The organism is Ochrobactrum sp. PL_is501, from assembly GCF_055816895.1.
Map to the genome: position 1 here is coordinate 111,929 of NZ_JBVPGR010000029.1, position 104,348 is coordinate 216,276.

At 59.6% G+C, this 104,348-nt stretch carries 94 protein-coding genes and 1 tRNA gene (1 of these 95 cut by a window edge); 27 read left to right on the forward strand and 68 right to left on the reverse strand.

Going from position 1 to position 104,348, the window contains the following annotated elements:
• From thiB to AC0TOF_RS04525, 5 genes are all read left to right on the forward strand, one after another.
• On the forward strand, positions 1-593 hold the 3' portion of the coding sequence (thiB, locus tag AC0TOF_RS04505) for a thiamine ABC transporter substrate binding subunit (protein ID WP_473767351.1). The gene continues 412 nt to the left of window position 1, outside the view; only the last 593 of its 1,005 coding nucleotides appear in the window; its start codon lies beyond the left edge, outside the window; its stop codon occupies positions 591-593.
• On the forward strand, positions 590-2,215 hold the full coding sequence (gene thiP, locus AC0TOF_RS04510; protein ID WP_473767407.1) for a thiamine/thiamine pyrophosphate ABC transporter permease ThiP: 1,626 nt from the start codon (positions 590-592) through the stop codon (positions 2,213-2,215). Before thiB ends, thiP begins: the two co-directional genes overlap by 4 nt.
• 8 nt (positions 2,216-2,223) lie before the next feature.
• Positions 2,224-2,955 carry a thiamine ABC transporter ATP-binding protein gene (thiQ, locus tag AC0TOF_RS04515; RefSeq protein ID WP_473767352.1) on the forward strand — a complete coding sequence of 244 codons (732 nt, stop codon included), beginning with the start codon at positions 2,224-2,226 and terminating at the stop codon, positions 2,953-2,955.
• 193 nt (positions 2,956-3,148) lie between these two features.
• Positions 3,149-4,630, forward strand: a complete 1,482-nt coding sequence (gene cdlP, locus AC0TOF_RS04520; protein ID WP_122000299.1) for a cell division protease CdlP — start codon at positions 3,149-3,151, stop codon at positions 4,628-4,630.
• A gap of 6 nt (positions 4,631-4,636) precedes the next feature.
• Positions 4,637-5,341, forward strand: a complete 705-nt coding sequence (locus AC0TOF_RS04525; protein WP_473767353.1) for an MOSC domain-containing protein — start codon at positions 4,637-4,639, stop codon at positions 5,339-5,341.
• 45 nt (positions 5,342-5,386) lie between these two features.
• On the opposite strand, the gene AC0TOF_RS04530 is transcribed toward AC0TOF_RS04525, so the two are convergent.
• The 6 genes from AC0TOF_RS04530 to AC0TOF_RS04555 form a co-directional block, all read right to left on the reverse strand.
• Positions 5,387-6,322, reverse strand: a complete 936-nt coding sequence (locus AC0TOF_RS04530; protein WP_473767354.1) for an RNA polymerase factor sigma-32 — start codon at positions 6,320-6,322, stop codon at positions 5,387-5,389.
• A 401-nt stretch (positions 6,323-6,723) separates the two neighbouring features.
• Positions 6,724-7,305 (reverse strand): CarD family transcriptional regulator, encoded by a 582-nt coding sequence (locus AC0TOF_RS04535; RefSeq protein ID WP_006471273.1) that lies wholly within the window; start codon positions 7,303-7,305, stop codon positions 6,724-6,726.
• 572 nt (positions 7,306-7,877) lie between these two features.
• Complete coding sequence (fdxA, locus tag AC0TOF_RS04540; protein ID WP_006467781.1) at positions 7,878-8,216, reverse strand: ferredoxin FdxA; 339 nt, start codon at positions 8,214-8,216, stop codon at positions 7,878-7,880.
• 379 nt (positions 8,217-8,595) lie between these two features.
• Positions 8,596-8,979 carry an RNA-binding S4 domain-containing protein gene (locus AC0TOF_RS04545; protein WP_473767355.1) on the reverse strand — a complete coding sequence of 128 codons (384 nt, stop codon included), beginning with the start codon at positions 8,977-8,979 and terminating at the stop codon, positions 8,596-8,598.
• Between the two features lies 1 nt (position 8,980).
• Positions 8,981-12,064: a helicase-related protein gene (locus tag AC0TOF_RS04550; RefSeq protein ID WP_473767356.1), complete on the reverse strand. Its 3,084-nt coding sequence runs from the start codon at positions 12,062-12,064 to the stop codon at positions 8,981-8,983.
• Positions 12,065-12,780: 716 nt separating this feature from the next.
• The gene (locus AC0TOF_RS04555) at positions 12,781-13,965 is read right to left on the reverse strand and encodes an acetyl-CoA C-acetyltransferase (RefSeq protein WP_473767357.1); all 1,185 of its coding nucleotides are present in this window, start codon (positions 13,963-13,965) and stop codon (positions 12,781-12,783) included.
• A gap of 185 nt (positions 13,966-14,150) precedes the next feature.
• On the opposite strand from AC0TOF_RS04555, the gene AC0TOF_RS04560 reads away from it, so the two are divergent.
• A complete protein-coding gene (locus AC0TOF_RS04560) occupies positions 14,151-14,582 on the forward strand; it encodes a GlcG/HbpS family heme-binding protein (protein ID WP_473767358.1) in 432 nt (143 codons plus the stop codon).
• A gap of 149 nt (positions 14,583-14,731) precedes the next feature.
• On the opposite strand, the gene rpmF is transcribed toward AC0TOF_RS04560, so the two are convergent.
• Positions 14,732-14,911 (reverse strand): 50S ribosomal protein L32, encoded by a 180-nt coding sequence (rpmF, locus tag AC0TOF_RS04565; protein WP_006467787.1) that lies wholly within the window; start codon positions 14,909-14,911, stop codon positions 14,732-14,734.
• A 149-nt stretch (positions 14,912-15,060) separates the two neighbouring features.
• Positions 15,061-15,789, reverse strand: a complete 729-nt coding sequence (mtgA, locus tag AC0TOF_RS04570) for a monofunctional biosynthetic peptidoglycan transglycosylase (protein WP_473767408.1) — start codon at positions 15,787-15,789, stop codon at positions 15,061-15,063.
• A gap of 185 nt (positions 15,790-15,974) precedes the next feature.
• Here mtgA and AC0TOF_RS04575 point away from each other — a divergent pair, with 185 nt between their 5' ends.
• Positions 15,975-16,889: a polyprenyl synthetase family protein gene (locus AC0TOF_RS04575; RefSeq protein WP_473767409.1), complete on the forward strand. Its 915-nt coding sequence runs from the start codon at positions 15,975-15,977 to the stop codon at positions 16,887-16,889.
• Between the two features lie 3 nt (positions 16,890-16,892).
• Here the strand turns inward: AC0TOF_RS04575 and AC0TOF_RS04580 are convergent, their stop codons facing one another.
• The gene (locus AC0TOF_RS04580) at positions 16,893-17,351 is read right to left on the reverse strand and encodes a winged helix-turn-helix transcriptional regulator (protein ID WP_473767359.1); all 459 of its coding nucleotides are present in this window, start codon (positions 17,349-17,351) and stop codon (positions 16,893-16,895) included.
• 93 nt (positions 17,352-17,444) lie between these two features.
• On the opposite strand from AC0TOF_RS04580, the gene AC0TOF_RS04585 reads away from it, so the two are divergent.
• Positions 17,445-18,692 (forward strand): MFS transporter, encoded by a 1,248-nt coding sequence (locus tag AC0TOF_RS04585; protein ID WP_473767360.1) that lies wholly within the window; start codon positions 17,445-17,447, stop codon positions 18,690-18,692.
• A 99-nt stretch (positions 18,693-18,791) separates the two neighbouring features.
• Here AC0TOF_RS04585 and ispG read toward each other — a convergent pair whose 3' ends face one another.
• Positions 18,792-20,063: a flavodoxin-dependent (E)-4-hydroxy-3-methylbut-2-enyl-diphosphate synthase gene (ispG, locus tag AC0TOF_RS04590; protein WP_473767361.1), complete on the reverse strand. Its 1,272-nt coding sequence runs from the start codon at positions 20,061-20,063 to the stop codon at positions 18,792-18,794.
• 183 nt (positions 20,064-20,246) lie between these two features.
• On the opposite strand from ispG, the gene AC0TOF_RS04595 reads away from it, so the two are divergent.
• Positions 20,247-21,038: a 3-hydroxybutyrate dehydrogenase gene (locus AC0TOF_RS04595; protein WP_473767362.1), complete on the forward strand. Its 792-nt coding sequence runs from the start codon at positions 20,247-20,249 to the stop codon at positions 21,036-21,038.
• A 53-nt stretch (positions 21,039-21,091) separates the two neighbouring features.
• Here the strand turns inward: AC0TOF_RS04595 and AC0TOF_RS04600 are convergent, their stop codons facing one another.
• The 12 genes from AC0TOF_RS04600 to AC0TOF_RS04655 all read right to left on the reverse strand — a co-directional run bounded on the left by AC0TOF_RS04600 (position 21,092) and on the right by AC0TOF_RS04655 (position 36,748).
• Positions 21,092-22,285 carry an MFS transporter gene (locus tag AC0TOF_RS04600; RefSeq protein WP_122000286.1) on the reverse strand — a complete coding sequence of 398 codons (1,194 nt, stop codon included), beginning with the start codon at positions 22,283-22,285 and terminating at the stop codon, positions 21,092-21,094.
• A 115-nt stretch (positions 22,286-22,400) separates the two neighbouring features.
• A complete protein-coding gene (locus AC0TOF_RS04605; RefSeq protein ID WP_473767363.1) occupies positions 22,401-23,024 on the reverse strand; it encodes a LysE family translocator in 624 nt (207 codons plus the stop codon).
• A 19-nt stretch (positions 23,025-23,043) separates the two neighbouring features.
• On the reverse strand, positions 23,044-26,520 hold the full coding sequence (pyc, locus tag AC0TOF_RS04610) for a pyruvate carboxylase (RefSeq protein ID WP_473767364.1): 3,477 nt from the start codon (positions 26,518-26,520) through the stop codon (positions 23,044-23,046).
• 267 nt (positions 26,521-26,787) lie between these two features.
• On the reverse strand, positions 26,788-27,903 hold the full coding sequence (locus AC0TOF_RS04615) for a branched-chain amino acid ABC transporter substrate-binding protein (protein ID WP_473767365.1): 1,116 nt from the start codon (positions 27,901-27,903) through the stop codon (positions 26,788-26,790).
• A gap of 429 nt (positions 27,904-28,332) precedes the next feature.
• On the reverse strand, positions 28,333-29,448 hold the full coding sequence (locus AC0TOF_RS04620; RefSeq protein ID WP_473767366.1) for a branched-chain amino acid ABC transporter substrate-binding protein: 1,116 nt from the start codon (positions 29,446-29,448) through the stop codon (positions 28,333-28,335).
• A gap of 151 nt (positions 29,449-29,599) precedes the next feature.
• On the reverse strand, positions 29,600-29,944 hold the full coding sequence (locus AC0TOF_RS04625; RefSeq protein WP_122000281.1) for a DUF6867 family protein: 345 nt from the start codon (positions 29,942-29,944) through the stop codon (positions 29,600-29,602).
• 9 nt (positions 29,945-29,953) lie between these two features.
• Positions 29,954-30,700, reverse strand: coding sequence for an ABC transporter ATP-binding protein (locus AC0TOF_RS04630; RefSeq protein ID WP_031347285.1), 747 nt, complete (start codon positions 30,698-30,700; stop codon positions 29,954-29,956).
• A complete protein-coding gene (locus AC0TOF_RS04635) occupies positions 30,700-31,767 on the reverse strand; it encodes an ABC transporter ATP-binding protein (RefSeq protein WP_473767410.1) in 1,068 nt (355 codons plus the stop codon). Before AC0TOF_RS04635 ends, AC0TOF_RS04630 begins: the two co-directional genes overlap by 1 nt.
• A gap of 29 nt (positions 31,768-31,796) precedes the next feature.
• Positions 31,797-33,176, reverse strand: a complete 1,380-nt coding sequence (gene livM, locus AC0TOF_RS04640) for a high-affinity branched-chain amino acid ABC transporter permease LivM (RefSeq protein WP_473767367.1) — start codon at positions 33,174-33,176, stop codon at positions 31,797-31,799.
• 2 nt (positions 33,177-33,178) lie between these two features.
• Positions 33,179-34,087, reverse strand: coding sequence for an ABC transporter permease subunit (locus tag AC0TOF_RS04645; protein WP_122000395.1), 909 nt, complete (start codon positions 34,085-34,087; stop codon positions 33,179-33,181).
• Positions 34,088-34,478: 391 nt separating this feature from the next.
• Entirely contained in the window at positions 34,479-35,480 is a 1,002-nt protein-coding gene (locus AC0TOF_RS04650) for a 4-hydroxyproline epimerase (protein ID WP_122000279.1), read from the reverse strand.
• A gap of 5 nt (positions 35,481-35,485) precedes the next feature.
• On the reverse strand, positions 35,486-36,748 hold the full coding sequence (locus tag AC0TOF_RS04655) for an NAD(P)/FAD-dependent oxidoreductase (RefSeq protein ID WP_473767368.1): 1,263 nt from the start codon (positions 36,746-36,748) through the stop codon (positions 35,486-35,488).
• A gap of 296 nt (positions 36,749-37,044) precedes the next feature.
• Here AC0TOF_RS04655 and AC0TOF_RS04660 point away from each other — a divergent pair, with 296 nt between their 5' ends.
• Positions 37,045-37,740 carry a GntR family transcriptional regulator gene (locus AC0TOF_RS04660; protein WP_122000393.1) on the forward strand — a complete coding sequence of 232 codons (696 nt, stop codon included), beginning with the start codon at positions 37,045-37,047 and terminating at the stop codon, positions 37,738-37,740.
• A gap of 94 nt (positions 37,741-37,834) precedes the next feature.
• On the opposite strand, the gene AC0TOF_RS04665 is transcribed toward AC0TOF_RS04660, so the two are convergent.
• The 8 genes from AC0TOF_RS04665 to AC0TOF_RS04700 form a co-directional block, all read right to left on the reverse strand.
• Complete coding sequence (locus AC0TOF_RS04665; RefSeq protein WP_473767369.1) at positions 37,835-38,272, reverse strand: MarR family winged helix-turn-helix transcriptional regulator; 438 nt, start codon at positions 38,270-38,272, stop codon at positions 37,835-37,837.
• A gap of 216 nt (positions 38,273-38,488) precedes the next feature.
• Positions 38,489-38,896 (reverse strand): F0F1 ATP synthase subunit epsilon, encoded by a 408-nt coding sequence (locus tag AC0TOF_RS04670; RefSeq protein WP_122000277.1) that lies wholly within the window; start codon positions 38,894-38,896, stop codon positions 38,489-38,491.
• A 118-nt stretch (positions 38,897-39,014) separates the two neighbouring features.
• Positions 39,015-40,565 (reverse strand): F0F1 ATP synthase subunit beta, encoded by a 1,551-nt coding sequence (atpD, locus tag AC0TOF_RS04675; protein ID WP_122000276.1) that lies wholly within the window; start codon positions 40,563-40,565, stop codon positions 39,015-39,017.
• A 127-nt stretch (positions 40,566-40,692) separates the two neighbouring features.
• Positions 40,693-41,571 carry a F0F1 ATP synthase subunit gamma gene (locus AC0TOF_RS04680; protein WP_122000275.1) on the reverse strand — a complete coding sequence of 293 codons (879 nt, stop codon included), beginning with the start codon at positions 41,569-41,571 and terminating at the stop codon, positions 40,693-40,695.
• Between the two features lie 21 nt (positions 41,572-41,592).
• Positions 41,593-43,122 (reverse strand): F0F1 ATP synthase subunit alpha, encoded by a 1,530-nt coding sequence (gene atpA / locus AC0TOF_RS04685; protein ID WP_122000274.1) that lies wholly within the window; start codon positions 43,120-43,122, stop codon positions 41,593-41,595.
• Entirely contained in the window at positions 43,122-43,682 is a 561-nt protein-coding gene (locus tag AC0TOF_RS04690; RefSeq protein ID WP_122000392.1) for a F0F1 ATP synthase subunit delta, read from the reverse strand. The genes atpA and AC0TOF_RS04690 overlap by 1 nt, the downstream gene beginning before the upstream one ends.
• A 291-nt stretch (positions 43,683-43,973) precedes the next feature.
• Entirely contained in the window at positions 43,974-44,387 is a 414-nt protein-coding gene (locus tag AC0TOF_RS04695; RefSeq protein ID WP_122000273.1) for an AGROH133_08824 family phage infection protein, read from the reverse strand.
• Between the two features lie 200 nt (positions 44,388-44,587).
• Complete coding sequence (locus AC0TOF_RS04700) at positions 44,588-46,810, reverse strand: primosomal protein N' (protein ID WP_473767370.1); 2,223 nt, start codon at positions 46,808-46,810, stop codon at positions 44,588-44,590.
• Positions 46,811-46,919: 109 nt separating this feature from the next.
• On the opposite strand from AC0TOF_RS04700, the gene fsa reads away from it, so the two are divergent.
• The gene (fsa, locus tag AC0TOF_RS04705; RefSeq protein WP_121983394.1) at positions 46,920-47,573 is read left to right on the forward strand and encodes a fructose-6-phosphate aldolase; all 654 of its coding nucleotides are present in this window, start codon (positions 46,920-46,922) and stop codon (positions 47,571-47,573) included.
• 151 nt (positions 47,574-47,724) lie between these two features.
• Here the strand turns inward: fsa and AC0TOF_RS04710 are convergent, their stop codons facing one another.
• The 3 genes from AC0TOF_RS04710 to leuS all read right to left on the reverse strand — a co-directional run bounded on the left by AC0TOF_RS04710 (position 47,725) and on the right by leuS (position 52,188).
• Positions 47,725-48,819 carry an AAA family ATPase gene (locus AC0TOF_RS04710; RefSeq protein WP_473767411.1) on the reverse strand — a complete coding sequence of 365 codons (1,095 nt, stop codon included), beginning with the start codon at positions 48,817-48,819 and terminating at the stop codon, positions 47,725-47,727.
• Positions 48,820-48,983: 164 nt separating this feature from the next.
• Complete coding sequence (gene lptE / locus AC0TOF_RS04715) at positions 48,984-49,568, reverse strand: LPS assembly lipoprotein LptE (RefSeq protein ID WP_122000270.1); 585 nt, start codon at positions 49,566-49,568, stop codon at positions 48,984-48,986.
• Positions 49,555-52,188 carry a leucine--tRNA ligase gene (leuS, locus tag AC0TOF_RS04720; protein ID WP_473767371.1) on the reverse strand — a complete coding sequence of 878 codons (2,634 nt, stop codon included), beginning with the start codon at positions 52,186-52,188 and terminating at the stop codon, positions 49,555-49,557. Before leuS ends, lptE begins: the two co-directional genes overlap by 14 nt.
• 122 nt (positions 52,189-52,310) lie before the next feature.
• On the opposite strand from leuS, the gene AC0TOF_RS04725 reads away from it, so the two are divergent.
• A complete protein-coding gene (locus tag AC0TOF_RS04725; protein WP_473767372.1) occupies positions 52,311-52,991 on the forward strand; it encodes a YggS family pyridoxal phosphate-dependent enzyme in 681 nt (226 codons plus the stop codon).
• 75 nt (positions 52,992-53,066) lie between these two features.
• Here the strand turns inward: AC0TOF_RS04725 and AC0TOF_RS04730 are convergent, their stop codons facing one another.
• Complete coding sequence (locus tag AC0TOF_RS04730; RefSeq protein WP_006471250.1) at positions 53,067-53,354, reverse strand: usg protein; 288 nt, start codon at positions 53,352-53,354, stop codon at positions 53,067-53,069.
• 331 nt (positions 53,355-53,685) lie between these two features.
• Here AC0TOF_RS04730 and acs point away from each other — a divergent pair, with 331 nt between their 5' ends.
• Together acs and AC0TOF_RS04740 are read left to right on the forward strand one after the other, a co-directional pair.
• The gene (gene acs / locus AC0TOF_RS04735; protein WP_473767373.1) at positions 53,686-55,641 is read left to right on the forward strand and encodes an acetate--CoA ligase; all 1,956 of its coding nucleotides are present in this window, start codon (positions 53,686-53,688) and stop codon (positions 55,639-55,641) included.
• A 112-nt stretch (positions 55,642-55,753) separates the two neighbouring features.
• Positions 55,754-56,431, forward strand: coding sequence for a DUF2268 domain-containing putative Zn-dependent protease (locus AC0TOF_RS04740; RefSeq protein ID WP_473767374.1), 678 nt, complete (start codon positions 55,754-55,756; stop codon positions 56,429-56,431).
• Here AC0TOF_RS04740 and AC0TOF_RS04745 read toward each other — a convergent pair.
• On the reverse strand, positions 56,428-56,646 hold the full coding sequence (locus AC0TOF_RS04745) for a DUF1674 domain-containing protein (protein WP_121986175.1): 219 nt from the start codon (positions 56,644-56,646) through the stop codon (positions 56,428-56,430). The genes AC0TOF_RS04740 and AC0TOF_RS04745 overlap by 4 nt on opposite strands.
• Positions 56,647-56,781: 135 nt before the next feature.
• Here AC0TOF_RS04745 and htpX point away from each other — a divergent pair, with 135 nt between their 5' ends.
• The 5 genes from htpX (at position 56,782) to glpK (ending at position 64,466) form a co-directional block, all read left to right on the forward strand.
• Positions 56,782-57,747: a zinc metalloprotease HtpX gene (gene htpX, locus AC0TOF_RS04750; protein ID WP_122000265.1), complete on the forward strand. Its 966-nt coding sequence runs from the start codon at positions 56,782-56,784 to the stop codon at positions 57,745-57,747.
• Between the two features lie 15 nt (positions 57,748-57,762).
• Complete coding sequence (locus AC0TOF_RS04755) at positions 57,763-59,154, forward strand: RsmB/NOP family class I SAM-dependent RNA methyltransferase (protein ID WP_473767375.1); 1,392 nt, start codon at positions 57,763-57,765, stop codon at positions 59,152-59,154.
• Positions 59,155-59,276: 122 nt separating this feature from the next.
• Positions 59,277-61,019, forward strand: a complete 1,743-nt coding sequence (locus AC0TOF_RS04760) for a heparinase II/III family protein (protein WP_473767376.1) — start codon at positions 59,277-59,279, stop codon at positions 61,017-61,019.
• A 106-nt stretch (positions 61,020-61,125) separates the two neighbouring features.
• Positions 61,126-62,742, forward strand: coding sequence for a bifunctional phosphoribosylaminoimidazolecarboxamide formyltransferase/IMP cyclohydrolase (gene purH, locus AC0TOF_RS04765; protein ID WP_121986177.1), 1,617 nt, complete (start codon positions 61,126-61,128; stop codon positions 62,740-62,742).
• A 224-nt stretch (positions 62,743-62,966) separates the two neighbouring features.
• On the forward strand, positions 62,967-64,466 hold the full coding sequence (glpK, locus tag AC0TOF_RS04770) for a glycerol kinase GlpK (RefSeq protein ID WP_473767377.1): 1,500 nt from the start codon (positions 62,967-62,969) through the stop codon (positions 64,464-64,466).
• A gap of 17 nt (positions 64,467-64,483) precedes the next feature.
• On the opposite strand, the gene AC0TOF_RS04775 is transcribed toward glpK, so the two are convergent.
• The 9 genes from AC0TOF_RS04775 to AC0TOF_RS04815 all read right to left on the reverse strand — a co-directional run bounded on the left by AC0TOF_RS04775 (position 64,484) and on the right by AC0TOF_RS04815 (position 78,128).
• The gene (locus tag AC0TOF_RS04775) at positions 64,484-65,881 is read right to left on the reverse strand and encodes an MFS transporter (protein WP_473767378.1); all 1,398 of its coding nucleotides are present in this window, start codon (positions 65,879-65,881) and stop codon (positions 64,484-64,486) included.
• Positions 65,882-66,202: 321 nt separating this feature from the next.
• On the reverse strand, positions 66,203-70,993 hold the full coding sequence (locus AC0TOF_RS04780) for an NAD-glutamate dehydrogenase (RefSeq protein ID WP_473767412.1): 4,791 nt from the start codon (positions 70,991-70,993) through the stop codon (positions 66,203-66,205).
• A 289-nt stretch (positions 70,994-71,282) separates the two neighbouring features.
• Complete coding sequence (locus AC0TOF_RS04785; RefSeq protein ID WP_473767379.1) at positions 71,283-71,924, reverse strand: TPM domain-containing protein; 642 nt, start codon at positions 71,922-71,924, stop codon at positions 71,283-71,285.
• 12 nt (positions 71,925-71,936) lie between these two features.
• The gene (locus AC0TOF_RS04790) at positions 71,937-72,842 is read right to left on the reverse strand and encodes a TPM domain-containing protein (protein ID WP_473767380.1); all 906 of its coding nucleotides are present in this window, start codon (positions 72,840-72,842) and stop codon (positions 71,937-71,939) included.
• 11 nt (positions 72,843-72,853) lie between these two features.
• Entirely contained in the window at positions 72,854-73,477 is a 624-nt protein-coding gene (locus AC0TOF_RS04795) for a LemA family protein (RefSeq protein ID WP_122003408.1), read from the reverse strand.
• A gap of 206 nt (positions 73,478-73,683) precedes the next feature.
• The gene (gene rpsP / locus AC0TOF_RS04800) at positions 73,684-74,100 is read right to left on the reverse strand and encodes a 30S ribosomal protein S16 (protein ID WP_021588087.1); all 417 of its coding nucleotides are present in this window, start codon (positions 74,098-74,100) and stop codon (positions 73,684-73,686) included.
• 72 nt (positions 74,101-74,172) lie between these two features.
• Positions 74,173-74,487: a chorismate mutase gene (locus tag AC0TOF_RS04805; RefSeq protein WP_122003410.1), complete on the reverse strand. Its 315-nt coding sequence runs from the start codon at positions 74,485-74,487 to the stop codon at positions 74,173-74,175.
• Positions 74,488-74,492: 5 nt separating this feature from the next.
• Positions 74,493-76,064 (reverse strand): signal recognition particle protein, encoded by a 1,572-nt coding sequence (gene ffh / locus AC0TOF_RS04810; RefSeq protein ID WP_473767381.1) that lies wholly within the window; start codon positions 76,062-76,064, stop codon positions 74,493-74,495.
• 360 nt (positions 76,065-76,424) lie between these two features.
• Positions 76,425-78,128, reverse strand: a complete 1,704-nt coding sequence (locus AC0TOF_RS04815) for an L-lactate permease (protein ID WP_122003405.1) — start codon at positions 78,126-78,128, stop codon at positions 76,425-76,427.
• A 290-nt stretch (positions 78,129-78,418) separates the two neighbouring features.
• Here AC0TOF_RS04815 and AC0TOF_RS04820 point away from each other — a divergent pair, with 290 nt between their 5' ends.
• Positions 78,419-79,243 (forward strand): lytic murein transglycosylase, encoded by an 825-nt coding sequence (locus AC0TOF_RS04820; protein ID WP_122003404.1) that lies wholly within the window; start codon positions 78,419-78,421, stop codon positions 79,241-79,243.
• 308 nt (positions 79,244-79,551) lie between these two features.
• Here AC0TOF_RS04820 and AC0TOF_RS04825 read toward each other — a convergent pair whose 3' ends face one another.
• The 5 genes from AC0TOF_RS04825 to AC0TOF_RS04845 form a co-directional block, all read right to left on the reverse strand.
• Positions 79,552-80,196 carry a carbonic anhydrase gene (locus AC0TOF_RS04825; protein ID WP_122003403.1) on the reverse strand — a complete coding sequence of 215 codons (645 nt, stop codon included), beginning with the start codon at positions 80,194-80,196 and terminating at the stop codon, positions 79,552-79,554.
• A 101-nt stretch (positions 80,197-80,297) separates the two neighbouring features.
• A complete protein-coding gene (locus AC0TOF_RS04830) occupies positions 80,298-81,017 on the reverse strand; it encodes a DUF429 domain-containing protein (RefSeq protein WP_473767382.1) in 720 nt (239 codons plus the stop codon).
• Positions 81,017-81,913: a pyridoxal kinase PdxY gene (gene pdxY / locus AC0TOF_RS04835; RefSeq protein ID WP_122003401.1), complete on the reverse strand. Its 897-nt coding sequence runs from the start codon at positions 81,911-81,913 to the stop codon at positions 81,017-81,019. The genes AC0TOF_RS04830 and pdxY overlap by 1 nt, the downstream gene beginning before the upstream one ends.
• Before the next feature lie 7 nt (positions 81,914-81,920).
• On the reverse strand, positions 81,921-82,202 hold the full coding sequence (locus AC0TOF_RS04840) for a hypothetical protein (protein WP_121987122.1): 282 nt from the start codon (positions 82,200-82,202) through the stop codon (positions 81,921-81,923).
• Positions 82,203-82,381: 179 nt separating this feature from the next.
• On the reverse strand, positions 82,382-83,401 hold the full coding sequence (locus AC0TOF_RS04845; RefSeq protein WP_473767383.1) for an NADP-dependent oxidoreductase: 1,020 nt from the start codon (positions 83,399-83,401) through the stop codon (positions 82,382-82,384).
• A gap of 184 nt (positions 83,402-83,585) precedes the next feature.
• On the opposite strand from AC0TOF_RS04845, the gene AC0TOF_RS04850 reads away from it, so the two are divergent.
• Complete coding sequence (locus AC0TOF_RS04850; RefSeq protein ID WP_122003409.1) at positions 83,586-83,933, forward strand: DUF3088 domain-containing protein; 348 nt, start codon at positions 83,586-83,588, stop codon at positions 83,931-83,933.
• Positions 83,934-84,324: 391 nt separating this feature from the next.
• On the opposite strand, the gene AC0TOF_RS04855 is transcribed toward AC0TOF_RS04850, so the two are convergent.
• Positions 84,325-85,821, reverse strand: coding sequence for a CoA-acylating methylmalonate-semialdehyde dehydrogenase (locus tag AC0TOF_RS04855; protein ID WP_104757415.1), 1,497 nt, complete (start codon positions 85,819-85,821; stop codon positions 84,325-84,327).
• A gap of 134 nt (positions 85,822-85,955) precedes the next feature.
• On the opposite strand from AC0TOF_RS04855, the gene AC0TOF_RS04860 reads away from it, so the two are divergent.
• A complete protein-coding gene (locus AC0TOF_RS04860) occupies positions 85,956-86,837 on the forward strand; it encodes a LysR family transcriptional regulator (RefSeq protein ID WP_075042056.1) in 882 nt (293 codons plus the stop codon).
• A gap of 49 nt (positions 86,838-86,886) precedes the next feature.
• Here the strand turns inward: AC0TOF_RS04860 and AC0TOF_RS04865 are convergent, their stop codons facing one another.
• The 7 genes from AC0TOF_RS04865 to AC0TOF_RS04895 form a co-directional block, all read right to left on the reverse strand.
• On the reverse strand, positions 86,887-87,531 hold the full coding sequence (locus AC0TOF_RS04865) for a YoaK family protein (protein WP_473767384.1): 645 nt from the start codon (positions 87,529-87,531) through the stop codon (positions 86,887-86,889).
• 70 nt (positions 87,532-87,601) lie between these two features.
• On the reverse strand, positions 87,602-87,856 hold the full coding sequence (locus tag AC0TOF_RS04870) for a GlsB/YeaQ/YmgE family stress response membrane protein (protein ID WP_075042058.1): 255 nt from the start codon (positions 87,854-87,856) through the stop codon (positions 87,602-87,604).
• Positions 87,857-87,958: 102 nt separating this feature from the next.
• The gene (locus AC0TOF_RS04875; RefSeq protein ID WP_473767385.1) at positions 87,959-88,483 is read right to left on the reverse strand and encodes an RNA pyrophosphohydrolase; all 525 of its coding nucleotides are present in this window, start codon (positions 88,481-88,483) and stop codon (positions 87,959-87,961) included.
• Positions 88,484-88,506: 23 nt separating this feature from the next.
• Complete coding sequence (locus AC0TOF_RS04880) at positions 88,507-89,724, reverse strand: divergent polysaccharide deacetylase family protein (RefSeq protein WP_473767386.1); 1,218 nt, start codon at positions 89,722-89,724, stop codon at positions 88,507-88,509.
• A gap of 7 nt (positions 89,725-89,731) precedes the next feature.
• A complete protein-coding gene (locus AC0TOF_RS04885; RefSeq protein ID WP_075042061.1) occupies positions 89,732-91,060 on the reverse strand; it encodes a S41 family peptidase in 1,329 nt (442 codons plus the stop codon).
• Between the two features lie 2 nt (positions 91,061-91,062).
• A complete protein-coding gene (locus AC0TOF_RS04890; protein ID WP_473767387.1) occupies positions 91,063-92,382 on the reverse strand; it encodes a murein hydrolase activator EnvC family protein in 1,320 nt (439 codons plus the stop codon).
• 69 nt (positions 92,383-92,451) lie between these two features.
• Positions 92,452-92,838: a VOC family protein gene (locus AC0TOF_RS04895; RefSeq protein WP_473767388.1), complete on the reverse strand. Its 387-nt coding sequence runs from the start codon at positions 92,836-92,838 to the stop codon at positions 92,452-92,454.
• A 237-nt stretch (positions 92,839-93,075) separates the two neighbouring features.
• On the opposite strand from AC0TOF_RS04895, the gene AC0TOF_RS04900 reads away from it, so the two are divergent.
• Complete coding sequence (locus tag AC0TOF_RS04900) at positions 93,076-93,708, forward strand: LysE family translocator (RefSeq protein WP_122001580.1); 633 nt, start codon at positions 93,076-93,078, stop codon at positions 93,706-93,708.
• Positions 93,709-93,771: 63 nt separating this feature from the next.
• Here the strand turns inward: AC0TOF_RS04900 and AC0TOF_RS04905 are convergent, their stop codons facing one another.
• Positions 93,772-94,356 carry a TetR family transcriptional regulator gene (locus AC0TOF_RS04905; RefSeq protein WP_473767389.1) on the reverse strand — a complete coding sequence of 195 codons (585 nt, stop codon included), beginning with the start codon at positions 94,354-94,356 and terminating at the stop codon, positions 93,772-93,774.
• A gap of 50 nt (positions 94,357-94,406) precedes the next feature.
• On the opposite strand from AC0TOF_RS04905, the gene AC0TOF_RS04910 reads away from it, so the two are divergent.
• Complete coding sequence (locus AC0TOF_RS04910) at positions 94,407-94,940, forward strand: dihydrofolate reductase family protein (RefSeq protein ID WP_473767390.1); 534 nt, start codon at positions 94,407-94,409, stop codon at positions 94,938-94,940.
• Here the strand turns inward: AC0TOF_RS04910 and rlmH are convergent.
• The 10 genes from rlmH to rplU all read right to left on the reverse strand — a co-directional run bounded on the left by rlmH (position 94,928) and on the right by rplU (position 102,591).
• Positions 94,928-95,410, reverse strand: coding sequence for a 23S rRNA (pseudouridine(1915)-N(3))-methyltransferase RlmH (gene rlmH / locus AC0TOF_RS04915; protein WP_122001576.1), 483 nt, complete (start codon positions 95,408-95,410; stop codon positions 94,928-94,930). The two genes, AC0TOF_RS04910 and rlmH, sit on opposite strands and share 13 nt — an antisense overlap.
• Positions 95,411-95,461: 51 nt before the next feature.
• Positions 95,462-95,833, reverse strand: coding sequence for a ribosome silencing factor (gene rsfS / locus AC0TOF_RS04920; protein WP_473767391.1), 372 nt, complete (start codon positions 95,831-95,833; stop codon positions 95,462-95,464).
• A 222-nt stretch (positions 95,834-96,055) separates the two neighbouring features.
• Complete coding sequence (locus AC0TOF_RS04925; protein WP_473767392.1) at positions 96,056-96,715, reverse strand: nicotinate-nucleotide adenylyltransferase; 660 nt, start codon at positions 96,713-96,715, stop codon at positions 96,056-96,058.
• Between the two features lie 6 nt (positions 96,716-96,721).
• Positions 96,722-98,005: a glutamate-5-semialdehyde dehydrogenase gene (locus AC0TOF_RS04930; RefSeq protein ID WP_473767393.1), complete on the reverse strand. Its 1,284-nt coding sequence runs from the start codon at positions 98,003-98,005 to the stop codon at positions 96,722-96,724.
• An 11-nt stretch (positions 98,006-98,016) separates the two neighbouring features.
• Positions 98,017-99,153 (reverse strand): glutamate 5-kinase, encoded by a 1,137-nt coding sequence (gene proB, locus AC0TOF_RS04935; protein WP_121983867.1) that lies wholly within the window; start codon positions 99,151-99,153, stop codon positions 98,017-98,019.
• A gap of 41 nt (positions 99,154-99,194) precedes the next feature.
• The gene (obgE, locus tag AC0TOF_RS04940; RefSeq protein ID WP_473767394.1) at positions 99,195-100,220 is read right to left on the reverse strand and encodes a GTPase ObgE; all 1,026 of its coding nucleotides are present in this window, start codon (positions 100,218-100,220) and stop codon (positions 99,195-99,197) included.
• Between the two features lie 150 nt (positions 100,221-100,370).
• The gene (locus AC0TOF_RS04945) at positions 100,371-100,922 is read right to left on the reverse strand and encodes a GNAT family N-acetyltransferase (protein WP_473767395.1); all 552 of its coding nucleotides are present in this window, start codon (positions 100,920-100,922) and stop codon (positions 100,371-100,373) included.
• 66 nt (positions 100,923-100,988) lie between these two features.
• Positions 100,989-101,684, reverse strand: coding sequence for a GNAT family N-acetyltransferase (locus AC0TOF_RS04950; RefSeq protein WP_473767396.1), 696 nt, complete (start codon positions 101,682-101,684; stop codon positions 100,989-100,991).
• A gap of 183 nt (positions 101,685-101,867) precedes the next feature.
• Positions 101,868-102,137: a 50S ribosomal protein L27 gene (gene rpmA, locus AC0TOF_RS04955; RefSeq protein WP_002964927.1), complete on the reverse strand. Its 270-nt coding sequence runs from the start codon at positions 102,135-102,137 to the stop codon at positions 101,868-101,870.
• A 25-nt stretch (positions 102,138-102,162) separates the two neighbouring features.
• Positions 102,163-102,591 (reverse strand): 50S ribosomal protein L21, encoded by a 429-nt coding sequence (rplU, locus tag AC0TOF_RS04960; protein ID WP_122001569.1) that lies wholly within the window; start codon positions 102,589-102,591, stop codon positions 102,163-102,165.
• Positions 102,592-102,942: 351 nt separating this feature from the next.
• On the opposite strand from rplU, the gene AC0TOF_RS04965 reads away from it, so the two are divergent.
• From AC0TOF_RS04965 to AC0TOF_RS04975, 3 genes are all read left to right on the forward strand, one after another.
• Positions 102,943-103,032 (forward strand) — tRNA-Ser (locus tag AC0TOF_RS04965).
• A gap of 107 nt (positions 103,033-103,139) precedes the next feature.
• Positions 103,140-103,808 carry a pseudouridine synthase gene (locus AC0TOF_RS04970; protein WP_473767397.1) on the forward strand — a complete coding sequence of 223 codons (669 nt, stop codon included), beginning with the start codon at positions 103,140-103,142 and terminating at the stop codon, positions 103,806-103,808.
• An 8-nt stretch (positions 103,809-103,816) separates the two neighbouring features.
• Positions 103,817-104,348: class I SAM-dependent methyltransferase (locus AC0TOF_RS04975; protein ID WP_473767398.1), on the forward strand; the 532-nt coding region annotated here is incomplete at its 3' end.

A 104,348-nucleotide genomic window follows, 5' to 3' on the forward strand; every position in this document is an offset into this window, starting at 1 on the left:
AATTGCCCAATCCGCCCAAAAGCCTGAAGGAACTGGTCGAGGGCGACCCTTCCCAGAAGATCGTCCTGCAGGACCCGCGCACGTCGACGCCGGGGCTGGGCATGCTGCTCTGGATGAAATCAGTCTATGGCGATGAGGCGGAAGCCGCATGGCAGAAACTGCAAAAGCGCATCCTCACCGTCACGCCCGGCTGGTCGGAAGCCTATGGCCTTTTCACCAAGGGCGAGGCTCCGATGGTTCTTTCCTACACGACCTCCCCCGCCTATCACATGATCGCCGAAAAGACGGAGCGCTATAAGGCTCAGGCCTATCCGGAAGGCAATTATCTCCAGATCGAGCTGGCCGCCCAGACCGTCACCGGAGCAAAAAATCCTTTGGCGCAAAAGTTTCTGGCTTTCATGACCGGTCCCGGTTTCCAGGATGCCATCCCTGAAACCAACTGGATGTACCCGGCGGGCAAGACTTCCGCCCCGCTTCCAGCCGCTTTCGACGCGATGCCCAAACCCGAAAAGACGCTTCTCTTCCCCTCCGACGAGGTGGCCAGGAACCGCAAGTCATGGGTCGATGAATGGCTGGCCGCGACCAGCAAATGACGGCTTTTCCGGCACAGCACCGCTTAAAAGGCATATCCACCGCCAGACCCGTCGCGGGCATGATGGCGCTTGTCTTTCTGGCGGTGCTCGCCGGTGGTGCGCTTGCCGCGCTTGCATTTGAAGCAGGTAGCGGCGGTTTCGATGCCGCCGCCAATTTCGACGCCTATCTGTGGCGCGTGGCGCGCTTCACGATCCTGCAGGCAATCGCTTCGAGCCTGCTCTCCGTGCTGTTTGCAGTTCCGGTCGCCCGCGCACTTTACGCCGAAGCCGATTTTCCGGGGCGCGGGCTGATCCTGCGTCTGTTTGCCCTGCCGCTTGCTCTGCCAGCCCTTGTTGCGGTGCTGGGGGTTACAAGCATTTACGGCCGCAACGGCCTTATTGCTTATCTGTCAGGAGCCGCAGGCCATTCATTCCAGCCGGATATCTATGGCATTACGGGCATCCTGATCGCCCACGTCTTTTTCAATATGCCGCTTGCGGTCCGTCTCATTCTGGCGGGATACGAGTCGATACCGACCGATTACTGGAAGCTTTCCGCGCAGCTCGGCATGGGCAACGGGGCGCGATTCCGCCTCATCGAATGGCCGGTGATCCGCCGCAATCTGCCGGGGATGATCAGCCTCATCTTTATGCTCTGCATGACCAGTTTCACGACCGTGCTGACGCTTGGCGGCGGGCCGCGTGCCACCACACTGGAAGTCGCAATCTATCAAAGCCTGCATTTCGATTTCGATCCGGGCCGCGCCGTCGCCCTCACCTTTACGCAGCTTGCCTTGACATTACTCGTCCTTCTGGCCCTTCGTCTCACCGGAAGCCCATCCGAAGAAGGCGTTACCCATTCCGCCACGCTGCGCCGCTATCGCAAAATAGCTCCGGCTGAACGCGCCATGAACATCCTCCTCATCGGGATAGGCTTTCTCTATGTCGCACTGCCGATTGCAGGTGTCGTCATCTCCGGTCTCGCCGCCGATCTCGCGCGGCTACTGACTGAAAGAACGGTCTGGCGCGCCATCGGCACCAGCCTCGCGCTCGGTTTCTCCGCCGCCTTGCTCGCGGTCGTTCTGTCGCTTGCGCTCATATCTGCGCGTGAAGCAGTGAAAAGGCACAAACTGGCCAACATCTTTGATACGGGTGCCAGCCTGATCCTCGTCATGCCGCCCATCGTGATCGGCGCTGGCTGGTTCATCCTGCTTCGCCATTTCACCGATCCGTTTGCCATGGCGCCTTTCATGGTCGTCACTGTCAATGCGGCCATGGCCATGCCCTTTGCCGTGCGCCTTCTGCGGCCCGCATGGGACACGGCGGCCAGTCGCCACAACCGGCTGTGCGCACAGTTGGGCATTCGCGGCCTTAACCGCCTCCGGCTCATTGACTGGCCGTCGATCCGCAAGCCTTCTGGCATGGCCTTCGCCTTTGCCATGGCGCTTTCCCTCGGCGACCTTGGCACAATTGCCCTGTTCGGCAGCGACGCGCTTTTGACCTTGCCCTATCTCCTCTTGCAGCGCATGGGCAGCTATCGCACATTCGATGCGGCTGGTCTGGCCCTCATTCTCGGGCTGCTTTGCCTTGCCCTGATGATGATCGCGGATCGCGCATCCCGAAAGGAAACGCCTTCTCTATGAATGCCCCGATGAGCACTCTTGCCGAAATTCGCCTTGATGACGTCCGTTTCAGCTATGGTGAAACCGCCATGCATTTCGATGCAACGATAAATGGCGGTGTCATTGCCGCGATTGTCGGGCCAAGCGGTTCCGGCAAGTCGACGCTTCTCAATCTGATTGCCGGTTTCGAATTTCCGCAATCCGGCCGCGTCCTGATCGGCGGCAACGACGTTAGCGCGTTTTCACCGGCGGACCGGCCTGTTTCGATGGTGTTTCAGGAAAACAACCTCTTTGCCCATCTGACCGTCGAGCAAAATGTCGGTCTCGGGCGCTCGCCGAACCTGAAGCTCTCCGCGCAGGATCGCGCCGACATCGCGGAAGCCTTGTCGCGCGTCGGACTTGCAGGCAAGGAACAGCGCAAGCCCGAAGCCCTGTCAGGAGGCGAACGCCAGCGCGTGGCGATTGCTCGCGCGCTCATACGCCAGCGCCCTGTTCTGCTCCTTGACGAAGCCTTTGCCTCGCTCGGCCCTGCCCTGCGGCATCAGATGCTGGATCTGGTGAAGAAGCTTCAGCTGGAAACCGGCATGACTGTGCTGATGGTGACACACACGCCGGAAGATGCGATCTACCTCGATGCAGTGTTGCTTTTTCTCGACAGTGGCCGGATTTCCGCCATGGGACCTGCTGCTGAACTGCTTTCACCGACTGGACCGGAGGCACTGCGGCACTATATCGGCGAAAAGCAGGATATGCGGCGCTGAGCCTCAAATAGAGTTACGGTTGCGGACATATTTTGTTCGCAATCTGCCGGAAGAACCGGCTACAGATTCTTGTAGGCTTTCTGTTCTGTGGCTAGATTTGGTCGCGGATCATGCAATCTGATTCAGAAGCGAGGATAAAATACTGTTCCGTCAATCGACCCGTTCCCGGGCCTTCCTGTGTCTACCCATCTCCCTGCCAGAATGGACGCAGCAAAATTGGCGGAAACCGGCCATCGGTCTTGGCTTGCTTGCGGTCGCCCTGATTTCAGGTTGCCAGTCGATCAATTCCAACAAGGATCTGGGATTGCAGCCTTCCGACAATCCCGTGACGGTCGACAACGTGACGCGCAATGACCGGCTGGCGCAGCTTGGCGCCCAACAGCACCCGCGCATCCTCGCCACTTATGGCGGCGAGTACAAGGACCAGAAGCTTGAGCGCATGGTGGCGAAGATCGTCGGCAAGCTGACGACCGTTACCGACAAGCCCGATCAGACATACCGCATCACCATTCTCGATAGTCCCAATATCAACGCCTTCGCATTGCCGGGCGGTTATCTCTACGTCACGCGCGGCCTGCTTGCGCTCGCCAACGACTCTTCGGAAGTCGCGGCCGTGATCGCCCATGAAATGGGCCATGTCATTGCCAATCACGGCATCTTGCGCCAAGAAAAGGAAGCAGAGACCGCGATTGCCGGGCGCGTCGCCAGCGAAGTTCTGCATAATGAATCCGCCAGCCGCGAGGAAGCGCTGCGCGGCAAGCTGCGGCTTGCCCAGTTCTCGCGTAATCAGGAATTGCAGGCGGATGCCATCGGCATCAAGATGATCGGCGAAGCCGGTTACGACCCCTTCGCTTCGGCACGTTTCCTGCAATCGATGGAAGCCTATCAGGGCTTTCGTTCGGTTTCGGGCGCGACCGATGCCAGCCTCGACTTTCTTGCAAGCCACCCGGCAACGCCGCAGCGCATTCAGCTTGCGCTTGGCCATGCACGCCGCATCGGCGCACCCGGTGTGGGCACAACGGATCGCGATTCCTTCCTTAACGGCATTGACGGCCTTCTTTATGGCGACTCGCCCAATGAAGGTTATGTCCGCGAACAGACCTTCCTCCATCCCAAGCTCGGCGTTACCTTCCGCGCACCGGATGGCTTCGTCATTGACAATTCGGCCAACGCGGTCATGGCGAGCGGCCCCGGCGAAGTGGCCATTCGTTTCGATGGCGCATCGCTTCCGGACGGCTCGAACCTTGCCGATTATATCCGCTCCGGCTGGGTGACTGGCCTCGACGACAGTTCGATCCAGACCACCACCATCAACGGCCTGCCTGCCGCAACCGCGCGCGCCAGTGCCGACCGCTGGCAGTTCGACATTGTGGTCATCGGCGCCAACAACAAGGTCTATCGCTTCCTGACAGCAGCTCCGAAAGGCAGCAACGCTCTTCTGCCTGCTTCACAAACTGTCACGCAGTCGTTCCGCCTGCTGTCGCCTGCCGAACAAAACGCCATCAAACCGCTTCGCATCCGCGTTGTGACGGTGAAGCCGGGCGACACGCTGGCCAGCCTGTCGGCACGCATGCAGGGCACCACCCGCAAGCTGGAGCTGTTCCGCCTTCTCAATGCTATGTCTGCCGGGGCAACTGTTTCGGTCGGCGATCGCGTGAAGCTGATCAGCGAGTAAGACAGGATGACGGAAACACAGATTCACTCAGTTCTGGCCGGAAAAGTCGCTCCTCTTGGAGACCGCGGCGTCCCAAGCGGCATCGACAAGCAGCCGGTTTCGGGCAAGGTTCGTGTGACCTTCGAAGGACTGGACTGCGATGCGCAGGGCGACCGGAAGGTGCATGGCGGACCGGAAAAGGCACTCCATCATTACCCGCATGACCATTATGCGCTCTGGCGCGAAGAAATAGGCGACAACCCGCGTCTGAGCGCGCGTGGTGCGTTCGGCGAAAACATTTCGACCTCTGGTCTGGACGAACGCAATGTGGCCGTTGGTGACAGGTTCCGCCTTGGCAGCGCACTTGTGGAGGTTTCACAGGGACGCCAGCCTTGCTGGAAGCTGAACGAGCGCTTTGCAACAGCCGACATGGCGGTCCGCGTCCAGAAGACAGGACGAACGGGATGGTACTATCGCGTTCTGGAAGAAGGCCATGTGGAAGCCGGAGACGCGATGACGCTCATTGACCGGCTTTCACCGGAATGGACGCTGCATCGTATCTGGCATTTGCTGTATGTCGATACGCTGAATTACGACGAACTGGCATCAATGGCGGGACTTTCGCACCTCGCCGACAGCTGGAAGCGCTATGCCGTGCGACGCCTCGAAAATCGCAAGGTCGAGGACTGGTCCTCCCGGCTTGAAGGCAAGACGGTGGAACCACAAAAGTAAGGAGCCACCTGGCCCCTCTACTTGTGTTGCCCTGATTGTTGCGGCTTATGCCTGATAAGCTGCCAGTTCGTGCTGGCTCAACAAGGCTATCTTCAGCTTCTCCATCGCGCGGCTTTCGATCTGCCGCACCCGTTCCTTGGAGATGCCGAGCTTTTCGCCCAGCGCTTCCAACGTTACGCCATCATCATCGAGACGCCGCTCGCGGATAATATGCAATTCGCGCTCGTTCAGCGTGTCGAGCGCCACGTTGAGCCATTGGTTACGGCGCTCCATATCGATGGAGCTTTCCGCGATTTCGTCCTGCAAGGGATGATCGTCGACCAGAAAATCCATGCGGCGCGACGCACCCGACTCCTCGTTGTTTACGGGCGCCGACAGGGAGCTATCCGGTCCCGAAAGACGGCTGTCCATGATCTCGACATCGGTTGTCGACACGCCAAGCTGATCGGAAATTTCTCGATAAATCTCTGCCTTGGTCATATTGTCATCGGACTGGGCCAGTTTGGAACGCAGTCGCCGCAGATTGAAGAACAACGCCTTTTGCGCCGAACTCGTGCCGCCTCGCACAATGGACCAGTTGCGCAGGATATAATCCTGCATCGATGCGCGAATCCACCAGGATGCATAGGTCGAGAAACGCACTTCGCGTTCGGGATCGAAACGTGCGGCAGCTTCCAGAAGGCCGACATAGCCCTCCTGAATAAGATCGCTCATCGGCAGCTTGAACTTGCGGAAGCGTCCGGCCATCGAAATGACCAGCCGCATATGTGCGGAAGTGATGCGATGAAGGGCTTCCTGATCTTTCAGTTCCCTCCAGCGAATGGCGAGATCGCGTTCTTCTTCGCGCTCCAGATAAGGAGCCGACATCGCGCTGCGGATCATGGATTGGGAAGATGCTGCTGTCGCCGGGAGGCTGCGCGCAACCATAGGCATGCGATTGGCTGGAACTGCGGAAGAACTGCTCATGGATGACTGCTTCATCTGGTTCTCCTGTTCTGAACTCACGCCCCGTCAGGCGTTCAGTGGAAGGATATGCCAGTCCCACAAAGACTCCTTGGACGACTAGCGAAACCGCCCAAAACTCCCCGCCAGGCCCATTCTTTGGCCAACATGATTACGCCGCAAAACAAACCCGTTTACGAACTGGTGTCCGGGACAACGCATCAGCCGCGTTCAGGTTCCCTCCCAATCAGGATAAATCTTTGAGAATGCAGGATGATGACTGAAAGGGTTAATGACTGATTGCAAAACTCAATAAAACTTTAACCAAACAATACTGCGGTTTCCTGCGCGAAAGATGGCGCGGGTCCGGCTTTTTCTGATGAAAGGCAAATAAAAAGCCCGGCTCGAGCCGGGCTTTTTAGAAAAGAAGAGAGAGAAGCTTATGCGGCTTCAACTTCATCGTCGTCAAGATCGGCCTCGGCATCGGCCTTGCCGCGCTTCGGTCCCTTGGCGAGATTGGCCTCGATCAAACGGACAGCTTCGGTTTCCGAAAGCTTGTTCACGGCAGCGATTTCGCGCGCCATGCGATCAAGGGCAGCTTCATAAAGCTGGCGTTCCGAATAGGACTGTTCCGGCTGGTTTTCAGCGCGGAAAAGATCGCGAACGACTTCCGAGATCGAGATGAGATCGCCGGAATTGATCTTCGCATCATATTCCTGCGCGCGGCGCGACCACATGGTGCGCTTTACACGTGCGCGGCCCTGAACGACCTTCAATGCGCGTTCAACATAGTCGGTCTCCGACAGCTTGCGCATACCGATCGAAGCGGCTTTGGCAACCGGCACCTTCAGGCGCATCTTGTCTTTTTCGAAATCGATCACGAAGAGTTCGAGTTTGTGACCTGCCACTTCCTGCTCTTCGATCGTCACGATCTGGCCGACGCCATGAGCCGGATATACGATGGCCTCACCGGCCTTGAAACCGCCACGCGCTACTGGAGACTTTTTCTGCTGGGATGACATACGCTTCATTACTCCCTGTTGTGCCCGGCGCGACCCGCCGGTTGACACATGATGTTCGACCGCGCTCCGGAGAAATGAAGCACGGAAGCTGTTTGTCGGCTTGGAACTGAAAGCGTATCTGACGACAAATCAAACCGACCGGGTGTACGGTGAGGGGAATGACGCCAATCGCAATCATCTTCCCCGGTGCCATTCAGCCCGGTACTAAAGATCAGCCCTTTCAGAGATTAACGCATCGCGCCACGAATTGACGTCCAGTCACCGAAATTATTGAGACAACCTAACACAATTTTGCGCAAGAATCAACAAATTGCCGGATATGCTGTATCCAGCAACGCAACACACCTAAAAGATGGGCGTTTTCCCGTGATTTCATTCGTCTTTTGCCGGTGCATCGCAGAAAATGCAAGTGATAAATCGTGCTTTTCCGTAATGCCGTTCATCCTGTCAGTCTTGACAGGACAACCGGTAGTGTTCCAGCAGTGCGAAGTCTTCTGGAACAAGGCGATACTTATATAATACCGTCCTGCTTTCAGGAATCTGAAAGCACCAAATGCAATACCGTACCGGTATTAGTCGCCGCTACCCGGCTCGGCAGAGAAATACTTCTCCAGCTTGCCAGCCACGCCATCCATTTCCTTGGCTTCTGGAAGGGCGTCCTTCTTGGCGGTAATATTGGGCCATTTTGCCGCATATTCCGTATTCAGTTCCAGCCACTTGTCGAGGCCCGGCTCGGTGTCGGGGCTGATCGCCTCGGCAGGGCATTCCGGTTCACATACGCCACAGTCGATACACTCGTCGGGATTGATGACGAGCATGTTTTCGCCTTCGTAGAAGCAATCGACCGGACAGACCTCGACGCAGTCCGTATATTTGCAGCGAATGCAATTATCGGTCACGACATACGTCATCGTCGAACTCCTGTTGCTGCCCGAATTCCTGAACAGGCAGCTTATCTATCCTACAGCTTTGCGCCGATACTCCGACAAGCCGACAATCAGCCCGGGGCTTTGGAATATCTCGCCACGAAGTCACCGTGCACGGAAATGGTTGCGGGTATCAGCCCATGCCCTTTTATGACAATGCGTGAGGTAACGATTTTATCCCGCCGTGACAAGGGTACAAACGCCGCAATATCACGAAGTCACGCATGCCTGAAACAGCATTTCGTTTGGCGGCTTCTGCTTGGAAAACGCTTTCGCCGGAAGGGCGCGGCGAGCAATTTCCATCACTACCGCAAGACGCCTGCGGCAACGCGTCCATGGAAAGGGTCCATGGAACGCGTCCATGTCAGTTTCCGCGCAACCGATCCGTTTCGCGGCGCTCCTTCTTGGTCGGCCTTCCCGCGCCGCTCTCGCGCTGCGGCGTTGCGGGCTCGACCGACACCGCAGAAGCTGGCGGCGGTGAAATATCTTCATAGAGAAGCTGGGCTTCCGGCGCCGGACCGCGGCGCTCTCCCGGAGCGAGTATCTTATAGACGAGGATGCGCCGATCCAGCGTGATAGTCAGCACGTCACCGACCTTCACTTGATGGGCAGCCTGCTCGATCTTGTCGCGATTGACCCGGACCTTGCCGCCGACGGCGAGTTTCGCCGCCAGCGATCTTGATTTGACCACGCGCGCAAAGAACAGCCACTTGTCGATTCGCTGTTTAGCGCCCGTTTCTACGGTCATCTTACTTCTTCATCTGTTCTTTCAGAGCCAGAAGCTTGGCGAAAGGTGAGTCGGGATCGATGCGCGCCGGGCGTTCCTGCTCAACGCGCTTGCCACCCTGATGACCGTGATCGCGCTTCGGCTGGCGCTGATTGCCGCCACGGAAATCGCCCTTCCCGCCTTCACGCTTGCCTTCACCGTCATGACGCTTCTGCTTGTCGAAGCGCTTGCCGCCGCGATCATTGCGAGCCTGCTGCTCGGCACCGTCGGATTTGCGCGCCTCGCCACCCTGATCGCGGTTCTGATGACCGCGATTCTGGTTGCCGCGATTTTGACGCTGACGGTTCTGGTCCTGATTACGGTTGCGGCCTTCGAAGCGACCCTGACGCCAGAGAAGAACAGGCTTTGGCTCTTCAGCCGCAGCTTCTGCTGTTTCACCGGCCGGCGCCGCTTCCGCTGCCGCAGGAGCAACTTCGTCCACCTTGGCTTCGGTCTCCGCCTCTTCAACGACAACCGGTGCAGGCACGGGTTCAGCCACTGGAACGGCAGGCTTTTCGGCTTCTGCAACCGGAGAAACGCCAGCTTCCTTGGCGGCAGCTTCAGCTGCGAAAGCGTCGAGCTCAGCAAGCTTCGCCGTCACGGCAGCGGCTTCCATCGCCTCATGGCGATAACCGAGACTGCGCAGGATTTCTTCCATATCGTCTGTGGTTGCCCCCAGAATCGACATCATGGCAGGCGTGACGATGAAGCGTCCGCCGTCATAAGCACCATCCGGACGCGCACCGGAACCCGGACGCCAGGCAAGCGCCGGACGAATAAGATCGGCAAGACGCTCCAGAATATCGATGCGCACGGCGCGACGGCCCAGCACGCGATAGCCTGCCAGACGATAGAACATCGGATCGAAAGCCGGATCGACCACGACCGAAGTGCGGCCAGCGGCCAGCACATTCACGACATCGCCATAACCCGCACGTTCGCGGCCATCGTTCTTGAGCGCCCACAGCAGCGTGATGAGGCCAGCCGGGGCGGGCTTCAGCAGCATGGGCATGAAGACATGATAGGCACCGAAACGCACGCCGAGGCGGCGAAGCGCCGCGCGCGAATCCTGATCGAGACCGCGCACTTCCTCCGCCACATCGCGGCGCGGAAGAATGCCCAGATTCTCGACGATCTGGAATGCGAGACCGCGCGTCATGCCGGTCAGGGCATCGGCGGCAGCCAGATCGGTAAGCGGCTTCAAAACGGTTTCGATATGATGCGCGACGAAACGGTCGATGCGTGCGGCAACCTTGTCGCGCGCTGCTCCCGTAAGCTGTTCGTCGGCCAGGATCACCGCGCGCGGCTTCAGCAGGTCATCACCTGCAACCAGCGTTGCGACCGTTGCTCCGACCCAGCGCATGACGCCATCCGAGCCCAGCGCGAAGTCGCCGTTCGGCGCAGCAGCAAAGCGCTCCGCGCGGCGTTCGAACTCGGCGGCCAGCGCCTTTTGTGCAGCCGACTTCACCGCCTTGGCGTCCGGCCCTTCGGCCTGAACGTCAGCGGTAAAACGGAATCCTTCCAGTTGCCCGACATTATGGCCTTCGACAATCACGTCTCCGGCCGGGCTGATTTCTGCTTCAAGCATGGCATTCTCTCTCAGGCGCCTCATAAGCACGCTTGTCCTGCGGTCTACAAAGCGTTTCGTCAACCTTTCATGCAGCGCGTCGGACAATCTGTCCTCAATTTCGCGCGTCTTTTCCTGCCAGTGTGTCGGATCGGCAAGCCATCCCGGCCTGTGCGACACGAAAGTCCAGGTGCGGATTTGCGCCACGCGATGCGACAGGGTGTCGATTTCCCCCTCTGTGCTGTCGGCGCGGCGCACCTGTTCGCTCATATAATCTTCATCGACGCTCCCTCGGCGGACAAGATCCTGGTAGATGGTTGCAATGATATCGGCATGCTGCGCCGGCGCGATCTTGCGATAGTCGGGCAGCGCGCAGGCGTCCCACAAAAGCTCGATCCGTGCCGGCGTCTTTGCGAGCCGCACAATCTCTTCGTCTTTCGACAAATTTTCAAGCGCTTGTTGATCGACAGCCGGCAAAGCCTTTGCCAGGCCTTCAACCGGTGCGGGCGTTTCCAGAGAATACCGCAGGGAATCGAGCGACGAAAAGTCGAAACGCGCCGTGCGCCATTGCAGAACTTTCACCGGATCGAAATTATGCGCTTCCACCCGCTCGACCAGTTCTTCATCGAACGGATGCACCTGTCCCGTCACGCCGAATGTGCCGTCACGCAGATGACGTCCGGCGCGCCCCGCAATCTGCCCCACTTCGGCTGGCGTCAGATCGCGGAACTGATAGCCGTCGAATTTGCGGTTCTGCGCAAAAGCGACATGGTCGACATCCAGATTGAGTCCCATGCCGATGGCGTCGGTCGCTACCAGAAAATCGACATCGCCCGACTGGTAAAGCTCCACCTGCGCATTGCGAGTACGCGGAGATAGCGCGCCCATCACCACCGCTGCACCGCCCCGCTGGCGACGGATCAGCTCGGCAATGGCGTAAACCTCATCGGCGGAAAAAGCGACGATTGCCGAACGGTTCGGCAGGCGGGTAATCTTCTTGGAACCGGCATAGGCCAGATGTGAGAGGCGCGGCCGCGTCACCACATTGATGCCGCGCAGCAGCTTTTCCAGAATGCCACGCATGGTTCCCGCACCAAGCAGCAGCGTTTCCTGCCGCCCGCGCAAATGCAGGATGCGGTCGGTGAAAATATGGCCGCGCTCAAGATCGCCAGCCAGTTGCACCTCATCGATGGCCACGAAAGCCACATCGGTGCGGCGCGGCATGGCCTCGACCGTGCAGACGGAATAACGCGCGCCGGGCGGCACGATCTTTTCCTCGCCCGTTACCAGCGCAACATTGGCCGCACCGACCCGTTCCACGACGCGGTTATAGACCTCGCGCGCCAAAAGGCGCAGCGGCAGGCCGATCATGCCGCTTCCATGCGACAGCATGCGTTCGATGGCCAGATGCGTTTTGCCGGTATTGGTCGGCCCAAGCACGGCTGTCACATCGCGGCCACTCAGGGTCAGCGGCAAATCATGGGCAGGGAGTTGGTTCATGCCAATAATCGGATTCCCGGTACAAGCGCCCTTTACGGGCTGGATGCTGGTTCTGCGATAGCACTATACGACCTGCACCGAAAGCGCTCCTGTTAAGTTTAAATATGGGCCAATTGCCGATATGTCGACGACCGATGTGAAGCCGGCCAATAACGTGTCGGTTAACAATTGGAACGACTCTGGAACGAATCGGCGACGAATCGCTGACTCCGACAGCTTCGCCATTTGTTCACGGCAACATATAGTAAGCCTAACACAAACGCCCACAACATGATGAATCAAATGTTCTGCTTGTCCGTGTTCTCCTGACGCGAAACACCATGGTTGTTAACCTTTGGCAAAACCTGTCAACAGACGTTGCGAAAGGCTAAGCGATGTTTCAGAAAATCTTAATGATTACTGATACTTCCTTAATGCCAAAAGGGGCGGAAACAGGATTTCCGTTAACCTTCAGGCCAAAGCCGGAACGAATCGGCGACGAATCGCTGATCCGCAAAGTTTCTCCATTTGTTCTCACCACATCTTGTGGGCAGCAATCAAGGCACACCATAGAAAATCGATGTTGAATGGACTTCGACGCCTGTTTCAACGGTTTCGCGTTAACTTTTCCGGCAACGCCATCCCATCCAGCGCACCCGATTTCAATCCCCTCATTGCGGAAACAAAAAGGCGGGCGGAGCTATTTCTCCGCCCGCCCCCTTTCAATGAAGAAAAAGTCAGTCGCGTTCGACGCACAAGGCGACGCCCATGCCGCCGCCGATGCAAAGTGTTGCCAAACCGCGCTTCGCATCACGGCGCTTCATTTCGTAAAGCAGCGTCGTCAGCACGCGCGCTCCGGAAGCGCCGATCGGATGGCCTATAGCGATTGCTCCGCCATTGACGTTGACGATATCCGGATTGAGGCCGAGATCGCGCACTACGGCACAGGACTGCGCTGCGAAGGCTTCATTGGCTTCGACCAGATCGAGATCGCCAACGCTCCAGCCTGCCTTTTCCAGCGCCTTCTTCGTTGCCGGGATAGGGCCCGTTCCCATGATCGACGGATCAACGCCAGCAGTTGCCCAGGAAACGATGCGGCCAAGCGGCTTCACGCCGCGCTTTGCGGCTTCATCCGCATCCATCAGCACAACCGCCGCAGCGCCGTCGTTGATGCCAGACGCATTGCCCGCAGTAACCGTTCCATCCTTGTCGAAAGCGGGCTTCAGCTTGGTCAAAGCCTCCATCGTTGTGCCGGGGCGGATATATTCATCTGCCGAGACAACCACATCGCCCTTGCGGCCCTTCACAGTGAACGGAACGATTTCGTCCTCAAACCTGCCCGCATTCTGTGCGGCTTCCGCCTTCTGCTGCGATGCCAGTGCAAACTCATCCTGTTCAACGCGGCTTAACTGCCATTGGCGGGCGATATTTTCCGCCGTGATGCCCATGAGATAACCGTTGAAAGCATCGATCAACCCATCCTTCAGCATGGTGTCGACCATCTTGAAATCGCCCATCTTCACGCCTGAGCGCAGATGCGCGCAATGCGGCGCCATGGACATGGATTCCTGACCGCCCGCCACGATTATTCTCGCATCGCCGGAAAGAATCTGCTGCATGCCCACCGCAACCGCCCGTAGACCCGAGCCGCACAGCTGGTTGATGGAAAACGCCGTCGTCTCCTTGGGGCAACCGGCACCCATAGCGGCCTGCCGCGCAGGGTTCTGGCCCTCGCCTGCCGTCAGCACCTGTCCCAGAATGACCTCATCCACCTCCGTCGCCGCCACACCGGCGCGTTCCAGCGCACCTTTGATGGCTGCGGCACCCAATTCATGGGCCGGGACATTGCCAAATACGCCGTTGAATGCGCCCACAGCGGTACGGGCCGCACTGGCAATGACGATGGCTTTCGGTTCGGACATTCTTTCCTCCTTGAAATGTTCCGCAACACAAAGACCAAATTTCGGGCCTTGGCAAGCTTTGCCGTGCTGCGCGAGCCGTCTTCATGAAATTCGATAAAGTGTTTTTCCTGTGACGAGCAGCATTGGAGTGTGCATCGCGGGTCGCTACAGCCTAAATTACGTTGAGCTACATATAGGAGATATCCATGCCTTCGCTGACCCTCGAACGAGCCAATACGATCATCACCGGTGCCTTTGCCAAGGCAAACGAACTGAAATTGAAGCCGCTTGCTGTTTGCGTGCTTGATGCCGGCGGCCATGTGAAGGCTTTCCAGCGTCAGGACGGGGCGTCCATGCTCCGCTTTGAAATCGGCTCGGGCAAGGCCTATGGCGCGCTTGCCGTCGGCACCGGCTCGCGCTGGCTGAACAATCAGGCGAAGGATCGTCCGCATTTTCTGGAAGGTCTTTCCGGTGTCTCGGGCGGCAAGATCGTGCCGGTGCCGGGCGGCGTTCTGATCAAGGACGCAGGCGGCGAAATCCTCGGCGCGGTCGGCATCTCCGGCGACACATCGGACAATGACGAAATCGCCGCCATCGCTGGCATCGAAGCTGCGGGCTTTGCGTTCGACGCGGGTTGATCCTCCAAAAGAGATTGCGATCAAGGCCGCTTCATGCGGCCTTTTTCATGCGCCTTGCCGAAAGAACCGGCACAAAATAAAACGCCGCTCCCGAACAAACGGGAACAGCGTTTTGAAAACCATCTTTCGGCTGCTATGCAGCGTCAGACTTATTCCTTGGCTTCGAGGACCTGACGGCCGCGATACATACCGCTCTTCAGATCGATATGATGCGGACGGCGAAGTTCGCCCGAGTTCTTGTCCTCGACATAGGTCGGGGCCTTGAGAGCGTCAGCCGAACGGCGCATGCCGCGCTTCGACGGAGACGTTTTTCGTTTTGGTACTGCCATGGATCCAGCTCCACTGATCGGTCAATAAACGTCCGGCACGGCCCCGAAGAGCCTGTCACATCGGACAAAATTCCGGAAAGTCACGTGCCTATACACGCTCTCACCGCGTTTGACCAGCGGGAGTCTTATCTTTTTTTCGTATCATCGATTTATTGCACGCAAACCACATAGGGCCCCGACCGCGCTGCGCGTCCGGCCACGATCCGGGCAATGCGCTGCATATTGCGTGTCGGCTTGGCTGGATTGCGCAATGCCGGGTTCGGCAGCGTGACCGCGAGCAATGCCGATTGCTGGGCGTTGAGTTTTGCCGCTGGGCGCTTGAAATAGTGCTGGGCGGCGGCCTCGATCCCGTAAATGCCCGGCCCCCATTCAGCGATATTGAGATAAATCTCCATTATGCGCCTTTTGGACAGAAGCCCGTCGGCTGCCAGCGCCAGCGGAAATTCAAGCCCCTTGCGGACATAGGAGCGCCCGTTCCAGAGGAAGAGGTTCTTCATGGTCTGCATGGTTATGGTGGAGGCCCCGCGGCTCGGGCCGCCTTCGCCTGCATCATCCAGCACCAGCCCCAGCTGATGCCAGTCCACCCCGCCATGGCTGCAAAACTGGCCGTCCTCGGCCATCATCACCGTATTGACGAGAACCGGCGCGATATCGTCGAGCCCCACCCACCTGCGGTCCACGTCCTGGAACAGAACATAATCCTTGATCATCAGGGTCGAGATCGGGCGGACAAAGGGTACGGAGTAGATGAAAAGCAGGAAAACCGGCAGCACGGCCAGAATCACCAGAATCTTGAGCGCAAGAGCAATCCGGGCACCCCAAACAGGATCTGCCAGATAATTGCGACCATCTTTGCTCTTGATGATGATTTTTGCCACTGCCACTGCCTGCTGCCCTTCCCCCAAGCGACATAAACCATTCCTTAATAAGTTTGAACCGGATTCCATAATCCTGTCAGGGAAACAAGTCGAAACCCGGCGTTTCGTGACGTTCAAATGAAAAAGCCTGTGCTGATCGCTGTGGCCAGTTGACCAACCCGGCGCTTTCGTCCATCCCCTTTGCCATGGAAAAGCTGCCGACCGATTTCACCGCCGTTCTCAACCTTCGCGCCATGGAAGTGGAAATGGCACTGACGGACCTTCTGGACCAGCGCCTCAGGACGGGAGAAATCGCCCGCCCGGAAAGGCTGCTCGCCGCCATGCGCCACGGTGTCCTGAACGGCGGCAAGCGCCTCCGGCCTTTTCTGGTTGTCGAAAGTGCCGCCCTCTTTGGCAAGAGCGGCGATGCCGTTCTTCGTGTCGCCGCCGCACTTGAATGCATTCACTGCTATTCACTCGTCCATGACGACCTTCCTGCGATGGATGACGACGATCTGCGGCGCGGCCAGCCGACCGTACACAAGGCATTCGACGAAGCAGCAGCCATTCTGGCCGGCGACAGCCTTCTGACCTATGCTTTCGACATTATCGCATCCAATGAAACCGACCTTGATGCAACGACCCGCGTGCAGCTGGTATCTGCGCTGGCGCGCGCGTCGGGTCTTGGCGGCATGGCAGGCGGGCAGGCGCTCGATCTGATGGCCGAAACCAGCAAGCCGGACGAGGCAGGCATCATCACGCTTCAGGCAATGAAGACCGGCGCGCTGATCCGCTTTGCCTGCGAGGCGGGAGCCATCATCGCCAGCGCATCAACCGAAGATCGCGAGCGCATGGCCGAATTCGGCTCGGCCATCGGCCTTGCCTTCCAGCTGGCGGACGACCTTCTGGACGTGACCGCCGACGCTGAGGCGATGGGCAAGGCCACCGGCAAGGATGCCGCCGCCGGAAAAGCCACGCTGGTTTCACTTCACGGCATCGACTGGACCCGCAAGCAGCTTGCCGGATTGGTTGCCCAGGCGGAAAGCCTGCTGGCACCATTCGGCAAGGACGCCGATATTCTCAAGCAGGCCGCGCGCTTCATCGCCGAACGGCAGAACTGAAATTCACAGATCGTCCTCACGCACCTTGATCAGAACGACATCATCAGCGGAAAGCACGCGCCCGTCTTGAGCGCGCACATCAAGCGCGGCCACATCCTCGCCTGAAATGCTGTCGACGAGGCGTGAATGGGTCTCGCCGGGCGCAAAGAGGTGCTTTTCACCCCATTGGCGAAGCGACACGATAACAGGCAGCAGATCGCGCCCTTTTGCCGTCAACCGATATTCCTGATGCGCTCCGCCCTTGGGATCCGGTACAGCTTCCATGATGCCCTCTCCCGTCAGCTTGCGCAGGCGATCAGAAAGAATATTGCGGGCGATTCCCAGATTTTTCTGAAAGGCGCTGAAACGCGTCACACCATCAAAGGCTTCACGAACAATCAGCAGCGACCACCAGTCGCCGATCACGTCAAGCGCGCGCGCACTGGGGCAATAATCGCCTTTCATGCTTTTTTTCCGAACCATATTCGCTCCATCGATTGCAACATGGTTGCAATATAAAACCTTTTGCACTACAAGCAAAATGGTTTCATATTGAAACTATTTTAGGAGCCCATCATGCAAACCTCAACCGACGCGGCAGCAAGGCTGTCCGCGAACCCTGATGCGCGCCCTGCGCTTTCCTCGGCCACTCTTTTTCTGTTTGCGGCAGCAAGCGGACTGGCGGTAGCCAATGTCTATTTCGCCCACCCATTACTCGATGTGATGGCCGACGACCTCGGCCTCAAGCGATCGACTGCGGGCTTTATCGTCGCCGCCAGCCAGCTCGGTTATGCACTCGGCCTGATTTTCCTCGTTCCGCTCGGCGACCTGTTCAACCGCAAGCTCATCATCACGCATTTCCTTCTGTCGGTCCTGTCACTGATCGCAATCGGCCTTGCGGCCAATGCCACCGTACTTCTGGTCGCCATGGCCGTTATGGGGCTGCTCGCCGTCGTCACGCAGGCGCTCGTCGCCTATGCGGCCAGCCTCGCGGAACCTGCGCGGCGCGGCCATGTGGTCGGCATCGTCACCAGCGGCATTGTGCTCGGCATATTGCTGGCGCGCGCCATAGCTGGCGCCCTTACCGACATTGGCGGCTGGCGTATCGTCTATTTCGTTTCCGCCATTCTGACGCTTTCAATCGCGCTCCTGCTCTGGCGCACCCTCCCCGACCAGAAGCGCCAACCCACGAGCGTCCGCTATCCGGCACTTATTCTGTCACTCGTATCACTGTTTCGTTCCGAACCGGTGCTGCGCATTCGCGCCATCATCGCCATGCTGATCTTCGCCAATATCACCACCTTGCTCGCACCACTGGTCATGCCGCTCAGCGCACCGCCCTTCGAACTGAGCCACGCCCAGATCGGCCTGTTCGGGCTGGCAGGTGCAGCAGGAGCACTGGCCGCATCGCGTGCAGGCAGCGTTGCCGACCGTGGCCATGCGCAGCGCATGACAGGCTTTGCCCTGCTCCTGATGTTTATCTCGTGGGGATTGATAGCCCTGCTTGGGCACTCGCTGCTTTGGTTGATCGCGGGCGTGCTGGTACTCGACTTCGGCCTTCAGGCCGTCCACGTCACCAACCAGGCGATGATCTACCGCGTGCGGCCGGACGCGCAGAACAGGCTTACCGCCGCCTATATGGTTTTCTATTCCATCGGCAGCGCCAGCGGTTCGGCGGCTTCAACCTGGATCTATGCTCATGCAGGCTGGAACGGCGTCTGCCTGCTCGGTGCAGGCATCAGCCTTGTCACGCTCGTCTTCTGGGCAGCGACACTGAAAACAACGCCAGAAGCCGCCACGCGTGCAGTAAGCTGTTCTGCCTAGGGCATTCCGGTTAAAACGGCGTCGCCTGAACCGGTCTAACATTTTGTTTTTATCGCATTATCCAACGCAGAACCGCTTCGCACTTTTGCTGGAAATGCTCTAGTTCTGACCGGAGGCAACCTTCTGCTCAAGCCCGAAGCGGTTCTCGATGTATTCGGCAACCATCTTCTGGAAGTCCTCGGCAATAGCGGGACCACGCAGCGTCGTGACCTTCTTGCCATCGACAAAGACCGGTGCGGACGGCGTTTCGCCCGTGCCGGGAAGCGAAATGCCGATATCGGCATGTTTCGATTCGCCCGGACCGTTGACGATGCAGCCCATCACGGCAACCGAAAGCGCTTCCACGCCGGGATATTTCTCACGCCAGACAGGCATGTTGCGGCGGATATCGTCCTGAATGGTTTGCGCCAGTTCCTGAAACACCGTCGACGTCGTGCGGCCGCAGCCGGGGCAGGCCGCAACGATCGGAATGAACTGCCGGAAGCCCATGGTCTGCAGCAATTCCTGCGCCACCTGCACTTCGCGAGTGCGGTCGCCACCCGGCTCCGGCGTCAGCGAAATGCGGATCGTGTCGCCAATACCCTGCTGCAGCAGAATGCCCATCGCCGCCGACGAGGCAACAATGCCCTTGGTGCCCATGCCTGCTTCGGTAAGGCCCAGATGCAGGGCGTGGTCGGAACGCTGCGCCAGCATCGTATAGACGGCAATCAGGTCCTGCACCTGACTGACCTTGGCCGACAGGATGATCTTGTCACGGCCAAGCCCGATCTCTTCGGCAAGATTGGCCGAAATAAGCGCTGACTGCACAATGGCTTCGCGCATGACTTCCTGCGCGGAAAGCGGTGCACCCTCAGCCTGATTGCGATCCATCAGCGTGGTCAGGAGTTCCTGATCGAGCGAACCCCAGTTCACCCCGATACGTACCGGCTTGTCATAGCGGATCGCCATTTCGACAATATCGGCGAACTGCTTGTCCTTCTTGTCCTTGAAGCCGACATTGCCCGGATTGATGCGATATTTCGCAAGCGCTTCCGCACAGGCCGGATGATCGGCCAGCAGCTTGTGGCCGATATAATGAAAATCGCCCACCAGCGGCACATTGTGTCCGAGACGTTCGAGCCGCTCGCGAATCTTTGGCACGGCGGCAGCCGATTCATCGCGATCCACCGTGATGCGCACGATCTCCGACCCGGCACGATGAAGGGCCGCCACCTGCGCGACGGTGGAATCCACATCTGCGGTGTCCGTATTGGTCATCGACTGCACGACGACGGGCGCACTCCCGCCGACGATAACGCCACCGACACTGACACCAACCGACTGGCGGCGAGGAAATGGATGCGAAAAATAGCTGACGGTCTCGGAAGACATTTTGCTCTGTTCTTAACTGTACCTGTTTTCAGGTGGCGCAGCGCGACGCGAATGTCAACGGCTGCAATACTCCGGGTCTGCATTTCTCCGGGCCTGCGTATATCCGGCTTTCGCTTTATATAATCGCTTGCCGAGGCAATGTCGCCCTCTCATTATGTCGTGACCACATGGAGGAGCCCGCCAATGAACGACACATCTGCCCGCAAGACCGCAATCATCACCGGATCGAATTCCGGGATCGGCCTCGGTATAGCCCATGCACTGGCGGCGGCGGGACACAACGTCGTGATAAATTCCTTCACCGACCGCGACGAGGATCATGCACTTGCCGCCAAGCTGGCTGAAGAGCATGGCGCAAGCGTGGTCTATATCGCCGCCGATATGTCAAAGGCGGATCAATGCCGCGCGCTGATCACAGAAACTGCAAGGCGGTTCGGCAGCGTGGGCATTCTCGTCAACAATGCCGGTATCCAGCATGTATCGCCAGTGGAAGAGTTTGCGCCTGAGCAATGGGACCGCATCATCGCGATCAACCTGACATCGGCCTTCCACACCTCCGCCGCCGCCATCCCGCATATGCGCAAGGCGGGCTGGGGCCGCATTATCAATATCGCCTCGGCGCACGGCCTCGTGGCTTCGCCGTTCAAGTCGGCCTATGTGGCCGCCAAGCACGGCATTGTCGGCTTTACCAAGACGCTGGCGCTGGAACTTGCGACCGCCAAGATCACCGCCAATTCCATCTGCCCCGGCTATGTTCTGACCCCGCTTGTCGAAGCGCAGATACCGGACCAGATGAAGGCTTACCACATGGACCGCGAAACCGTGATCCGCGACGTTATGCTGGACAAACAGCCGACGAAGGAATTCGTCACCACCGCGCAGATCGGGGCAGTTGCCGCCTTCCTCGCCAGCGATGCGGCAGCGCAGATCAACGGCGCTGCCATTCCCGTCGACGGCGGCTGGACGGCGGAGTAGCGCATCCCGAAAAGTGGAAGCCGGTTTTCGGATAAGATGCGCGTCAAGAAAGTTTAATGCTTTTGATCCGCGTATCGGGCCAGGCTTGAGAAGGCGAGCACCACCAGCAGCAAGACCGGAAGCGCCAGAAACACCACGCCGAAGCCGCTGTGCTTGGCAACAAAGCCGATCAGCGACGGCGCCACCAGCATGCCGGAATAGCCAAGCGTAGTCGCGATGGACAAGCCGACGCTCGGATTGACGCCCGGCATGTTGCCAGCCATCGAAAAGGCTATCGGCACCATGTTGGAAATGCCGATCCCACAGATCGCGAAACCGATAATCGCCATTGTCGAGCTGTTTCCGAGACCGACGATCAACATGCCGATGATGGCGATGGTCGTGCAAGCGCGCAGGGTTTTAACCGCGCCGAACCGGTCGCGGACCAGATCGCCCGCAAAACGCATGACGGCCATGGCACCTGAAAACGCCGCAAAACCAAAACCCGCCACTGTTACCGAAGCGCCCAGATCCTGGCGCATATGGTAAGCGCCCCAGTCGAGAATAGCGCCTTCCGGCACCATGGAAAACAGCGCCATGACGCCGACAAGCCATGGCAGAGGATTGCGCGGCAGGGTCAGCTTCTGCTTTTCGCCGCTTGGATGATGGTGCTCCGTGTCGGCAATGATCGAAGGCCAGGCAATCGCGATCAGGATGGCGGCGATAATTGTCGTCACCAGCGCATGAACGGCCGATCCGAATTGCGCAATGAGAAACCCGCCGCTTGCAGCACCGATCAACCCGCCAAGGCTCCAGAAAGCGTGGCAGGACGACATGATCGCCCGGCGCATCTTTTTCTCGACCGCCACCGCATTGGCATTCATCGACACATCCATCGCGGCCATGGTCCCGCCGAAATAGAACATCACGATCACAGCCGTGACCACATTCGGAACCAGCGCGATAACGAGCAATGCCGGAATGAAGGCAAGCGCAAAAATGCGCACCACGATGCCCGAGCCGCGATGCGCCGAAAGAGCGCCCGCGACCGGCATCATGGCCAGGGAGCCGAGACCGAAGATCAGGATCATCAGCCCCATACCGGCGCTGTCGAGACCCAGACGCGCAGCGAATTCCGGGATTTTCGGGGCCCAGCCACCGAAAATATAACCGTTCATCAGGAAGAGGAGCGCAACGGCGATCCGCTCTCTGGTTATGATCGGCGCACGCGTGGGCGCTGCATCTTCGCGCCCGGAAACCTGTTCCATTTTGCTCTCACCCGCACAAAATCAGCCTTCCACCCAACCACTCAATCGTGACGGCATGGCTGATGAAATCACTGTTTATCCTCAGATCCACGGAAAATCGAGAGCTCACAACCAATCAGTTGCGACTGAGCGCCGTGGCCGTGCCTGCAACGATCAGGGCCGCACCGCCAGCCCGTTTCGCCCACAGACGCGCGCGGGACGCGGCCAGAACGCCTCTCGCCCTTGAAGCCGCAAGCGCATAGAGCGCATCGGTCATGCCCACCACCAGCGTGAATGTGGCGATCAGAATTGCCGCCTGCGGCCAGTAAGGAAAGTTCAGATCAATGAATTGCGGCACGAAAGCCACAAAAAACACGATTGTCTTCGGGTGAAAAATCCCGATTGCAATATTGCTCAGGAAAGCGAGCTTGGGCGAAATGGGGCGCGTTTCCGTCACGCCCACCACCGGCTCGCCTCTGCTTTTCCAGATTGCCATGACGCCAAGCCCGATCAGGTAAAGCGCACCCGCCCATTTGAGAATGGTAAAGGCTAGCGCCGATGCCGCCAGCAAGGCTCCCACGCCGGCCAGCGACAGGGTGATGGCGCAGAAATTGCCGACCGCCATTCCGGCAACGGAGGCCAGAGCCGTCCGCGTGCCGGATGAGATGGCATAGCCAACAATGCTGAGCACACCAGGACCGGGGATAAGCCCCATGACGAGCGAGGCCAGCACAAAGCCGATCCAAAGATGCATGTTCATGACTGCTCCCTCACATTCCCTACTCGCCGTAGACGATCAGCAGATCCTTCGCGTCGATCTGTTCGCCGGGGCGTACCAGCACTTCGGCGATGACACCATCGCGTTCGGCATGGATGGCGGTTTCCATCTTCATCGCTTCGATGGATAGAAGCACATCGCCCTGCGAAACCTTCTGACCGGTCGCCACGGCAACGGTCGAAACGACACCCGGCATCGGCGCGCCGACCTGCTTGTCGTTGCCCGCCTCCACCTTGCGGCGCACACCGCCCGAAGCGCCCTTGGCGCGATTGGGCACCTTGATGCGGCGCGGCTGGCCGTTCAGCTCGAAGAACACCGTCACCATGCCCTTCTCGTCGGTCTCGCTCATCGCCTGATTGACGATCACCAGCGTCTTGCCGCGCTCCAGATCGACAAAGACTTCTTCTTCCGGCTTGAGGCCATAGAAATAAACCGGCGTCGGCAGCACGCTTGTCGGGCCATAGGTTTCCTGCGCGGCAGCATAATCCGTGAAGACTTTCGGATACATCAGCGCCGAGGCAAATTCCTGATCGGAAAGCTTGCGGCCCGCTGTTTCCTCAAAGCCCTTGCGCTCCGCATCGAGATCGGCGGCAGGCAGAAGCGAGCCGGGACGCACGGTGAAAGGCTTTTCGCCCTTCAGAATCTTTTTCTGCAAAGCTTCCGGCCAGCCCGAAGGCGGCTGACCGAGATCGCCACGCATCATCGACACCACCGAATCCGGGAAAGCAATGTCCTTGGCCGGGTTCTCAACGTCGGCAACGGTGAGGTCTTGGCTGACCATCATCAATGCCATGTCACCGACCACCTTCGAGGATGGCGTGACCTTGACGATATCGCCGAACATGCGGTTCACATCGGCATAGGCCTGCGCCACTTCATGCCAGCGCGTTTCAAGCCCCAGCGAACGCGCCTGTTCCTTCAGGTTTGTGAACTGGCCGCCCGGCATTTCATGGAGATAGACTTCCGAGGCCGGACCCTTGAGGTCACTTTCAAAGGCCGCATATTGGTTGCGCACCGCTTCCCAGTAAAAGGAAATGCGGCGGATCGACTGCGAGTCCAGTTCCGGATCGCGCTCCGAACCGTGCAGCGCCTCCACGATTGATCCCAGGCAAGGCTGCGATGTGTTGCCCGACAGCGCATCCATCGCCGCATCGACAATGTCGACGCCCGCATCGATCGCGGCAAGCACGGTCGCGGCCGAAATGCCTGACGTATCATGCGTATGGAAATGGATCGGCAGATCGGTTTCCTCACGCAGCGCCTTGAACAGCACGCGCGCGGCGGCAGGCTTCAAAAGCCCCGCCATATCCTTCACCGCGATGATATGCGCGCCTGCCTTTTCGACTTCCTTCGCCAGATCGACATAATATTTGAGGTCGTACTTGGCGCGTTCCGGATTGAGGATATCGCCGGTGTAGCAGATCGCCGCTTCACAAAGCTTGTTTTCCTCCAGCACCGCATCCATCGACACGCGCATGTTCTCGACCCAGTTGAGGCTGTCGAAGACGCGGAACAGATCGATGCCGCCGCGCGCGGCTTCGCGCACGAAATATTTCACGACATTGTCGGGATAGGATTTGTAGCCAACACCGTTCGCACCGCGCAGAAGCATCTGCAGAAGAAGGTTCGGCGCGCCTTCACGCACCATCGCCAGACGCTCCCACGGGTCTTCTGTGAGGAAGCGCATCGAGACATCGAAGGTCGCGCCGCCCCAGCATTCCAGAGAGAACAGGTTCGGCAGCGCCTGCGCGTAGGAATTGGCGATACGGGCAATGTCATAGGTGCGCACGCGTGTGGCAAGCAGTGACTGATGCCCATCGCGCATGGTGGTGTCGGTAATCAGCGCGCGCTTTTCATTGCGCACCCATTCGGCGAATTTCTTCGGCCCCAGCTGGTCCAGACGCTGCTTGGTGCCATCGAGCACCGGCTTGTCGCCGAACCACGGCACGCGCGGCTTGGCAGCATCGCTGGCAGGTTTCGCACGGCCCTTGGTTTCGGGATGACCGTTGACGGTCACATCGGCAATATAGGTCAGAAGCTTGGTGGCGCGGTCCTGCCGCTTCACCTGCTCGAACAGTTCCGGCGTCGTGTCGATGAAGCGGGTCGTGTAATCGTTCGACTGGAATTTCGGATGGTTGATGATCGCTTCGAGGAAGGTGAGGTTCGTCGCCACGCCGCGAATGCGGAATTCGCGCAAGGCGCGATCCATGCGATGAATGGCTTCAAGCGGTGTCGAGCCGGAGGCCGTCACCTTCACCAGAAGCGGGTCGTAATAGCGCGTGATGAACGCGCCTGAATAGGCCGTACCGCCATCCAGACGGATGCCAAAGCCCGCCGCCGAGCGATAGGCCTGAATACGCCCGTAATCGGGAATAAAGTTCTGTTCCGGGTCTTCCGTCGTAATACGGCATTGCAGCGCGTGACCGTTAAGCCGGATATCTTCCTGGCAGGGCACGCCCGATTCCGGCGTGCCGATGGCAAAGCCTTCGAGAATATGAATCTGCGCCTTGACGATGTCGATGCCCGTCACTTCTTCCGTGACCGTATGCTCCACCTGAATGCGTGGATTGACCTCGATGAAATAGAATTTGCCGCTATCGGCATCCATGAGGAACTCGACGGTCCCCGCGCCGATATAATCGGTGGCATGCGCAATCTTCAGGCCATAATTTGCCAGTTCCTGTCGCTGCGCATCGCCGAGATAGGGCGCGGGCGCGCGCTCCACGACCTTCTGGTTACGGCGCTGAATCGAGCAGTCACGCTCGAAAAGATGAACCGCATTGCCATGCGTATCGCCGAGAATCTGCACCTCGACATGGCGGGCGCGCTCAACGAGCTTTTCGAGGTAAACCTCATCCTTGCCGAAGGCGGCCTTGGCCTCGCGCTTGGCTTCCGTCACCTCGCGGGCGAGATCGGCCTCGGCGCGGATGGCGCGCATGCCGCGCCCGCCGCCGCCCCAGCTTGCCTTCAACATCAGCGGATAGCCGATTTCGGCGGCAAGCTTTTTCACCTCCTCCATGTCGTCCGGCAGCGGATCGGTGGCGGGCACCACCGGCACACCGATCTCGATGGCGAGATTGCGCGCCGCAACCTTGTTGCCGAGGCGGCGCATGGTTTCCGGCTTCGGACCGATGAAGATGATGCCGTTTTCGGCACAGGCTTCGGCAAATTCCGGGCTTTCCGACAACAGGCCATAACCCGGATGGATCGCATCGGCGCCCGAAAGCCTGGCAACGCGAATAATCTCGTCGATCGAAAGATAGCTTTCAATCGGGCCAAGGTCGCGGTCCAGATGCGGGCCGCGACCTACCTGATAGCTTTCATCCGCCTTGAAGCGATGCAGGGAAAGTTTGTCTTCCTCGGCCCATATGGCCACCGTTTTGAGCCCCAGCTCGTTGGCGGCGCGGAATACGCGGATTGCAATTTCAGATCGGTTGGCGACCAGAATTTTCCGGATTGGCTTTTGGGCGAAAGACAAGGCAGATCTCCCTAACTGCAATGACAAAGGCAGCTTTGATTACATGGCAACAGGCCCAAGCGCAAACGAACTGTGCAACCGCAAGTTAAAAACAATATGCCCGGCTAAATGCCGGGCATATTGCTGAATTTTGTAGCAAATTTTGCTAATATATGAGGCACGAGTGCGGTTCCTATTTTGAGGCAGTCACTGGAACCGCTCTCGTGCATTTGCTTTTGCGCATTATCCAACGCAAAGCCGCTTCGCACTTCTGCTGGAAATGCTCCATTACTTCTGGAAGTAATTGTACTTGCCGTCTTCACCCTTGCGCCACTCGAACATGACGTAAGGCGACAGGCTTGGATCTCCCTTTGCATCAAAGGTGATGTCGCCGAGCACGGTCTTGAACGGGCCCTTTTCCTTCATCGCGGTGGCGACTTCCTGCGGGTCGTTGCTTCCGGCGGCATTGGCGGCACTGATCAGCGACTGCACACCCGCATAGGCGTAGAACGTATAGGCTTCCGGCTCGAAGCCCTTGTCGCGGAAAGCCTTGATCAGATCGGCATTCGACTTGTCGTCGCGCGGATCGGGACCGAAGGTGTTCATGACGCCTGCCACGGCATCACCGGCAATCGAGGCCAGTTCGTTGGACACGATGCCATCGCCCGAAATGAACTGCGCCTTGAGGCCCTGATCGGCCATCTGACGAATGAGCAGACCGGCTTCCGGGTGCATGCCGCCCCAGTAAACCGCGGTGATTCCCGCCGCCTTCATCTTGGAGATGAGCGCGGAGAAATCCTTGTCGCCCTGGTTCACGCCTTCGTAGAGCGTCTCCTTCATGCCGCTTTCGTTGAGCGACTTCTTGGTCTCGTCGGCAAGGCCCTGACCATAGGGGGTCTTGTCGTGCAGGATGGCAACCTTGCCGTCCTTGTAATTGTCGGCCATGTATTTACCGGCAACGATGCCCTGCTTGTCGTCACGACGGCAGGTGCGGAAGGTGTTCCACAAGTCGCGCTCGGTAAAGGTCGGATTGGTGGTGCCGGGCGCAATCATCAGCACGCCGTTTTCGGCATAGATGTCAGAAGTCGGAATGCTGACGCCGGAATTGAAGTGGCCGATGACGAACTGGACGCCATCGCCAACGAATTTGTTTGCAACCGAAATGCCCTGCTTCGGATCAGCTGCGTCGTCACCATAGACGATGGTGATCTGCTCGCCGTTCATGCCGCCCTTGGCATTGGCTTCCGCGACAGCCGCTTCCACACCGCGCTTGATCTGCTCGCCAAAAGCCGCCTGGCTGCCGGTCAACGGTGCGCCGACGCCCAGCTGGATGTCGGCGAAGGATACGCCGCCCATTGCCACCATTGCCGAGAGGCATACGCCGCAGAATAAGGATTTCTTCATTTCAGTTGCTCCCACTAAATCGCACTCCGAAGTTTGAAACGGTATCCGGAATACGCATCAAAACAGTCATTCACGGCGACCGTCCGACCGAGCCGGATGGCCACCATTCTTGCGGGTTTGAACAGCACCGGCTGGACCTGAACCCGGAAATTCGGATGGGAGGCTGCATCAGCCGTTGAAACGCAATTTGGGCTTGAACTGCCCGCGTTGAAACCGGTCCTCCCACCAGACCGCCAGTCAGACACCGGGAATCGCCCTACATCTGACAGCCATCGTAGATAGATTCCCTTTCATTAGGAAAGTAAAGTAATGATTTCGTCTATATTCTGCGTTTCACGCATGACTTTATGCGAGGTCGAAACATGAAAACGAAAATGCCCGACATAAAGCCGGGCATCTCCACTAATCGGGAAAGAATATAAGCGAAACTTACTGCTGTACGTAAGTATATTTTCCGTCAGCGCCCTTTTCCCACTTATACATGACATAGCCGGGAAGCTTCGGATCGCCCTTTTCATCATAGGAGAGGTCGCCCAGCACCGTCTTGAACGGTCCCTTTTCCTTCATGGCCTTGGCGACTTCCTGCGGATCGTTGCTGCCGGCAGCCTTGGCGGCCTGGGCGAGCGACTGAACCGCCGCATAGGAATAAAGCGTGTAGGCTTCCGGCTCGAAACCGGCGTCACGGAACTTCTTCACCAGATCGGCATTGTTTGGGTTGTTGCGCGGATCGGGGCCGAAGGTGTTGAGCGTGCCTTCAACAGCCGGACCGGCGATCGAGGCCAGCTCGTTCGACACGATGCCGTCGCCCGAGATGAACTGGGCCTTCACGCCCTGATCGGCCATCTGGCGGATAATGAGACCGGCCTCAGCATGCAGCCCACCCCAGTAAACAACGGTCACGCCAGCCTGCTTGAGCTTGGCGATCAGCGCGGAGAAGTCCTTTTCACCGACGTTGACGCCTTCATAGAGGGTTTCCTTGGCGCCAAGTTCGTTGAGCTTCTTCTTGGTTTCGTCAGCAAGGCCCTGACCATAAGGGGTCTTGTCGTGAATAACGGCGACCTTCGCGTCCTTGAAATGATCGAAGATGTACTGACCGGCAACAATACCCTGCTGGTCGTCACGGCCACAGGTGCGGAAGGTGTTCCAGAGGCCCTGTTCGGTATATTGCGGATTGGTCGCGCCGGGCGATATTTCGAGGATGCCATTCTCGGCATAGACCTGCGATGCAGGGATCGTGACGCCGGAATTGAAGTGGCCGATGACGAACTTGACGCCATCAGCGGCGAACTTGTTGGCTACCGAAATCCCCTGCTTGGGGTCGGATACGTCATCACCGACGGTAATGGCAATCTTCTCGCCATTGATGCCGCCCGCATCGTTGACTTCCTTAATCGCGGCTTCCGCGCCCTTTTGAATCTGCGCACCGTAAACAGCATTTGGCCCCGTTACAGGAACACCGATACCGACAAGCACGTCGGCCCAGGCCGAGCCCCCGAAAGCCAATACTGCTGCAAGTGCAACGCCTGAAAAAAGCGATTTCTTCATTGTTGAGACTCCCATCATTGTATTTACCCCGAACGATGTTTTGCATCGCCTTATTTTCTTGCTGATTACTCAGCAATATCTACGCTGAATCTTATTACTGTCAACGTGATCTTGTAAAAAAGCTTCGCCGCATAACGGCGAAGCTTTGAAATTATTTCGCTTTCCAGCTGAGAGGCGACGCCTTTTCATAAAGCCAGCCATACTGCCGCACCATTTGCTTGGTGCGCGTGTAGCGGAAGCCGATCGTGCCTATGATCATCAGGACAATCGTGTCCACCAGATAATAATGGGGCGAAAGAAGCGTTCCCTCGAACAGCGCGAAGTGGATGAAGCGCACCGCAGCGCCCAGTGGAATCAGATAGATCAGCAGCTGCGGATAGGTGCGCCAGGTCGAAGCGCAGGCACGCCCCGTCATCCAGGCAGCCCAGCCGCCAAGCAGACAGGTGATGAGGAAAAACAACCAGAATGACGGTTCTTCGTAGAGAATACCTTGCATGATTTCCTCCTAGTGCCTTCCGCCTTCGAGATAGGCGGCGCGGACTTCCGGATCGGCCAGCAATTCACGGCCTGCGCCGCTCATGGTGATCGAGCCGTTGACCATCACATAGCCGCGGTCTGCGAGCTTCAGCGCACCGAATGCATTCTGCTCGACGAGGAAAACCGTCAGCCCCTGCGTGCGGTTCAGTTCCTTGATCGCCTCGAAGATCTGCTTCACGATCAGCGGCGCCAGACCGAGCGACGGTTCATCCAGAAGCAGAAGCTTCGGACGCGCCATCAGCGCGCGGGCGATGGCCAGCATCTGCTGCTCGCCGCCCGAAAGCGTGCCGCCACGCTGGTTGATACGCTCCTTCAGGCGCGGGAACAGGTCGAACATCAGCTTTACGTCTTCATCGAAATATTGCTGATTATCGAGGCTCGCGCCCATCTGGAGATTTTCCAGAACCGTCATGCGCGGGAAGATGCGGCGGCCTTCCGGCGACTGCGCGATGCGCAACTTGGCAATCTCGTGCGGCGGCATGGATGTGATATCCTTGCCGTTGAAGAGAATGCGGCCGGTGCGCGCCTTCGGCGAACCGAAGATCGTCATCATGAGCGTCGATTTGCCGGCACCGTTGGCACCGATCAGCGCCACGATCTCGCCCTCGTCGACAGTCAGGTCGATGCCCTTCAGGGCGCAAATATTGCCGTAATAGGTTTCGACCTTCTCGACGGCCAGAAGCGGTTGCTTTTTCTGCATGGTTTCAGCCTGCATCATTCGCCTCCCTTCTTGGGCTTCGAGGAAGCCTTTGTAGGGGTTTTTGTCGGGGCTTTCGTGCGTTTCGCATCGCCCTTGGGAGCAGTCTTGTCGCCAGCCGGAACATCGGTTGCATCAACAGCGGAAGGCTTTTCGCCCGTCTCCTCGGCAATTTCCTCCTCGATGGCTTCCTCGGCAAGCTGGGCGGCGACCAGATGCGCCGGATCGACAACACCGGGCTTGTCCGCTTCTTCGATGAGTTCGGCGATTTCCTCGTCATCGACGCCGAGATAGGCGGCGATAACGCGCGGATCGTTCTTGACCTCTTCCGGCGCGCCATCGGAAATCTTGGTGCCGTATTCCAGAACGATCACATGATCGGAGATTTCCATGACGACCGACATGTCATGTTCGATCAGCAGGATCGATGTGCCGGTTTCCTTGCGGATATCGAGCAGAAGCTTGTTGAGCTCCGCCGATTCGCGCGGATTGAGACCGGCGGCAGGTTCGTCGAGGCAGAGGATTTCCGGCTCGGTGCACATCGCACGGGCGATCTCCAGACGGCGCTGATCGCCATAGGGCAGATCGCCTGCCGGATCGTCCGCACGGTCGATCAGGTTGATTTTCTCCAGCCAGTAACGCGCCTTTTCAACCGCTTCCTTCGCCGCCGACTTGTAGCCGGGCAGCCCCAGAAGACCCAGGATCGTATAACCGGAAGAGCGCATCAGCGTGTTGTGCTGCGCAACGAGCAGGTTTTCCAGAACGGTGAGGCCCGAGAACAGGCGTATGTTCTGGAAGGTGCGCGCCACCTTGGCGTGTCTGGTGATCTGGAAATCGGGAAGACGCTCCAGCAAGTACTTGTCGCCCGTCTTCCGGTTCATCGTCAGCATGCCGCCTGTCGGCTTGTAGAAGCCGGTGATGCAGTTGAAGACCGTGGTCTTGCCTGCACCGTTGGGGCCGATGATTGCCGTAATATCCCCGCGCTTCACATTGAAGCTCAGATCGTTGATGGCGACGAGGCCGCCAAAGCGCATCGAGAGATGCTCGACCTGAAGGATGGTGTCTTTTTGAGTGTTGCCGGACACAGTGCCAGACATTGTGCTTATCTCCGCCATCAGCCGTGCCCTTCCTTGGTAAAGGCACCCGACACCATCTTCTTCTCATGCAGGAACGCGCTCGGTTCTCGACTTCCGACGAAGCCGCGCGGTTTCCAGACCATGACCACGACCATGGCAAGGCCGAAGATGAGCATACGGTAGAGTTCGGGGGTGAAATCAGGTCCGAAAATCGCTTTCAGGAAGCTCATTTCACGCAGGATTTCGGTGCCGCCGATCATGACGATTGCCGCGATGGCGATGCCGACCAGAGAGCCCATGCCACCGAGGACCACGATTGCGAGAATGACCGCGGATTCGAGGAACACGAAGGATTCCGGGCTGACGAAGCCCTGGCGTGCCGCAAAGAAGGAACCGGCGAAGCCACCAAACATCGCGCCCGTCGCAAAGGCCGTGAGCTTGGTCGTGGTGGTGTTGATGCCGAGCGAGCGGCAGGCGATTTCGTCTTCGCGCAACGCTTCCCATGCACGGCCAACCGGCATGCGGCGCAGGCGGATGGTGACCCACGCCGTTAGCAGCGCCAGCAGAAGGATGACGTAATAAAGGAAGAACTTGTAATGCGCCGCCGAGAAGGTCAGTCCCATATGGGCCGCAAAACCATCTGGCCCGGCTTTGAAAGGCAGGCCGAAGAAAGTTGCCTTGGCAATGCCGGAAATGCCGAACGTGCCCTTCGTCAGATCGGTCCAGTTGATGAGGACCAGACGGATGATTTCACCGAAGGCCAGCGTCACGATGGCGAGATAGTCACCGCGCAGGCGCAGGACCGGAAAGCCCAGAATAACGCCCCACGTCGCAGCGAGAATACCGGCAATCGGCAGCAGCATCCAGAAGGACAGGCCGAAATAGGTGGAAAGCAGTGCGTAGGAATAAGCGCCGACTGCATAGAAGGCGACGTAACCCAGATCGAGAAGACCGGCGAGGCCTACCACGATGTTGAGACCCCAGGCCAGCATCACATAGATGAGGATCTGAACGCCGAAATTGTCGACCCATTTGAGCGATCCCTGCCAGCCAAGCAGCGCGACGATCAGGATCGGGTAGACAAAGAGGAAGGCGACGCCAAGACGCGAGAAGTTGCGGCGCACGAAAGACGGGCTTCCGACCGCAACGGCAGGCTGCTTGCTTTTGGCAAGCTTGCGCGCCTCCAGCCAGGGCTGGGCAAAGGCAACGAACAGGAAGCGGCCAATGGCGGCCAGCACGACGATGATGGCCAGCGCGCCCCAGCGCTGTTGCAGCACCAGTTCGTTGTTGATGTTCTGATCGGTCTTGAAACCGATGATGAGGCAGAAGAGGCCCAGCGCCAGAAGACCGGCGAAGAACCCTTCACGGATGGCCCGGCCAAAAAGGGAATCCGGGCGTGAACTCGACTGTGCAGCCATGATTATACCTTTTCGACTTCAGGACGGCCAAGAATGCCGGACGGCATGAAGATCAGCACGATGGCAAGGATCGAGAACGCGGCAACGTCCTTGTAATCGATCGAGAAATAGGCCGACCACAACGCCTCGATGAGACCGATGAGCAAGCCACCGACCACAGCGCCGGGAAGCGAGCCGATGCCGCCCAGAACCGCTGCCGTGAACGCCTTGACGCCGGGAATGAAGCCGTCGGCAAAGGAAATCACGCCATAGAAGGAGAGGTAGAGCGTACCGGCCACCGCCGCCAGCATCGCACCCATCACGAAGGTGAGCGAAATGACGCGATCGACATTGATGCCAAGAAGCGCCGCCATCTTGCGGTCCTGTTCGCAGGCGCGCTGCGCACGGCCCAGCGAGGTGCGATTGACGATATACCAAAAGATCGTCAGCAGCACCGCGGTCACCACGATGACAACGATCTGCTTCAGCGAAATCGTCACGTTCGTACCGAAGATATTGAAGGAGCCGTTCAGAAGCTGCGGCACCGGCTTGTTGCGCGGACCCTGCGTCACCTGAACGAAATTCGACAAGGCAATCGACATGCCGATAGCCGTGATCAACGGCGCGAGGCGGAACGAACCGCGCAGCGGTCTGTAGGCCACGCGCTCGATCGTCCAGCTCCACAAACCCGTCAGCAACATGGCGACGATCATCATCAACAGAAGCATCAGCGCAATCGGCAATGCTCCAATGAAAGTTGTGATGATGAGAAAAACAATCAGCGCCATGAAGGCGCCGAGCATGAAGACATCGCCATGAGCAAAGTTGATCATGCCGATAATGCCATAGACCATCGTATAGCCGATGGCGATCAGGCCATAGATCGAGCCGAGCGCAAGCCCGTTGATCACCTGCTGGAAGAAATATTCCATCGAGAAGCCACCCATTTTAACGTCCGGGGTTTTTTTGACGCATCTTTATTTCGTGCGCCTTCATTTTATTCCCGGTTAATTACACCTAACGGCTGTATAGAGGAATGCAAGCCCCTTTTGTCTCAGACAAAAGACTAAGGGCATCATCCCTCCACAAACTAGTCATGTCCCCTATCAAACGTCCTGTATATGTTTTTTTCTCCTACCCGGCGCGCTTTATTCCATATTTTTAGCGTTGCCCGAAAGCCAAAAAATTGGGGGCCAATAAGAAAATTACCAGCCGTACCCACTTTAGGGTCTTTCGGGAGACCAGGTCGCGGGCCTGGCGTCAGCCGGATTTTATTCCTGAACAAATCCCGACACTGTCCCAGCCTCGTCCCCTCCCCTGATCCTACGCGACTGTAAACCCGTGTGCAAAGGGATCGCGGTCATCGATAAAGATCGTATTATATCCCGTCATGCGTGCCCAGCCAGCAATTGAAGGGATGATTGCCGGGCGCCCGTCGACTTCCGCAGCGCGTTCCACGCGGCCGTGGAAAAGCGACCCGATGATGGATTCATGCACGAACTCATCGCCGGGCTTCAGCTTGCCCTTGGCCGCCAGTTGCGCCATGCGCGCAGACGTACCGGTTCCGCAGGGCGAACGGTCGATTGCCTTGTCGCCGTAGAAGACCGCATTGCGGGCATGGGCTTCCGGGTGTTTCGCCTTGCCGGTCCATAGAATATGGCTCAGACGATTGATGTCGGGCAGCAGCGGATGCTGGAACTTGTACTTCTCGTTCAGCCGCTCACGCAGGACCGGGCTCCACGCAATCAGTTGCAGCGCGGAATAATCTTCCATGTCCGTGTAATTTTCCTGGCGTTCGACAATGGCGTAGAAATTGCCGCCATAGGCCACATCAACCTTGAGGCTTCCAAGGTCGGGGCACTCGACTTCCAGCCCTTCGGCATAAAGGAAGGCCGGAACATTGGTGAGGCGCACGCGCTCGACATACTGGCCGTTCTGCTCATATTCGATGGCCACCAGACCGGCGGGCGTATCGAGATTGAGCTTGCCCGGCGTCTTCGGCGTCACCAGCCCCTGCTCTATCGCCATCGTCACGGTTCCAATCGTGCCATGACCGCACATCGGCAGGCAGCCGGAAGTTTCGATGAACAGCACCGCAACATCGCAATCCGGGCGCGTCGGCGGGTAGAGAATGGAGCCGGACATCATGTCATGGCCGCGCGGTTCGAACATCAGCCCGGTGCGAATCCAGTCATATTCGCGCAGAAAATGCGCCCGCTTTTCCATCATGGTCGAACCTTCCAGGTTCGGCCCGCCGCCAGCCACCAGACGCACGGGGTTGCCGCATGTATGTCCGTCGACGCAGAAGAATGAATGTCTTGCCATGATGGTCAGTTCCGAAAACGTTGTGGCTTGAAAGGTTCGATGTCGATTGCAGGCGCAGCCCCCGTGATAAGATCGCGGATAAGCCGTCCGGTCGCAGCCGACTGCGTGAGGCCGAGATGGCCATGGCCGAAGCCGTAATAGATGTTGTCGCCCGCCGAAGCCCGGCCGATGACCGGTACCGAATCCGGCATGGATGGCCGATAGCCCATCCATTGCCGCCCGCCTTCGGTGCGAAGGCCCGGCAGAAACATGGAAGCCTTCTTTAGCATGGCTTCGGAACGCGCGAAATTGGGCGGCAGGTCAAGCCCGCCGAACTCCACCGCGCCGCCGACGCGCAGGCCAGTTTCCATCGGGGTGATGACGAAACCGTGGCCGGGGAATGTCAGCTGGCGCTTCACGTCGAAACTGCCGACCGGCAAGGTCGTGTTATACCCGCGTTCCGTATCGAGCGGCACGGCATCGCCAAAACCTTTGGCGAGATCACGCGACCATGCACCAGCCATCAGGACGAGATGCGCCGCCCTGATTTCGGTTCCGTCCTCAAGACGAACACTCGCCCCGCCATCGCCCGGTCTGGCATTCATGACCTTGGCCTGAAGGAAGCGCGCGCCCCTGCTTTCCGCATAGGACCAGATCGCCTTGCCGAACAGCTTCGGATCGCTCACATTCTTCCAGCCGGGAACGAAAGTTCCGGCAACGAAACGCGGGCTCAGTCCCGGCTGCAATTCGGCAAGCCGATCGCCGCGCACGTGTTCATAGGCAATTCCGGCATTTTCGCGAACATCCCAGCCCGGCTGCGAGGCGGCAAGCTCCGCTTCGCTTTCATAAAGTTCCAGATTGCCGTTCTCGTGCAGGCGATCGCGCAATCCGGCCCGGTCGATCAGCGCCATCATCTCGCTGCCTGCAAGCCGCATGATATCTGCCTGCGCAATCGCGGTTTTAGCCAATGCATCCGCGCTGCTTGCGCGCCAGAAGCGATAAAGCCAGGGCACCATCTTCGGAAAATAGGAAGGACGGATCGTAAACGGCCCGAGCGGATCCATCAACCAGCCCGGCACCTTGCGCATGACGCCCTTGGAGGCGAGCGGAAGAATGTCGGAGAAAGCAAGCGCCGCAGCATTGCCGGAGCTGGTTTCCTCGCAAATGCCGGTTCTGTCGATAACCAGAACCTGGCGCCCCGCCTCGGCAAGCAAGGCCGCTGTGGCCACGCCGACGATACCGCCGCCGATAATGAGAATATCCTGCTGACCCTGTGGATCAGATTTCATCTTGTGCGGCTCCCCACCGGATTCAATTTTGCCTGCAGCCTTGCCGAAAAACCAGCTCACATGGTCGTTTCGGCCTATCGGCAATCGTCATGTTCAACGCCAGCACGCAATTTCTGTCCATCATTTTTTTGGAATGACACTGTGCCGAAAGTTCGCCATCGCTTGAAAAAGCCACAAAGGCCAGATTAGGGCCAAGTCAGGGATCGACAACGCAAATCGCCACTTATTGATATATCAGAGATATATCTGTAGGATTGAACTATGTCAATCGTCGTAAACCACAGGGCATGGACGACATGGAAGAAACGAACGTTCGAGACAGGCTGACGCGCAGCCCGGCCAGCATGCCGCTGGCGGCCATGGATGGCTGGGCCAGCGAAAGCCTTGCCGAACAGGCCTATCGCATTCTGGAGCGCTCCATCGTCACGCTGGAACTGGAGCCGGGCACTGTCGTCAACGAGCGTACGCTGATCGAACTGACCGGCATGGGCCGCACGCCGATGCGGGAAGCCATTCAACGTCTCGCCTGGGAAGGTCTCGTAGAGGTGCGTCCGCGCTCCGGCATTGCCATCGCGGCCATCGACCCGAAGGATTTCATCAAGGTGCTGGATGCGCGCGAAGGCGTCGAGCGCGTTCTGGCGCGTGATGCCGCACGCTTCGGCAGCCCGCGCGACTATGAACGGCTCGAAGCCGCTGCCGCTGCCATGCGGCAGGCAATTCCCGACGAGGATGTGGCGCTGTTTCTGGACGCCGACAAGGCGTTCGACATTGTTCTGGGCGCGGCTGCGAGCAATCCCTATGCGGCGCGCATCGCTGCGCCCCTGCAAAGCCACAGCCGCCGCTTCTGGTTCCGCCTTCGCCCGTCGACCGGCATAGCCGGTTCGGCCAATGCACATGCGACATTGATCGAGGCGATCATTTCCCGCCAGCCGGAGCGGGCCAGCGACACGGCCAGCGAACTGATGGCCTATCTGCGAACCCTCGCGCCCTGATTTTCGCCGCTGGCTTTCATGAGGCGCGATAGTCAAAACAAAAGCCGAAGCGATGGCTCCGGCTCTTTGAAACTTCGGGAACTGATTAACCCCATCAATGGGATTTGTTCATCGAGTCCGACATTTTGCGAAGCACGTTGAGCGCAACGCTCAACTCTTCATCGCTCACGCCTTCAAGAAGATCTTCACGCACGTCTCCGGCGAGCTTCACCACCTGTTCAGCCAGAATCTTGCCTTCCGCCGTCATGACGACGCGCTTGGCGCGGCGGTCGCCCTGGACCGTTTGCCGTTCGATGAAAGACTGGCGCTCCAAACCATCGAGCAGGCGCACCATGGTCGCGTTTTCGATCTCCAGCGCCTCGGCCAGCTCCTTCTGGTAAAGGCCTTCCTGTTCGATCAGGGCAAGCAAGGTGCGCGCCCGGGCCAGCGTCAGGCCGCGCTCCTTCACGCGCGCATCAAAAACAGTGCGAAGCCTGCGATTAACCTTCGCCATGGCATCTATCATTTCAGCTCTGAGGTCTGCCGTATCCATGCCAATCGCCTTATATATTAGTAAACTAATGATTTCAGGTTTGGATAGATCGCTGCCGAACCATTTTCAAGCGAACTTCATGAACTCACGCAAGCGTGATGGGGTTTTGCGCCGATATGACCGTTCTGCGGACAAATTCCCTGACGGAACGGTGATCTGAAAAAGAAAAAGCGGGCAAAAGCCCGCTTTCCCGAAACACGATGAATTGCCTGCTTATCAGGCCGGCATGATCGTTCCCTGCAGCGTCATCAGCTGGTGCAGGAAGATCTCCGCCTTGGTCCGATGCTCGTTGGTCGAGGCATCTTCCAGATGCTTGCGGGCTTCCTCGATGCGGCGCTGAATGTCTGCCGGGTTGATATCGTCCACATGGGTCGCCGATTCGGCCAGAACGGTGCAGCCCTGCGGGGTGATATCGGCGAAGCCGCCGAAGACCACGTAGGAGTCGGACTTGCCGTCGGCAAGCTTCACCGAAACGACACCCGGCATGATCGTCGTCATCAGCGGCGAATGACCGGCGAGAGCCGTCAGATAGCCTTCGCTACCCGGAATGACGACTTCCGTCACCTGCGCGGAAAGCAGGAGCCGTTCAGGCGACACGAGTTCGAATTGGAAAGCTTGAGCCATGGTTCTCACTTGAATTCAAAAGCACGATCCGGAAAGCTGAAGCAGTTTTCAGAACATGCTTAAACAAAATGATTGGCTTTCACGGCGGGCCTTGCGGCCCACCGGGAAATTCAATTCATCAGGCAGCTTCTGCTGCCAGCTTCTTGGCCTTCTCGAGAGCTTCCTCGATGCTGCCGACCATGTAGAAGGCAGCTTCCGGAAGATGATCGTAATCGCCAGCGCAAAGGCCCTTGAAGCCCTTGATGGTGTCGGCGAGGTCGACCAGCTTGCCCGGCGAACCGGTGAAGACTTCAGCAACGAAGAACGGCTGCGACAGGAAGCGTTCGATCTTGCGGGCGCGGGCCACGGTGAGCTTGTCTTCTTCAGACAGTTCGTCCATGCCCAGGATCGCGATGATGTCCTGAAGGGCCTTGTAGCGCTGCAGGATCGACTGAACCTGACGGGCGACGGCGTAGTGTTCGTCACCGACGACCTTCGGGTCAAGCATGCGCGACGTGGAGTCGAGCGGGTCAACAGCCGGGTAGATACCCTTTTCTGCGATCGAGCGCGACAGAACGGTCGTGGCGTCCAGGTGGGCAAACGAGGTGGCCGGCGCCGGGTCGGTCAAGTCGTCGGCAGGGACGTAAATCGCCTGAACCGAGGTGATCGAGCCCTTGGTCGTCGTCGTGATGCGTTCCTGCATGGCGCCCATGTCGGTTGCCAGCGTCGGCTGATAACCCACGGCGGAAGGAATACGGCCGAGAAGAGCCGACACTTCCGAACCTGCCTGCGTGAAGCGGAAGATGTTGTCCACGAAGAACAGAACGTCCTGGCCCTGGTCACGGAAGTTTTCGGCAACCGTCAGACCGGAGAGAGCAACGCGAGCGCGCGCACCCGGGGGTTCGTTCATCTGGCCGTAAACGAGGGCAGCCTTGGAACCTTCGCCGCCGCCGAGCTTGTTCACGCCCGATTCGATCATTTCGTGGTAAAGGTCGTTGCCTTCACGGGTACGCTCACCGACGCCTGCAAACACGGAGTAACCGCCGTGCGCCTTGGCGACGTTGTTGATGAGTTCCATGATGAGAACGGTCTTGCCGACGCCTGCACCGCCGAAGAGGCCGATCTTGCCGCCCTTGGCGTAAGGAGCGAGAAGGTCGACGACCTTGATGCCCGTTACGAGGATTTCGGCTTCGGTCGACTGCTCGATATATTCCGGAGCGCTCTGGTGGATGGCGCGGGTCGCCGTGGTCTTGATCGGACCGGCTTCGTCAACCGGCTCGCCGATGACGTTCATGATGCGGCCAAGCGTTTCGACGCCAACCGGAACCATGATCGGTTCGCCGGTGTCGCGTGCTTCCTGACCGCGAACCAGACCTTCGGTCGCGTCCATGGCGATGGTGCGCACGGTGTCTTCGCCGAGGTGCTGGGCAACTTCGAGAACCAGGCGGTTGCCCTGATTGTCGACTTCAAGCGCGTTCAGGATCAGCGGGAGCTGGCCTTCCGGGAACTTGACGTCGACGACAGCGCCGATGACCTGCGTAACGTGGCCGATTGCGCCAGCCGCTGCTGCCTTTGGAGCGGCAGACTTGGCTGCTGCGGTGGTCTTGGGCGCTGCTTTCTTGGCAGGCGCCTTCGCCGCTGGCTTTGCTTCGGCCGCGGCGGTAGTTTTCGGGGTCGCTGCTTTTGCCATCGATCCTTACCTTCCGTTAGCGTGATCCCGAAAAGTTGCAGGCTTTTCGGAAAATCACGCGGTAAACCAAATTCTATTCCGGCGCATCCGTGCGACGCCAGATGTTTCCATCTGGCTGCACAATGCTCTAGAGCGCTTCCGCACCCGAAATAATTTCGATCAGTTCCTTGGTGATCTGCGCCTGACGCTGGCGGTTATACGTGATCGACAGCTTGTTGATCATGTCGCCCGCATTGCGCGTCGCATTGTCCATCGCGCTCATCTTCGCGCCCATCTCGCCCGCGACATTTTCCAGCAGAGCGCGGAAAATCTGGACCGAGATATTGCGCGGGATCAGCGTCGACAGGATCGCCGCAGGATCAGGTTCGTATTCGTAGATCGCGTCGCCCGCAGTTTCCCCGCCCACGCTGTCGCCAGCCGAAGCCGGGATAAGCTGCTGTGCGGTCGGAACCTGGGAGATCACCGACTTGAATTCGGAATAGAACAGCGTGCAGACGTCGAAAGCGCCTTCCTCGAACAGCTTGATGATCTTGTGGCCGATCTGGTCGGCATGCACAAAAGCGAGCTGCTTGACTTCGCGCAGATCGACATGATCGACCAGCAGGCTGGCAAATTCGCGACGCAGGATGTCCGCGCCCTTCTTGCCGACCGTGATGATCTTGACCGTCTTGCCTTCAGCGAGGAGCTTGCGGGCATGATCGCGCGCCAGACGCGCGATCTGGCTGTTGAAACCGCCGCAAAGGCCACGTTCTGCGGTGCAGACGACGAGCAGATGCACGTCGTCCTTGCCCGTACCGGCCATCAGGGCCGGCGCATCTTCGCCGGTGACGTTCTGCGCGATATTTGCGAGAACGGCGCCCATGCGCTGCGAATAAGGCCTTGCGGCTTCCGCAGCTTCCTGGGCACGGCGCAGCTTCGCCGCGGCGACCATCTGCATCGCCTTGGTGATTTTCTGCGTCGCCTTGACCGAGGCGATACGGTTTCTCAGATCCTTTAGTGAAGGCATCCGTTCATCCCGTCACAAAATTCAAGCGAAAGACTTGGCGAACGCGTCGATCGCTGCCTTGAGCTTGCCCTTGAGGTCATCGGTAATGGCTTTCTCGTTGCGGATGCCCTCGAGCACGTCCTTGTGCTCGGTGCGCAGCGAAGCGAGAAGACCTTCTTCGAACTTGCCAACCTGGTTGACAGCAAGCTTGTCGAGATAGCCGTTAACACCGGCGAAAATCACGGCAACCTGCTCTTCCGTCTTCAGCGGCGAGAACTGCGGCTGCTTCAGGAGTTCGGTCAGGCGCGCACCGCGGTTCAGAAGGCGCTGCGTTGCAGCGTCAAGGTCGGAACCGAACTGTGCGAAGGCAGCCATTTCACGATACTGGGCAAGCTCGCCCTTGATCGAACCGGCAACCTGCTTCATGGCCTTGATCTGGGCCGAGGAACCAACGCGCGAAACCGACAGACCGACGTTAACAGCCGGACGGATACCCTGGTAGAACAGGTTGGTTTCGAGGAATATCTGGCCGTCGGTGATCGAGATCACGTTGGTCGGAATGAAGGCGGAAACGTCGTTGCCCTGCGTTTCGATGACCGGCAGAGCCGTCAGCGAGCCAGCGCCGTTTTCGTCGTTGAGCTTTGCCGCGCGTTCGAGAAGACGGGAGTGCAGGTAGAAAACGTCGCCCGGATAAGCTTCGCGGCCCGGAGGACGACGCAGCAGAAGCGACATCTGGCGGTAGGCAACAGCCTGCTTGGACAGATCGTCATAGCCGATGAGGGCGTGCTGGCCGTTGTCACGGAAGTATTCGCCCATCGCGCAGCCCGCAAACGGTGCGAGATACTGCATCGGAGCCGGATCGGAAGCGGTAGCCGCGATAACGATCGAATATTCCAGGGCGCCGCGTTCTTCGAGAACCTTGACGAACTGGGCAACAGTCGAACGCTTCTGGCCGACGGCGACGTAGACGCAGTACAGCTTGTCCTTGTCCGGGCCGTTGTCGTGGATCGGCTTCTGGTTCAGGAAGGTGTCGAGGATGATGGCGGTCTTGCCGGTCTGACGGTCGCCGATGACCAGCTCGCGCTGGCCGCGGCCAACCGGGATCAGGGCGTCGATGGCCTTGAGGCCCGTCGACATCGGCTCATGGACCGACTTGCGCGGGATGATGCCAGGCGCCTTGACGTCGACGCGGCGGCGTTCCTTGGCCTTGATCGGGCCCTTGCCGTCGATCGGGTTGCCGAGAGCGTCGACAACGCGGCCGAGCAGTTCCGGACCGACCGGAACGTCAACGATTGCGCCGGTGCGCTTGACGATGTCGCCTTCCTTGATGTCGCGGTCGGCACCGAAGATAACGACGCCGACATTGTCGCTTTCAAGGTTCAGCGCCATGCCGCGAATGCCGCCAGGGAATTCGACCATTTCACCGGCCTGAACATTGTCCAGACCATAGACGCGGGCGATACCGTCGCCAACGGACAGAACCTGACCGACCTCGGAGACCTCAGCCTCCTTGCCGAAGTTCTTGATTTGCTCTTTCAGGATAGCGGAAATTTCCGCGGCGCGGATGTCCATCAGCCGACCTCTTTCAGTGCAAGCTTGAGAGAAGAAAGTTTAGTGCGAAGGGACGTGTCGATCTGACGCGAACCCATCTTGACGATAAGACCGCCGAGGATCGACGGATCGACGGTGACATTGATCGTCACGTCCTTGCCGGCCACGCCCTTCAGCGTTGCCTTCAATTCGTTCTGCTGCGCAGCGCTCAGCTCGTGCGCGGAAACCACATCGGCGGAGACTTCGCCGCGATGTTCAGCAGCAATCTTGCGGAAAGCGGCAACGATGCCGGGCAATGCAAAGAGACGGCGGTTCCGCGCAACGACGCGCAGGAAATTTCCAACCAGACCCTTGATGCCTGCCTTGTCGGCAATGGCGCCGATGGCGTGAAGCTGGTCTTCCGAGGAAAACACCGGACTGGAGATCAGTCGCTTGAGGTCTTCGCTTCCGCTCAGAAGCGCCTCGAAACGGTCAAGATCTTTTTCCACAGCTGCAACGGATTTCGCGTCGAGCGCGAGCTCGAAAAGCGATCCGGCGTAACGCTGTGCGACACCTGAAATGAGCGAAGACGTTTCAGCCACGAACAACCTGCTCTCTACGTTGAAACCATCCTTTTGGGGCCCAATCTTGCTCAGGACGCCAAGCCGATGATTTTATTGAATGTTTCCGGAAAACCACTGACGCGCGAGCACGTCAACACCGAAATGTGATTGCCGTCTAGCATAGACGAACAGGACTCGCAACACGCGAATCCGGCACTTTTGTGTAAGATTTGCCGCCTTTCGCGGTCAAAAAAGTCGCATCTGCCGCGCCAGTGCTACCTTCCGTGACAAAGCCTGCACGCCTGACGTGCAAAACCCGGCCCTTTCCGGTCAGGAAATGAAGCCGAATGCGTAGAGCAGCGGACCGGCTGCGAGCACGAATTCCACCAATGCCGCGAGGCTGCCGTAGAAGCGTCCGCCGGTCGGTCCGCCCCTGCGCCCGCCCGCATCCGACATCATCGAAATGAAGCGCCCGAACAGCGCAAACGCCCATACGGTACCCAGCACCACCCAAAGAAAAGGCTGGGCAAAGATGAGGCATCCAAGCCCCACGCCGAGATAGGGTCCTGCAAGCGTCGCGCGGATGGAACCGTAACCTTCGGGCCGGCCGTTGATCGGCTGGAGGCGCAAGAGCTTCATCGTTATGCCGGGTGCGAAAAGCATGACAAGACCGGCCAGTGCCGTTATGGCCGCAGAGCCCCATGCAAGCCATTCTCCGGTCGTGGCAGGAAGATAGAATTCCATCGCAATTACCCTCGTCGTTTCTTGCCCTATAGCGGAATTTGGCACCACGTTCCATCCTGCGTAGGCTGTTCAGATTCTGGTTATGCCGCGCCGAAAATAGTGGCTTTGAAGAACCGGAGCGGAGCGTACTTGAAGTACGTGAGCACCGGAAGCGCACAAAGACGCTATTTGCAGGCCGGCAGAGCCTGAATATCAACAGCCTACAGGAAGCTTTGCGGATCTATATCCACCTGCACCCTGATCGAGCCTTTTTCCCTTGGCGCAGCCGCCAGCAGCGCACGGATAAATCCTTGAATATCTGCGCGTTTTGTCCCGTGCACCAGAATTCGGAAGCGGTGACGTCCGCGCACCAGCGCAAGCGGCGCTTCGGCAGGGCCGAGCACGGATATCTCCCGTGACGAAGGGGCAGCACGGCGAAGCGCACGCGCATGATTTTCGGCGTCGGGCCGGTTGTCGGCGGAGATAATCAGCGCTGCAAGCCGTCCGTAAGGCGGCAGGTTGCTGCGCTCGCGCTCCTCGATCTCACGGGCATAGAACGCGTCCGCATCGCCGCTGACGATGGCCCGCATCACCGGATGATCGGGCTGGTAGGTCTGGAGAAGCCCGAGGCTCTTGCGCCCGGTTCGTCCGGCGCGCCCCGTCACCTGATTGAGCAGCTGGAAGGTGCGCTCGGCCGCGCGCGGATCGCCATTGGCAAGCCCCAGATCGGCATCCACGACGCCCACCAGCGTCATATTGGGAAAATTGTGCCCCTTGGCGACCAACTGCGTGCCGATGACAATATCCGCCTCGCCTTTCGCGATAGCGTCGAGTTCCAGCCGCAGCCGCTTCACTCCACCCGCCATATCAGACGAAAGAACGATGATTCGCGCCTTGTCGAAGGTCGCCGCCACTTCCTCGGCAATGCGTTCCACCCCGGGACCGCAGGCGACCAGATGATCGAGCGTGCCGCATTCGGGACAGGCCTGCGGAACCGGCTCGTGATAGCCGCACTGATGGCACATGAGCTGCCCGCGAAAGCGGTGTTCCACCAGCCAGCTTGAACATTGCGGACACTGGAAGCGATGGCCGCAGACCCGGCACAGTGTCAGGGGCGCATAACCGCGTCGGTTGAGGAACAAAAGCGCCTGTTCGCCGCGTTCCACCGTCTTGCCGACCGCTTCCGTCAGGGCAGGAGACAGAAACCGGCCCGGCGGCGGCGGCGAACGTCGCATGTCGATGGTCTTCAGGTCGGGCAGTGCAGCTTCCGCATAGCGTCCGTAGAGCTTGATTCGCTTGTAGCGCCCCTGCTCCGCATTGACCTGACTTTCGATGGAGGGCGTGGCCGATGCCAGCACCACCGGAAAACCGCTGATATGGCCGCGCACCACCGCCATGTCGCGTGCATTGTAGAAGACCCGGTCTTCCTGCTTGTAGGCCGGGTCATGTTCTTCGTCGACGACGATCAGCCCCAGTTCCTTGAAGGGCAAAAACAGAGCCGACCGCGCGCCCGCCACAACCCGCACCGTGCCTTCCGCTATCTGCCGCCAGACGCGTTCGCGGGTACGCGGCGCAAGATCGGAATGCCATTCGGCAGGTTTTGCCCCGAACCGGTCATGGAACCGGTCGAGAAACTGCTGCGTCAGCGCGATTTCCGGTAGGAGAATCAGCACCTGCCTGCCCTGCTCGATCGCCTTGGCGACCGCTTCGAAATAAACCTCGGTCTTGCCCGAACCGGTCACGCCGTCGAGAAGCGAAACCGAAAAACCGCCAGCTTCCACCGCTTCCGACAGCATTTCCGCCGCCGCCTGCTGGTCTTCCGAAAGCGTGGCCCGGGCATAATCGATATCGGGCTTTGCCACCACGGCTGGCGGCGGCAGCATCACTTCCTCGAAAACGCCTTGCGCCTTCAGCCCGTCCACGACCGTCATCGAAACCCCCGCCGCATGGGCGAGGCCCGATCTGGTCCAGGCAAGCCCGTCGCGGGCAAGCTCCATCACCCGCGCCCGGGCGTCGGTCATGCGCTCCGGCTCGCCGCCGCAATAGCGAAGCCCCGGCACCGACGGTTCGGGGTCGAATGCGGCAGGCACGCGCAGGACCATGCGCGCCACCATGCCGGGCGGCGACAGCGTGTAGTCGGCTGCCCAGCGCATGAAGCGCAGCATGTCGCCGCCAACCGGCGGACAATCGAAAACTTCCGAAATTTCCCGCAATTTTCTGGCATCGACGGCATCGGTTTCGCCCTCGCAGACGATCCCCGCAACTTCCCTTGGTCCCAGCGGTACGCGCACAATCGATCCGGGCTGGACGTTCATGCCCGCCGGAACCATATAAGAATAAGGCCGCTCCGCGGGCATGGGCACGAGCACGGGAACCACCCGGGGGGCAAGCTCCGGAAACAGGCCAGAAATGGGGTTTGCAATATCGTGCGAATCTTTCGACATGATCGCGTGACCTTGGCGCGGCTTTGCGCTAAAGAAAAGCCACCTTCCGGGAATTAAATGGTTTTAAATTCCTCAAATCCACCCGCGCTCATTATGGAGGAACGCTGTTATGAAGTTTTTCGTGGACACTGCGGACGTCAAGGAAATCCGCGAGCTCAATGACCTTGGGCTGGTCGATGGCGTGACCACCAACCCGTCGCTGATTGCAAAGTCGGGCCGCGACATTCTTGAAGTCACCAAGGAAATCTGCAGCATCGTCAAGGGTCCGGTCTCGGCCGAAGTCACCGCGACGGATTTCGACGGCATGATGAAGGAAGCCGCCGTTCTTTCCAAGCTCGCCGACAATATCTGCATCAAGGTTCCGTTGACGCTGGACGGTCTGCGCGCCTGCAAGAAGCTGTCGTCGGAAGGCCACAAGACCAATGTGACGCTGTGCTTCTCCGCCAATCAGGCCCTGCTCGCCGCCAAGGCTGGCGCGACCTATATCTCGCCGTTCATCGGCCGCCTGGACGATACGGGCATCAACGGCATGGAACTGATCGCCGAAATCCGCACGATTTATGACAATTACGATTTCCGCACCGAGATTCTTGCTGCTTCGGTTCGCACCGTCAATCACGTCAAGGAAGCCGCTCTCATCGGTGCCGATGTCGTGACCGCGCCGCCTGCCACGCTGAAGGCGCTCGTCAAGCATCCGCTGACCGACAAGGGTCTCGAAGCTTTCCTCGCCGATTGGGCGAAAACCGGCCAGAAGATCGCCTGATCTGCGACCTGGAGCATGTCCAGCAAAAGCGCGAAGCGGTTTTGTGTAGGATAATGCTTAAAAACAAAAACTTGGAGCAGTTCCATCGATTCATCATTGAATGGGCTGCTCTTGTCAGACGACTGAAAGGCGGGCCATCGGCTCGCCTTTTTTATTCCAGCTCCGTTTCCCCATCCTGCTTGCTCACCCGGATCGGTCGCGCGCCGCATTGCTCGGCGATAGCTCTTGCAAGGGTGGCGGAATGCGTCACCACCCATATCTGGCTGCGCTCGGATGCCTGGGCGATCATGCGGGCGAGCGAGGGAAGCATATCGGGATGCAGGCTCGCCTCCGGCTCATTGAGGGCGATTAGCGGCGGCAGGCGATAGGAAAGCAGAGCACCGGCAAGCGCCAGCATGCGGATTTGCCCATCGGACAATTCTCCGGCCCGGAATATGCGATGCGGAAAAGCCGGAAAATTCAGGCCGAATGTCGCCGTCTCGCCCGGAAAGGGAATATCGAGCCTCGCGCCATCCAGCGCATCGGCCACCAGACGGTCCAGATCGACCGTATCCTGCCGGATATGGGCAAGCGTCGCGAAGACCGAGGCAAGATTGCCGCCGTCCTCGTCCAGCATGGCGGCGGTCGCAGCGATGGAGGGCTGACGCGCCGGTGCGTCGCGGTCGCTTCGAAAGCCATGATAAAAGCGCCAGCTTCGCATCTGCGCGGCCAAATCGCCGATCTCGGGGTAATGGCCGGATTGTCCCAGCACCGCCAGCCCGCTTTCGGATGTCAGCAGGCGTGACGGATGCTCCATGCGCCGCCCTTCCCCATCCCGCGCAAAGACAACCGGCCCGCGCCGGTCCATCAGATCGACAGGACGGCGCCCCGTATCGAGGCTGAGCTTCTCTTCCTTGATCTGCGGCTCGAAGGGAAAGGCACCCGAAACAGGCGGCGGCAATCCCGCCTCGACACTATAGGCAAACCGCGATGCCAGCCTTTCATCCTCAAAATGCGCTTCGAGAATGATTCGCGCCGGTTCGTGCTTGCGGCGGCTTCCGCCCCACATCGCCGATTGCATTCCGCCTTCACGCACGATTTCGGTTGAGAAATTGCCCTCGGCAGCGGCCTTCACCAATTGCAGGGCGCGATAGAGATTGGATTTTCCGGCCCCGTTCTCGCCGACAAAAACCGCCACCTGCCCGAGATCGACACGAACGGAACGCAACGAACGATAGCCCTTCGCGGAAAACGAAACGAGACGCATCATTGCTCCCTGAAACACAAAAGGCGGCACCGAGAGTACCGCCTTCCGCCAGTTCGGACCAGCCCAACCAGAGCATTTCCAGCAAAATGCGAAACGGTTTTGCGTTCGCAAATGCGGAAAAAACGAATGGATAGAGCGGTTCCAACGATACCGTTAAAGCCGCTCTATTGGAGCTTCGACATCTTTTGCGCCAGACCGAGGAAGATCTGTTCGGCCAGTTCTTCCGCGGCGCGCTTGCGCGCATCGCGCTCGGCACGCAGGTTCGCAAATTCCTGACGCGGACGGTCAAAGGAAGCGCCGACCGTGCGAGTGCCAGCGGCAAGCGGCTTGCCGTCCTTGTCACGCAGCACGAAATTCGACGTCGCCTTGACGATACCGGACGATGGACGGCCGGTACGGTCGGTCGTATCGCCGACATCGACGCTGACCGCCGCAAGCGTGTAGCTGCTCAGGCCAAGGCCAAGCCGATAGGTCGGGTTGGCCGGCTCACCAGCACCGCCGCCGAGCAGGAAGATGAGGCGATTGCGGACCTGCTGGCCGAAGACGTCGCCAGCCGGATCGATCGCGACCGAAGCAAGCTTCGTGCGCATGTCCGGCGTCACGCTGCCGCCAATGGTGCCACCGACGCCAGCGCCGGAGGAGTAAAGCGGCTGCACGGTGCATCCAGCCATCAGAACCGCGGCTCCCACTGCGAAAAACGCAATGCGGAAAGCTTTGATTGCGGAGAAAAAGCGGTCAGGCAACGACATTGACGATCCTTTGCGGCACCACGATAACCTTCTTCGGCGAGCCTCCATTGAGCGCAGCCTTGACGAAGTCAAGTTCGAGCACCGCCTGCTGGATGCTAGATTGATCAGCGTCGCGGGCGATTGTCAAATCCCCACGCTTCTTGCCGTTGATCTGAACCGGCAGAACGATCTCGTTTTCCACTACCAAGGCCGGATCGAAGACCGGCCATGGCGCGCGGGCAACCAGCGTTTCGCGACCAGCCACCTTGCCGCCGAGCGCTGCCAGGCACTGTTCGGCCAGATGCGGCATCATCGGCGCCAGCATCGCGATAAGCTTTTCGGTAGCGTCGCGGACAGCGCCCTTCAATTCGTCATCCGCGCTGCCGGAGGCAACCTGCTGCAACGGACCGGCGACCGTATTGACCAGCTCGTAAAGACGGGCCACGCCACGGTTGAAGGCGAGCTTTTCGATATCGTCACCGACAGCCTTGACCGCCTTGTGCGCGGCCTTGGAAACGACAAGCGCCTCGCCCTGCGTTCCCGCCTTCGGCGCAACGTCCTTCAACTGTTCGGCAGCTTCGGCCACCAGACGCCAGACGCGCTGCACAAAACGATGCGCGCCTTCGGCACCGGCCTCCGTCCAGATCACGTCACGCTCGGGCGGCGAATCAGACAGCATGAACCAGCGCGCCGTGTCGGCACCGTAGGAAGCGATGATGTCATCCGGGTCGACAACGTTCTTCTTCGACTTCGACATCTTCTCGATGGAACCGATTTCCACCGGCTCGCCTGTCGAAAGCAAAGTCGCGCTGCGCTTGCCGTCGCTTTCCTCGATGCGGATATCGGCAGGCGCCACCCACTGGCCATTGGCCTTGTAGGTTTCGTGCACGACCATGCCCTGCGTAAACAGACCCTTGAACGGCTCGTCGATGCCGACATGACCGGCAACCTTCATCGCGCGGGTGAAGAAGCGCGAATAGAGCAGATGCAGGATCGCGTGTTCGATGCCGCCGATATACTGGTCGACCGGCAACCAGCGGTCGGCAACCGCGCGATCCGTCGGCTCGTTTTCCCAAGGTGCCGTGAAGCGGGCGTAATACCAGGACGAATCGACGAACGTGTCCATCGTGTCCGTCTCGCGCCGCGCATCGCCGCCGCATTTCGGGCATTTCACATGACGCCATGTGGCATGACGGTCGAGCGGATTGCCCGGGCGGTCGAACTCGACATCGTCCGGCAGCTTGACCGGCAGATCGGCGCGCGGCACCGGATTGACGCCGCAAGCCTCGCAATGGATCATCGGGATCGGGCAACCCCAGTAACGCTGGCGCGAAATGCCCCAGTCGCGCAGGCGGAACTGCACCTTGCGAACCGCTTGCGGCTTGCCATCGAGATCGGTCTTCTCCAGACGGTTCGCCACTTCATTGAAGGCGGCTTCCGGTGTCATGCCGTCGAGGAAGCGCGAATTGATCATCACGCCATCGTCGGTATAGGCCGTGTCGCCGATGCTGAAATTTGCCGCGTCTTCGCCCTTCGGCAGAACGACAGGCGTAACCTTCAGCTTGTATTTGTTGGCGAAATCCAGGTCGCGCTGATCGTGCGCCGGGCAGCCGAAAACCGCGCCCGTGCCATATTCCATCAGAACGAAATTGGCGACATAGACCGGCAGCTCCCAGTTCTCGTCGAACGGGTGCTCGACCTTTACGCCAGTGTCGAAACCTTTCTTTTCAGCGGTTTCAAGCGCCGCCAGCGATGTGCCATGGTGATGGCATTCATCGATGAAGCCGGTGAGCGAGGCATTGTTTTCAGCCAGCTTCTTCGCCAGAGGATGATCGGCGGAAATCGCCACGAAAGCCGCACCGAACAGCGTGTCGGGGCGGGTCGTATAGACTTCGATTTCCGAGAAACCTTCCGGCGCGGTCTTGCCATCCAGCGCGAAGCGGACCTGCAAGCCTTCCGACTTGCCGATCCAGTTGCGCTGCATCAGGCGCACTTTTTCCGGCCACTGGTCGAGCGTGTCGAGACCGGCCAGCAATTCGTCGCTGAAATCGGTGATCTTGAAGAACCACTGCGTCAGTTCGCGCTGTTCCACCAGTGCGCCCGAACGCCAGCCGCGACCGTCCACCACCTGCTCATTGGCAAGCACGGTGTTGTCGACCGGGTCCCAGTTGACCTTGGAAGTCTTGCGCGTCACCAGGCCTTTTTCGAAAAGGTCGATGAACAGCATCTGCTGGCGATGATAATATTCCACGTCGCAGGTCGCGAATTCGCGCGCCCAGTCGAGCGAAAGCCCCATCGATTTCAGCTGGCTGCGCATCGTGGCGATGTTCTGGTAGGTCCATTCCTTGGGATGAACCTTGTTCTGCATTGCAGCGTTTTCCGCAGGCATGCCGAACGCATCCCATCCCATCGGATGAAGCACGTTGAAACCCTTGGCGCGCTTGTAACGGGCGACGACATCACCCATCGCATAGTTGCGCACATGGCCCATATGGATGCGCCCCGACGGATAGGGGAACATCTCGAGCACATAATATTTCTCGCGGCTGTCGCCATTGTCGGTTTCGAAAGTCCGGTCTTCTTCCCAGACTTTCTGCCAATGAGCTTCCGCCACGCGCGGATTATAACGTTCGGCTGCCATGACCGTATTTACTCGCACGAAGGTGATGCAATAAGGAGAGTCGATATTTAATGGCGACCTTCACCACGTATTGGCGAAAGCGTCAACCTTTTGCGGACGAAAAGCCTGAAAGCGAGAGTTTCATGTCAGATATCGTAGCGAACCTGAACACGGTCAAGGCCGCAATCGCCCAAGCTGAAAAGGAAGCACAACGCGATAAAGGCTCCGTTACCCTTGTCGCGGTGTCAAAAACCTTCGACGCGGATGCCATCCGCCCCACGCTCGATGCAGGCCAGCGCGTCTTCGGCGAAAACCGCGTGCAGGAAGCGCAAGGCAAGTGGCCGCAGTTGCGGGAGGATTATTCCGGCATCGAACTCCATCTCATCGGCCCGCTGCAATCCAACAAGGCCGCCGATGCCGTCGCGCTCTTCGATGTCATCGAAACCGTCGACCGCGAAAAGATCGCCGCTGCCCTTGCCGATGAAATCAAGAAGCAGGGCAAAAGCCCCAAACTCTATGTGCAGGTGAACACCGGCCTTGAAGAACAAAAGGCTGGTATTGCGCCGAAAGAGGCCGTGGCTTTTGTCGAGCGCTGCCGCAAGGAACATGGCCTCGCCATCGAGGGGCTGATGTGCATCCCGCCTGCGGACGAAAATCCGGGGCCGCATTTCGCGCTTCTGGAAAAACTGGCGCGGGAAGCAGGCGTCGAAAAGCTCTCCATGGGCATGTCGGGCGATTATGAAACCGCCATCGGCTTCGGCGCGACATCGGTGCGTGTCGGCTCGGCCATCTTCGGCGGGCGGAGCTATGCCAACCCCGCCTGAGTCCCTTGTCCCCTACTATTTGTTTTGTCGCATTATCCTGCGCAAAACCGCTTCACACTTTTGCTGGAAATGCTCCTAATGCAGGACGATCTCGCCCTGCACATTCCTCCAGTCCGAGGGGCCGAGCAGCCGGAAATGCGTGTAGCTGACCGAATGCAACGGCCCGTCGATTTCCCTGTTCCAGAACTCGATGAAATGATTGAGCACCGGAAAATCCGGCGCGAGGTCATAATCCTGCCAGACGAAAAGTTGCAGCAGATGCGGATGATCGGGCAGGTGGTAAAAGACTTTCGCCGTCGTCAGGCCGTAGCCGGCAAGTTGGAGTTCGAAGGCTGATTTCGCATTCAAAGCGGACGTCGTCATGGCGATTTCCCCTTTTTGTGAAGAGCCATATTGCAAGGCTCCTGATTAGAAGATAATCACTCCAAAAGGTTTTTAAACTGTAAAAACAATATATTAGCAACAATCGTCAGCGAGTGCTGCCAGCCGCCCTTCCCAACGATGCGTCATTGTGGATCATGGACGCGCCGATTGTCTAATTTACCTTGCCCGCGATGGAAGGTAGACAGGGCACCCGATGGTCTTGCCATTCTCGGCAAGCCGTCTCATCCGGCGGGAGGTGCCGGGCAGTTTTGGGTGCATTATGCGAGCGGGACATGGCTGTCCGGTTCGCGGAATGCTGAAGGAGGACATCATGTCGGAAAAGCTTTACCCGGTTCTTGCCGAGGCAAAGAGAAACACGCTCATCGACAACGCAACCTATCTCGACTGGTATCAGGAAAGCGTGAGCGACCCGGACGGCTTCTGGGCAAAGCACGGACGGCGCATCGACTGGTTCAAGCCCTTCACCAAGGTCAAGAACACCGATTTCAACGGCGACGTGTCCATCAAATGGTATGAGGACGGCGTCACCAATGTTTCCTACAACTGCATCGACCGCCACCTGAAGAGCCGTGGCGACGAGGTCGCCATCATCTGGGAAGGCGACAATCCCTATATCGACAAGAAGATCACCTATCGCGAACTTTATGAAAACGTCTGCCGTCTGGCGAATGTGCTGAAGAAGCACGGCGTGAAGAAGGGCGACCGCGTCACGATCTATCTGCCGATGATCCCGGAAGCCGCCTATGCGATGCTGGCCTGCGCGCGCATCGGCGCGGTGCATTCGGTCGTCTTCGCCGGTTTCTCGCCGGAGGCGCTGGCCGGCCGTATCGTCGACTGCGAATCCACCTTCGTCATCACCGCCGATGAAGGCGTGCGCGGCGGCAAGCCGGTTCCGCTGAAGGAAAACACCGATACCGCCATCGACATTGCGGCCAAGCAATATGTGATGGTCAACAAGGTTCTCACCGTGCGCCGCACCGGCGGCAAGGTGAGCTGGGGTCCGGGCCGCGATCTCTGGTACCACCAGGAAGTGGCAAGCGTGGAGCCGACCTGCGAACCGGAACCGATGAACGCGGAAGACCCGCTCTTCATCCTCTACACCTCCGGTTCCACCGGCAAGCCGAAGGGCGTGCTGCACACCACCGGCGGTTATCTCGTCTATGCATCGATGACGCATCAATATGTCTTCGACTATCACGATGGCGACATCTACTGGTGCACAGCGGACGTGGGCTGGGTGACGGGCCATTCCTATATCGTCTATGGGCCGCTCGCCAACGGCGCGACGACGCTCATGTTCGAAGGCGTGCCCAACTTCCCCGACCAGGGGCGTTTCTGGGAAGTCGTCGACAAGCATCACGTCAACATTTTCTATACCGCGCCGACGGCCATCCGCGCGCTGATGGGTGCGGGCGATGAATTCGTCACCCGGTCGTCGCGCTCGACCTTGCGCCTGCTCGGCTCGGTCGGCGAGCCGATCAATCCGGAAGCCTGGGAATGGTATTACAACGTGGTTGGCGACCAGCGTTCCCCGATTGTCGATACATGGTGGCAGACGGAAACCGGCGGCATTCTCATCACGCCGCTGCCGGGCGCAACGGACCTGAAGCCCGGTTCGGCAACACGCCCGTTCTTCGGCATCAAGCCGGAACTCGTGGACAATGAAGGCGCGGTCGTCGAGGGCGCCACAGACGGCAATCTGTGCATCATCGATTCGTGGCCGGGCCAGATGCGCACGCTTTACGGCGACCACAAGCGCTTCGTCGAAGCCTACTTCTCGACCTATAAGGGCAAGTACTTCACCGGCGACGGCTGCCGCCGCGACGAGGACGGCTATTACTGGATCACGGGCCGTGTCGACGACGTGCTCAACATTTCCGGCCATCGCCTCGGCACCGCGGAAATCGAATCGGCGCTCGTCTCGCATCACTCGGTTTCGGAAGCCGCCGTCGTGGGCTATCCGCATCCGATCAAGGGACAGGGCATCTATTGCTATGTCACGCTGATGACTGGCGAGACCGTCCATGACGAAGAGGCATTGCGCAAGGAACTGACCCAGCACGTGCGCAAGGAAATCGGCCCAATCGCGACGCCGGACAAGATCCAGTTCGCGCCGGGCCTGCCGAAGACCCGCTCGGGCAAGATCATGCGCCGCATCCTGCGCAAGATCGCCGAAGACGAGTTCAGCGCACTGGGCGATACCTCGACGCTGGCCGATCCGGGCGTCGTGGACGACCTGATCGAAAATCGCCAGAACAAGAAATGACAAACGAAAGGCCGGGAATTTCCCGGCCTTTTCACATCCCCAATTCTTTGACTTGTGTGAGAATTGAAGTGTCCTACACTCGATTTCAGTCACTCATTTCCTGAGAACTGGTATGGAATCTGCCTTCAAGGATATCTGGCTTTTACATTGGTTGACTGCATCAGGCGGCCTCAAAGAATTTCAGCAACGTATCGACGTTGAGATTGCCGAAGCCTTCAGAACTCTGGAACGCTTCGTTTCGCCTCCTAAGCTCGATATTCTTCTCGATCGTTCGAAACATATAATTCCAGAGATCGGAATTCTGGGACGAGCCCACAACAGCACGTTGTTTTCATTAAACTTCGACCCAGAAAATCCCAATCTTAAACCCAGCCTTACAAACGGAACGCTCCAGCGCCAGGCGCTGCATGAAATCCATCACTGCATGCGCATGGCTGGACCGGGCTATGGATGGACACTTGGTGAAGCGTTGGTAAGCGAAGGCTTGGCAGGAAATTTCGTCCAACATCTGATGAACTCACCACCAGAGCCGTGGGAACGTGCAGTCGACATCGACCGGTTGAGCGTGCACCGCCCAACAGTCGCAGATTTGCAATCTCCCGATTACAATCACGCCGAATGGTTTTTTGGCAGAGGAAAATTTCCCCGTTGGCTTGGTTATTCAATGGGGTTCGAACTCGTGCGGCTCTGGCGTGAAACCGTTCGACCGGAAACTCAAGCCCAATGGATCGACACGCCTTCACATGAAATTCTTGCCATTGGCAAAGAAGCCGGACTGATCAGAGACTAAAAATCTATCGACCGCCCCTTGATCTCCCAGTCACCATAACGGGCGGGATCTTTTCCGCCGCGCCCGCCAATTTCGCGCGGTGCTTGCGCTTCCTTTTCGGCGGCGCGGCGCGCTTCGGCTTCCTTCAAGGCGCGCTGGGCCGCAGGCGGCAGGTCTTCAAACGTGCGCTTGTCCACATTTTCCGGGGCTTCGGTTGCGTCGGTTTTCTCGCTCATCGGTCACATTCCTGTTGGCTGCATCTGCTCCCATTATTGAAGCGAAGCCTTTTCATACCCATCATATAGGCAGAAAGGCTTGCCGTGCAAAACCCTTGCGAGGGCGCGCGGCTCAAGATTTGGAGACCGCCACGGATGAATATGACGAAAACTGCCATGCTGATCGCGCTCATGACGGTCATGTTCATGAGCATCGGCTATTTGCTGGGCGGCGGAGGCGGCATGATGATCGCGCTAGTGATCGCCGTCGCCATGAACCTGTTCGGCTACTGGAACTCCGACAAGATGGTGCTGCGCATGTATAATGCGCAGGAAGTGGATGAGCGCAGCGCGCCCGACTATTACCGCATGGTGAGCGGCCTTGCCGCCAATGCGGGCCTGCCGATGCCGAAGGTCTATATCATCCATGAAGACCAGCCGAACGCCTTCGCCACGGGCCGCAACCCGGAAAACGCCGCCGTTGCCGCGACGACCGGCCTGCTCAACCGGCTTTCGCCAGAAGAAGTGGCGGGCGTAATGGCGCATGAGCTGGCACACGTCCAGAACCGCGACACGCTGACCATGACCATCGTGGCGACGCTTGCCGGTGCCATATCCATGCTCGGCAATTTTGCCTTCTTTCTTGGCGGCAACCGCGAGAACGGCAATGGCATCATGGGCGTGGTCGGCACGCTTCTCGCCATGATTGTCGCGCCCTTTGCCGCGATGATCGTGCAGATGGCGGTGAGCCGCACCCGCGAATACGCCGCCGACAGGCGCGGCGCGGAAATCTGCGGCAATCCGTTGTGGCTGTCCTCCGCGCTGGGCAAGATCGCGCGTGGCGCCAAGGCTATCCCGAACGAGGAGGCCGAACACAACCCGGCGACCGCGCATATGTTCATCATCAATCCGTTGAGCGGGCGCGGTGCCGACAATCTTTTCTCGACCCACCCGGATACTGATAACCGCATTGCCGCACTTGAACAGATGGCTGCCGAAATGGGCATCCGCTCTGGCGGAATGGCACCACGCGCCGCTGCCCCTTCCCAAAGCACCGGTCCATGGGGTAATGCAGGCGGCAGCAGCAATGGCGGTTCCGGTTTTCGAGGGCCGTGGTCGTAAATAAAGAAGAATAGTGTGAACGATAAAAAAGCCGCGCCGAAGCGTGGAAACAAAAAGCCGCAGAACAACTACGCCGCAGACCTGCGCCCAGGTCTGGCGGCGCGTTTGTGTGCGGCCCGCCTTCTCGGCGCGGTGATCGAAAAGAACACCTCGCTCGACGGCCTGACCGACAATACCCACGGCCATCCGCAATATCTGGCGCTTGAGCCGCGCGACCGCGCTCTGGTTCGCGCCATTCTGGGTTCTGCGCTGCGCAATCGCGGCAGCATCGAACGCGCCATCAACAAGCGGCTCGACCGGCCATTGCCGGAAAATGCCGTGGCGCTGAAACATCTTTTGCATGTCGCCATCGCCCAGATTTTCTATCTCGACCTGCCTGATCATTCGGCGGTCGATCTGGCGGTGGAAGCGGCTAACAACGATCCGCGCAACCGCAAATATGCCGGTCTGGTCAATGCGCTGCTGCGGCGTCTCGCGCGCAACAAGGAACGCGCTCTCGCCCACACGCTGGAGCCCGAAACCAATGTGCCGGAATGGTTCGCCAAGAGCATAACGGATGCCTATGGCGCGGAAAAAGCCGCAACCATTCTCGCCATGCACGCCTATGAGCCGCCGATCGATTTCACGGTCAAGGGCGATGCGAAGGCATGGGCCGAAAAGCTCGGCGGCATGGCGCTTCCCAACGGTTCGGTGCGCCTGCAAACGGTCGAAGGCAATCTCACCGACCTGCCGGGCTTTGCCGAAGGCGACTGGTGGGTGCAGGATGTGGCGGCAAGCCTGCCTGCCCGCCTGATGGGCGACATCAAAGGCAAACGGGTGGCTGACCTCTGTGCCGCCCCCGGCGGCAAGACGGCGCAGCTTGTGCTTCAGGGCGCGGATGTGACCGCGCTCGACCTTTCCGAAAACCGCCTGAAGCGGCTCAACGGCAATCTGGAACGGCTTGGTTTCGAGGCGAAGACCGTCGCCACCAATCTGATGGATTTCCAGCCGGACGAACTGTTTGACGCCGTGCTTCTGGATGCGCCCTGCTCGTCCACCGGCACGGTGCGCCGTCACCCGGATGTGCCATGGACCAAGACCCCGCAGGACATTGCAAAACTTGCGGAACTTCAGGGCAAGCTTCTTGCGCACGCGGCCATTCTGGTCAAACCCGGCGGCGTGATCGTCTTTTCCAACTGTTCGCTGCATCCGCTCGAAGGCGAGGAAATGGCGCGCAAGGCAGCGGAAAACCCGCTGCTGGAGCCGTTCCCGATCACGGAGCAGGATTGTCCCGGTCTTGAAGGGCTGGTGACGGCGGAAGGCTTTTTGCGGTCCACCCCGGCAGACCTGCCGCCCGATCGTTTTGACGGCAATCCGCAAATGGCTGGCATGGACGGCTTCTTCGCCGCCCGCTTCAAGCGCGTATAAAACCGCTAAACAAGTGTTTTCGCATACCGGGCGCATTTCCGTCCGGTATGGTTAACGCTCGATTCACCATTTCAGTACAATTGTATCAAAGGACATCGGCTGTTCGATTTGGCCGCAGCATAATGACAAACGATACGGAGAAAAACCGGGTGGCAGTCGCCCTCAGCGAAACCCCTCACCTCTGGGGACTGGCCGTTGCACAGGCGTGGCGCAAGTTCAGCCGCCGTCTGCGCATGGGACCGCTTTATCGCTGGCGCTTCACCGGCTTTACCCCGGACCGCATTCTGATCGCCCCGCCCGACCTGCGCGTCGCCGACCCGCAACTGGCGCAGGAATTCTATCATGGCCGCTTCGCGCTGGCCGGTCGTCTTGTCGAAACCGGCGGATTGTCGCCCTTCGCCGTCGAGCCGCCGACTCCGGAATGGGAGGCAGCCCTCCAGAGTTTCGGCTGGCTGCGTCATCTGAAAAGCGCCAACAGCGAACTGGCAACCGCCAATGCGCGCGCGCTCGTCGATGACTGGATGCGCATGTTCGGCAAGCGCATCGGCGGTCTTGCCTGGTCGCCGGAAGTCACCGCCCAGCGCATCATCGCCTGGCTGCAGCATTCCAATCTCATTTTGTCGGGCGCCGAACTTCCCGCCTATCGCAAGTTCATGCGCTCGCTCGCCATGCAGGTGCGTTACCTGCGCACCGTCGCCGCCGCCATGGATGACGGCGAGGAACGCTTGCGCGCCCGCATCGCTCTTGCCTTCGCAGCGCTTGCCTTGCCAGTTTCGCCGCCGACGGCACGCGCCGCGCGCCGCAATCTGGAATATGAGCTGAAGCGCCAGATCCTGCCCGATGGCGGGCACATCTCGCGCAATCCCGTTACGGTGCTGGAACTTCTGGCCGATCTTCTGCCGCTCCGCCAGACCTATGCCAACGGCACCGAATCGCCGCCCAAGGCGCTGATCGAAGCCGTTGAGCGCATGTTGCCTGCGCTGCGTTTCTTCCGTCATCAGGATGGCAGCCTTGCGCTTTTCAATGGCGTCGGCCCCACCATGCCGGAACGCATCATCTCGGTTCTGCGGCACGACGAGACCGCCGGATCGCCGCTGACCCATGCGCCCTATTCCGGCTATGAACGGCTTTCGATGGGGTCCACCACCATCATCGCCGATACCGGACTGCCGCCGCCGGTGACCGCATCGCGGGATGCCCATGCGGGTTGCCTCGCCTTTGAAATGTCCTCCGGGCGCCAGCGCTATATCGTCAATTCCGGCATCGACCGTTTCGGCCCGCCGGAATTTCGTCCCTTGGGCCGTTCGACGGCTGCGCACTCCACCGTCACCATCAACGACACGTCCTCGTGCCGTTTCAGCCTCAATGCGGGCCTTTCCAATATGATCGGCACGCCGATCATTGCAGGCCCGACTCGCGTGCAGCGCGACCGGATCGAGGAAATGGGGCGGCAGGGATTTGTTGCCAGCCATGACGGCTATGCGCGCCTGTTCGGCATCTATCACGAACGTCGCCTCGTGCTGTCGCATAATGGCAGCGTCATCCAGGGCGCCGACCGCTTCTATCGCGGCGATGGCCGTCCATTGAAGGCCAACGGGCGCGACAATATTGCCGTGCGCTTCCACCTGCATCCCTCGGTCGATATTTCCTTCGATGAGAACGGATTGATCGTCCTGTCAGCGGATCGCGACGACACCTGGGTCTTTTCCTGCTTTGAAGTTGCGCCGCAACTGGAAGATTCGATCTTCTTTGCAGGCTTCCGCGGTCCCGTGACATCGAAACAGATCGTGCTCTCCTTTCCGGCGTCCGACCTGCCGGAAGTGAACTGGCAGTTCAGCCGCGTCGCGCTTGGCAGTTACGTATAAAGTTCAAATTGGTCTTTTGCGGTAGGATTCTCGGCGCGGCTGTGTTAGGGCGAGCCGTCCACTTTCCTGAACGCATCCGTTTCAGCAACGAAGAGACCAACTCCCTATGGCTGTCAGCTCCAAGCATATTCCCGCTCCCGATCTTCATCGGGTGCGCCGCGCCCTCCTTTCCGTTTCCGACAAGACCGGCCTGATCGATTTCGCCAAGGCGCTTCATGCGCAAGGCGTCGAAATCCTCTCGACCGGCGGCACCGCCAAGTCGATTGCCGCAGAAGGCATTCCGGTGAAGGACGTGTCCGAAGTCACCGGCTTCCCGGAAATCATGGACGGGCGCGTCAAGACGCTGCATCCGGCAGTCCACGGCGGCCTGCTCGCCGTGCGCAATGACCCGGAACACGTTGCGGCCATGGAAGCACACGGCATTGGCGGCATCGATCTGGCCGTCATCAATCTCTATCCGTTCGAGGAAGTCCGCTTCCAGGGCGGCGACTACGACACCACCGTCGAGAACATCGACATTGGCGGCCCGGCGATGATCCGCGCTTCCGCCAAGAACCACGCCTATGTCGCAACGGTCGTTGACCCTGCCGACTATGCCGACGTGGTGGCCGAACTGGAAAAGCACTCCGGTTCCCTGCCGCTCGCCTTCCGTAAAAAGCTTGCCGCCAAGGCCTTTTCGCGCACGGCAGCTTATGATGCGGCCATTTCCAACTGGTTTGCCGAGGCAATCAACGAAGAAACGCCGGTATATCGCTCGGTCGCAGGCAAGCTGCACTCCGTCATGCGCTACGGTGAAAATCCGCACCAGACGGCTGGCTTTTATCTCACCGGCGAAAAGCGCCCCGGCGTCGCCACCGCGACCCAGCTTCAGGGCAAGCAGCTTTCCTACAACAACATCAACGACACCGATGCGGCTTTCGAGCTGGTGGCCGAGTTTGATCCCGCCCGCACCGCAGCCGTCGCCATCATCAAGCACGCCAATCCGTGCGGTGTCGCGGAAGCTTCCACGATCAAGGAAGCCTATCTCAAGGCGCTCGCCTGCGATCCAGTTTCAGCCTTTGGCGGCATCGTTGCGCTCAACAAGACGCTCGATGAGGAAGCAGCCGAAGAGATCGTGAAGATCTTCACCGAAGTCATCATCGCGCCGGATGCCACCGAAGGTGCACAGGCCATCGTCGCAGCCAAGAAGAACCTGCGCCTGCTGGTGACCGGCGGTCTGCCGGACCCGCGCGCCAAGGGCATTGCCGCCAAGACGGTTGCCGGTGGCCTGCTGGTCCAGTCGCGCGACAATGGCGTGGTCGATGACCTTGATCTGAAAGTCGTCACCAAGCGCGCCCCGACCGAAGCCGAACTCAACGACCTGAAATTCGCCTTCCGCGTTGGCAAGCATGTGAAATCGAACGCCATCGTCTATGTGAAGGATGGCGCAACGGTTGGCATTGGCGCAGGCCAGATGAGCCGGGTCGATTCCGCCCGCATCGCAGCCCGCAAGGCCGAAGATGCAGCCGAAGCAGCCGGTCTTGCAGAGCCGCTCACCAAGGGCTGCGTGGTCGCTTCCGATGCGTTCTTCCCGTTCGCAGACGGTCTGCTGTCCGCAGTTCAGGCTGGCGCAACCGCCGTCATCCAGCCGGGCGGCTCCATGCGGGACGACGAAGTGATCGCCGCCGCCGACGAACATGGCATTGCCATGGTGATGACCGGCATGCGTCACTTCCGCCACTAAATCCTTGTAAACCACAGATTTATAGAGGCCCCGGAACCAACCGTTCCGGGGCCTTCGTTTAGATCGGTTCTGATCCTAGCGGAATCCCGGAACCAATCTATCTCTTTGTTTTTTCGCATTATCCTACGCAAAACCGCTTCGCACTTTTGCTGGAAATGCTCTATTTTGAGTTTCATATTCTTTCGTTTACATTCGTTTCGAACAGATTTGGAGGAGCCCGCCCCATGACGCAGTTTATCGGTTCCATCGACCAGGGAACCACGAGTTCGCGTTTCATCATTTTCGACAGGCAGGGCGATATCGTCGCCAGCGACCAGCGCGAACACGAGCAGATTTACCCCAAAGCGGGCTGGGTCGAGCACAATCCGGTGGAAATCTGGCGGAACACGCAGCATGTCATTGCGGCTGCACTCAAGAAGGCAAAGTTGAAGGCAAGCGATATCGCTTCCGTCGGCATCACCAACCAGCGTGAGACCACCTTGCTCTGGGACCGGAAGACCGGCGCGCCGCTTTATAATGCGGTCGTCTGGATGGATACGCGCACCGACGAGCTGGTCGCCCGTTACACCAAGGAGGGCGGCGCGGACCGCTTGCGCGAAAAGACGGGCCTGCCAATTTCCACTTACTTTTCCGGCCTCAAGCTGCGCTGGATCCTCGATCACGTTCCGGGTGCGCGTGAAAAGGCTGAAAGGGGCGATGCGCTTTTCGGCACCATCGACACATGGCTGGTCTGGAATCTCACCGGCGGCACTGAGGGCGGCATTCACATCACCGACGTGACCAATGCCTCCCGCACCCAGCTTATGGATCTTTCGACGCTGGAATGGGACGAAGCTATTCTTCGCCTGTTCGATATTCCATCAGCCTGCCTGCCGGAAATCCGCTCTTCGAGCGAAGTCTATGGCGAGATCACCTTGCCCGCGCTTTCCGGCATCAAGCTTGCAGGCATTCTGGGCGACCAGCAGGCGGCGCTCTTCGGTCAGGCCTGCCTGGAACCGGGCGAAGCCAAGAATACCTATGGCACCGGCTGCTTCATGCTGATGAACACCGGCGAGAAACTGGTGCCCTCCAATTACGGCCTGCTGACCACGGTTGCCTACAAGCTCGACGGTGCGAAGCCGGTCTATGCGCTGGAGGGTTCCATCGCCATCACCGGCGCTCTGGTGCAGTGGCTACGCGACAATCTCGGCATCATCAGGAACAGCGGCGACATCGAAACGCTGGCCCGCACCGTCGAAGACAATGGCGACGTCTATTTCGTCCCGGCCTTTTCCGGCCTCTTTGCGCCGCACTGGCAGGATTCGGCGCGCGGCATCATTGCCGGTCTCACCCGCTTCGCCAACAAGGGCCACATTGCGCGCGCAGCCCTCGAGGCAAGCGCCTATCAAGTACGCGAAGTGCTGGATGCGATGGTGAAGGATTCCGGCGTCGAGATCACGGAACTGCGCGCCGATGGCGGCATGACGGTCAACGAGCTTCTCATGCAGTTTCAGTCCGATATTCTGGACGTGCCGGTCGTGCGCCCGAAAATCATCGAGACGACGGCGCTGGGCGCCGCCTACGCCGCCGGGCTTGCCGTCGGCTACTGGAAATCCACGCAGGACATTATCGAGAACTGGCAAGTGGGCCATCGCTGGCACCCGCGCATGTCAGCCGAGGAAAGCACGCGCCTGTTCCGCTCGTGGGAAAAGGCCGTGCAGCGTTCACTCGGCTGGATCGAGTAATATAATCATCCGGCCCGTCACAGCGGGCCGGACGCACGCGGCTGGTCGGCTGGATAAGGCGTTATGGCCGCCAGATAGAGTCCAACGGCAAAGAACAGCAACAGCACCGACATGCCGAGTGCTGCGGAACCGCTGAGAGCGGTGATGGTCGCCACCAGAAACGGTCCGAGAAAGCTCGTCGCGCGGCCAGCCAGCGCATAGATGCCGAAATAGCGGCCCGATTCCTCCGGCCTGATGCTGCGGGCAAACCACGAACGGGCAGATGCCTGCACCGGCCCGAGCGCCACGCCAATCGTCAGCCCGTAAACGAGAAATGCCTGTTCCGAAACAGTCGAGAACAGTCCCCTCACCTCTGGATAGCTGACCGGCACAAGGCCGAACAGCAGGGAATCCGTTTGGGTGGAAACGATGCCCAATGAAGCCGCGAGCAACAGCACCAGCGATCCAATCACGATGACTTTTGAGCCGATCCTGGTGTCGAGGCGCGCCACAACGAGGCAGCTCAGGATGGCCGTCACATTGGTAATCATGCCGAAGAGCCCGATTTCGTTGATGCTCCAGTCAAACAACGAAGCGGCATAACCGGCGCCCAGCGTCACAATGGCGTTGAGCCCATCCTGATAGACAAGGCGCGCGGCAAGAAAGCGGGCAATGCCCGGACGCTTTCGCACTTCCCCCAGCGTCGATCTGAGTTCAGCCAGACCGCTGCCGATTGCCTGACGCAGCGGCTGTCCGCGCGCCTGGTCAGGCGTGAACAGGAACATCGGCATGATGAAAACAAGATACCACAGCGCCGCGATAGGCCCGGTGATTCGGGCATCTTCTCCGCTGGCTGGATCGAGGCCGAAGAGCGGCGGAAGCCCGATCAGCGTCTTGCCCGTATCCGGCGATGCAGCCAGAAAAACCACCACGAAGATGAGCACCAGAACGCCGCCCAGATAGCCAAGCCCCCAGGCCAGGTTGGAAACCTTGCCGATCTCACCGCCGGGGACAACCCGCGGCATCATGGAATCGTTGAAGACGATGGAAAATTCCGCCGAAACCATTGCCATGCTGAAAGCCAGAAGCACCCAGAACAGGCTTGCACCCGGCACTGCAAACCACAGCGTCATCAGGCCCACGATCTTCAAAACGGCAAAGAAGGCGATCCAGGGCTTGCGCGAACCGGTCTTGTCGGCAATCGACCCCAGAACGGGCGACAGAATGGCGATCACGAAACCGGCTGCGGCAAGACCATATCCCCAGGCAATCTGCCCCGCTTCCGGAGTATCCGCCATGCGGGAAATAAAATACGGACCGAAAATAAAGGTAACAATGACGGTAAAGAACGGCTGCGCCGCCCAGTCGAAGAATATCCAGCCCCATATGCCACGCCGTGAGGCATGGCTGCGGGCAGCCACAAGCTGATCGCTCAATTACTCTTTCCTTCCCCCCACGCCCGAAGCTGCTTTTGACGATAGAGCACCGTGCGCCTTTTGGCGTATAAAGACCACTCCAACGCGATACATCTGCACACAATGCTTTGCGAAAACCGGCTCCGATTTTCAGCTCCAATTTTCAGGCAGATGCGCGCAGGCCAGCCCAGCCAAGGCTGCGTCGTTCCTTCAATGTGTCGGATGAATTTCAGGCCCAAATCATATTAGAGCATTTCCAGCAAAAGTGTGAAACGGTTTTGCGCAGGATAATGAAAAAGGGCGGCCGAAGCCGCCCTTCCATGAGACTATTCTCGGGTTGTTTTACTGCGCAAGATCGGACATCAGACCCGCCGCAACCGCCAGTCGCGAAACGGTCAGATCGCCACCTTCCGTCAGCGCCACCATGCGGCTCTTCACCTGCTCGATGCGCGCGCCATCGGCTGCAAACCAGGCTGCCGCCGGGTCCTTCTCCTTGGCAAAGCGCTTGAGCGCCGCAATGGTGATGCCGCGTGCGGCCTGCGTGATCGTATCGCTTGCCCGCGACAGCGCCAGCCCGTCATAATAATCCGTGACGGGGATAGCGCGGGCGGCTTCCTCGATGCGGCCGATGCGGAACGCTTCCGAAACACCGAAATAGGTCTTGGCGGTGACCACGCGGTCAGCACCGGCCAGATGCGCGATCAGCGCAATGTCCGGCATGATGCCTGCTAGCTGCAGATTGGCAAGACGCCCTGCCAGCTTTTCCGGCGCGCCCATTTCCACGAAAGCGGCCTTGTCGGTCTGAAGCGCGCTCTTCAGATATTCCGGCATCAGGCCGTCGAAACGCGGCTCCAGTTCGGCACGGGCGCGGGTGATCGTATCCACCAGCTCCGTCAGGTTGGCGCGGGTCGTGTCGTTGCGCAGCACCCAGGCCGTCGTCGCCTGCAGCATTTCGCCGACCAGATGATAGAACTGGTTCTGCACATCGCCCGGCACCTTGTTGTCGAGCGCATCGATGGCATCATAGATCGTGTCGATATCGAAACCGTCACGCACCGCCACATAGGCGCGGACGATATCGGCAGGCGACTTGCCCGTCGTATCGGCCAGACGGCTGATGAAGGTGATGCCGCCGCGATTGATGACATCGTTTGCCAACAGGGTGGCGACGATTTCACGGCGCAGACGATGGCCGGAGATTTCCTCGGCATAGGTCTTCACCATGCGCTTCGGGAAATAATCCAGCAGCAGCGACTGGAAGTAAGGCTCGTCCGGAAGCTGGCTCGCCACCAGATCGTCACAGAGCGACAGCTTGGCATAAGCCAGCAGGACCGCCAGTTCCGGGCGCGTCAGCGGCTGGCCAGCCTTCTGGCGCTCGATCAGCATGGCGTCGGACGGCAGGTTCTCCACCTTGCGGTCGAGAAGCTTGCGGGCTTCCAGCTCAGCCATGAAGCGGGCCTGATAGGGCAGTTCTGCGAGCCCCTGCCTTTCGTTGAGCGACAAGGCCAGCGGTTGCAGGTAATTGTTGCGCAGAACGAGTTCCGATACATCGTCGGTCATGCTGACCAGGAGCTTGTCGCGCGCCGGGCGCTTGAGCTTGCCCGAACGCATGGCGGCAGCCAGCGCGATCTTGATGTTGACCTCGACGTCCGAGCAGTTGACGCCTGCCGAATTGTCGATGGCGTCCGTATTACCGCGACCGCCCGACAGCGCATATTCGATGCGTCCGCGCTGGGTTACGCCAAGATTTGCCCCTTCGCCGATCACCCGTGCGCCGACTTCCGAGCCGGTGATGCGGATGGCATCATTGGCGCGGTCGCCGACCTGCGCATCCGTTTCGGCGGACGAGCGGATATAGGTGCCGATACCGCCAAACCAGAGGAGATCGACCTTCGACTTCAGGATCGCCGTCATGATTTCCTGCGGCGTGCCGGAGGTCTTGCCAAGGCCGATGACTTCGGCGGCTTCCGGTGAGAGCGTAATCGTCTTCTGGCTGCGGCTGTAGATGCCGCCGCCAGCCGAAAGCTTGGAACGGTCATAATCCTGCCAGCTCGAACGCGGCAGTTCGAACAGGCGCTTGCGCTCGGCATAGCCATCCGCCGGAACCGGGTTCGGATCGATGAAGATATCGCGATGGTCGAATGCCGCCACCAGACGAATCTGCTCGGAAAGCAGCATGCCGTTGCCGAACACGTCGCCCGACATGTCGCCCACACCGGCAACCGTGAAAGGCTCGGTCTGGATATCCATGTTGAGCTCGCGGAAATGCCGCTTCACGGCTTCCCACGCGCCGCGCGCGGTGATGCCCATGCCCTTGTGGTCGTAACCGGCGGAACCGCCGGATGCGAAGGCATCGTCCAGCCAGAAATCATGCGCCTGGCTGATGGCATTGGCCGTATCGGAGAAGGTGGCCGTGCCCTTGTCGGCGGCAACGACGAAATAAGGATCGTCATTGTCATGACGCACGACTTCCGTCGGCGGCACGACATGATTGTCCTCGATATTGTCGGTGACCGACAGAAGCGTGGAGATGAACACCTTATAGGCATCGCGACCGGCTTCGAAAACCGCATTGCGGTCGCCGCCGACCGGCAGGCGCTTCGGATAGAAGCCGCCCTTGGCGCCAACCGGCACGATCACCGCGTTCTTGACCTGCTGCGCCTTCACGAGACCCAGCACTTCGGTGCGATAATCCTGTGCGCGGTCCGACCAGCGCAGGCCGCCGCGAGCGACAGCGCCGAAGCGCAGGTGCACGCCTTCCACTTCCGGCCCATAGACGAAGATTTCGCGATAGGGGCGCGGGTCCGGCAGGCCGTCGACCAGACGCGGATCAAGCTTGAAGGCGAAGGTGACGCGCGGCTTGCCGTCGGCATCCGGCTGGTAAGCATTGGTGCGCAGCGTCGCTTCGATCAGATTGCGGAAACGGCGCAATATCTGGTCGTCATCGATGCTCGGCACGCCCAGGAGCGCGGTTTCAATACCGTCGACCAGCTTCTTTTCAGCCGCATCGCGGCGCTTGGCCGACGGGTTGAAGCGCAGGTCGAACAGCGCATAGAGATCGCTGGCGATTTCTGGATAACGGTTCAGCGCTGCCGCGATGAAGCTCTGCGAATAGGCAATGCCTGCCTGTTGCAGATAACGGCCATAGGAACGCAGGATCATGATCTGGCGTGCGCTCAGGCGCGCGGTCTGCACCAGCGCGTTATAGCCGTCATTGTCGGCCAGACCGTCCCAGACATTGCGGAACACATCTTCCAGCATCTCGCCATCGTCGGAAAGATCGACGGCTGCGCCATAGGCATTCACAAGCTGCATGTCGTGCAGATAGACGGTGGCGCCGTCCTTGCCCGCATTTGGCAGGTCGATGGTCTGCTCGCTGACGACACGGAAGCCCATGTTTTCCAGAAGCGGCACGCGCTGCGACAGCACAACCGGCGCGCCGTGATGATAGATTTTCAGCGAAACCGCGTCCGGACCATCGGTGCGATAACGATAGAAATCCACGAAAAGCGGAGCTTCTGCGCTGAGGCCCGCGATGCGTTCCGCATCGACCAGCGCTTCCGGCGCCGTGAAGATTTCGCGATAGGACGGCGGGAAGCTCGCGGCAAGCGCAACGGTCTTTGCCTCGGCGCTGTCCGAGCTTTCACGCACCGCGTCGTCCCAGGTGCGGACGATGGCGCGCACTTCAGCTTCCAGCGCTTCCCGGTCCACATGCGGCGTGGAGCGTTCATGACGGCGGATGACGAACTGAACGCGGGTCAGGCCGTTTTGCAGGAAGACCGGATGGAATTCAAAGCTGTCGCCGCCATAGACGTCGACCAGATAATGGCCGATCTTCTCGCGCACGACCGAGTCGTAGCGGTCACGCGGGATATAGACCAGTACCGTGGCGAAACGGCCAAAGCGATCGAGACGCGGCACGGCGCGCACGCGCGGGCGTTCGCCGAGCGCCAGGATCAGTTCGGCATTGGCCGTGAGGCTTTCCACATCGATCTGGAAAAGCTCGTCGCGCGGATATTCTTCCAGCACATTGATGAGCGCCTTGCCCGAATGGTCCTCGCGGTTGAAGCCCAGATGCTTGATGACCGCATCGGCCTTGGAGCGGATGAACGGAATGCCAGCAACCGAGCTCGTATAGGCGACCGAGGTGAAGAGGCCGACCAGGCGCAGTTCGCCGATGGCCTCGCCCTTCTCGCCGAAAATCTTCACGCCGACATAATCGAGATAGGAGCGGCGATGCACCAGCGAAAGCGAATTCGCCTTGGTGACGATGAGCGGTTCGCTGCTGTCGAGGAATTCCGTCACCTCGCGCGGCGTCACGGTGTCGTCGCCATCCTTGCGCAGGACGCGGACCTCGTGATCGTTGAGGATGCCGAGCGTTTCCCTGACCGGGACCAGTTCGCGCTTGTCGCCCTTGCCCTTGAAGGTCAGTTCGCGCAGGCCGAGGAAGATGAAACGGTCGTCGCGCAGCCATTCCAGAAACGCGATTGCTTCCGGCATGGCCGGATCGTTCGTCATTTCAAAAACGCGCTTGTAATCGGCGATGGCGCCGTCGAGGCGCTTCAGCATCGGCTTCCAGTCGCTGACGGCGGAGCGAACCTGCCCGAGCACGCGCTTGATGGCGGCGGTCAGGTCGGCCTTGACCTGCTTGTCGAGGGCAGGAAGATGAATCTGTACCAGGCTGACGCGCTCAACACCCTTGGCAGGCGCAAGCTGCGATGCTTCGCCGAGAATGACGAGATCGTCCTTCTCGCGTGCAATATCCAGCACCGGATGCACGACCATGAAAATCTGGCCGGCATGATCGTTCAGCTCACCCATGATGGAGTCGAGCAGGAACGGCATGTTGTCATTGACGATGGTGATGACGCTCACCGGGCGACCTTGGCGTTCGATACCGTTATCGACGCTGATGATGCTCTTGCCCTTGCGCCAGGATTCCAGCGCGGCATAGCCGTGACGGGCCGAACTGTCGAGAGCGGCAGCATCGTAAGCGGCCAGATCTTCTGGCGGCGCCCATTCGAAGAGAAGCTGCGAGAAGGCCGTAAGCGCCTTCGAACTTCCTCCCTTCTTCTCCTCCTTGCTTGCCTTGGAACCTTTAACCTTGCTCGACCGATCCTGCTTTGCAGTCACGTCGGATACTCCTGTCATGATGGCAATGCGCGCCAAACTAGCAGATTAGGCATCGGTTTCGATGGCAATTCGCTGAAAATAACGAAAAATTTCCCGGAAAGTCAGAAAAACAGCATTTAATCCATTTAATTTGGAACAAAACTTCGAAAACTTCCTGCGAAATTTCGGATTATGCCGGTGGATTTCTCCACAACCCGCTGGAAACCCGTCAGAAGGGCGAAGCCGCAGGCGGGTTTCGCCTTATTCTAAGACTAAAGTTGCAGATGATTCTGACGGAATCGAACGGCTCTCATAACTCGATCAGGTGATCGTCCAGCTCGTTGATATTGTCCGGGCCTGCCGGGAAATGCTTCTCCAGCAAAAGCCCGGCCTGACCGATTGCCAGCACGAAACCCTCGGCCACCTGCGCCCGCGAGGCATGATGGGTGAGCGTCGCGACGATCGCGTTCCACTGTTCCTGTTCGACACGCGCATTGATGCCCGCATCGGCGATCACCTCGGCATAATGTTCGGCCATGGAGACGAAAAGCAGAATGCCGGTGCGGTGCTCCGTAATATGCACATTGCGCGCCAGAAACTGCTGCACGGCATTGAGATGCGCGCGTTTGTAGCGGATGCGGCGCGGCACCAGCAGCATGCGGATTGGCGGAAAGAACCAGAGCACCAGCATTGCGGTCAGAAACGCCGCCAGCACCGCCAGTCCAAACATGGGCAGGCGGATATCGAACCAGTACCAGTGCGCGAGAAACGCCACGACAACCGATGCCAGCAGAATGCCGCAGGTCGCGACAAAGCCTGCCGCGAAGAAATAATCGTCGCTGGAGCGCGCCAGGACGGCGTAGATTTCCCCGCTGGTCTCGGCTTCCGCCTTGCGGATCGCCTCGGCAATGCGGGCATGGTCCTCGGCGCCAATCTGCGTGTGATGCTTCATCGTTGCGTCTCCCTACCAGCTGCCCGAGGCGCCGCCGCCACCCGATGAGCCGCCACCGCCGGAGAAACCGCCGCCTCCCCCGCCGGACGACCAGCCACCACCGCCGCCCCAGCTGCCGCCACCCCTGCCACCAGAGCCGCCGCCGCGATTGTTGTAATCCACGACCATGCCGAGCCACTGATATTTGCCCGGCCCGATCTTGCGGCCAAAAACCGGCGTCAGGATCGCCATGCCGAAACCGCCGAAGAAGATCAGGCACCAGAAGGTGATGAAGACGACGAACACCCAGTCGACATCGTCCGAGCTTGACTGCACATTGCGCTTCGCCCGTGCTTCAAGCTCCGCCGCATCGCCGGAAAGCACCGAAAGGATGCCGTCCACGCCTTGCACGATGCCGTTCGAATAATTGCCGGTGCGGAATTCCGGAATGATGGTGCCATTGATGATGACGCTTGAAAGCGCATCGGTCATGACGCCTTCGAGACCATAGCCGACCTCGATGCGCACCTTGCGGTCGTTGGGCGCAACCACCAGCAAAATGCCGTTGTTTTCTTGCCTCTGCCCCAGCGCCCAGGCGCGGAACAGACGGTTGGAATAGGTTTCGATGTCTTCGCCATTGAGACTTGGCACCGTCACCACGACCACCTGATCGGAGGACTTCGCTTCGAAATCGGCAAGTTTCTGCGTCAGTTGCTGGCGCTCAGCCGGATCGATGATCTCTGCCGCATCCACCACGCGGCCTGTCAGTGCCTGCGCCGGCTTCGGCGCGTCCTGCGCCAGCGCATTGTTCGGCGCCAGAACGCTCGAAAAAATCAGGAATGCGAGCGCAAGCAAATGTCGCGGCCAGCCCAGCCAGCCCAGCCAGCCCCCCGGCCAGCCAAGACCGCGACGATCACGCAAGAGTGCCGCACGCGCCATAAATCGCGCCGTCAGTTGAAGTTGACTTTGGGCGCGGCCTGGCTGCCCGCATCGGCGCTGAAGCTCTGCATGGGCTGTGCATCGCGATACCAGATCCATGTCCAGATCATCGTCGGCATGGTGCGCAGCGACGTGTTGTAGACACGAACCGCCTCGATATAGTCGCGCCGTGCGACGGCAATGCGGTTTTCGGTGCCTTCAAGCTGCGACTGCAAAGCAAGGAAGTTCTGGTTGGCTTTCAGGTCTGGATAGCGCTCGACCACCACCATCAGGCGCGACAGCGCACTGGTCAGGTTGGCCTGATTATCCTGAAACTGCTTGAACAGCTCGGGATTGTTCAGCGTTTCAGGCGTGATCTGCACCTGCGTCGCCTTGGCGCGCGCATCGATCACGGCTTGCAGGGTTTCCTTTTCGTGGGCGGCATAGCCCTTCACGGTCTCGACCAGATTGGGCACGAGATCGGCGCGGCGCTGATACTGGTTCTGCACCTCGCTCCAGGCGGCTTTCGCCTTTTCCTCATTGGTGGGGATCGTGTTGAAACCGCATGCGGAGAGCAGCGGAACCAGAACGATGAGACCAAGAGCGATGAAAATACGGCGAAAAGAGAAAGAAGTGGCAACGGTCGCAGCCGACATGGACTTCTCCTGAAAAGAGCGCTTTGCCAAGCGCCGGGGAAACAAACTCGTCACCCGCACATACGCGTTCACGCAAATGCGAGCCGTCAAATCAAGAAGATAAGCGATTTTGGCGGCGCGTCCAGCCCATTCAAAATGACTGGTTAAAAAGAAAAAGCGACGGATTGCTCCGCCGCTTTCTCAAAACGCAAAACTGCGCGAAAAAATTATTCGCTTGCAGCTTCTTCAGCCGGAGCAGCAGCAGCTTCTGCGGCGGCTGCAGCAGCTTCGGCAGCCTTTGCAGCGGCTTCTTCTTCAGCCTGCTTGGCCATGGCCAGACGTTCCTGGGCCTTCTTGCCCGGCTCACCCTTGGTCGGGTTGCTGCGGGCCGGACGCTTTGCAAGGCCAGCTTGGTCGAGGAAGCGCAGAACGCGGTCGGTCGGCTGTGCGCCCTGTGCAATCCAATGCTGGATGCGGTCGGCGTCGAGCTTCACGCGTTCAGCGTCCTTGGCCAGCATCGGGTTCCATGCGCCAACGGTTTCGATGAAGCGGCCGTCACGCGGGCTGCGGACGTCGGCAACGACGATGTGGTAGTAAGGACGCTTCTTGGAGCCAGCGCGGGCCAGACGAATCTTCAGAGACATTTTTTCTTTCCTTTAGACAATTGCTTCGCCCGGGGGATGGCCGGGACAAAACGGGTTAAGCTATCGAGATAGCTATTGTTTCCCACCGTGATTGGCGGCGGTATGCTCATGATGCCGAATGACTTCCTTCACGATGAAGTTCAGGAATTTTTCGGCGAAATCGGGATCGAGATGGGCATCGACTGCAAGCGCGCGCAGACGTTCCACCTGACGCTTTTCGCGAGCCGGATCGGCGGGCGCCAGACCGCGTTCAGCCTTCAGAACGCCAACAGCCTTCGTGCAGCGAAAACGCTCGGCCAGCATATGGATCAACGCCGCATCGATATTGTCGATGGAAGCGCGCAATGCCAGAAGTTCAGCCGGTGCAGTGTTCTGTTCGTCGCTCATGATGCTCACTTCTTCTTCGGCAGACCCGGAAGGCCGCCACCGAGACCGGGAAGCTTGGGCCCGCCCAGACCGGGCAAACCGCCCGGAAGACCGCCGCCGGGAAGCCCCGGCAAGCCGCCGCCTTTCGTCAGGCCCGCTGCTTCCGCCTGCTTGGCAAGCGCCTCAAGCTGCTTGGGGTCCATCTTGGAGAGATCGGGCATGCCCATTCCTCCACCCAGACCACCCAGCCCCATCTTGCTGGCAAGTCCGCCCATCATCTGCTTCATCATTCCGCCCTTGCCCTTGCCCATGACTTTCATCATGTCGGCCATCTGGCGATGCATCTTGAGAAGCTTGTTGATGTCGGCGGCACTCGTGCCGGAACCCTTGGCGATGCGCTGCTTGCGGCTGTGCTTGAGAATGTCGGGATTGGCGCGCTCGGCCTTGGTCATGGAACCGATGATGGCGAGCTGGCGGTCGAACACCTTGTCGTCGAGACCGGCGGCTGCCACCTTGTCCTTCATGCCTGCCATGCCCGGCATCATGCCCATGATGCCGCCCATGCCGCCAAGCTTCTTCATCTGCCCCAGCTGATCGGCAAGATCGTTGAGATCGAACTTGCCCGACTGCATCTTCTTGGCCATCGCGGCGGCTTTTTCCGCGTCGATGTTTTCGGCAGCTTTTTCGACCAGCGAAACAATGTCGCCCATGCCGAGAATACGGTCTGCAATACGCTTGGGATAAAACTCCTCAAGCGCATCCATCTTTTCGCCGGTGGCGATCAGCTTGATCGGCTTGCCGGTGATGGCGCGCATGGAAAGGGCGGCACCGCCGCGTCCGTCGCCATCCATACGGGTGAGCACAATGCCGGTAATGCCGACGCGGTCGTCGAAATTGCGCGCCAGATTGACGGCGTCCTGACCGGTCAGGCTGTCGGCAACAAGCAGGATTTCATGCGGATTGGCGGCCTTGCGGATATCCGCCATCTCCACCATCAGCGGCTCATCGATATGCGTGCGGCCTGCGGTATCGAGAATGACCACGTCATGCGCGCCAAGCTTTGCGGCCTGCACGGCGCGCTTGGCGATTTCCACCGGCGACTGGCCGGCAATGATCGGCAGCGTGTCGACGCCGGTCTGGATGCCAAGCTGGCGAAGCTGTTCCTGCGCGGCCGGACGGCGCGTATCGAGCGACGCCATCAGCACCTTCTTGCGCTGGCGCTCGGTCAGGCGCTTGGCGATCTTGCCCGTGGTGGTCGTCTTACCGGAACCCTGCAAGCCGACCATCATGATGACGACGGGCGCAGGCGCGTTCAGGTCGATGGAAACGCCTTCGGTGCCGAGCATTTCGACAAGTTCGTCATGGACGATCTTGACGACCATCTGGCCGGGCTTGATGCTTTTCAGGATTTCAGCGCCAACGGCCTTTTCCCGCACCTTGTCGGTGAAGGAGCGAACCACTTCCAGCGAGACATCGGCCTCGATCAGCGCGCGGCGCACTTCGCGCAGCGCCGCCGTCACGTCGGCCTCGGAAAGAGCGCCGCGTCCGGTCAGGCCGTTCAGGATGGAGCCAAGACGCTCCTGAAGTGATTCAAACATCGAATTTCCTTTTAATCCGAGAAGAGGCTTATGCTTCGTCAGGGATAAATCGTCCCGTGGCTCTGCCAGTTCAAGAAGCAACCAAAGCGGTACAGCACCCGAGGGCGCATCGCGCTGTCGGATGTGGACCTCCGGGATCGCTTTATACCATGATGGGTCCCGGTCGGTGGCTCGCGTTCTGAAGATCGCGGATAGATTGGAGCAGGCTTTAAGGCGAACAGCCTGCAATGTCAAGCAAAAGGCCCGCAATACACTGAAACCGGCCCGGTTTGCCTCGGGCGCATCTTGTTCCGAAAACCGTTTCACGCTTTTCGGGATGCGCCCCTAAAACAAACCGGGCCGGTTTAGGTTCGATTGCTTTTATTGTGCCGCCACACCAGCCAGCGGATCGCCGATGCCCAGCACATAGAGGCCGATCATCAGCAGGGTTCCCGCCAGCACCACGTAATAGATCGTGGGGATGATGGTCATGCGCATTGTGGTGCCTTCACGCCCCAGCAAGCCGACGGTCGCCGAAGCCGCAACCACGTTGTGGATCGCGATCATGTTGCCGGCTGCGGCACCGACCGACTGACCGGCAACCATCAGCGCACCGGAAATGCCGAGCCCTTCCGCCACGCCATACTGGAACTGGCTGAGCATGAGGTTCGATACCGTGTTGGAGCCTGCAAGGAACGCACCCAGCGCACCGACCGAGGGGGCGAAGAACGGATAGACATTTCCGACTTCCGTCGCCACCCAGTCGGCCACCATCAGTGGCATGCTGGCCAGTTCCTTGCCGTTGACGCCGGAATTGATCATGACGCGCACCATCGGCACGGTGAACAGCAGCACGAAGCCCGCCCCCACCAGCGTCTTGGTGCTTTCCCCGAAAGCCTTGGCAAACTGCCCGCCATTCATGCGATGCAGGAAGAAGGTGATCACGCAGACAATGACCAGAAGGCCGCCCGGCAGGAAAAGCGGCGAGAAATCGCCGCCTACCCCGGCTTCACCCATGATGTCCTTGGCAACGAAGGTGATCGATTTGAGCGCATTGCCCACCGACGGGAATGTGCGGCTGACGACAAGGAAAATCGCCAGAAGCACATAGGGCGTCCATGCCAATGCCAGCGGAATTTTCTTCGAGGTCAGTTCATCGAGCTTGATTTCGACGCTGCCGAGCCAGCTCGCAGGCCATTCCGAAGCGGGCGGAAAATCCCAGTTCTGCTTCGGCATGAGAAAACCGGCGCGCGCTGCGAATGTCGCGAGCGCCAGACCGACGAGACCGCCGATCATGGACGGAAACTCCGCGCCGAGGAAAACCGCGCTCAGCACATAAGGGATGGTGAACGAGAAGGCGGCGAACAGCGCGAAGGGCAGAATGGCAAGGCCTTCCGTCCAGGAGCGGTTGCGCCCGAAGAAGCGGGTCATGACGACCACAAGAAACAGCGGCATGAACGTGCCGCACAGCGCATGCAGGATTGCCACTTCCGATGTGATGATATGGAAGAACTGTTCCCAGCCCGACCCCACGCCCTGCAATTGCGCCGTCAGCGCCTCGCGATTGAGACCCGACTGAACGCCGACGATGAGCGGCGTGCCGACGGCCCCGAACGAGACCGGCGTGGACTGGATCATCAGTCCGAACGTAACGGCGGCAAGGGCCGGAAACCCGACAGCCACCATCAGCGGCGCTACAACGGCGGCAGGCGTGCCGAAGCCGGACGCACCCTCGATGAACGAACCGAACAGCCAGGCAATCAGAAACACCTGGATGCGGCGGTCCGGGCTGATCTGGGCAAAACCCGACCGGATTGCGGAAATGCCGCCGGAATATTTAAGTGTGTTGAGAAGCAGTATCGCTCCGAAAATGATCCAGAGCAGGCCCGCCGTCTGGATCAGGCCCTGAATGGTCGAGGCGATGACCCGGTTGCCGCTCATGCCCCAGACCGCCATGGCGATCACCACGGTCAGCGCATAGGTAACAGGCATCGCGATGCGGGCCTGAATACGAAATCCAACCAGCATTACACCGGCTACGAGAATTGGCAGAAACGCAAATAGCGCAAGAAATCCGTTCGACATGTGGCGTCCTCCCTCGTCAATGTCACGAATCTTGAAAATCGATTGTATCCTGGGTGGTAAATATTCTTTACCAGTCCCGCTATTAGCAATAGGTATGAAAGCCACAGCATCCAAGCGAAAAATTTCGCTCACTGTTTGGGAGCCAACAAAAGCTTGCTGTTTTGATGCAAAAATGTTTGTAAACGCGGCATTTCGCAAATGCCTCCGGCGCGTTGTCGTTGCCGCATGACATTTGGTGTAAGGAATGGCAAATTCGCGTTGAGGTCGAATCAACTCCAAAGGAGAAACGAATGGCATTGGTTGCCAAGGGCCGGACTTGGACGGCAGCAGCAGTTCTTGCAATGGGCATGATGACGGGAACAGGCATTGCCGAGGCAGCCCAGTGCGGCAATAACGCCGCCGGTTATAATGCCTGGCTCCAGCAGACCCTCCAGGAAGCGCCGTCGCGCGGCGTTGGCAAGGCGGGCCTCGGCGCGCTGGCCAACACCAAATATGCGCAGGCCACCATCAATGCCGACCGCAATCAGAAGAGCTTCAAGCTCTCCTTCGAAGACTTCATGAAGAAGCGCGGCGCCGATACGATCATCAAGCGCGGCCGCGCCCAGAAGCAGCAGAACGCCGCTCTCTTCGCCGCGATCGAAAAGCGCTATGGCGTTCCGGCCGGCCCGCTGATCGCGATCTGGGGCATGGAAACCGGCTTCGGCTCCTATCTCGGCAAGCAGCACACGCTGTCCGCCGTAGCAACGCTGGCCTATGACTGCCGCCGTTCCGAATACTTCACCGGCCAGCTTTATGCCGCTCTCAAGCTCATCGATCAGGGCGATCTCAGCCCGCAGGCCGTGGGCGCGATGCATGGCGAAGTCGGCCAGACCCAGTTCATGCCGGCAAACGTCCTGAAATACGGTGTCAGCGGTTCGGGCGGCGGCCATTTCGACCTGCGCAACAAGGCGGACGCGCTCCATTCGACCGCGAATTTCCTCGTCGGCCACGGCTGGCGGCGCGGCGCGGGCTATCAGCCGGGCGAACCGAACTACGGTGCGATCCAGGGCTGGAATGCAGCTTCGGTTTACCAGCGCGCCATCGCCGTCATGGGCAAGGCCATCGACGGAAATTAGAGCATGATTCCGAAAACTGGGAACCGGTTTTCGGATAAAATCATGCTCAAATAAAATTCAGAGCGGGAGACGATTTAGTTTAAATCATCCCGCTCCTATGCCGCTATCCGCAATTTCGCTTCGAAATTGCCACGGAAAAGCCACAGACTTCACAAAATAGCCCCAAATTTTGGGGCTATTTTTGCATGTTCTGATGCGATTTTTCGCGTTTTGGGAAGAAAATCCCCGATTTCTGATGGCAAAAATAAGGCAATGGCCCCTCTCGACATGAAAGGAGCCGTTCAAAAACACTCTTTTTGAATATTTGATCAGGCCGGCTCAGGACGTTTGAAATCACCCGTCTGATGATCCATCACCCACAGCTCGCCGGTCGAAATATCGAACCATGCGCCATGCAGGGTAAGCTTGCCCTTCTTCTCCAGAATATCGACGCAAGGAAATGTGCGCAGATTGTTGATGGAGTAGCGGATGGAGATGCGCTCCAGCGCGGTCTGGCGTTCGCTCTGCGTCATGAGCTGGTTGCCGCTGACAGCTTCGGCGGCGGGCGCGATCAGGCTCATCCATTTTCCGATGAAGTCGCCCGGCGAAAGCGGCGCGCTTTCGGTGTCGAGTGCCGCCTTGATGCCGCCGCAGCGGCCATGGCCCATGACGACAATATTCTTCACCTTGAGGCTTTGAACCGCGAATTCCAGCGCTGCGGAAGCGGCATGATATTCGCCATCGGGCTCGTAGGGCGGAATGAGGTTGGCAACATTGCGCAGAACGAAGATTTCGCCGGGCGCCGTGTTGAAGATGGTTTCGGGAGCCGCACGGGAATCACAACACGCGATAACCAGCGTTTCCGGTGATTGTCCCTTGTCGGCCAAATGGCGGTATCGTGAGGTTTCATGGGCAAAATGCTCGCTCATGAAGGTCCGATAACCGGCGAGAAGTGAGTCTGGAAGATCAACCATATTTTTCCAATATCCCTATCGAAAAGCGAGATCAATCGAAATGCACTGAACGGGCTGCGTCGAATTGGACGCAGGTTTTCGCTCGCATTCACGCGTGTTTCTCAAGCCCATATCGCCATGCGCAGACCGAACTCATCACGTTCCACATGGCCGGGATACGGACGCGCCTCGCCACGCGCATGGCGACGGGCCACGAGATACATGGCGCAGGCATCGAGAAAGTCATCCTCCCTGGCGCCGCGCGGAACGGGACTTTGCAAAAAATCCTCCGGCAGTCCGCAGCGGTGTAGCAATGCCCGGCGCTCGGCCAGCCCTTGCGGGTTTACGCGGCCTTTGATCTTCTTGGGCAGCGACATGGCCTTCATGCCATTCAGCGCGGCAAAAGCCAGTTCGGGATGCGATTCGATGACGCGCATTGCAAGCCCGGCATCGCGGCGCAACAGGGCATCAAGCTCGCAAATCTTCGGGAAAAGCCCGAAAGCCTGCCTTGAAACCTTGCGTGGCGGATCGGTTCGTTCAAGCGACAGGGAACAGCTTTCGCGATAATCCGCAGCATAAACGGCAGCACGCGGCGGAATGGAAAAAAGGCTCGACTGTCTTTCGCCGAGATGCGCCCGCGCGGCCCGCTCCGCAGAACGCACGCCCTTTTCGGGCAAGCCGATCGGCATATCGACAGCAATGATCGCCTTGTCGGACAGCGACGCCGCCAATGCAGCAAAACTGCCGAACACTTCGGCCCGCAAGCGCCCGCTCTCCCCGATCACCGCGACCCAGCCGCCGGGACAGCCATCGACGCCAGCGAACACGGTGGCGGTCTGCATCAGGCGCGCAACCCCCTGGTCGGATGCACCAGCCGTCGGGTCTGCACCATGGCCATGGGCGTTGCAAGGCTCGACGCATCGGCCTCCAGCATCAGCTCATCCGCCCCGCGCTTTGCCGAACGCGCCATGATTTCGAACACCGCTGCGGTTGTGCTTTGCAGCATCTTTTCCTCGGTCATGCCGGAAAGGCGCCGCGCCAGAAACACCGCCGAGGTCAGGTCGCCAAGACCGTTGGTCGGGCCTTCGACACGGCGATGCTCGGCCATCAGCGCCATGGTCGGCGTCAGCAGAATATTGCCGATGCTGCCGCTCATCAGCGGAAAGGCCGAGGTAACCAGCATGGTCGCCGGACCGGCTTCCAGCGCCGCTTCCATCAGGGCGGCATTGTCTTCGAGCGGCACGCCGGTCAGCCAGGAAAGCTCGAACCGATTGGGCGTCGCAATATCGGCGAGCGGCAAAAGCCTGTCGCGGATGCCTATCGCCGTCGCTTCGGGCACATAGAGCCCTTTCTCGTCGCCAATGACCGGATCGCAGAGATAGACGGCCTGCGGATTTTTCGTCTTCACGGTCTTGACCAGCTCGGCAACGGCTGCCGCCTGCTCGGGATGGCCGAGATAGCCGGTCAGGACAGCGCCCACCTCGCCAAGCCATGGCGCGCGCTGCAGATCCTGCATGAGCCGCGAAAACTCTTCCGCCGGCGGCACGATGCGTCCAGCCGGAGCGCCCGGAACGCCATGGCCCGGATGCCATGGCAGCACCACGGTCGGCACGGCCCAGACGGGAAAACCCAGCGTTTCCAATGCGAAAACGGCGGCCCGATTGCCGACCGATCCACGCACGACATGGCTTGAGATGACAATAACGGTTGTCGCATCCGAAGGCGCTGAAAGCGTCATTGGGGACCTAGCTTTGCATGAGATAGAAAATGAGCCAGACGATGATCGCCAGCGTGATGAGGAAGCCGAGCCCGCGCCCGACGCGCGTGGCCCAAAGCTCGATGGGATCATTTTCGGGGGCGTCGGCGGCGGCCAGATGTTGCGTAGTGCGGAAAAAACCGCGCCGCACAATGCCTTCGGCCCCGGTCTGCTCGCGCTCCAGCCGGTCAAGAATGCGCTGGGCCTCTTCCTGGCGCTCGCGCCCCGGTCCGCCGCCTTCCCCTATGCCCGCCTGCTGGCGCTCGCCCATGCCCTGCCTGCCTTTGGAGCGCATCCCGAAACGTGTGAAACGGCTTTCAGAACAGATGCGCGTTAAAACAAATGACCGGAGCGCTGATCCGATTCAAGAGATCGAAACGCGCTTCAGTTTGAATTGACGGGCACAGCATCACGCTCAACAGGCCGTTCTGCAAGTAGTTTATTGCAGTCTCATGCAAGCTTCACGATCAGCTTGCCGAAATTGCCGCCTTCCAGCAGGGAAATGAAGGCTTTCGGCGCATTTTCCAGCCCATCGACAATATCTTCGCGATAGCGCACCTGCCCATCGGCAATCCACTTCACCATGTCGTGGTGGAAGGCTGGCCTCTGATCGGCGAAATCACGCTGGATAAAACCGCGAATGGTGAGGCTTTTCGACAGAACATCCCGCATCACCAGCGGCAGGCGATCAGGCCCGTCGAACGGCCCGCTTTGATTATACTGCGCGATCAGGCCGCAGACCGGCACACGCGCAAACTGGTTCAGAAGCGGAAACACCGCATCGAAAACCTTGCCGCCGACATTCTCGAAATAGACGTCAATGCCGTCAGGACAGGCTTGCGCCAGTTCGGCCGCGAAATTCTGGCTGCGGTGATCAATGGCCGCATCGAAGCCGAACTCATCGGTCAATGCCTTGCACTTATCCGCCCCGCCTGCAATGCCGACGGCGCGCGCGCCCTTCATCCGGGCAATCTGCCCGACGGCAGAACCGACCGGGCCGGTTGCCGCCGCCACCACGACAGTCTCGCCCGGTTTCGGCTGGCCGATGGTGAGGAGGCCCGAATAGGCGGTAAAGCCCGGCATGCCGAGAACGCCAAGCGCCGTCGTCACCGGCGCTTCCTTCGGATCGAGCTTGCGCAAGGTCGAGGCATCGGCGACCGCGTAATCCTGCCAGCCGGAATGGGACAGCACGACATCGCCCGGAGCAAAGCCCGCGCTCCCGCTTTCAACCACTTCGCCGACCGTGCCGCCATCCATCACATCGCCGATGGCCACCGGCGCCGCATAGGATTTGGCCGCGCTCATGCGCCCGCGCATATAGGGGTCGAGCGACAGATAGCGCAGCCGCAGCAGAACCTCGCCATCGCCGGGGCTGGGGATCGCCGCTTTCTCCAGCCGGAAGTTTTCCGCTGTGGGGCGACCTTCGGGACGGGACGCCAGCACGATGCGGCGATTGATCTTTTCGCTCATGAACGGAACTCCTGATGATCGGGCTTCGAGCTTATTTAGGGCGTGAAACGGAAAAGTTGAGCTTTTGCAATCGGGAACAAGCTATATATCGATTGCAGGCATCTGGCTTGGAAAGCTGTTCCAAAACCAGCGATTTTTGCGCTTCATCACTTTTACAAATTACTCAAGCCTTGGGATAACGGCCATGAAACAGGACAAGCTTTTTCTCTTGAAGCCCGGTTTTGAAGATCCGGCTTATCCCGGCCAGACATTCTATTGCTGGCACTGCGCGCTTATCGAAGGCGTGCTGGCTTCGTTTCCGGCGCTGGGCAGCGGTCTGGATATTGAGCGCATCGACTGGCAGCGCCCGCGCAAGGGCGTGATAGCGCTGGCCGGCGAGGACAATCAAAGCCTGCCTCTGCTGATAGTGAAGGATGGCGACCGCTCCGAATTTGAGACCGGCATGCATGAAGGGCGTTCGCTGATTGCCGACCCGCACAAGATATTGGCTGCCCTGACAGAACGGCATGGATTTCCGCCCCTGCATCCCTGAAAGCTCGCCCCACAGCCCTCCTTCGATCCCTTGATAGGCTCAAGATGACGTTGGGCATTGGCGGTGGGGCCCTCACCTCGTCCTTCGAGACGGCGCTTTGCGCCTCCTCAGGATGAGGTGACAGACGCCATGCCGCCTGCTTCATTGTCGATGATGACCAACTCTGCGCCCTTATTGATGCCCGGATACAAACAAAAACCCCGCCACAGGGCGGGGTTTCGCTTGGGGGACAGTAAGGCTGCCAATCACCTCATCCTGAGTTCATCGAAGGACGAGGTGACAGGCGCAATGCTTACTTCATCGTCGGGATGACGAATTCCGCACCGTCCTTAACCCCAGCCGCGCGCCCGCAGCGAAGCGAGGACGCGCAAACGTAGGGAATCGTCCGGGGTTACTTCATCGTCGGGATGACGAACTCTGCCCCATCCTTAACCCCGGACGGCCAACGAGAAGTGACGGTCTTGGTCTTGGTGTAGAAGCGGAATGCGTCCGGGCCGTGCTGGTTGAGATCGCCGAAGCCGGAAGCCTTCCAGCCGCCGAAGGTGTAGTAAGCGATCGGAACCGGGATTGGCACGTTGATGCCGACCATGCCGACCTGTACGCGGCTGGCGAAATCGCGGGCCGCATCGCCGTCACGGGTGAAGATCGCAACGCCGTTGCCATATTCATGGTCGTTCGGCAGGGCCAGCGCTTCCTCGTAATTCTTGGCGCGCACGACCGAGAGGACGGGGCCAAAAATTTCTTCCTTGTAGATGCGCATGTCGGGCGTCACGTGGTCGAACAGGCAGCCGCCCATGTAGAAGCCGTCTTCATAGCCCTGCATCTTGAAGTTACGGCCATCGACGACCAGCTTCGCGCCTTCTTCCACACCGAGATCGACATAGCCGCGCACGCGGTCGAGCGCTGCCTTGGTGACGAGCGGGCCATAATCGGCGGAATTGTCGGTGGAGGTGCCGATCTTCAGCGCTTCGACGCGCGGGATCAGCTTTTCCATCAGGCGGTTGGCGGTGTCTTCACCGACCGGAACCGCAACCGAGATCGCCATGCAGCGCTCGCCAGCCGAACCGTAGCCTGCGCCGATAAGCGCGTCGACGGTCTGGTCCATGTCGGCATCCGGCATGATGAGAAGATGGTTCTTCGCGCCGCCGAAGCACTGCACGCGCTTGCCGTTCGAGCAGCCGCGGCCATAGATATATTGCGCAATCGGCGTGGAGCCGACAAAGCCGATGGCCTGCACGTCGGGATCATCGAGCAGCGCATCGACCGATTCCTTGTCGCCGTTGACGACGTTGAAAATGCCTGCCGGAAGACCGGCTTCCATGAACAGTTCGGCAAGGCGCATCGGCACGCCCGGATCGCGCTCGGACGGCTTCAGGATGAAGGCATTGCCGCAGGCAATCGCCGGGCCGGCCTTCCACAGCGGGATCATGGCCGGGAAGTTGAACGGGGTGATGCCTGCCACGACGCCGAGCGGCTGGCGCATGGAATAGGTGTCGATGCCAGTACCGGCATTGTCGGTGAACTCGCCTTTCAGCATATGCGCCGCACCGAGGCAGACTTCCACCACTTCAAGGCCGCGCTGGATGTCGCCCTTGGCGTCGGCGATGGTCTTGCCGTGTTCGCGGGCCAGGAGTTCGGCGAGGCTGTCATATTCGGCTTCGACCAGTTCGATGAACTTGCGCAGGATGCGAACCCGGCGCTGCGGGTTGGTCGCCGCCCAGGCCGGCTGTGCCGCCTTGGCGTTTTCGACGGCGGCGCGCACTTCTTCCTTGGTGGCGAGCGCCACCTTGGCCTGCACCGAGCCATCGAGCGGCTGGAAGACGTCCGCCGTGCGGCCGCTCTTGCCTGCCACATGCTTGCCGCCGATGAAATGTCCGATATTGCGCATCGAAGAACCTCCCTGATGATCGCTTTGGAGGGCGCAGCCGCCCCCATCGTTGCCGCCATCTTGACTCTGCAAATTCGTGATTGCAAGGCGCTGAAAAGCGTATCCGTTGTGCATATTTATGCTAGTGTGCCGCTATGAACTGGGACGATATTCGCATTTTTCTGGCCGTCGCCCGCTCTGGCCAGATTCTTGGAGCGGCCAAACGGCTTGGCCTCAACCACACCACCGTCGCGCGGCGGCTGACGGCGCTGGAAACGGCGCTCTCCACCACGCTTCTGACGCGCCGCACCAATGGCTCGACGCTGACGCAGGCGGGCGAGGAATTTCTGCTTGCCGCCGAGCGCATGGAGGCGGAAATGCTTGCCGCCCGCGCCCATGTCGGCAATGCGGACATTGCCGTGTCGGGCACGGTGCGCATCGGCGCTCCGGACGGGTTCGGCGTCAATTTCCTGGCGCCCCGGCTGGCGCGGCTGACCCAGAAATATCCGGACCTCACCATCCAGCTTGTGCCTGTGCCGCGCTCCTTTTCGCTGTCGCGCCGCGAGGCGGATATCGCCATCACGGTCGAACGCCCGGAACAAGGCAGGCTGATCGCGCGCAGGCTCGTCGATTATACGCTGGGTCTCTACGCGCATCGGCGCTATCTGGCAGAAAACGGCACGCCGGAAAGCCCGGAAGACCTCGCCCGGCACCGGCTGATCGGCTATGTGGAGGATCTGGTCATCAATCCGTCGCTCGCCTATGCGCCGGAAATTTCCCGCGACTGGAAACCGGCTTTTGAAGTGTCGAGCGCTCTGGGACAGGTCGAGGCCGTGCGCGCCGGTGCGGGCATCGGCATTCTTCACGCCTTCATCGCCCGCGCCGATCCTGACCTTGTGCCCGTCCTGCCTGACCGCGTTATCCGCCGCGCCTATTGGCTTGCCTATCACGAATCCGCCCGCACATTGCGGCGCGTGACGGCGGTTTCGGCGCTCATTTCCGAACTGGTGGAAAGCGAAAAATCGCTTTTCAGTTGAGCATGATCCCGAAAAGTGTGAAGCGGTTTTCGGATCAGATCATGCTGAATCAATTGAGCCGTATATAGGCGATCATGACGCCCACAATCATCGCAGCCGGAACGAACAGCGCGTCGAGGCCGATGAAATAGTGTCCAAGACCGCCGCCGACAGCGCCAAGCATCAGGGAAAGCCACACGGCCACATGCTGGAGCCAGCGCCATTTCGGCGTTTCGCCGCGCAGCGAACAGGCAAGATCGGCGGCGGCGTTGAAGAGCGTGCCGGTCACATAGGTCACGCCGAGACGCGCCGCGCCTATCGGCTGCACCGCCGCATTCTGCGCGCCCATGGCGGCGGCAAGCAACAGCACCGGCTGGATAAGCAGCGCGCCCTCCCGCCGCAGCACGCCGACCAGCAGCAATATCGCCACGACGCTCGCCATCACATAAAGGCTGCCCCGGCGTCCACGGGCGCGCACCGTCAGCGTGCCGAAGAATGCTCCGGCGAAAAACAGCACGATCAGGATGGCCGGAAACCACACCAGCACCGCGCCCTGCGGTCCCGGCTGTCCGGCCAGCGCGGTGCCGAGCTGGGTTGTGTTGCCGCTCATGAAGGAAGCGAAAAAACCGCCAAGCTGCAGGAAGGCAATCGCATCGACGAAACCGGCCGATGCGGTGAGAATCAGCCCGAGCGACAGTTTGGAATTCGGTGTCATCTGATTGAACTTCGCAATGAAGAAACCCGGCTTTCGGGAAGCCGGGCCTGTTCAGAGAAATATTTGCAGGTCAGGCGCGTTTGATGATGCGCAGGATAACAAGCAGGATGGCCGCGCCGATAAAGGCGTTGACGATTGCGGCGATAATCCCTCCGCCGACGGAAAATCCGAGACGCGGCAGCAACCAGCCCGCAAAGAAAGCGCCGATCACGCCGACGATAATATTGCCGATCAGGCCGAAACCGCCGCCCTGCACGACCTTGCCTGCCAGCCAGCCAGCGATAAGACCCACAAAAAGAAATACGAGAAGACTTCCAACATCCATGCGTTTTTCTCCCTCTCAAAACGCGCCCTCCGGCGCGCCTGATGCGAGTTGACTATATGTTCGCGGAAGGCACAAGGGGGCACGAGCACCTCCCCCGTTAAATCAGGCCACGAGATGCCGGAAAGCAGCAACCACGTCCTCGTAAACCTTGCGCTTGAAAGGCACGATCAGCCCCGGCAGCTCGGCCATCGGCTTCCATTCCCAGCGGTCGAATTCGGCGGTATGGCCGCCGGGCGGCGGGTTGATGGCGATTTCGCTCTCGTCGCCCTCGAAACGATAGGCAAACCACTTTTGCGTCTGGCCGCGATACTTGCCCTTGAGCGCCACGCCGACCAGATGCGGCGGCAGATCGTAATTGATCCAGTCCGACGCCTCCTCGAGCAGCGAGACCGACTTCATGCCGGTTTCCTCGTAAAGCTCGCGGATGGCCGCCTCGACCGGCTCCTCGCCCTTGTCGATGCCGCCCTGCGGCATCTGCCAGAGCTGCGTCGCACCGTCCATCTCGTCGCCGGGGATGACGATGCGCCGGCCAGCCCAGACCAGACCGGCCTTGTTCAGCACCATCAGCCCGACACAGGGACGGTAAGGCAGGCTTTCGGGGTCGACAGGGCCTTTGTGCTTCGACATGACATTCTCCATGATATGAAAATCTACTGCTGTTCGGGATCGCGGACCAGCGCCGAAACCGGCACGATTTCAATGCCGCGCTTCTTGACCTCATTGGCCCATGCGGCAACCGCATCGACCGTTACGGCAAAGGCCGAGCCGGTGCCGATGGCGCTGCCATTGGCGCGCGCTATCCGTTCCAGTTCATCCAGACGGTCGAGGATTGCGCCGCGCTCCTGCGCCGCATCGATCAGCACGTCCGCCGCCGCGAAAGGCACCGCGTCGCTTTCGGCAATCCGGTCGGCCTGGCTGCGCGCCGATGTGCCGTCATCCAGATAATAAAGGCCGCGCCTGCCGATCTCGCCCAGCACCGGTGAAAAGGCTTCCGTCTCGGCTGTGAAACGCGCACCCATATAGTTCATCACTCCGGCATAATTGGTCATGCGCGACAGCGCCCACAGCAGGGAAGCCTGATTCTGGCTGGCCCCGTCATTCACCGTCAGCGTATTGCGGCCGGGATTGACGCGCGGATAATCGAACGGCTCCATCGGCAATTGCAGCACAAGTTCATGACCGTTTTGCCGTGCGGCCTGCATCCAGCGCTGCAGACTGTTGCCCTGCGGCGCAAATCCGAGCGTGATTTCCGGCGGAAGCTTGTCGACCGCCTCCATGCTGCCGGTCTGCGACAGCCCGAGACCGCCAATGACAAGCGCAATCCGCGCCCCGCGCGCACCGGACCAGCCGACCGCATAGGCATCCATCGGGCGCAGGCCGTCCGCGCCGCGCACGGGAAGCGGCCCGGTCGGGCTCTGCTCGACCAGCGCCGGTTCCGGCAGATGGGCGACGCGCTGGTCCTGCCCGGATCGATGCGTGTTCTGCACCACGACCACGTTGCCTTCCGCACCCGGAGCGACATTTGGCATACCGGGCGGCATGTCCGGCGTGACCTTGATGATGGTCGGTCCCGGCTGACCGCTCGCCCCGCGCAATGCGCTGCCGGGCGGCGGCGTGTTGCCGGTCGCAGGCTTCACCTCTGGCTTGACGGCACGCGCTTCGGCTTGCGCCGGTTCCACGGCGGCGGTTTCGGTCTTGCGGAAACCGGCCTGATTGGTCTGCCAGATGGCGAAGACGGCACCCCCGGCAAGGCAAAGCCCGGCGACGATGGCCAGCCCCTTCACGGACGAACGAAAAGCGCGGGAGCGTAAGCCCCCGCGCTTTTGCGGTTTCTTGTCCAGTCCTAACGGGCTGTTCAGGTCAAGCATGGAGCGATCAGTTCAATACGCCCTTTTTCGGGTCCGGCGGGAATGCGGCATTGGCCACTTCGCCCCGCAGGAGCTTGAAGGCTTCATTGAGCTGAATATCGTCCTTCGGTTCGGCCGGGACATAGGCCGACGAACCGGAGCCGTTATCGTCTTCGGCATTGCCCTTGATGTGGCCCTTGAGTTCGGATTCGCCGCGCACGACGTCCTCACCCTTCAGTTCCGGCGGCAATGGCTGGTCGACCTTGATATCAGGCGTGATGCCCTTGCCCTGGATCGACTTGCCCGACGGCGTGTAATAAAGCGCGGTCGTGAGGCGCAGCGAACCATTTTCGCCAAGCGGAATGATCGTCTGCACCGAGCCCTTGCCGAAGGACTGCGTGCCGAGCACGGTGGCGCGGCGATGATCCTGCAACGCACCGGCAACGATTTCCGACGCGCTGGCCGAACCGCCATTGATGAGAACGATGACCGGCTTGCCGTCGGTCAGGTCGCCCTTGCGCGCATCGAAACGGGTCACGTCCTGCGGATCGCGGCCACGGGTCGAAACCACCTCGCCCTTGTCGAGAAAGGCGTCGGACACGGCGACCGCCTGATCGAGCAGCCCGCCCGGATTGAGGCGAAGATCCAGCACATAGCCCTTGAGCTTGTCGCCCGGAATCTTGTCCTGAATATCCTTGATCGCCTTCTTCAGGTCGTCGGACGTCTGTTCGGTAAACGAGATGACGCGCAGATAGCCCACATCGTTCTCGACGCGGTAGCGAACGGCCTTCACCTTGATGACCGCACGCGCGATCTTCAGCGTGATCGGCTTGTCGGCGCCTTCGCGCTGGATGGTCAGCTCGATCTGCGAACCCACTTCGCCGCGCATCTTGTCCACGGCGTCGTTCAGCGAAAGCCCGCGCACTTCCTGCCCGTCGATCTTGGTGATGAGATCGCCTGCCAGCACGCCGGCCTTGGAAGCGGGCGTATCGTCGATCGGCGCGATGACCTTGACGAGATCGTTGTCCATCGTCACTTCGATGCCCAGGCCGCCGAACTCACCCTTGGTCTGCGCGCGCATGTCCTGCGCGGCTTCCGGGTTGAGATAGGACGAATGCGGATCGAGCGAGGTCAACATGCCGTTGATCGCGCTTTCGGTGAGCTTCTTGTCGTCGGGCGGCGTCACATATTGTGCGCGCACACGCTCGAAAATATCGCCGAAAAGGGCCAGTTCCTTGTAGACATCGCTATCTTTCCCTGCCGCGAAAGCAGTGGAAGCCGGCGCGCCCTGGACCATCACCATGGCTGACGCCCCCAGAAGGGCCCCGGCGAACAGCAGCGACAGTTTACGCATCATTTTCACGTCCTTCCAGAAAGCCGTTCGGTCCACCACGGAGCGGGATCGACGGGTTTTCCATCCTTTCGAAATTCAATGTAAAGCAATGGCGCGCCATTGCCCACCTCTATCGGTGCAACACTTGCGAGAAGTTTTTCTCCCATTGCGCCGACCGGCTCTCCCGCAAGTACAAATTGGCCTTGCGATACGTCGATTCGCCCCATGCCAGCCATGACGACATGATATCCATTGCCTGCATCGAGTATCAAGAGCTGCCCGTAGGAACGGAATGTGCCCGCGTAAAGTATCACGCCATCGGAAGGTGACGTAATCGTGGCAGAGGGCAAGGTTTCGACCACCTGCCCCATCATGGAGCCGCCGACGCCGTCCCTTTCGCCGTAGCGGCGCACCGTCTTGCCCGCCGCAGGCAAGGCAAGCTTGCCCTGCAAGGAGGCAAAATCGATCTGCGGGCGCAGATGCGTGTCATCGGGCGCGGCTTCCCCGGCCTTTTCCCTTGCTGCGGCAAGGCGATCGGCTTCCGCCTTGCGGGCCGCTTCGGCTGCATCGCGCACGCCTGCCATCTGCTTGTCGAGCCCGTCGATGAGGTCTTTCAGGCTGCCTGCCTTGGCCGCAAGCTCTTCGGAACGCTTGCGCTGCGCCTCGATTTCCTGTTCCGATTGCGCCTGCAATTTCTTCTTCTCCTCAAGAAGAAGTGATTGCCGTTTCTGCTCTTCCGCCTGGACCGTGCGCGTCGTCTTCAGCTTTTCCTGCTCCTGGCCGATGGAAGCGGTGACCTGCTGCATGTCTTTCAGATCGCCGGTCAGTTCCTCCACCTGCTCGCGCATTTCGGGCACCACGGCGCCAAGAAGCACGGCGCTGCGCACCGAGGCGAGCGCATCGTCGGGCCGCACCAGAATGGCGGGAGGCGGGTTCAGCCCCATGCGCTGCAACGCGGCCAGCACTTCGGCCAGAACGCCGCGCCGCGCGCTGAGCGATGCGCGGATGCCGTCTTCCTGCTCGCGCAGCGCGGTCAGCTTGTCGGCAATATCGGCAATATCCTGCTGCAGCTTCTTGTCGGTCTTGGCCGACTGGATCAGCGCGGCGGTAATGGTGGCCTGATCCTTCTTCAGCCCGGCCACCTCGTCCTCAAGCTGTTTCAGCCTGTCGCCGGTAACGGTGAGTTCGTTGCTGAGCTTTTCATAGTCGCTTGCCGCCTGATCGCGCTGCTGCTGCAAGGCGTCCTGCGCAAGAACCGGCGCGCAGGCAAACAGCCCGGCCACGACAAGGCCAGCCCGCGCGGATGCAAGCAATCTTGGTCTTTTGAAAAGGCGTACAGGGTACATTCGTGTTCTATCAGGACGAAACAAGGCTAAATTCAGAGCCGAAACTAGCCCGAACCCGTTAACGAACCATCAACCATAACGACCGGCATCAGCCGCCAGCCGTTCCATCAATTCGATGCGGTTCCCAAAAGGATCGGAAACATAGCAGCGCTTATAGCCTTCCAGCGGCTCATCCTCGCTGACCGGATAACCGGCGCCGGACAGAATATCGACCAGCTCATCAAGGCCATCGATCAGGAATGCCGGATGTGCCTTGCGCGCAGCCGCGAAAGCCGGGTCGACACCCAGATGGATTTTCAAAGCGCCGCGCTCGAACCAGCAGCCCCCACGGGCGGCGAGATTCGACGGCTTCGGGACTTCCGGTAGACCGAGCAGCCCGCCATAGAATGCGCGCGCCTGCTCTTCTCCGCCTTGCGGCATGGCAAGCTGTACATGATCCAGTTGCGCGACGCGCATGAGGTCTCTCCTGCTGTTTGCGGGCAAAGCCTACAAAGCAGCGCATAATCGCACAACAGAATTCGGGAAGGCCGTCAGGAAGGTAAGGCTGCCTCCAGCCATTCCGTCAGGGCGCGCCGGATGGCCGCAGAAAGCCCGGCAACCTTCGCCGCCCGCGCGAAGGGAGCGGGTGCCAGTTGTTATTGGGCGAGGTTATGGTAAAGAGGAATCCCGGCTTTACTTCCAAAAGGAACTCCCATGCCGGATTTTTCCATCCTCATGCTCTTTGCCGCCGCCTCGCTGGTGCTGACCGCTACGCCGGGACCGGACATGCTTCTCATCGCCTCCCGCAGTGTCAGTCAGGGGCGATCTGCTGGCTTTCAAACCTATGCAGGCATCGCAGCCGGTACCTACTGCCACGCCATCGCCGCCGGGCTTGGCCTGTCAAAACTGTTTCTGTCCGTGCCCATTGCCTATGAAATCGTTCGTTGGGCTGGCTGCGCCTATCTGCTCTATCTCGCCTATAAGACAATCCGGTCAAAAGGAGCCAGCGTCTCCTCATTGACACCGTTGCAAAAACTGTCAGGCAAACGGATTTTTACCGAAGGTCTGGCGACAAATCTGCTCAACCCCAAAATGGCGCTATTCGTTCTGGCGCTTTTTCCGCAGTTCGTTGATCCCGCCGGCGGATCGGTGCTCCTTCAAATGATCCTGCTGGCAACCGTCCTGAACATAATCGGCTTCCTGGTCAACGGAACCGTCATTGTTGCGGGAAGCCATGTTCGTGCCCGCCTCTCCGCGATGAACCGGTTTCCCCGACTGCCACAATTCCTTCTTGCATCGGTTTTCACCGGACTTGCCTGCCGTCTCGCGCTTGGAAACCGGAATTAGAGCATTTCCAGCAAAAGCGCGAAGCGGCTTCAGCGCCGCTTTTTGTCGAGGAAATGAAGAGCGTTACGAACGGTGATCGAGCGAAACGGCACACCGGACCGTCTCCAGCCAATCTGTCAGGGCGCGCCGGATGGCCGTTTCCGGCGGTTCGCAGCGCCTGAACGCCCACCATATAAGTGCGCCTTGCCAGATATTGGCCATCTGCCAACCGAGCCGTTCGGCTTTTTCCGCATCGCCTGAAAGCCTGCGCCCCAGCGCATGGGCCAGATCGACGCCCCATGCCGCGCCCCGCGCCCGCAGCACCGGATTGCGAATATCCTCGCGCAGCAGCAGAAGCCCGTCCGTCGCATTATATTCAGCGGCATCGGATGGCATCAGCGCCATCAACAGATCGACAGCCCCCTGCGGGCCGGGGGCCGCATTTTCATCGGCTGCGCGCGTTGCCGCATCGAGCCTGTCCCACGCCCGCAGCAGCACCGCCTCAAGCATGGCTTCCCGGTTGCCATAACGCTGGACCAATGTGGCCGCAGAAAGCCCGGCAGCCTTCGCCGCCCGTGCGAAGGTGAGGCCCTCAGGGCCAGCCTCCGAGACCATTGTCATCAACCGGTCGAGCACCGCCTCATCGGATATGGATTTCGTTCTTGCCATGGACAATATATAAACGTATGTTCATTTATAAATCAACAGGAGAGTTCATCATGGCGAAAATTGTCGGCTACATCGCCGCCAGTCTCGACGGTTTCATTGCGGCGGAGAACGGAAATCTCGACTGGCTGTTCAAATATGGAGACGCCGATCTGGGCGAGCATGACTATCGCAGCTTCATCAAGTCGATCCGCACCGTGGTCATGGGCCGCGCGACCTATGATTTCGTCGCGCAGAGCGATGAGCCGTGGGCCTATGGCGACCAGAGAAGTATTGTCGTCACCTCGCGACCCATCGAGAAGCCGAAGGGGCCGCTTGAAATCCGCCACGATATCGATGCGCTGATCGCGGAACTGCGTGCGCTTGACGATGGCGATGTGTGGATGCTTGGCGGCGGCCAGTTGCAGATGGCGTTTCTGGAACGCGGGGCGCTAGATGAAATCGAGATTTACCTCATGCCGGAACTGATCGGCGGCGGCATACCGCTGTTTCCGGCTGTCGGCTTCAAGGCAAGCCCCGTTCTCCTCAGCGCGAAGACGCTTGATCGCGGCTGCGTCCGCCTGCATTACGCATTTCACGACCGATGATAGGGATGGCCTGCCAGAATGGTGGCGGCGCGATAAAGCTGCTCGGCAATCAGGATGCGGGCAATCTGGTGCGGCCACGTCAATTCGCCCAGCGCCAGAACGAGATCGGCGCGTGATCGCAAGGCCGGATCGTGGCCGTCCGGCCCGCCAATGGCGACGATGAGCTGGCGCTTGCCGTCGTCACGCATCCGCCCGATGCGATCCGCAAAAGCTTCCGATCCGAGCGCCTTGCCGCGCTCGTCCAGCAGGATTAGCGCCGCACCATTATCAAGCGCTTCGTGGATGCGCTGGGCTTCTTCAGCCTTGCGCAGATCCGCCGTCTGGCCCCGACTTTCGGGAATTTCGCTCACACCGGCAAATTCCAGCCCCAAAGGCGGACCAGCCTTCGAAAATCGGTCGAAATAACGCTCGACCAGTTCCCGTTCGGGGCCGGCTTTCATTCGGCCCACGGCAAAAACACTCACACGCATGACGCTCTCAATCGGGCAGGCAGCGCACCGCCTGCAAGGTTCGCTCGAAAGTCAGTGAACGGTTCCCAGCGCCTTGTCGGCGTCGAAATCGTCGTCCAGCCAGATCTTTTCGAGATTATAGAATTCGCGGATTTCCGGGTGGAAGATATGAACGATGATATCGCCCGTATCGATCAAAACCCAGTCGCCGCTTTCGAGCCCTTCGACCCTGACGTCCTTGCAGCCTGCTTCGCGCAGGGCCTGCATGAGATGGTCGGCAACCGCCGTCACATGGCGATGCGAACGACCCGACGCGACGATCATAAAATCGCCGATCGTTGATCTTCCGCGAATGTCGATGGGGATGATGGATTCCGCCTTGGAGTTTTCGAGACTGGCCAAGGCCGCGTCGAAGGTCTGGGACACGAGATTGGACTCGTCCATCCTGACCGTTGAAGGCGCGTGATGAGCCTTCTTCTCAATTGCTGTTCTCAGTGTATTCCCTTTCTCAGCAGAACAACGCAGTGTGGCAGTTGTAAGCACCACACGCTCTAAAATAGGCAGAGTCCCTGTTTTGTTTCAAGAGTAACAGCTTTTCCAACCTGTTCACTTTTTCAGTTTCTTTGCCCGTCATACGCATATCTTGCAGAAATTATCAGGAAACCATCAAGATACGGTACGGGTCTTGCGGATGGCGGTGGAGGACAGCGACGAACGCGGCCCATGGATGAAGGTCCAGGCCGGGGGCGTGCGCCGCGCCAGCATGGGCGCATATTGTTCGTCGATGCGGCTGTCGGAAAATGTCTGCGCCATGCGTGACGACAGATAGGCGAGCGTCGAGCCCGGCCGGTCGATAACCGCAATCGGGAAATTCTGCGCAATCTCGCGCCAGCGCTGCCAGCGGTGGAAGGAAGCGAGATTGTCCGCCCCCATCACCCAGACGAAATGAACGCCGGGATTGGCGTCGCGGATGAGCGCCAGCGTATCCGCCGTGTAGCGCACATTGAAAGCCGCCTCCAGCGCCGTCACCTTGATGCGCGGGTCTTTGGCCACTGCCTCGCTCAGCTTCAGCCGGTCGGCGAGCGGCGCCAGTTCGCGGCTGTCCTTCAGCGGATTGCCGGGCGTCACCATCCACCAGAGCTGGTCGAGCTTCAGCCGCCTTATGGCGATTTCCGCCACCAGCGCGTGGCCTCCATGCGGCGGGTTGAACGAGCCGCCGAACAGCCCCACCGCCATGCCCTTTTCGACATGGGGCATGCGCAGATAATGCGCACTGACACCCGGATATTTTTCCTTCAATGCGGAAAGCCCGAAACCGAACTTCATCCGAAACTAACCACGAACCTGACCGCTTCCGCGCACGCGGTATTTGAAGGAGGTCAGTTGCTCGACGCCAACCGGCCCGCGCGCATGCATCTTGCCGGTGGCAATGCCGATTTCCGCCCCCATGCCGAACTCGCCGCCATCGGCAAATTGCGTCGAGGCATTGTGCAGGAGAATGGCCGAGTCGATCTCGTTGAAGAACCGCGCAACCGCTGCCGCATCTTCCGCGACCACCGCTTCCGTATGATGCGAGGAATAGCGGTTGATATGCTCGATTGCGCCCGAAATACCATCGACCAGCGCAACAGAAATGATCGCATCGAGATATTCGGTCGACCAGTCCTCTTCCGTGGCAGGCTTTGCCGCCGGATAGAGCGCCCTCACCTCTTCGCTGCCGCGAATTTCGCAGCCCTTGGCGGCAAGATCACCGAGGATCGGCGCGAGATGCGTCGCAGCCGCGGCGCGATCCACGAGCAGCGTTTCCGCAGCACCGCAAATGCCGGTGCGCCGCATCTTGGCGTCGAGCGCAATCTTGCGCGCCATGTCGAGATCGGCAGACTTGTCGATATAAAGATGGCAGATGCCTTCCAGATGCGCAAAGACCGGCACCCGCGCTTCCGACTGGACACGCGCGACGAGGCTTTTGCCGCCGCGCGGCACGATCACGTCAATCGCGCCGCCAAGACCTTTCAGCATTTCGCCGACAGCGGCACGGTCCGTCACCGGCACGATCTGGATCGCATCGGCAGGCAGGTTGGCGGCTTCAAGCCCCCTGACCAGCGCCTTGTGAATGGCAGCCGACGAATGCGCCGAATCCGAACCGCCGCGCAGGATGACGGCATTGCCCGCCTTGAGGCACAGCGCTCCGGCATCGGCGGTCACATTGGGACGGCTTTCGTAAATGACGCCGATCACGCCAAGCGGCGTGCGCACGCGCTCGATATGCAAGCCGTTCGGACGATCCCATTCGGCAATCACTTCGCCGACCGGATCAGGCAGGGCAGCGATAGCGCGGATACCATCGGCAATGGCGTTGATCCGGCCGTCATCCAGCGTCAGCCGGTCTATGAAGGATGCCGCCATGCCGTTCTTTTCCGCATGGCCAAGATCAAGCTTGTTGGCTTCCAGAATATCGGCCCGCGCTTCCAGCATCGCATCGGCGGCAGCAATCAGCGCCCTGTTCTTCTGTTCGGTGGTGGCGATGGCAAGGGGGGCTGCGGCGGCGCGCGCCTTGCGCCCCACCTCCGCCATCACGGCAGCAATGTCGTTTGCCGTATCTGCCTTGGTCAGCATGTCCTCTCCCCCTACACCGCTTCCGCATTGCTGGCCGCGCGCACAACCAGATCGTTGCGATGGATCATCGCCGCGCGCGCATCATAGCCAAGAATTTCGCTGATCTCATCGCTTTTATGGCCTGCGATCTTGCGCGCATCCTCGGCATCGTAGGCGATCAGGCCACGGGCGATCTCGCGCCCGTCCTCGTTCATCACCGCAACCGTATCGCCGCGCTCGAACTGACCGTCGATTTCCTTCACGCCCGCAGGCAGCAGCGACTTGCCGGATTTCAGCGCCTTGGCCGCACCGGCATCCACCGTCAACCGGCCAGCCGGTTCCAGATTGCCGGAAATCCACGTCTTCCACGCATTGACCGGCGCACGCGCCGGCTCGAACAGCGTTGCGCGCTCGCCGCGATCGATGGCCGAAAGCGGGCCGAAACGCGTGCCCGAGGTGATAATCATCGCGGTCCCGGCGGCATTGGCGATCTTGCCCGCGTCCAGCTTGGTCTTCATGCCGCCGCGCGACAATTCCGACGCCGCAGCGCCTGCCATGGCCTCGATCTGCGGCGTGATGGTTTCGACCAATGGCAGAAACTGCGCATCCGGGTTCTTGTGCGGCGGGGCCGTATAAAGCCCGTCAATATCCGACAGCAGGACCAGAAGGTCCGCGCCCATCATCGTCGCCACGCGCGCGGCCAGACGGTCATTGTCGCCATAGCGGATTTCGGTGGTTGCCACCGTGTCGTTCTCGTTGATGACCGGCACGGCCTTCAGCTTCAACAGCGTCTCGATGGTGGCGCGCGCATTGAGATAGCGGCGGCGCTCCTCGGTATCGGAAAGCGTGACGAGGATCTGGCCGGAACGGATGGAATGACCGCCAAGCACATCGGCATAGGCCTTGGCGAGCGCGATCTGGCCGGCAGCGGCAGCAGCCTGACTTTCCTCAAGCTTCAGCGCCTTCTTCGGCAGGCCCAGCACCGTGCGGCCAAGCGCAATGGCGCCGGACGAGACCACCAGCACCTCAACGCCTGCGTGATGCAGCGCTGCAATATCCTGCCCCAGGCTTTCCAGCCAGTCGCGCTTGAGCCCGCTTGCGCGATCCACCAGAAGGGCGGACCCGATTTTGACAACGATGCGGCGATAATCTTTCAGTTTCTTCAGCATGCCTTCATCCCCCTCGCCGCATTCAAAATAAAATCCGACGCTTATTCTTCGGCCTGCGCCGTACCGGCCTCTGCGGCGCGGCTCTGATCAATAACGGCAGCGAGCTGGCGCAACGCATCGTTCAGACCTTCATGGCTGACCGCCGAAAGCAGCAGCGGATCGCGCCCGCATGCCTTTTTCAGCGCCTTGACCTTGGCCTTGCGCGCTTCCGGATCGAGTGTATCGATCTGCGACAGCGCCACGATTTCCGGCTTGTCGGCAAGACCGTGCTCATAGGCTTCCAGCTCGCCGCGAATGACCTTGTAGGCCTTGGCCACATCTTCTTCCTGCGCCGACACCAGATGCAGAAGGACGCGCGTGCGCTCGACATGGCCGAGGAAACGGTCGCCAAGGCCGACGCCTTCGCTCGCCCCTTCGATCAGGCCCGGAATATCGGCGATGACAAACTCGCGCCCGTCCACGCGCGCCACGCCCAGATTGGGGTGCAGCGTGGTGAAAGGATAATCGGCAATCTTCGGCTTTGCCGCTGTCACGCTTGCGAGGAAAGTGGATTTTCCCGCATTGGGCAGGCCGACCAGACCGGCATCGGCAATCAGCTTCAGGCGCAGCCAGATGGTGCGCTCTATGCCTTCCTGTCCCGGATTGGCGCGGCGCGGCGCGCGGTTGGTCGAGGTCGTGAAATGCAGATTGCCGAAACCGCCATTGCCGCCCTTGGCGAGACGATAGCGCTGGCCGATTTCGGTGATGTCGCAGATCAGCGTTTCGTCGTCTTCCTCGAAAATCTGCGTGCCGACCGGCACCTTGAGGACAATATCGTCGCCCTTGCCGCCGGTCATGTTGCGGCCCATGCCATGCATGCCGGTCTTGGCCCGGAAATGCTGCTGGTAGCGATAATCGATCAGCGTATTGAGGCCGTCGACGGCCTCAACCCACACATCGCCGCCGCGTCCGCCGTCACCGCCGTCTGGACCGCCGAATTCCAGAAATTTCTCGCGGCGGAACGAAACCGCCCCCGCTCCGCCATTGCCGGAGCGGATATAGATCTTTGCCTGATCGAGAAACTTCATTGAACGTAACCTTCTTGGATGCCCGCGCTGCGGCAGGCTTTGGGGCGGCGCGCGCCCTGATATCGTTACAGGCGGGCGCGCCCGCCTGTGGTGTGTTGCAATTACAGCAAAACCGGCTTCCTGCAAACAGTCGAGGAAGCCGGTTTATGCCTATTTCGAGTTCCGTTCAGGATCGGTGAAATCGATATAGATCAATTCCTGATCCAGATACTGGCCCTGAACGTAGAGCGACTTGGGTTCGACGCCGTAAGTCTTGAAGCCAAGCGCATAATAGATGCGTTTGGCGGCTTCGTTGGTCGCGACCACCTTGGCATCCAGAACGACGACATGGCTGGCCGCGTGGTCGATGACCTTGCCGACCAGAGCCCTGCCGAGGTCCAGCCCGCGCGCTTCGGGAGCCACATAGACGCCCCAGAGCGTACCGCGATGGCGCTCGGACTTGCGATCATGGCGGAACATGCCTGCCGTTCCCAGCAGGTTTTCACCGTCGAAGGCACCGAAAACCACATTGCCGTCCACCTGTTCCAGACGGCGCGCGAAGACGCTGTCCGAATAGGCGTTTTCTTCCTCGAAACTCGAACCGAAAGCCGTCGGCGCAAGTTGCAAACCGCTTAATCTTATGGCCCGGTAGCGGTGCAGGTCGCCCTTTTCGAGCGCGCGCACCACGATCCTGTCGCGGGCGATTGCGTGCGTATCCATCATTTCATTCCCCGATGATTATCGGTCCTGCGCAAGCCGGAAGGGCTCAACGCAGGACCGTTGTTTATCTTACGACTGCCAGCTTCTCAGCCCGATCCAGGTGCGGCGGTCGAGAACATAGCGCTCCACCGGCACATTGCCTGCGGCAAGCGAATCCGCCATGCCCATGCTGCTGAACTGGAACCCGCATTTGTGGATCACCCGGCGCGAGCCGCCATTGCTGGCGCGGCACGAGACATGCAGCCGCTCGATTTCCGTTGCGCGGAAAGCCAGGTCGATCAGCGCATGCGCGGCCTCGGTGGCAAAGCCGTGGCCCCAATAGGGTTCGCCCAGCCAGTAACCGATTTCCAGCCCCTCACCATGCTTATGCGCATGGATGCCGCAGCAGCCCATGAAGATGCCGGTTTCCGCTTGCGTGATGGCGTAGATGCAATTGCCCATCTCGCCTTTTCGCACGCGTTCGACAAAATCGACGGCGTTTTCACGCGTGTATGGATGCGGCATACGGGCAAGCATACTGGAGACGCGGGCGTTATTGGCAAGATAGGAAATCGCATCCACGTCTTCGACATGCGGCGGGCGCAGCACCAGCCTTTCAGTGACGAGGACGGGACAATCCAACTCGTAGGCCAGATCTACACTCAGATCGGGGCTCAGATCGGGGCCTGCTTCACCTGCCGCGCCGGGCGACAGATCGGTGTAACTGTCTCTTCTTTCGCTACTGCTTGCGTCGTAACAATCTTCTTCCAGAACTTCGACAACCATTTTTCGTTCCTCCAGAGCGTTTCATTTGACGCGCACCTTGTTTGAAAACCGCTTCACACTTTTCGAGATGCGCTCAAATGCAAAAAGGGAAGATGGGTGGCCCCATCTTCCCTTCGATCTTTTGGCTAGGCTGCCATTTACACCGGGTCCGATGGGACGCCGGTGCTTTAAAGAGTGCCCGGCTTACTCTGCTGCTTCCGCGATCGGGTTAACCGACACGTACGTGCGACCGTTGGCTTTCGTGCGGAAAGACACGGAGCCGTTTACGGTTGCGAAAATCGTGTGGTCCTTGCCGAGGCCGACATTGGCGCCCGGATGCCACTTCGTGCCGCGTTGGCGCACGATGATGTTGCCGGCGAGCACAGCTTCGCCGCCGAACTTCTTCACGCCAAGGCGTTTGGATTCTGAATCGCGACCGTTACGCGAGGAACCGCCAGCTTTTTTGTGTGCCATTGGTGTTCTCCTTTAATCTCTCTGTTTACTCAGCCGACTCGGCCTTGGCTGCGGCCTTCTTGGGCGCTGCCTTCTTCGGCTTTGCGGCTTCGCCTTCAGCGGCGTCTGCCTTCGGAGCCTTCTTCTCGGCGGCCTTCTTGGAAGGCTTTGCGCCGTCGGTGAGGATTTCCGAGATGCGGATGGTCGTCAGTTCCTGACGATGACCGCGGGTGCGCTTCGAGTTCTGACGGCGACGCTTCTTGAACGCGATGACCTTGCGGGCACGGCCCTGTTCGACGACTTCGGCGGTGACGAGGGCACCGGCGACGGTCGGGGCGCCAATGGTCGTGCCGACCATCAGGACTTCTGCGAATTCTACGATGTCACCGGCTTCGCCAGCAACTTTTTCGACCTTGATGAGGTCGTTTGCGGCAACGCGATACTGCTTGCCACCGGTCTTGATGACTGCGAACATTTGTTGTCCTTTCGGTTGTTCGGTCCGGCTCTCATTCCGCGACATTGGCGTCGAAGTGATGGGCCGTCTTTTTATCAGTCGGTTGATGAGCGGGCTTTTGCCCTTGATCGCAGCCCCGGAAAAGCCCGAAATCTGCAATCAAAACAATAGGCGCGGATCACCCCACGCCCAAGGTCTGGTGCTTATAGGTTCGAAGCGGCAGAAAAGTCAAGAATTTTCACAACGGAATGCAAATTAGCTCTTGTCTAATCGGCGCTGGCCCGTTATTGAGCCGCTGCACGCTCGGCATTCGTTATTGATGCTTGTTACTGAGCGATTCTTCAAGGATCGTTTTTCAGTGCTGCACAACGCGGAGAGGTGGCTGAGTGGTTGAAAGCACCGCACTCGAAATGCGGCATGGGGGCAACTCCATCGGGGGTTCGAATCCCTCCCTCTCCGCCATTTGCTTCCCTGCACTGATTCAACCCGACGGTGGATAGCATGTCATTTGCCGTCGCAGACATGAGCGCGAACTTCTCCGCATGACGAAAAACATGCTAGAAGAGATCATGAGTGTGTTATCCGCTGTGTCTCCCATCTATCATCCCCCGATGGAACCCTATGTCTCGATTCTTCATCGCGATGAGGGGTTTCTCGTGCTGGACAAGCCAAGCGGCTTGTTGTCTGTACCAGGACGCCACCCCGCGCTGGCGGACAGTCTCGCGACACGAGTTCAAAAGCAGTTTCCACAGGCTCAAATGATCAACCGTCTCGACAAGGACACGTCGGGCCTTGTTCTCATGTCACTCAACCGCAAGGCGCATGCCGCCATCGCCTCACAGTTCGAGGGCCGAACGACACAGAAATCCTATGTAGCCGTGGTCTGGGGTCATATTGAGGAAGACGAAGGACTGATCGACCTCCCGTTGGCAATAGATCCGGACAACAAGCCGCGGCATCGTATCGATCGGGATCACGGCAAGCCCGCACAGACACGCTGGCAGGTTCTGGACCGGGACGAGCGCACAACCCGACTGCGGCTCTTTCCCCTGACAGGCCGTACGCACCAGCTGCGGGTGCATATGAAAGCGCTGGGGCATGTGATCCTCGGCGATGAATTCTATGCCGAAGGCGAAGCGCTGACCGCTGCTGACCGTCTGCTGCTGCATGCGGAAGAACTGGCTTTCCGCCATCCCGATGGCAGCGCCTTGACATTCACCGCGCCCTGTCCGTTCTGAGAGCATCCATGTCGCAGAAAATCGATACGTCGGAACTGGTCGTTGATTTCGTCGGAGGTGCCGTCGGTCACCGGTTTCGCTCCGGCGAAGGTCGCGGACAGGCGCTAGCCAAGGCGGCCGGATTGACGCGCGATGTTATGCCGGAAATTGTAGATGCGACGGCAGGACTCGGCCGGGATGCGTTTTTGCTGGCATCGCTTGGTGCCAAGGTAACCTTGATAGAACGCTCCGAAAAGATGCATGGTCTTCTGGCCGATGGACTGGCGCGCGCAACCGCCGAAGGCGGTCGCTATGCGGAAACTGTCGGGCGTATGACATTGCTGCATGGCGATTCCTGCCGCCTCCTGCCCGAATTGAAGCCCCAAGTCGTGCTGGTTGACCCAATGCACCCTCCGCGCGGCAACAGCGCACTCGTCAAGAAGGAAATGCGCCAGATTCGGGAGATCGTCGGCACCGATCCGGACGCCGAAAAACTGATGCAGGTGGCGCTGGAGGCCGCGCAGTACCGCGTGGTGCTGAAGTGGCCGTTGCGAGCCGAAC

Excerpts from the sequence above, each read along its gene's own strand:
- AC0TOF_RS04620 (WP_473767366.1), bottom strand. The coding sequence starts at position 29,448 with ATGAAGAAATCGCTTTTTTCAGGCGTTGCACTTGCAGCAGTATTGGCT.
- AC0TOF_RS04865 (WP_473767384.1), bottom strand. The coding sequence starts at position 87,531 with ATGACACCGAATTCCAAACTGTCGCTCGGGCTGATTCTCACCGCATCG.
- pdxY (WP_122003401.1), bottom strand. The coding sequence starts at position 81,913 with ATGACGCTTTCAGCGCCTTCGGATGCGACAACCGTTATTGTCATCTCA.
- AC0TOF_RS04600 (WP_122000286.1), bottom strand. The coding sequence starts at position 22,285 with ATGGAACAGGTTTCCGGGCGCGAAGATGCAGCGCCCACGCGTGCGCCG.
- lptE (WP_122000270.1), bottom strand. The coding sequence starts at position 49,568 with ATGTCGTTGCCTGACCGCTTTTTCTCCGCAATCAAAGCTTTCCGCATT.
- AC0TOF_RS04680 (WP_122000275.1), bottom strand. The coding sequence starts at position 41,571 with ATGCCTTCACTAAAGGATCTGAGAAACCGTATCGCCTCGGTCAAGGCG.
- AC0TOF_RS04625 (WP_122000281.1), bottom strand. The coding sequence starts at position 29,944 with ATGCAAGGTATTCTCTACGAAGAACCGTCATTCTGGTTGTTTTTCCTC.
- rplU (WP_122001569.1), bottom strand. The coding sequence starts at position 102,591 with ATGTTCGCAGTCATCAAGACCGGTGGCAAGCAGTATCGCGTTGCCGCA.
- AC0TOF_RS04830 (WP_473767382.1), bottom strand. The coding sequence starts at position 81,017 with ATGCAGACCGCCACCGTGTTCGCTGGCGTCGATGGCTGTCCCGGCGGC.
- livM (WP_473767367.1), bottom strand. The coding sequence starts at position 33,176 with ATGGCTGCACAGTCGAGTTCACGCCCGGATTCCCTTTTTGGCCGGGCC.
- AC0TOF_RS04530 (WP_473767354.1), bottom strand. The coding sequence starts at position 6,322 with ATGAAGCAGTCATCCATGAGCAGTTCTTCCGCAGTTCCAGCCAATCGC.
- AC0TOF_RS04890 (WP_473767387.1), bottom strand. The coding sequence starts at position 92,382 with ATGTACCCTGTACGCCTTTTCAAAAGACCAAGATTGCTTGCATCCGCG.
- AC0TOF_RS04665 (WP_473767369.1), bottom strand. The coding sequence starts at position 38,272 with ATGGATACGGCAGACCTCAGAGCTGAAATGATAGATGCCATGGCGAAG.
- AC0TOF_RS04585 (WP_473767360.1), top strand. The coding sequence starts at position 17,445 with ATGCAAACCTCAACCGACGCGGCAGCAAGGCTGTCCGCGAACCCTGAT.
- AC0TOF_RS04930 (WP_473767393.1), bottom strand. The coding sequence starts at position 98,005 with ATGCTGACCAAGGCAGATACGGCAAACGACATTGCTGCCGTGATGGCG.
- htpX (WP_122000265.1), top strand. The coding sequence starts at position 56,782 with ATGAATATGACGAAAACTGCCATGCTGATCGCGCTCATGACGGTCATG.
- AC0TOF_RS04725 (WP_473767372.1), top strand. The coding sequence starts at position 52,311 with ATGTCAGATATCGTAGCGAACCTGAACACGGTCAAGGCCGCAATCGCC.
- AC0TOF_RS04745 (WP_121986175.1), bottom strand. The coding sequence starts at position 56,646 with ATGAGCGAGAAAACCGACGCAACCGAAGCCCCGGAAAATGTGGACAAG.
- AC0TOF_RS04545 (WP_473767355.1), bottom strand. The coding sequence starts at position 8,979 with ATGACCGTAGAAACGGGCGCTAAACAGCGAATCGACAAGTGGCTGTTC.
- AC0TOF_RS04885 (WP_075042061.1), bottom strand. The coding sequence starts at position 91,060 with ATGATGCGTAAACTGTCGCTGCTGTTCGCCGGGGCCCTTCTGGGGGCG.
- AC0TOF_RS04580 (WP_473767359.1), bottom strand. The coding sequence starts at position 17,351 with ATGGTTCGGAAAAAAAGCATGAAAGGCGATTATTGCCCCAGTGCGCGC.
- rsfS (WP_473767391.1), bottom strand. The coding sequence starts at position 95,833 with ATGGACGAGTCCAATCTCGTGTCCCAGACCTTCGACGCGGCCTTGGCC.
- thiQ (WP_473767352.1), top strand. The coding sequence starts at position 2,224 with ATGAGCACTCTTGCCGAAATTCGCCTTGATGACGTCCGTTTCAGCTAT.
- rlmH (WP_122001576.1), bottom strand. The coding sequence starts at position 95,410 with ATGCGTGTGAGTGTTTTTGCCGTGGGCCGAATGAAAGCCGGCCCCGAA.
- AC0TOF_RS04785 (WP_473767379.1), bottom strand. The coding sequence starts at position 71,924 with ATGAAGCATCACACGCAGATTGGCGCCGAGGACCATGCCCGCATTGCC.
- AC0TOF_RS04860 (WP_075042056.1), top strand. The coding sequence starts at position 85,956 with ATGAACTGGGACGATATTCGCATTTTTCTGGCCGTCGCCCGCTCTGGC.
- AC0TOF_RS04925 (WP_473767392.1), bottom strand. The coding sequence starts at position 96,715 with ATGAAGTTCGGTTTCGGGCTTTCCGCATTGAAGGAAAAATATCCGGGT.
- AC0TOF_RS04900 (WP_122001580.1), top strand. The coding sequence starts at position 93,076 with ATGCCGGATTTTTCCATCCTCATGCTCTTTGCCGCCGCCTCGCTGGTG.
- AC0TOF_RS04730 (WP_006471250.1), bottom strand. The coding sequence starts at position 53,354 with ATGACGACGTCCGCTTTGAATGCGAAATCAGCCTTCGAACTCCAACTT.
- AC0TOF_RS04555 (WP_473767357.1), bottom strand. The coding sequence starts at position 13,965 with ATGTCCGAACCGAAAGCCATCGTCATTGCCAGTGCGGCCCGTACCGCT.
- AC0TOF_RS04670 (WP_122000277.1), bottom strand. The coding sequence starts at position 38,896 with ATGGCTCAAGCTTTCCAATTCGAACTCGTGTCGCCTGAACGGCTCCTG.
- AC0TOF_RS04970 (WP_473767397.1), top strand. The coding sequence starts at position 103,140 with ATGAGTGTGTTATCCGCTGTGTCTCCCATCTATCATCCCCCGATGGAA.
- atpD (WP_122000276.1), bottom strand. The coding sequence starts at position 40,565 with ATGGCAAAAGCAGCGACCCCGAAAACTACCGCCGCGGCCGAAGCAAAG.
- AC0TOF_RS04870 (WP_075042058.1), bottom strand. The coding sequence starts at position 87,856 with ATGGATGTTGGAAGTCTTCTCGTATTTCTTTTTGTGGGTCTTATCGCT.
- ffh (WP_473767381.1), bottom strand. The coding sequence starts at position 76,064 with ATGTTTGAATCACTTCAGGAGCGTCTTGGCTCCATCCTGAACGGCCTG.
- AC0TOF_RS04700 (WP_473767370.1), bottom strand. The coding sequence starts at position 46,810 with ATGTCGAAAGATTCGCACGATATTGCAAACCCCATTTCTGGCCTGTTT.
- AC0TOF_RS04645 (WP_122000395.1), bottom strand. The coding sequence starts at position 34,087 with ATGGAATATTTCTTCCAGCAGGTGATCAACGGGCTTGCGCTCGGCTCG.
- AC0TOF_RS04850 (WP_122003409.1), top strand. The coding sequence starts at position 83,586 with ATGAAACAGGACAAGCTTTTTCTCTTGAAGCCCGGTTTTGAAGATCCG.
- AC0TOF_RS04575 (WP_473767409.1), top strand. The coding sequence starts at position 15,975 with ATGGAAAAGCTGCCGACCGATTTCACCGCCGTTCTCAACCTTCGCGCC.
- rpmF (WP_006467787.1), bottom strand. The coding sequence starts at position 14,911 with ATGGCAGTACCAAAACGAAAAACGTCTCCGTCGAAGCGCGGCATGCGC.
- rpsP (WP_021588087.1), bottom strand. The coding sequence starts at position 74,100 with ATGTCTCTGAAGATTCGTCTGGCCCGCGCTGGCTCCAAGAAGCGTCCT.
- AC0TOF_RS04905 (WP_473767389.1), bottom strand. The coding sequence starts at position 94,356 with ATGGCAAGAACGAAATCCATATCCGATGAGGCGGTGCTCGACCGGTTG.
- acs (WP_473767373.1), top strand. The coding sequence starts at position 53,686 with ATGTCGGAAAAGCTTTACCCGGTTCTTGCCGAGGCAAAGAGAAACACG.
- AC0TOF_RS04760 (WP_473767376.1), top strand. The coding sequence starts at position 59,277 with ATGACAAACGATACGGAGAAAAACCGGGTGGCAGTCGCCCTCAGCGAA.
- AC0TOF_RS04805 (WP_122003410.1), bottom strand. The coding sequence starts at position 74,487 with ATGAGCGACGAACAGAACACTGCACCGGCTGAACTTCTGGCATTGCGC.
- proB (WP_121983867.1), bottom strand. The coding sequence starts at position 99,153 with ATGCTGAAGAAACTGAAAGATTATCGCCGCATCGTTGTCAAAATCGGG.
- AC0TOF_RS04710 (WP_473767411.1), bottom strand. The coding sequence starts at position 48,819 with ATGCGTCTCGTTTCGTTTTCCGCGAAGGGCTATCGTTCGTTGCGTTCC.
- AC0TOF_RS04615 (WP_473767365.1), bottom strand. The coding sequence starts at position 27,903 with ATGAAGAAATCCTTATTCTGCGGCGTATGCCTCTCGGCAATGGTGGCA.
- AC0TOF_RS04535 (WP_006471273.1), bottom strand. The coding sequence starts at position 7,305 with ATGTCATCCCAGCAGAAAAAGTCTCCAGTAGCGCGTGGCGGTTTCAAG.
- AC0TOF_RS04910 (WP_473767390.1), top strand. The coding sequence starts at position 94,407 with ATGGCGAAAATTGTCGGCTACATCGCCGCCAGTCTCGACGGTTTCATT.
- AC0TOF_RS04595 (WP_473767362.1), top strand. The coding sequence starts at position 20,247 with ATGAACGACACATCTGCCCGCAAGACCGCAATCATCACCGGATCGAAT.
- AC0TOF_RS04605 (WP_473767363.1), bottom strand. The coding sequence starts at position 23,024 with ATGAACATGCATCTTTGGATCGGCTTTGTGCTGGCCTCGCTCGTCATG.
- AC0TOF_RS04950 (WP_473767396.1), bottom strand. The coding sequence starts at position 101,684 with ATGGTTGTCGAAGTTCTGGAAGAAGATTGTTACGACGCAAGCAGTAGC.
- purH (WP_121986177.1), top strand. The coding sequence starts at position 61,126 with ATGGCTGTCAGCTCCAAGCATATTCCCGCTCCCGATCTTCATCGGGTG.
- AC0TOF_RS04790 (WP_473767380.1), bottom strand. The coding sequence starts at position 72,842 with ATGGCGCGTGCGGCACTCTTGCGTGATCGTCGCGGTCTTGGCTGGCCG.
- thiP (WP_473767407.1), top strand. The coding sequence starts at position 590 with ATGACGGCTTTTCCGGCACAGCACCGCTTAAAAGGCATATCCACCGCC.
- ispG (WP_473767361.1), bottom strand. The coding sequence starts at position 20,063 with ATGTCTTCCGAGACCGTCAGCTATTTTTCGCATCCATTTCCTCGCCGC.
- rpmA (WP_002964927.1), bottom strand. The coding sequence starts at position 102,137 with ATGGCACACAAAAAAGCTGGCGGTTCCTCGCGTAACGGTCGCGATTCA.
- AC0TOF_RS04825 (WP_122003403.1), bottom strand. The coding sequence starts at position 80,196 with ATGGTTGATCTTCCAGACTCACTTCTCGCCGGTTATCGGACCTTCATG.
- AC0TOF_RS04650 (WP_122000279.1), bottom strand. The coding sequence starts at position 35,480 with ATGGCAAGACATTCATTCTTCTGCGTCGACGGACATACATGCGGCAAC.
- AC0TOF_RS04895 (WP_473767388.1), bottom strand. The coding sequence starts at position 92,838 with ATGCGCGTCGCGCAACTGGATCATGTACAGCTTGCCATGCCGCAAGGC.
- AC0TOF_RS04945 (WP_473767395.1), bottom strand. The coding sequence starts at position 100,922 with ATGATGGATACGCACGCAATCGCCCGCGACAGGATCGTGGTGCGCGCG.
- AC0TOF_RS04655 (WP_473767368.1), bottom strand. The coding sequence starts at position 36,748 with ATGAAATCTGATCCACAGGGTCAGCAGGATATTCTCATTATCGGCGGC.
- AC0TOF_RS04560 (WP_473767358.1), top strand. The coding sequence starts at position 14,151 with ATGCCTTCGCTGACCCTCGAACGAGCCAATACGATCATCACCGGTGCC.
- AC0TOF_RS04660 (WP_122000393.1), top strand. The coding sequence starts at position 37,045 with ATGGAAGAAACGAACGTTCGAGACAGGCTGACGCGCAGCCCGGCCAGC.
- AC0TOF_RS04815 (WP_122003405.1), bottom strand. The coding sequence starts at position 78,128 with ATGTCGAACGGATTTCTTGCGCTATTTGCGTTTCTGCCAATTCTCGTA.
- AC0TOF_RS04855 (WP_104757415.1), bottom strand. The coding sequence starts at position 85,821 with ATGCGCAATATCGGACATTTCATCGGCGGCAAGCATGTGGCAGGCAAG.
- atpA (WP_122000274.1), bottom strand. The coding sequence starts at position 43,122 with ATGGACATCCGCGCCGCGGAAATTTCCGCTATCCTGAAAGAGCAAATC.
- glpK (WP_473767377.1), top strand. The coding sequence starts at position 62,967 with ATGACGCAGTTTATCGGTTCCATCGACCAGGGAACCACGAGTTCGCGT.
- fdxA (WP_006467781.1), bottom strand. The coding sequence starts at position 8,216 with ATGACGTATGTCGTGACCGATAATTGCATTCGCTGCAAATATACGGAC.
- AC0TOF_RS04550 (WP_473767356.1), bottom strand. The coding sequence starts at position 12,064 with ATGAACCAACTCCCTGCCCATGATTTGCCGCTGACCCTGAGTGGCCGC.
- AC0TOF_RS04525 (WP_473767353.1), top strand. The coding sequence starts at position 4,637 with ATGACGGAAACACAGATTCACTCAGTTCTGGCCGGAAAAGTCGCTCCT.
- obgE (WP_473767394.1), bottom strand. The coding sequence starts at position 100,220 with ATGAAGTTTCTCGATCAGGCAAAGATCTATATCCGCTCCGGCAATGGC.
- AC0TOF_RS04880 (WP_473767386.1), bottom strand. The coding sequence starts at position 89,724 with ATGCTTGACCTGAACAGCCCGTTAGGACTGGACAAGAAACCGCAAAAG.
- AC0TOF_RS04795 (WP_122003408.1), bottom strand. The coding sequence starts at position 73,477 with ATGTCGGCTGCGACCGTTGCCACTTCTTTCTCTTTTCGCCGTATTTTC.
- AC0TOF_RS04630 (WP_031347285.1), bottom strand. The coding sequence starts at position 30,700 with ATGCAGGCTGAAACCATGCAGAAAAAGCAACCGCTTCTGGCCGTCGAG.
- AC0TOF_RS04840 (WP_121987122.1), bottom strand. The coding sequence starts at position 82,202 with ATGGGCGAGCGCCAGCAGGCGGGCATAGGGGAAGGCGGCGGACCGGGG.
- AC0TOF_RS04845 (WP_473767383.1), bottom strand. The coding sequence starts at position 83,401 with ATGAGCGAAAAGATCAATCGCCGCATCGTGCTGGCGTCCCGTCCCGAA.
- AC0TOF_RS04695 (WP_122000273.1), bottom strand. The coding sequence starts at position 44,387 with ATGGAATTCTATCTTCCTGCCACGACCGGAGAATGGCTTGCATGGGGC.
- leuS (WP_473767371.1), bottom strand. The coding sequence starts at position 52,188 with ATGGCAGCCGAACGTTATAATCCGCGCGTGGCGGAAGCTCATTGGCAG.
- AC0TOF_RS04875 (WP_473767385.1), bottom strand. The coding sequence starts at position 88,483 with ATGTCGAAGCACAAAGGCCCTGTCGACCCCGAAAGCCTGCCTTACCGT.
- AC0TOF_RS04740 (WP_473767374.1), top strand. The coding sequence starts at position 55,754 with ATGGAATCTGCCTTCAAGGATATCTGGCTTTTACATTGGTTGACTGCA.
- fsa (WP_121983394.1), top strand. The coding sequence starts at position 46,920 with ATGAAGTTTTTCGTGGACACTGCGGACGTCAAGGAAATCCGCGAGCTC.
- AC0TOF_RS04820 (WP_122003404.1), top strand. The coding sequence starts at position 78,419 with ATGGCATTGGTTGCCAAGGGCCGGACTTGGACGGCAGCAGCAGTTCTT.